105 protein-coding genes, 2 tRNA genes and 2 pseudogenes (2 of these 109 cut by a window edge) are annotated in these 115,343 nt (G+C 42.8%); 69 read left to right on the top strand and 40 right to left on the bottom strand.

The window, feature by feature from the left end; genetic code table 11:
* Positions 1-932 carry the 3' portion of a formimidoylglutamase gene (gene hutG / locus VM932_RS02370; protein WP_326276970.1) on the top strand. It extends 40 nt beyond the left edge of the window, so 932 of the gene's 972 nt are visible here — the last part of the coding sequence; the start codon falls outside the window, past its left edge; it ends in the stop codon at positions 930-932.
* Positions 933-1,502: 570 nt separating this feature from the next.
* Here the strand turns inward: hutG and VM932_RS02365 are convergent.
* Entirely contained in the window at positions 1,503-1,952 is a 450-nt protein-coding gene (locus tag VM932_RS02365; RefSeq protein WP_326276969.1) for a LexA family protein, read from the bottom strand.
* A complete protein-coding gene (locus VM932_RS02360; RefSeq protein ID WP_326276968.1) occupies positions 1,949-3,208 on the bottom strand; it encodes a Y-family DNA polymerase in 1,260 nt (419 codons plus the stop codon). Before VM932_RS02360 ends, VM932_RS02365 begins: the two co-directional genes overlap by 4 nt.
* 135 nt (positions 3,209-3,343) lie before the next feature.
* On the opposite strand from VM932_RS02360, the gene VM932_RS02355 reads away from it, so the two are divergent.
* Entirely contained in the window at positions 3,344-5,650 is a 2,307-nt protein-coding gene (locus tag VM932_RS02355; protein WP_326276967.1) for an FdhF/YdeP family oxidoreductase, read from the top strand.
* On the opposite strand, the gene VM932_RS02350 is transcribed toward VM932_RS02355, so the two are convergent.
* A complete protein-coding gene (locus VM932_RS02350; RefSeq protein ID WP_326276966.1) occupies positions 5,651-6,829 on the bottom strand; it encodes an acyl-CoA dehydrogenase family protein in 1,179 nt (392 codons plus the stop codon).
* Positions 6,830-6,875: 46 nt separating this feature from the next.
* Entirely contained in the window at positions 6,876-7,586 is a 711-nt protein-coding gene (locus VM932_RS02345) for a tRNA1(Val) (adenine(37)-N6)-methyltransferase (protein WP_326276965.1), read from the bottom strand.
* Positions 7,587-8,125: 539 nt separating this feature from the next.
* Here VM932_RS02345 and VM932_RS02340 point away from each other — a divergent pair.
* Positions 8,126-8,365: a hypothetical protein gene (locus tag VM932_RS02340; protein ID WP_326276964.1), complete on the top strand. Its 240-nt coding sequence runs from the start codon at positions 8,126-8,128 to the stop codon at positions 8,363-8,365.
* 56 nt (positions 8,366-8,421) lie between these two features.
* Here VM932_RS02340 and rimM read toward each other — a convergent pair whose 3' ends face one another.
* Complete coding sequence (rimM, locus tag VM932_RS02335) at positions 8,422-8,955, bottom strand: ribosome maturation factor RimM (RefSeq protein ID WP_326276963.1); 534 nt, start codon at positions 8,953-8,955, stop codon at positions 8,422-8,424.
* Positions 8,956-8,967: 12 nt separating this feature from the next.
* Positions 8,968-9,546, bottom strand: a complete 579-nt coding sequence (locus VM932_RS02330) for a 30S ribosomal protein S16 (RefSeq protein WP_326276962.1) — start codon at positions 9,544-9,546, stop codon at positions 8,968-8,970.
* A gap of 243 nt (positions 9,547-9,789) precedes the next feature.
* Between VM932_RS02330 and dnaE the strand changes: the two genes are divergently transcribed.
* From dnaE to VM932_RS02310, 4 genes are all read left to right on the top strand, one after another.
* Complete coding sequence (gene dnaE / locus VM932_RS02325) at positions 9,790-14,175, top strand: DNA polymerase III subunit alpha (RefSeq protein WP_326276961.1); 4,386 nt, start codon at positions 9,790-9,792, stop codon at positions 14,173-14,175.
* Between the two features lie 102 nt (positions 14,176-14,277).
* Positions 14,278-14,595 (top strand): thioredoxin, encoded by a 318-nt coding sequence (gene trxA / locus VM932_RS02320; protein WP_275649610.1) that lies wholly within the window; start codon positions 14,278-14,280, stop codon positions 14,593-14,595.
* Positions 14,596-14,677: 82 nt separating this feature from the next.
* Entirely contained in the window at positions 14,678-15,607 is a 930-nt protein-coding gene (locus VM932_RS02315; protein WP_326276960.1) for a DUF58 domain-containing protein, read from the top strand.
* Between the two features lie 125 nt (positions 15,608-15,732).
* Positions 15,733-15,806: transfer RNA gene (locus VM932_RS02310), tRNA-Asp, on the top strand.
* Between the two features lie 319 nt (positions 15,807-16,125).
* Here VM932_RS02310 and VM932_RS02305 read toward each other — a convergent pair.
* From VM932_RS02305 to VM932_RS02295, 3 genes are all read right to left on the bottom strand, one after another.
* Positions 16,126-16,623, bottom strand: a complete 498-nt coding sequence (locus tag VM932_RS02305) for a GNAT family N-acetyltransferase (protein ID WP_326276959.1) — start codon at positions 16,621-16,623, stop codon at positions 16,126-16,128.
* Positions 16,608-17,873: a phosphoribosylamine--glycine ligase gene (locus VM932_RS02300; RefSeq protein WP_326276958.1), complete on the bottom strand. Its 1,266-nt coding sequence runs from the start codon at positions 17,871-17,873 to the stop codon at positions 16,608-16,610. The genes VM932_RS02305 and VM932_RS02300 overlap by 16 nt, the downstream gene beginning before the upstream one ends.
* A gap of 65 nt (positions 17,874-17,938) precedes the next feature.
* Positions 17,939-18,241 (bottom strand): hypothetical protein, encoded by a 303-nt coding sequence (locus VM932_RS02295; protein ID WP_326276957.1) that lies wholly within the window; start codon positions 18,239-18,241, stop codon positions 17,939-17,941.
* Between the two features lie 1,124 nt (positions 18,242-19,365).
* Between VM932_RS02295 and VM932_RS02290 the strand changes: the two genes are divergently transcribed.
* The 6 genes from VM932_RS02290 (at position 19,366) to VM932_RS16730 (ending at position 24,132) form a co-directional block, all read left to right on the top strand.
* Positions 19,366-19,659, top strand: a complete 294-nt coding sequence (locus tag VM932_RS02290; protein WP_326276956.1) for a hypothetical protein — start codon at positions 19,366-19,368, stop codon at positions 19,657-19,659.
* Positions 19,660-19,807: 148 nt separating this feature from the next.
* Entirely contained in the window at positions 19,808-20,644 is an 837-nt protein-coding gene (locus tag VM932_RS02285; RefSeq protein WP_326276955.1) for an RMD1 family protein, read from the top strand.
* Positions 20,645-20,653: 9 nt separating this feature from the next.
* Positions 20,654-21,076, top strand: a complete 423-nt coding sequence (locus VM932_RS02280) for a hypothetical protein (protein ID WP_326276954.1) — start codon at positions 20,654-20,656, stop codon at positions 21,074-21,076.
* Between the two features lie 137 nt (positions 21,077-21,213).
* Entirely contained in the window at positions 21,214-21,531 is a 318-nt protein-coding gene (locus VM932_RS02275; protein ID WP_326276953.1) for a hypothetical protein, read from the top strand.
* Between the two features lie 554 nt (positions 21,532-22,085).
* On the top strand, positions 22,086-23,246 hold the full coding sequence (locus tag VM932_RS02270) for a hypothetical protein (RefSeq protein ID WP_326276952.1): 1,161 nt from the start codon (positions 22,086-22,088) through the stop codon (positions 23,244-23,246).
* Between the two features lie 730 nt (positions 23,247-23,976).
* A complete protein-coding gene (locus tag VM932_RS16730; protein ID WP_428979714.1) occupies positions 23,977-24,132 on the top strand; it encodes a DMT family protein in 156 nt (51 codons plus the stop codon).
* Positions 24,133-24,720: 588 nt separating this feature from the next.
* On the opposite strand, the gene VM932_RS02265 is transcribed toward VM932_RS16730, so the two are convergent.
* Together VM932_RS02265 and VM932_RS02260 are read right to left on the bottom strand one after the other, a co-directional pair.
* The gene (locus VM932_RS02265) at positions 24,721-25,011 is read right to left on the bottom strand and encodes a type II toxin-antitoxin system RelE/ParE family toxin (RefSeq protein ID WP_326276951.1); all 291 of its coding nucleotides are present in this window, start codon (positions 25,009-25,011) and stop codon (positions 24,721-24,723) included.
* Positions 25,012-25,014: 3 nt separating this feature from the next.
* Positions 25,015-25,248 (bottom strand): addiction module protein, encoded by a 234-nt coding sequence (locus VM932_RS02260; protein WP_326276950.1) that lies wholly within the window; start codon positions 25,246-25,248, stop codon positions 25,015-25,017.
* A gap of 492 nt (positions 25,249-25,740) precedes the next feature.
* Here VM932_RS02260 and VM932_RS02255 point away from each other — a divergent pair, with 492 nt between their 5' ends.
* Complete coding sequence (locus VM932_RS02255) at positions 25,741-26,187, top strand: hypothetical protein (RefSeq protein ID WP_326276949.1); 447 nt, start codon at positions 25,741-25,743, stop codon at positions 26,185-26,187.
* Here VM932_RS02255 and VM932_RS16725 read toward each other — a convergent pair.
* The 7 genes and pseudogenes from VM932_RS16725 to VM932_RS02230 all read right to left on the bottom strand — a co-directional run.
* A pseudogene (locus VM932_RS16725) lies at positions 26,184-26,519 on the bottom strand (IS1634 family transposase); the annotation flags it as partial. The gene VM932_RS02255 and the pseudogene VM932_RS16725 sit on opposite strands and share 4 nt — an antisense overlap.
* The gene (locus tag VM932_RS02250) at positions 26,492-26,761 is read right to left on the bottom strand and encodes a hypothetical protein (protein WP_326276948.1); all 270 of its coding nucleotides are present in this window, start codon (positions 26,759-26,761) and stop codon (positions 26,492-26,494) included. The pseudogene VM932_RS16725 and the gene VM932_RS02250, both read right to left, overlap by 28 nt.
* Before the next feature lie 489 nt (positions 26,762-27,250).
* Positions 27,251-27,385, bottom strand: a complete 135-nt coding sequence (locus tag VM932_RS16720) for a hypothetical protein (RefSeq protein ID WP_428979713.1) — start codon at positions 27,383-27,385, stop codon at positions 27,251-27,253.
* A 1-nt stretch (position 27,386) separates the two neighbouring features.
* Positions 27,387-27,758, bottom strand: coding sequence for a hypothetical protein (locus VM932_RS16715; protein ID WP_428979815.1), 372 nt, complete (start codon positions 27,756-27,758; stop codon positions 27,387-27,389).
* Positions 27,759-27,950: 192 nt separating this feature from the next.
* Complete coding sequence (locus VM932_RS02240) at positions 27,951-29,240, bottom strand: toxin-antitoxin system YwqK family antitoxin (RefSeq protein WP_326276946.1); 1,290 nt, start codon at positions 29,238-29,240, stop codon at positions 27,951-27,953.
* Positions 29,241-29,249: 9 nt separating this feature from the next.
* Positions 29,250-30,407, bottom strand: coding sequence for a hypothetical protein (locus VM932_RS02235; protein ID WP_326276945.1), 1,158 nt, complete (start codon positions 30,405-30,407; stop codon positions 29,250-29,252).
* An 11-nt stretch (positions 30,408-30,418) separates the two neighbouring features.
* Positions 30,419-32,008 (bottom strand): hypothetical protein, encoded by a 1,590-nt coding sequence (locus VM932_RS02230; protein WP_326276944.1) that lies wholly within the window; start codon positions 32,006-32,008, stop codon positions 30,419-30,421.
* Positions 32,009-32,171: 163 nt separating this feature from the next.
* On the opposite strand from VM932_RS02230, the gene VM932_RS02225 reads away from it, so the two are divergent.
* The 11 genes from VM932_RS02225 to VM932_RS02175 all read left to right on the top strand — a co-directional run bounded on the left by VM932_RS02225 (position 32,172) and on the right by VM932_RS02175 (position 42,129).
* Complete coding sequence (locus VM932_RS02225) at positions 32,172-32,963, top strand: LuxR C-terminal-related transcriptional regulator (RefSeq protein ID WP_326276943.1); 792 nt, start codon at positions 32,172-32,174, stop codon at positions 32,961-32,963.
* A gap of 158 nt (positions 32,964-33,121) precedes the next feature.
* Positions 33,122-34,216, top strand: a complete 1,095-nt coding sequence (locus VM932_RS02220; protein WP_326276942.1) for an acyltransferase family protein — start codon at positions 33,122-33,124, stop codon at positions 34,214-34,216.
* 119 nt (positions 34,217-34,335) lie between these two features.
* The gene (locus tag VM932_RS02215) at positions 34,336-36,120 is read left to right on the top strand and encodes a TrkH family potassium uptake protein (RefSeq protein ID WP_326276941.1); all 1,785 of its coding nucleotides are present in this window, start codon (positions 34,336-34,338) and stop codon (positions 36,118-36,120) included.
* 9 nt (positions 36,121-36,129) lie between these two features.
* Positions 36,130-36,816: a TrkA family potassium uptake protein gene (locus VM932_RS02210; protein WP_326276940.1), complete on the top strand. Its 687-nt coding sequence runs from the start codon at positions 36,130-36,132 to the stop codon at positions 36,814-36,816.
* A gap of 1,106 nt (positions 36,817-37,922) precedes the next feature.
* Positions 37,923-38,366: a GNAT family N-acetyltransferase gene (locus VM932_RS02205; protein WP_326276939.1), complete on the top strand. Its 444-nt coding sequence runs from the start codon at positions 37,923-37,925 to the stop codon at positions 38,364-38,366.
* An 8-nt stretch (positions 38,367-38,374) separates the two neighbouring features.
* A complete protein-coding gene (rpsU, locus tag VM932_RS02200) occupies positions 38,375-38,572 on the top strand; it encodes a 30S ribosomal protein S21 (RefSeq protein ID WP_014033016.1) in 198 nt (65 codons plus the stop codon).
* Between the two features lie 30 nt (positions 38,573-38,602).
* A complete protein-coding gene (locus VM932_RS02195) occupies positions 38,603-38,794 on the top strand; it encodes a hypothetical protein (protein WP_293166948.1) in 192 nt (63 codons plus the stop codon).
* Between the two features lie 35 nt (positions 38,795-38,829).
* Positions 38,830-39,636 (top strand): pyrroline-5-carboxylate reductase, encoded by an 807-nt coding sequence (proC, locus tag VM932_RS02190; protein WP_326276938.1) that lies wholly within the window; start codon positions 38,830-38,832, stop codon positions 39,634-39,636.
* Between the two features lie 3 nt (positions 39,637-39,639).
* Positions 39,640-40,416 (top strand): glutamate 5-kinase, encoded by a 777-nt coding sequence (gene proB / locus VM932_RS02185; RefSeq protein WP_014033013.1) that lies wholly within the window; start codon positions 39,640-39,642, stop codon positions 40,414-40,416.
* Positions 40,416-41,615 carry a glutamate-5-semialdehyde dehydrogenase gene (locus tag VM932_RS02180; protein ID WP_326276937.1) on the top strand — a complete coding sequence of 400 codons (1,200 nt, stop codon included), beginning with the start codon at positions 40,416-40,418 and terminating at the stop codon, positions 41,613-41,615. The genes proB and VM932_RS02180 overlap by 1 nt, the downstream gene beginning before the upstream one ends.
* 181 nt (positions 41,616-41,796) lie before the next feature.
* Complete coding sequence (locus VM932_RS02175; protein ID WP_326276936.1) at positions 41,797-42,129, top strand: YegP family protein; 333 nt, start codon at positions 41,797-41,799, stop codon at positions 42,127-42,129.
* 340 nt (positions 42,130-42,469) lie between these two features.
* Here VM932_RS02175 and VM932_RS02170 read toward each other — a convergent pair whose 3' ends face one another.
* The 5 genes from VM932_RS02170 to VM932_RS02150 form a co-directional block, all read right to left on the bottom strand.
* Positions 42,470-43,051, bottom strand: a complete 582-nt coding sequence (locus VM932_RS02170) for a precorrin-2 dehydrogenase/sirohydrochlorin ferrochelatase family protein (protein WP_326276935.1) — start codon at positions 43,049-43,051, stop codon at positions 42,470-42,472.
* A 103-nt stretch (positions 43,052-43,154) separates the two neighbouring features.
* Entirely contained in the window at positions 43,155-44,096 is a 942-nt protein-coding gene (locus VM932_RS02165; protein ID WP_326276934.1) for a PorP/SprF family type IX secretion system membrane protein, read from the bottom strand.
* A 2-nt stretch (positions 44,097-44,098) separates the two neighbouring features.
* Positions 44,099-47,083, bottom strand: coding sequence for a T9SS type B sorting domain-containing protein (locus VM932_RS02160; RefSeq protein ID WP_326276933.1), 2,985 nt, complete (start codon positions 47,081-47,083; stop codon positions 44,099-44,101).
* A gap of 435 nt (positions 47,084-47,518) precedes the next feature.
* Positions 47,519-49,309 (bottom strand): ribonucleoside-diphosphate reductase subunit alpha, encoded by a 1,791-nt coding sequence (locus tag VM932_RS02155; protein WP_326276932.1) that lies wholly within the window; start codon positions 49,307-49,309, stop codon positions 47,519-47,521.
* Between the two features lie 2 nt (positions 49,310-49,311).
* Positions 49,312-50,586 carry a ribonucleotide-diphosphate reductase subunit beta gene (locus VM932_RS02150; RefSeq protein ID WP_326276931.1) on the bottom strand — a complete coding sequence of 425 codons (1,275 nt, stop codon included), beginning with the start codon at positions 50,584-50,586 and terminating at the stop codon, positions 49,312-49,314.
* Positions 50,587-50,993: 407 nt separating this feature from the next.
* On the opposite strand from VM932_RS02150, the gene VM932_RS02145 reads away from it, so the two are divergent.
* Positions 50,994-51,176: a hypothetical protein gene (locus VM932_RS02145; protein ID WP_326276930.1), complete on the top strand. Its 183-nt coding sequence runs from the start codon at positions 50,994-50,996 to the stop codon at positions 51,174-51,176.
* A gap of 552 nt (positions 51,177-51,728) precedes the next feature.
* On the top strand, positions 51,729-52,493 hold the full coding sequence (locus VM932_RS02140) for a type IV toxin-antitoxin system AbiEi family antitoxin domain-containing protein (RefSeq protein ID WP_326276929.1): 765 nt from the start codon (positions 51,729-51,731) through the stop codon (positions 52,491-52,493).
* 361 nt (positions 52,494-52,854) lie between these two features.
* Here the strand turns inward: VM932_RS02140 and VM932_RS02135 are convergent.
* Positions 52,855-52,936 (bottom strand) — tRNA-Leu (locus VM932_RS02135).
* A gap of 161 nt (positions 52,937-53,097) precedes the next feature.
* On the opposite strand from VM932_RS02135, the gene VM932_RS02130 reads away from it, so the two are divergent.
* The 3 genes from VM932_RS02130 (at position 53,098) to pth (ending at position 55,419) form a co-directional block, all read left to right on the top strand.
* A complete protein-coding gene (locus tag VM932_RS02130) occupies positions 53,098-54,039 on the top strand; it encodes a ribose-phosphate pyrophosphokinase (RefSeq protein WP_293166890.1) in 942 nt (313 codons plus the stop codon).
* Between the two features lie 19 nt (positions 54,040-54,058).
* On the top strand, positions 54,059-54,700 hold the full coding sequence (locus VM932_RS02125; protein ID WP_326276928.1) for a 50S ribosomal protein L25/general stress protein Ctc: 642 nt from the start codon (positions 54,059-54,061) through the stop codon (positions 54,698-54,700).
* Positions 54,701-54,789: 89 nt separating this feature from the next.
* Entirely contained in the window at positions 54,790-55,419 is a 630-nt protein-coding gene (gene pth, locus VM932_RS02120) for an aminoacyl-tRNA hydrolase (RefSeq protein WP_326276927.1), read from the top strand.
* Position 55,420: 1 nt separating this feature from the next.
* Here pth and VM932_RS02115 read toward each other — a convergent pair whose 3' ends face one another.
* Both VM932_RS02115 and VM932_RS02110 read right to left on the bottom strand, forming a co-directional pair.
* Entirely contained in the window at positions 55,421-56,107 is a 687-nt protein-coding gene (locus tag VM932_RS02115) for a hypothetical protein (RefSeq protein ID WP_326276926.1), read from the bottom strand.
* Complete coding sequence (locus tag VM932_RS02110; RefSeq protein WP_326276925.1) at positions 56,104-59,898, bottom strand: zinc-dependent metalloprotease; 3,795 nt, start codon at positions 59,896-59,898, stop codon at positions 56,104-56,106. The genes VM932_RS02115 and VM932_RS02110 overlap by 4 nt, the downstream gene beginning before the upstream one ends.
* Positions 59,899-59,956: 58 nt before the next feature.
* Between VM932_RS02110 and VM932_RS02105 the strand changes: the two genes are divergently transcribed.
* The 14 genes from VM932_RS02105 to VM932_RS02040 all read left to right on the top strand — a co-directional run bounded on the left by VM932_RS02105 (position 59,957) and on the right by VM932_RS02040 (position 71,864).
* Positions 59,957-60,886 (top strand): bifunctional riboflavin kinase/FAD synthetase, encoded by a 930-nt coding sequence (locus VM932_RS02105; RefSeq protein ID WP_326276924.1) that lies wholly within the window; start codon positions 59,957-59,959, stop codon positions 60,884-60,886.
* The gene (locus tag VM932_RS02100; RefSeq protein WP_326276923.1) at positions 60,887-62,203 is read left to right on the top strand and encodes an HTTM domain-containing protein; all 1,317 of its coding nucleotides are present in this window, start codon (positions 60,887-60,889) and stop codon (positions 62,201-62,203) included. It abuts the gene before it with no gap.
* Positions 62,204-62,253: 50 nt separating this feature from the next.
* Positions 62,254-63,525, top strand: coding sequence for a serine--tRNA ligase (gene serS / locus VM932_RS02095; RefSeq protein ID WP_326276922.1), 1,272 nt, complete (start codon positions 62,254-62,256; stop codon positions 63,523-63,525).
* 281 nt (positions 63,526-63,806) lie between these two features.
* Positions 63,807-65,543 carry a tetratricopeptide repeat protein gene (locus tag VM932_RS02090; RefSeq protein ID WP_326276921.1) on the top strand — a complete coding sequence of 579 codons (1,737 nt, stop codon included), beginning with the start codon at positions 63,807-63,809 and terminating at the stop codon, positions 65,541-65,543.
* A gap of 117 nt (positions 65,544-65,660) precedes the next feature.
* Positions 65,661-65,978, top strand: coding sequence for a DUF4286 family protein (locus tag VM932_RS02085; RefSeq protein ID WP_326276920.1), 318 nt, complete (start codon positions 65,661-65,663; stop codon positions 65,976-65,978).
* Between the two features lie 3 nt (positions 65,979-65,981).
* Positions 65,982-66,290: a gamma-glutamylcyclotransferase family protein gene (locus VM932_RS02080; protein ID WP_326276919.1), complete on the top strand. Its 309-nt coding sequence runs from the start codon at positions 65,982-65,984 to the stop codon at positions 66,288-66,290.
* An 18-nt stretch (positions 66,291-66,308) separates the two neighbouring features.
* Positions 66,309-67,181, top strand: coding sequence for a 16S rRNA (adenine(1518)-N(6)/adenine(1519)-N(6))-dimethyltransferase RsmA (gene rsmA, locus VM932_RS02075; protein WP_326276918.1), 873 nt, complete (start codon positions 66,309-66,311; stop codon positions 67,179-67,181).
* Positions 67,168-68,520 carry a magnesium transporter gene (gene mgtE / locus VM932_RS02070; protein WP_326276917.1) on the top strand — a complete coding sequence of 451 codons (1,353 nt, stop codon included), beginning with the start codon at positions 67,168-67,170 and terminating at the stop codon, positions 68,518-68,520. The genes rsmA and mgtE overlap by 14 nt, the downstream gene beginning before the upstream one ends.
* A gap of 9 nt (positions 68,521-68,529) precedes the next feature.
* On the top strand, positions 68,530-68,895 hold the full coding sequence (locus VM932_RS02065) for a cupin domain-containing protein (RefSeq protein ID WP_326276916.1): 366 nt from the start codon (positions 68,530-68,532) through the stop codon (positions 68,893-68,895).
* A gap of 19 nt (positions 68,896-68,914) precedes the next feature.
* Positions 68,915-69,847 carry a 2-hydroxyacid dehydrogenase gene (locus VM932_RS02060; RefSeq protein ID WP_326276915.1) on the top strand — a complete coding sequence of 311 codons (933 nt, stop codon included), beginning with the start codon at positions 68,915-68,917 and terminating at the stop codon, positions 69,845-69,847.
* A 58-nt stretch (positions 69,848-69,905) separates the two neighbouring features.
* Complete coding sequence (locus tag VM932_RS02055; protein ID WP_326276914.1) at positions 69,906-70,364, top strand: DUF1801 domain-containing protein; 459 nt, start codon at positions 69,906-69,908, stop codon at positions 70,362-70,364.
* Complete coding sequence (locus tag VM932_RS02050; RefSeq protein ID WP_326276913.1) at positions 70,361-70,747, top strand: VOC family protein; 387 nt, start codon at positions 70,361-70,363, stop codon at positions 70,745-70,747. The genes VM932_RS02055 and VM932_RS02050 overlap by 4 nt, the downstream gene beginning before the upstream one ends.
* Before the next feature lie 50 nt (positions 70,748-70,797).
* A complete protein-coding gene (locus VM932_RS02045) occupies positions 70,798-71,187 on the top strand; it encodes a YtxH domain-containing protein (protein WP_326276912.1) in 390 nt (129 codons plus the stop codon).
* 185 nt (positions 71,188-71,372) lie between these two features.
* Positions 71,373-71,864 (top strand): GNAT family N-acetyltransferase, encoded by a 492-nt coding sequence (locus VM932_RS02040; RefSeq protein WP_326276911.1) that lies wholly within the window; start codon positions 71,373-71,375, stop codon positions 71,862-71,864.
* On the opposite strand, the gene VM932_RS02035 is transcribed toward VM932_RS02040, so the two are convergent.
* From VM932_RS02035 to VM932_RS02025, 3 genes are all read right to left on the bottom strand, one after another.
* On the bottom strand, positions 71,861-73,681 hold the full coding sequence (locus VM932_RS02035; RefSeq protein ID WP_326276910.1) for a lysophospholipid acyltransferase family protein: 1,821 nt from the start codon (positions 73,679-73,681) through the stop codon (positions 71,861-71,863). The genes VM932_RS02040 and VM932_RS02035 overlap by 4 nt on opposite strands.
* 78 nt (positions 73,682-73,759) lie before the next feature.
* Entirely contained in the window at positions 73,760-75,010 is a 1,251-nt protein-coding gene (locus tag VM932_RS02030) for an aspartate kinase (RefSeq protein ID WP_326276909.1), read from the bottom strand.
* A 28-nt stretch (positions 75,011-75,038) separates the two neighbouring features.
* Entirely contained in the window at positions 75,039-75,521 is a 483-nt protein-coding gene (locus VM932_RS02025) for a GNAT family N-acetyltransferase (RefSeq protein ID WP_326276908.1), read from the bottom strand.
* 111 nt (positions 75,522-75,632) lie between these two features.
* Between VM932_RS02025 and fbp the strand changes: the two genes are divergently transcribed.
* On the top strand, positions 75,633-76,640 hold the full coding sequence (gene fbp, locus VM932_RS02020; RefSeq protein ID WP_326276907.1) for a class 1 fructose-bisphosphatase: 1,008 nt from the start codon (positions 75,633-75,635) through the stop codon (positions 76,638-76,640).
* On the opposite strand, the gene VM932_RS02015 is transcribed toward fbp, so the two are convergent.
* Positions 76,637-77,065: a tellurite resistance TerB family protein gene (locus tag VM932_RS02015; protein ID WP_326276906.1), complete on the bottom strand. Its 429-nt coding sequence runs from the start codon at positions 77,063-77,065 to the stop codon at positions 76,637-76,639. The genes fbp and VM932_RS02015 overlap by 4 nt on opposite strands.
* 98 nt (positions 77,066-77,163) lie before the next feature.
* Here VM932_RS02015 and VM932_RS02010 point away from each other — a divergent pair, with 98 nt between their 5' ends.
* The 3 genes from VM932_RS02010 to mfd all read left to right on the top strand — a co-directional run bounded on the left by VM932_RS02010 (position 77,164) and on the right by mfd (position 84,307).
* Entirely contained in the window at positions 77,164-79,626 is a 2,463-nt protein-coding gene (locus VM932_RS02010) for a ligase-associated DNA damage response DEXH box helicase (protein WP_326277125.1), read from the top strand.
* A gap of 290 nt (positions 79,627-79,916) precedes the next feature.
* A complete protein-coding gene (pdeM, locus tag VM932_RS02005) occupies positions 79,917-80,549 on the top strand; it encodes a ligase-associated DNA damage response endonuclease PdeM (RefSeq protein ID WP_326276905.1) in 633 nt (210 codons plus the stop codon).
* Positions 80,550-80,872: 323 nt separating this feature from the next.
* Positions 80,873-84,307, top strand: coding sequence for a transcription-repair coupling factor (gene mfd / locus VM932_RS02000; RefSeq protein ID WP_326276904.1), 3,435 nt, complete (start codon positions 80,873-80,875; stop codon positions 84,305-84,307).
* Between the two features lie 213 nt (positions 84,308-84,520).
* Here mfd and VM932_RS01995 read toward each other — a convergent pair whose 3' ends face one another.
* The 3 genes and pseudogenes from VM932_RS01995 to VM932_RS01985 form a co-directional block, all read right to left on the bottom strand.
* Positions 84,521-85,678, bottom strand: coding sequence for a serine hydrolase domain-containing protein (locus VM932_RS01995; protein WP_326276903.1), 1,158 nt, complete (start codon positions 85,676-85,678; stop codon positions 84,521-84,523).
* Between the two features lie 388 nt (positions 85,679-86,066).
* Entirely contained in the window at positions 86,067-86,726 is a 660-nt protein-coding gene (locus tag VM932_RS01990) for a hypothetical protein (RefSeq protein ID WP_014032964.1), read from the bottom strand.
* 54 nt (positions 86,727-86,780) lie between these two features.
* Positions 86,781-87,086: pseudogene (locus VM932_RS01985) on the bottom strand (YraN family protein); the annotation flags it as partial.
* 223 nt (positions 87,087-87,309) lie between these two features.
* Here VM932_RS01985 and VM932_RS01980 point away from each other — a divergent pair.
* The 8 genes from VM932_RS01980 (at position 87,310) to VM932_RS01945 (ending at position 98,684) form a co-directional block, all read left to right on the top strand.
* Positions 87,310-88,821 (top strand): DUF1800 domain-containing protein, encoded by a 1,512-nt coding sequence (locus VM932_RS01980; protein ID WP_326276902.1) that lies wholly within the window; start codon positions 87,310-87,312, stop codon positions 88,819-88,821.
* 10 nt (positions 88,822-88,831) lie between these two features.
* Positions 88,832-90,550 (top strand): DUF1501 domain-containing protein, encoded by a 1,719-nt coding sequence (locus tag VM932_RS01975; RefSeq protein ID WP_326276901.1) that lies wholly within the window; start codon positions 88,832-88,834, stop codon positions 90,548-90,550.
* A 142-nt stretch (positions 90,551-90,692) separates the two neighbouring features.
* Positions 90,693-92,789 carry a methionine--tRNA ligase gene (metG, locus tag VM932_RS01970; protein WP_326276900.1) on the top strand — a complete coding sequence of 699 codons (2,097 nt, stop codon included), beginning with the start codon at positions 90,693-90,695 and terminating at the stop codon, positions 92,787-92,789.
* Positions 92,790-92,898: 109 nt separating this feature from the next.
* Entirely contained in the window at positions 92,899-95,031 is a 2,133-nt protein-coding gene (locus VM932_RS01965; protein ID WP_326276899.1) for a Tex family protein, read from the top strand.
* Positions 95,024-95,926, top strand: coding sequence for a histone deacetylase family protein (locus VM932_RS01960; protein ID WP_326276898.1), 903 nt, complete (start codon positions 95,024-95,026; stop codon positions 95,924-95,926). Before VM932_RS01965 ends, VM932_RS01960 begins: the two co-directional genes overlap by 8 nt.
* A 30-nt stretch (positions 95,927-95,956) precedes the next feature.
* Positions 95,957-96,799, top strand: a complete 843-nt coding sequence (locus VM932_RS01955; protein ID WP_326276897.1) for a phosphatase PAP2 family protein — start codon at positions 95,957-95,959, stop codon at positions 96,797-96,799.
* An 80-nt stretch (positions 96,800-96,879) separates the two neighbouring features.
* Positions 96,880-97,041, top strand: a complete 162-nt coding sequence (locus tag VM932_RS01950; protein ID WP_326276896.1) for a hypothetical protein — start codon at positions 96,880-96,882, stop codon at positions 97,039-97,041.
* An 89-nt stretch (positions 97,042-97,130) separates the two neighbouring features.
* Positions 97,131-98,684 carry a M20/M25/M40 family metallo-hydrolase gene (locus VM932_RS01945; protein ID WP_326276895.1) on the top strand — a complete coding sequence of 518 codons (1,554 nt, stop codon included), beginning with the start codon at positions 97,131-97,133 and terminating at the stop codon, positions 98,682-98,684.
* A 206-nt stretch (positions 98,685-98,890) separates the two neighbouring features.
* On the opposite strand, the gene VM932_RS01940 is transcribed toward VM932_RS01945, so the two are convergent.
* Positions 98,891-99,295 carry a hypothetical protein gene (locus VM932_RS01940; protein WP_326276894.1) on the bottom strand — a complete coding sequence of 135 codons (405 nt, stop codon included), beginning with the start codon at positions 99,293-99,295 and terminating at the stop codon, positions 98,891-98,893.
* Positions 99,296-99,437: 142 nt separating this feature from the next.
* Positions 99,438-99,770 (bottom strand): single-stranded DNA-binding protein, encoded by a 333-nt coding sequence (locus tag VM932_RS01935; RefSeq protein ID WP_326276893.1) that lies wholly within the window; start codon positions 99,768-99,770, stop codon positions 99,438-99,440.
* Positions 99,771-100,048: 278 nt separating this feature from the next.
* Between VM932_RS01935 and VM932_RS01930 the strand changes: the two genes are divergently transcribed.
* The 4 genes from VM932_RS01930 to VM932_RS01915 all read left to right on the top strand — a co-directional run bounded on the left by VM932_RS01930 (position 100,049) and on the right by VM932_RS01915 (position 102,181).
* Positions 100,049-100,201 (top strand): hypothetical protein, encoded by a 153-nt coding sequence (locus VM932_RS01930; protein WP_326276892.1) that lies wholly within the window; start codon positions 100,049-100,051, stop codon positions 100,199-100,201.
* Between the two features lie 250 nt (positions 100,202-100,451).
* Positions 100,452-100,946 (top strand): Dps family protein, encoded by a 495-nt coding sequence (locus VM932_RS01925; protein WP_326276891.1) that lies wholly within the window; start codon positions 100,452-100,454, stop codon positions 100,944-100,946.
* 53 nt (positions 100,947-100,999) lie between these two features.
* Positions 101,000-101,470: a hypothetical protein gene (locus tag VM932_RS01920; protein ID WP_326276890.1), complete on the top strand. Its 471-nt coding sequence runs from the start codon at positions 101,000-101,002 to the stop codon at positions 101,468-101,470.
* 108 nt (positions 101,471-101,578) lie between these two features.
* The gene (locus VM932_RS01915) at positions 101,579-102,181 is read left to right on the top strand and encodes a GNAT family N-acetyltransferase (RefSeq protein ID WP_326276889.1); all 603 of its coding nucleotides are present in this window, start codon (positions 101,579-101,581) and stop codon (positions 102,179-102,181) included.
* Here VM932_RS01915 and VM932_RS01910 read toward each other — a convergent pair.
* A complete protein-coding gene (locus VM932_RS01910; protein WP_326276888.1) occupies positions 102,178-103,314 on the bottom strand; it encodes a glycerate kinase in 1,137 nt (378 codons plus the stop codon). The genes VM932_RS01915 and VM932_RS01910 overlap by 4 nt on opposite strands.
* 123 nt (positions 103,315-103,437) lie before the next feature.
* Here VM932_RS01910 and VM932_RS01905 point away from each other — a divergent pair, with 123 nt between their 5' ends.
* From VM932_RS01905 to VM932_RS01885, 5 genes are all read left to right on the top strand, one after another.
* A complete protein-coding gene (locus VM932_RS01905; protein WP_326276887.1) occupies positions 103,438-104,139 on the top strand; it encodes an SIMPL domain-containing protein in 702 nt (233 codons plus the stop codon).
* Between the two features lie 31 nt (positions 104,140-104,170).
* Positions 104,171-104,662 carry a DUF6265 family protein gene (locus VM932_RS01900; protein ID WP_326276886.1) on the top strand — a complete coding sequence of 164 codons (492 nt, stop codon included), beginning with the start codon at positions 104,171-104,173 and terminating at the stop codon, positions 104,660-104,662.
* A 61-nt stretch (positions 104,663-104,723) separates the two neighbouring features.
* Entirely contained in the window at positions 104,724-107,873 is a 3,150-nt protein-coding gene (locus VM932_RS01895; protein ID WP_326276885.1) for a VPS10 domain-containing protein, read from the top strand.
* Positions 107,873-108,445, top strand: coding sequence for a pentapeptide repeat-containing protein (locus tag VM932_RS01890; protein ID WP_326276884.1), 573 nt, complete (start codon positions 107,873-107,875; stop codon positions 108,443-108,445). The genes VM932_RS01895 and VM932_RS01890 overlap by 1 nt, the downstream gene beginning before the upstream one ends.
* Before the next feature lie 10 nt (positions 108,446-108,455).
* A complete protein-coding gene (locus VM932_RS01885) occupies positions 108,456-108,809 on the top strand; it encodes a hypothetical protein (protein ID WP_326276883.1) in 354 nt (117 codons plus the stop codon).
* Positions 108,810-108,815: 6 nt separating this feature from the next.
* Here VM932_RS01885 and VM932_RS01880 read toward each other — a convergent pair whose 3' ends face one another.
* On the bottom strand, positions 108,816-109,286 hold the full coding sequence (locus VM932_RS01880; RefSeq protein ID WP_326276882.1) for a CBS domain-containing protein: 471 nt from the start codon (positions 109,284-109,286) through the stop codon (positions 108,816-108,818).
* A gap of 122 nt (positions 109,287-109,408) precedes the next feature.
* On the opposite strand from VM932_RS01880, the gene VM932_RS01875 reads away from it, so the two are divergent.
* From VM932_RS01875 to VM932_RS01865, 3 genes are all read left to right on the top strand, one after another.
* Positions 109,409-111,679, top strand: coding sequence for a M28 family peptidase (locus VM932_RS01875; protein WP_326276881.1), 2,271 nt, complete (start codon positions 109,409-109,411; stop codon positions 111,677-111,679).
* Positions 111,672-112,481: an SDR family oxidoreductase gene (locus VM932_RS01870; protein ID WP_326276880.1), complete on the top strand. Its 810-nt coding sequence runs from the start codon at positions 111,672-111,674 to the stop codon at positions 112,479-112,481. The genes VM932_RS01875 and VM932_RS01870 overlap by 8 nt, the downstream gene beginning before the upstream one ends.
* Positions 112,482-112,572: 91 nt before the next feature.
* Positions 112,573-113,274 (top strand): hypothetical protein, encoded by a 702-nt coding sequence (locus VM932_RS01865; protein WP_326276879.1) that lies wholly within the window; start codon positions 112,573-112,575, stop codon positions 113,272-113,274.
* Between the two features lies 1 nt (position 113,275).
* Here VM932_RS01865 and VM932_RS01860 read toward each other — a convergent pair whose 3' ends face one another.
* On the bottom strand, positions 113,276-113,776 hold the full coding sequence (locus VM932_RS01860; protein WP_326276878.1) for a nuclear transport factor 2 family protein: 501 nt from the start codon (positions 113,774-113,776) through the stop codon (positions 113,276-113,278).
* A complete protein-coding gene (locus VM932_RS01855; RefSeq protein ID WP_326276877.1) occupies positions 113,766-114,263 on the bottom strand; it encodes a hypothetical protein in 498 nt (165 codons plus the stop codon). The genes VM932_RS01860 and VM932_RS01855 overlap by 11 nt, the downstream gene beginning before the upstream one ends.
* A gap of 64 nt (positions 114,264-114,327) precedes the next feature.
* On the opposite strand from VM932_RS01855, the gene VM932_RS01850 reads away from it, so the two are divergent.
* On the top strand, positions 114,328-115,269 hold the full coding sequence (locus VM932_RS01850; protein WP_326276876.1) for an NAD-dependent epimerase/dehydratase family protein: 942 nt from the start codon (positions 114,328-114,330) through the stop codon (positions 115,267-115,269).
* Between the two features lie 4 nt (positions 115,270-115,273).
* On the opposite strand, the gene VM932_RS01845 is transcribed toward VM932_RS01850, so the two are convergent.
* On the bottom strand, positions 115,274-115,343 hold the 3' end of the coding sequence (locus VM932_RS01845; protein WP_293166782.1) for a hypothetical protein. Its footprint extends 239 nt past the window's final position; 70 of the gene's 309 nt are visible here — the last part of the coding sequence; its start codon lies off the right edge, out of view; its stop codon occupies positions 115,274-115,276.

Here is a 115,343-nt window from a genome sequence, read left to right as displayed (position 1 = left end):
GTCGAATATCCAATAAATGGCTATACCTGCATGAAAAGGTGCATTGCACGCCTTTGAAGGAACTTCCTGAAGCCCAGAAAAAATCCATTGCTCTTTTGGGCTACGCCTGTGATGAAGGGGTGCGAAGAAATCAAGGCCGTATCGGTGCCGCGGAAGGTCCCGATGTCATCAAAAGCAGTTTTGCCAAGATGCCCAACCATTTGGGGAGCAATGTACGGTTGCACGATGTGGGTTCGATTATCTGTGATGAGGGAGATATGGAAGCTGCCCAAAATCAGCTTACCGAAGCTGTCAATTTACTTTTAGAAAGAAAGCAATTCCCTATTGTTTTGGGCGGTGGGCACGATGTGGCTTATGGTCACTATAACGGTATCAAAAAATATCTGGATTTCAAAAAAGAAGGACAAACCATCGGTATCATCAATTTTGATGCACACTTTGATTTGCGGAAAAACACAGAGCAGAGCAATTCGGGCACCCCGTTTTATCAAATTGCCAAAGACTGTGAAAAAGAGGGTGTTGATTTTAACTATCTCTGTCTGGGTATCCGAAAGGACGCCAATGATAGAAACTTGTTCCAAACCGCAAGGGACTTGGATGTCATCTATGTAATGAACGATACCTTTCAAATTCCACTATTGAATGAAATCACCACCTGGATCAATGCCTTTGCCAAAAATGTGGATTTTGTGTATGTCACCATCGATTTGGATGGATTCTCTTCTGCCTATGCTCCCGGGGTAAGTGCGGCTTCGCCTATGGGTTTTACGCCCCACATGGTTTTGGAATGCTTGAAAACCATTATTGGTTCTGGAAAATTGATCAGTATGGACATTGCCGAAATGAATCCGAAATATGATATTGATGGACAAACAGCAAAACTCGCTGCTTCGCTCGTGCACCATGTGGCACATGCTGTTTCTGGGGGTTGATAGTATTTGTCAGGTCGAATGCTCGACTGCCGGACGGTCAGGCAGTCGAGACCTTTGACAGTAAGACCTCTCGACTGCGCTCGAGGTGACAACTTTATAATTTATTAGGAAAAGATTCCGTTCTGCAGCGGAATTTGTTCGACCTACCGGTCTCACAAACAAAAAAAGCCTTCCAAATGGAAAGCCTTTCATTGGCGAGCATCGGTTTGATGCTTCAACCTGATTCCAATCATCGCGACTGGAATCCAACACAACGGTACAAAGATAGCAAAGCTTTTCGAACTTGCCGTCTTTTCAAAAAAAATCAGGGCAAAACCATTCCAAAGGAACATACTTGGCATTCGGGGCAGCGTTAATGGTTTGACACTAATGGCACTAATAATTGAAAACTAGTTGGTGTCAGGTCGAGCGCAGTCGAGACCCAAGTTTAGGACAGATAGACTCAAGATTTCTCACATTCGTTCGAAATGACACGGAGGAAAGCTTCTCAATCCAAGAATAAAAACAATAAAGAAAAACAATATGTCATTTCGAAATGAGGAACATGGTAACGATTGGAAAATCTATCTTTTACACCGCCTTGATCACATAAGTGACCACTCCCCAAATCAATAGGTCACTGTCCTTGGAAACTTTGATGGGTTTGTAATTTTTATTCTCGGGCATCAATGTAATGGTGTCTTTTTCAATGCTCAACCGTTTTACGGTGAATTCCCCATCCAAAAAACAAACGGCTATTTTGCCATGCTCCGCTTCCAAACTTCTATCTATGACCAAGAGGTCTCCATCATCCAATCCGGCCCCAATCATGGATTCTCCGCTCACGCGTGCGTAGAAAGTCGCTTCTTTGTTTTTGATCAAAGTTTTGTCCAAACTGATGCGCTTTTCCTTAAAATCGTCAGCTGGTGATGGAAATCCTGCTGAGATGGCATTTCTGGACAATGGCATCCCCAAACCCTTTTCTTCATTTGGGGCAAAAAAAGTAAGTGAATCTGTTTCTGGCGATTTTTTTGAGGTCATTTCACTTTTATGATATCATTGATGTTTGTGGTATATTTTGGGGAAAGGTGTTCTTGGCGCATCTTCCAAGTCCTTTCCAAATCTTGATTGGCTATTTTCATTTTGCTGATGCCATATTTGTTGTTTATGCCGTCCATCACCTGCATAAGTCTCTGGTGTTTTGGGTTTTCGGACAGGAAGAGATCCAATTGTCTTTCATGGGTGGGCACCAGTCCCGATACGATCACTCCTGCCTTTTTGTATTTGATTCCTGGTTTGAATATGGAGACAGCGGCCTTGACGGCATAGTTGCTTATGGTCAGGCTGGAATCCGTAGCATAGGGCAAGGTAACAATAAGACTGCCCCTATCCTGTGGCTCATCCTTTTTATGCCTGTCACTTCTTAAAAGTACAACAAGATAGTTGCAACTGCTTCCTTGGCTCCGCAATTTTTCGGCACAACTGGTCGCGAAGGTGGATATTCGTTCTTTAATGTTTTCAATATCGGAATAGGTGTATTCAAAGCTTCGTGTGGTGGCTATGGCCTTTTTATCGCGGGTGTAATCATCCAGATCCAAGGTCGGGCTTCCATCCAGATCTTTTTTCAGTCTAAGACCGATTATGCCCATTTGCTTCCGCACCCATTCATCCGACAATTGGGTAAAATCATAAGCCGTTTTTATGTTTCTGCTCTCAAGTCGTTTCAGGTTTCCACGCCCTATCCCCCAAACACTCTCGATCTTGGTCCATTTTAATGCTTTTACCCGTCTCTCCTCGGATTGAATTACATACACACCCCCAGTTTTTGATTTCAGCTTTTTGGCAATTTTATTGGCGACCTTGGCCAAGGCTTTTGTTGGGGCAATTCCTATGCTGATGGGGATTCCCGTACACTTTTCCACACTTCTTTGGATTTCCCTGCCGTAAGCATCAAAGTCGTAGTTCTTGAAACCATCAAACTTTAAAAAAGCCTCATCCACACTGTAGACCTCCATATCCGGCGTGAACGTTCCGAGAATATTCATCACTCTGGCACTCATATCTCCGTACAAGGGATAATTGGACGAAAAGACCTTGATCTTGTTCTCCTTGCAAAATTGTCTGTACTTAAATTCCGGGGCGCCCATGGGCAGTCCAAGTGCCTTTGCCTCATCGCTGCGCGAGATGAAACAACCATCGTTATTGGAGAGAATGGCCACGGGAACATTGTTGAACTGGGGCTGAAAGGCCCGTTCACATGAGGCATAGAAGTTATTGCAATCCACTAGGGCGAACATACTTTAAAATACTCGATTTTTGCTAAATTACATAGGAAATCCATTGCAATTCAAATTAAAGGTAACTACGCTCTACATAGAATTGCCCGAAATGATGAAAAATAATTATCCCACACCAAAATCCTATATTAGAGCATGGAAAAAGAGATAAAGCGCAAGGTTTCCCTCACTGGGGACATCAAATTTACGGGACTGCGTCTAAAAGAACCCATGCAAACCTCTGCAGGTCTTTTGGGGATCAAAGAAGCTTTACGGCATACTTTTAAGGAAATGGGCATTGCCCGTTCCATGCGTAGTCTCTTGGAAATGAACCAAGAGGGCGGCTTTCGCTGCCCCAGTTGTGCATGGCCCGTTCCCGAGCACCCCTCAAAAATTGCGGAATACTGCGAAAATGGAGCCAAAGCACTGGCGGACGAAGCCACCAAAGAACATATTGGCGCGGAATTTTTTGCAAAACATTCCGTGGAAGAACTATCCCAACTCAGCGATTTTGAACTCAACAAATTGGGACGTGTGGTTGAACCGATGATCCTTAAACCGAACAGTGTTCATTACGAACCCATTTCTTGGCAGGATGCTTTTGAATTGATCTCGGATGAATTGCACTGCTTGAAAAACCCAAATGAGGCTATTTTTTATACTTCGGGCCGATCCAGCAACGAAGCCGCTTATCTCTACGGCATGTTTGCCCGTGCTTTTGGCACCAACAACATGCCCGATTGTTCCAATATGTGCCACGAATCATCTGGGGTGGCACTTTCCGAAACCTTGGGCATTGGAAAAGGTTCCGTAAAGCTTGACGATCTGTATGGGGCGGAAGTTATTCTGGTCGTGGGACAAAACCCAGGCACCAATCACCCAAGAATGCTATCGGCCCTGGAAAAGTGCAAAAAGAATGGTGGTAAAATCATCAGTATAAATCCATTGGCAGAAACGGGACTGGTCAACTTTAAAAATCCCCAAAATATTTCGGATATGTTGGGCAACGGACAGCCTATTGCCGACATTCACCTCCCTGTCAAAATCAATGAGGATATAGCTTTGGCAAAACTGATCTTGAAGAAGCTGGTCGCTCTCGATGCTAAAAATTCCAATATTATCGACCACGAATTTATTGTGGAATATGTTGATGGGTATGATGATCTGTTGAAAGATTTAGACCGTTACAATACGGAAAGCCTCCAACGCAGAAGTGGGGTGTATATGCACAAAATTGACAAGGTTGTGGAATTATTGGCCGAAAATTCCAAGATTGTCATCTGCTGGGCCATGGGAATCACCCAGCATAAAAATGCTGTGGAGTGCATTAAGGAATATGTGAATATTTTATTGTTAAAGGGTGCCGTGGGCAAACCCTTTGCGGGAACCTGTCCGGTTAGGGGCCATAGCAATGTTCAAGGTGATCGTTCGGTGGGGATAATGCATTTCGTGAACAAGACCTTGAACGAGAGAATCCGGGAGCATCTTAATTTTGACCCACCAACCGAAAAGGGATATGATACGGTGGAAGCCATTGAGGCCATGTATGGAAAAAAAGCCAAGGTATTCATTTGTTTGGGCGGTAATTTTTTAATGGCGGCATCGGATACAAAATATACTGCGGAGGCCCTACAAAATTGTGATTTGACGGTTCAGATAAGTACCAAACTGAATCGAAGCCATTTGGTGACGGGCAAAACAGCCCTCCTACTTCCCACTTTTGGCCGTTCCGAAAAGGATGATAAAAATGGAGTGCTTCAATTCTTGACGATGGAAAGTAGTACGGGCAAGGTTCGGCAGAGCAAGGGCCTGTTAAGGCCTGCTTCGGAACACATTAAAAGTGAACCTGAAATCATTTCGCTCTTGGCCCATACATATTTTAGGGGCGACCATTCCATGAATTGGTATGCATTGGGCCAGGACTACAATCTCATCCGAAATCTTATCGATAAGACCGTAAAAGGGTTTGAAAAAACGAGTGAACAGTCCAAAGGGTTTGGGTATTACCTCCCGAACAATGTTCGTGAACGTGATTTTCGGATGCTGCCGAACGCCAGGGCACAGTTATCCATTACCTCTTTGCCCGACCATCAGCTGAATCCTGATGAATTGCTGTTGATGACCATACGGTCCCACGACCAGTTCAACACCACCATTTATGGATTGAACGATCGTTACCGCGGCATCCACAACGAGCGCCGCGTAGTTTTTATGAATGAGGAGGATATGGCGGAGAAACATCTGACCAAACTGGATGTGGTTCATCTACACAGTAATTATGACGACATCAAACGCACCGCGGAAAAATTTATGGTTGTACCCTATGAAATCCCGAAAGGAAACATGGCCGCTTATTTTCCTGAAACCAATATGTTGGTTCCCCATAATCATTTTGCCGATAAAAGCCAGACGCCCATCAGTAAATCCATTAAGGTAACGGTAGAAAAAGTTTCTTTATCTTGATTATTTAAATGCCTGGATTCCGGTAATATCCGCACCAGTAATCAAGAGGTGGATATCGTGGGTACCTTCGTAAGTGATTACGCTTTCAAGGTTCATCATGTGGCGCATAATGCTGTATTCGCCGGTAATGCCCATTCCACCCAATATCTGTCTTGCTTCGCGGGCTATTTTAATGGCCATTTCCACATTGTTCCGTTTGGCCATGGAAATTTGTGCCGTAGTGGCCTTCCCTTCATTTTTTAACTGTCCCAAACGGAAAGCCAGTAATTGGGCCTTTGTAATTTCGGTAATCATTTCGGCCAACTTTTTCTGCTGAAGCTGGTATGCGGCAATGGGTTTCCCAAACTGAATCCGCTCTTTGGCATATCGGAGTGCCGTATCATAACAATCCATGGCGGCACCAATGGCTCCCCAAGCAATGCCATATCGGGCGGAATCCAAACAACCGAGTGGTGCTCCAAGTCCGTTTTTGCCCGGCAACAAATTTTCTTTGGGCACTTTTACATTATCAAAAATAAGTTCGCCCGTGGCCGATGCCCGCAATGACCATTTGTTGTGCGTCTCAGGTGTGGAAAAACCTTCCATGCCACGTTCCACGATAAGCCCATGAATGCGCCCTTCTTCATTTTTGGCCCACACCACGGCTATATCGGCAAAGGGTGAATTGGAAATCCACAATTTGGCACCGTTCAAAAGGTAATGGTCCCCTGCATCCTTGAATTTGGTCTCCATCCCCCCCGGATTGGATCCATGGTTGGGTTCAGTAAGTCCAAAGCAGCCCATCCACTCCCCGGTCGCCAACTTCGGTAGATATTTTTTGCGTTGTTCTTCGGAGCCATAAGCAAAAATGGGATACATGACCAAGGATGATTGTACGGAAGCGGTGGAACGCACCCCGCTATCACCCCGCTCAATCTCCTGCATGATCAACCCATAGCTGATTTGATCTAAGCCAGCCCCACCATATTCTTCTGGAATGTAGGGTCCAAACGCACCTATTTCGGCCAATCCGCCGATAATCTGTTTGGGAAATTCCGCTTTTTGGGCATATTCCTCAATAACGGGTGAAATATCCCGCTTCACCCATTGACGGGCAGCATCGCGAACGAGTTTATGTTCCTCGGAAAGCAAATCATCGAGGTTGTAGTAATCTGGTGCTTCAAATAAATCGGGCTTCATTCAGAATAATTTTACTTGTCAAATATAACATTTAGTCTTTTCATTGTTACATTTTTAAATAAAATGCTTGGGTCAATTCAATGTATTCTTTGGTGTATTGGTGCCGGCTCTCCTCTATTATCAAATTATTGATGTTTGGTTTGACCTCATCAAAGCTAAATTCCATCAAACTCCTTTTAAAATTAGTCTCGGGATTTCCCTTTACCCGAGTGATTCGGTTTGGAAATAATCTTTCTTTTTTAGCAAGACCGGTAAAATAAGACTCCTCTTTAAAGGGAACGATCACCGCAAAAATCCCATCTTCATTCAAAAGTTTTGCTGCTCCCTCAACTAATTCCCCAAAAGGCAGTGAACTGCTTTGTCTTGCTTTGTCCCGCGATTCATTTCCACTGGCCACATCTTCTGAATGGAAAGGCGGATTGGAAATGATCAAGTCGTACTTATCATCCATTTCATCCACAAATTCATCAAAACCTGCATGGTAACAGAACAGTCGGTCTGCCCATGGTGAAGCTTCAAAATTGGTGACACATTGTTCGTAGGCATCATCATCCAGCTCAATGGCATCTATAACCTCTGCTGATGAACGTTGGGCCATTTGCAAGGCAATGAGCCCGGTTCCCGCGCCTATATCCAGAATGGATTCCGGCAGCTTGTCCAGCGATGCCCAAGCGCCCAACAATACCCCATCGGTCCCCACCTTCATGGCGCATTGGTCTTGTTGAATGGCAAATTCTTTGAATTTGAAAGGTTTCATTGAATCAAAGGTAAGGCAAAGCATTGTAAACAATTTACAACCATCAATTGAAATAAGGTATCCATCAGTTCATATAGGCCATCCGTTAATTTGCAGGGTGATAAATCGGATCAATATGGTTATTTCGCTAATAATTTACGGGGAAGAGCCCCAATTAAATCATTACCAAATTATCTAAACTTATGATTATGAAAAAAATCTTTTTTGCACTCCTACTTATGCTAGCCGTGGTTCAAGTACCCCCAAGCGCAAGAACAGGGTAAATTCCGTGTAGGACTAGACTAAGGGTACACTATGCCGGATAGTGGCGGCGGTGTTTTGTTCGCCATTGAACCAAAAATCAACATAGCCGACAATATGAACATAGGTATACGCTTTGAGTCTGCTGCCATGGCGAAGAATGTTGAAGCTGGCCCTGTTTCTGCGGAGGCTAGTTTGACTTCAAGCATGTCATATTCAGGTACCTTTGATTCCTATTTCAATTCGGGAAGCTCCTCTTTTGCTCGATTTGTTGGTGCTGGTATGGGCTATATAGTTCTTTGGGCAACATTGGCTTTGACACGGATGACATTGAAGAAGTTGAAGGCGATGCAGATGTTGAGGTCGATGGTAAATTCGGTGGTCTATTGGGAGCTGGTTTTGAAGCTGGAAAATTTAGATTGACGGCAACCCACAACATTATCGGCAAAACCGACTTGGGTGAAGGTTCCGAAGTCAAAAACTCCTACTTGGACATATCATTAGGTTTTTACCTTGGTGACGGCAAGTGGAAAAAATAATGTTCCGTCTAGTTTTATTGAGTCAATAGGGAGGGAGGCTTTAATTTGCCTCCTTTTTATTTTTTACCTAGATATAAATCCACCAAACCTTCGGGGGTCTTCACAAAAATTGTCTTGTTCTTGCGGTCAACCTTTTTGATTATTTCATCGCTGACAGGAATCAACAATTCCTTGTCTCCTTTTTTTACTTCAAATAAATCTTGTGAAGTACTATCGTTAATGGATTCCACAAGACCAATATCTCCATAAACCTCATCCATTAGGGTAAAACCGATTACCTCATGAAAATAAAACTTGTTGCCTGTTAGTGGAGGCAACATAGTCAGAGGAAGGTATAATTCGGAACCAATAAGCTTATCCGCAGTAGGTTCGTCCTTCACCTCTTCAAAATCGATGCGGAGCAGGTTGGATTTGTGCAATCGACATTTATCAATAAAAAATGGAACCAGATTGTTTCCTAAAGAAACAAGTACTGATTCCATGTTTTCGTAACTATCGGGCTCATCGGTGTCCAGTTTAACCAGCACCTCACCCTTAAAACTATATTTTGAAACGACTTTGCCCAGGTAGAAGCAGTCTTCCTTGCGCATCGTCCTACGTTTCTATTCTTCTTTTTTGGAAGGTTCCTCTGCATCAGGAGCTTCTTCCGCAGGAGCTTCAGCTTCAGCAGTGGCCTCCTCTGTAGCGGCTTCGGCAGTCTCTTCGGCAGCTTCTTCAGTTACTTCCTCTTCTTCCGGCAAAGCAGCGGCAGCTCTCTTGGCGTTCGCTTCCTTCTCAGCTTCCAATGCTTTCGCTCTGGCCTCGGCTTCAGCTTTGGTCAAACCTTCTTTTTTGGCTTGGATTTTTTGCTCTTTCTCTTCCAACCAAGCTTTGAATTTCTCCTCAGCCTGCTCTTCGGTCATTGCGCCTTTGCGAACACCTACCATCAAGTGGTGCTTCATCATCACTCCTTTATAAGAAAGAATTGCTCTAGCTGTGTCGGTTGGCTGTGCACCGTTCTGCAACCATTTTACAGAACCGTCAATATCAAGATTGATTGTGGCTGGATTGGTGTTTGGGTTATAAGTTCCCAACTTCTCCAAATATTTACCATCTCTTTTCGCTCTTACATCTGCAGCGACCACCCAATAGAATGGTTTACCTTTTTTACCGTGTCTCTGAAGTCTAATTTTAACTGGCATATCACATTAATTTGTAGGGTGCCCGACCCTGATTATTAATTCTTTTATTTTAAAATGTCATTTCCGATTTCTCGGAAATCAGTCGCTTATCTGTTAAGCGGGTGCAAATATAATCCAAATCCATTAATCCCCAACACCTTTTTGCCATTTTTATTGGTTGATAACTCCTCACAACTCTTTTTTATCAAACCTTTCTTCTTCCGTATTTTTATTCATTCTTTTTTTGACCAAGACAGATAGCTTATGTACTTGATTTTTGATACGGAAACCACTGGTTTGCCCAAACGTTGGGACGCCCCCATTACCGATACCGATAATTGGCCAAGATGCGTCCAGATAGCATGGCAGTTGCACGATGAGCTCGGTAATTTAATAGAACACCAAGACTTTTTGGTAAAGCCCGAAGGGTTCAACATACCTTACGAATCGGAACAGATACACGGCATCTCCACCGCCTTGGCCGAAGAAAAAGGCGTTCCGTTGAACGAGGTGTTGGAAGCCTTCAACAAGGCTTTGCAACAGACAAAATTTATTGTGGGTCAAAATGTAGGGTTCGACATTAACATTATGGGGTGTGAATTCCACCGTGAAGGCGTGGAAAGTCCAATGATCGAACTCCCAGTACTCGACACCTGTACCGAACATACCGCAGAGCTCTGTAAAATACCCGGGGGACGTGGTGGAAAATTCAAATTGCCTACCCTGACCGAACTGCACGAGTTTTTGTTCGGGGAACCATTTGCCGAAGCACACAACGCAACGGCCGATGTGGAAGCCACCACACGTTGCTTTTTGGAGTTGGTCCGTAAAAAACAATATTCCCACCAAGAACTAGACGTTCAACCCGATTATTTTGAGCGTTTCTCCGAGGCCAACCCGCAAGAGATTGAACTCATCGGGTTAAAGCACATCAACCTAAAGGCCGCATCAAAAGAAATAGCCGATGCACTTTGGGCGGAGGACACAGGAGGTGTTTCGGATGAGGAAATCCAAGAGAATGTAGAGACCTTGGAAGACGAGCCTTTTGTCCACCTGCACAACCACTCCCAATTCTCCGTGCTTCAGTCCACCATCAACATAAAAGATTTGGTGAAGGCAACGGCCGACCATGGCATGCCTGCAGTTGCCCTTACCGACCATGCCAACATGATGGGCGCTTTTCATTTTGTGAAGGAAGTAATGGGACACAACAAAGCGGCCAAGGCCAAAAATGAAGAACTCATAGCCAATGGGGAACAAGCTACCGAAAAAGAAATTACCCCCATTGTAGGTTGTGAATTCTTTGTCTGCGAGGACCACACCAATAAAAACGTAAAGGACTACGGGCATCAAATTGTGCTCTTGGCCAAAAACAAAAAAGGGTACCACAATCTGGCTAAAATGTCATCCATTGCCTATACCGATGGGTTTTACTACGTACCTAGAATCGACAAAAAAGTTGTTGAACAATATAAGGAAGATGTAATCGCCCTTACCGGAAACTTGTACGGTGAAGTCCCCAACAAAATTTTAAATGTTGGTGAAAAACAGGCCGAAGAAGCCCTTTTGTGGTGGAAAGAGCAATTTGGCGACGATTTTTACATCGAAATAATGCGCCACGGCCAAGAAGACGAAGATCGTGTAAATCAAGTTTTGGTACGTATGGCCAAAGACCATAATGTAAAACTCGTCGCCACCAACAACACCTATTATTGCAATAAAACAGATGCCGAGGCACACGATATTTTACTGTGCGTAAAGGATGGGGAAAAACAATCCACCCCCATCGGGCGAGGCAGAGGTTACCGTTACGGCCTTCCCAACCAAGAGTACTATTTTAAGTCTTCGGACGAAATGAAGGAACTCTTCAAAGACCTACCCGATGCCATTTTGAACATCAAGGAAATTGTGGACAAAATTGAGCCCTTCGACCTTGCCAGTGATATTTTGCTCCCCAAATTCAGTATTCCAGAAGAATTTAAAGACCCAGAAGATGAAATCGACGGAGGTAATCGCGGTGAGAATGCCTACCTGAGGCATATCACATATAAAGGAGCCGAAAAACGGTACGGAGAACTTACGGATCAAATCAGGGAACGGATAGATTTTGAGTTGGAAATCATTAAAAACTCAGGCTATCCGGGCTACTTTTTGATTGTAGAAGATTTTATCCGCGAAGCGCGCAATATGGATGTGTCCGTAGGGCCCGGGAGGGGTTCCGCAGCCGGTTCTGTGGTGGCATACTGTTTGACGATCACCAACATCGACCCCTTAAAGTACGATCTGCTTTTTGAGCGGTTCCTGAATCCGGACAGGGTGTCCATGCCCGATATCGATATTGATTTTGATGACGAGGGCCGTAGCCGTGTAATGGACTACGTAATCAATAAATACGGGGCCAACCAAGTGGCGCAAATCATTACGTATGGAACCATGGCGGCCAAATCGTCCATTCGCGATACTGCTCGTGTGTTGGATTTGCCCCTGGGCGACGCCGACCGTATAGCCAAATTGATTCCCAACATGTCCAAGCTCAATAAGATTTTTGGAGTGGACGAAGCCGATTTGAAGAAGAAGTTCCGTTCCGATGACTTGGAGAAGGTGTATGAGCTCCTAAATATTGCAGAAACCGATGATTTGGAAGGGCAAACCCTTAAAATGGCCCGTGTTCTTGAAGGGTCGTTGCGAAACACAGGGATTCATGCCTGTGGAGTAATCATTACTCCGGATGACATTACCAATTTTGTACCTGTATCCGTTGCCAAGGACTCTGACCTTTACGTTACCCAGTTCGACAACTCCGTAGTGGAAAGCGCCGGGCTGTTAAAAATGGATTTCTTGGGATTAAAGACCTTGACCTTGATCAAGGATACGGTAAAAATCGTGAAGGCCAGAACGGGAATAGAATTGGTCCCCGATGATTTTCCGCTGGATGATGAAAAAACATATGAACTCTTCCAACGAGGTGAAACCGTAGGGGTATTCCAGTACGAATCACCCGGGATGCAGAAGCACATGAAAAACCTGAAACCTACGGTTTTTGATGACCTTATTGCCATGAATGCCCTGTACCGCCCAGGCCCAATGGAATACATTCCAAGTTTTATTGCACGAAAGCATGGTGAAGAGGAGATTAGCTACGACCTCCCCGAAATGGAGGAATACCTCCAAGAAACCTACGGGATTACCGTATACCAAGAGCAGGTGATGTTGCTCTCACAAAAACTGGCCGGATTCTCCAAAGGTGATGCGGACGTGCTCCGGAAGGCTATGGGTAAAAAGATATTCGCCCTACTTGAAAAATTAAAGCCCCAGTTCTTGGACGGCGGGGAGAAAAACGGTCACCCACGGGATGTGCTGGAAAAAATCTGGAAGGATTGGGAAGCATTTGCCTCCTATGCCTTCAACAAAAGTCACTCCACCTGTTATGCCTATATCGCCTACCAAACAGCATATTTAAAGGCCCACTACCCTGCCGAATATATGGCCGCCGTGCTGTCCAACAACATGAATGATATTAAGCAGGTTACCTTTTTTATGGAGGAATGTAAACGAATGGGGCTTGAGGTGTTGGGGCCGGACGTGAACGAATCCTACTATAAATTCGCCGTAAACAAGGACAATGCGGTACGTTTTGGCATGGGCGCCATTAAAGGTGTGGGGCGGTCGGCAGTGGAGACCATTGTGGAAAACCGTAAGGAAGAAGGCCCATACAAATCCATATTTGATCTGGCCAAACGGGTTGATTTGCGTGCAGCCAATAAAAAGGCATTCGAAAACCTGGCATTGGCCGGAGGGTTTGATTCCTTCGGTGATACGCATCGTGCCCAGTATTTCCATGATGATGGCGATGGCATTTCTTTCCTGGAGAAGGCCGTCAAGTACGGCTCCAAGTTTCAGGAGAACCAAAATTCATCACAAGTGAGCCTTTTTGGTGAAGCTAGTGAGGTTCAAATTCCCGAACCCATTGTTCCGCCCTGCGAGGAATGGGGCACCATGGAAAAGTTGCGTCGGGAAAAAGAAGTGGTGGGCATCTACATTTCTGGTCACCCCTTGGATGATTTCAAAAAGGAGATCAAGGCATTTTGCAAGAATACGGTATCCGATTTCTCTCGTTTAGAGGAGCATGTGAATCGTGAGTTGACCGTAGCCGGTGTAATTACCGATGTACAACACCGAGTCTCTAAAAACGGTAAAGGTTGGGGGCTCTTCACTTTGGAAGATTACAACGATTCGTACGAATTGCGCATTTTTGGTGAGGAATACCTAAAGTTCCGTCATTTTTTAATGATCAACTCTTTTGTACATGTGCGGGCGTTTGTGCGCGAGGGCTGGGTAAACCGGGACACGGGCAAGAAAGGGGATCCAAGGCTTCAGTTCAACGATTTTAAACAGCTTCAGGACGTGATGGATGCCTTTGCGAAAAAGCTTACCATCAAACTGAACATAGATCGTCTGCAGGAACAACGTATCAAAACCTTGAAAGACACTTTAACATTACATAAAGGGGATCATCCCATAAGTTTTGTAATTTATGAGATGCAGGAGGAAATCAAACTCAAATTATCGAGCCGAAAACAAAAGGTGAAGATAAACAGCGAGTTACTTTCCGAACTGGAAGCAAATGAAATTCACTACAAGCTGAATTAGATCATAATTATTGTCAATGGCGCAATAATTAAAACGAATACGCCGTATGTAAGTTACATGGGCATTATTTGACTAACTTTGCACAATATTAAAATAAATAAGATGGCACTAGAAATAACAGATGCAACTTTTGACGAAGTAGTTTTAAAAAGTGACAAGCCTGTCCTAGTAGATTTTTGGGCAGCATGGTGCGGACCCTGTAGAATGGTAGGTCCGATCATTGAAGAAGTAGGGCAAGAATACGATGGCAAAGCTGTTGTTGGCAAGGTAGATGTTGATGCAAACCAACAGTTTGCCGCTAAATATGGCGTACGCAACATTCCAACCGTTTTAGTTTTTAAAGACGGTGAGGTTGTTAACCGTCAAGTAGGCGTATCTCCTAAAAAAGTATATACAGATGCCATTGATGCAGCTCTGTAATAACAATTAGGGAATTAGATTTTAAAAAAGGTTTGGCACTTGCCAAGCCTTTTTTATTTTATCTTGTCTGCACAAATTAGTTATGGACGTACGATCGGAACTTAGCAAAGCAACCCTTTTCCAAAATTTAGAGCTTTTGGCACACCAAATTGTGGAAGGGTTTATCAGTGGAATCCATAAAAGTCCGTTCCACGGGTTCTCCGCTGAGTTTGCGGAACATAAAATTTATAACCCAGGGCAAAGTACCAGACATATTGATTGGAAACTTTTTGCACGAACAGACCGCTTATACACCAAACGCTTTGAGGACGAGACCAACCTTAGGTGCCACATGATCTTGGACAACTCCAGTTCGATGTACTATCCGGAAGTGAAAGAGTATTCCTTGGACAACCTCAACAAAATTGGTTTTGGGGTGCTTTCCATCGCCGCTTTGATGCAGGTTTTGAAGAAACAACGGGATGCCGTTGGCTTGAGCATCTATTCGGACACCTACGATTTCCACGCTTCGGAAAAGAACAGTGAACGCCATTTTCAAATGCTGTATTCCAAATTGAACGAAGTGGCCACGCATAAAACAAACACAAAAGAGACCAAAACCTACACGTTTCTACATCAAATAGCGGAGAAAATACACCGAAGAAGCTTGATTTTTTTGTTTACGGATATGTTCCAAACGGAGACCGAAGAGGAAAAACTTTTTGAAGCGCTTCGGCACCTTAAATACAACAAACACGCCGTGGTTCTTTTTCATTTATTAGATCAAGCCCACGAGCTCAACTTTGATTTTGACAATGCCCCCAAACGTTTTGTTGATGTGGAAACGGGCGAGCAAATAGATTTGTATGCCGATTCCATAAAAAAGGCATATTCGGAAAAAGTGTTGCAATACCAGAAAAGCCTCAAACTAAAATGTGCACAATACCAAATAAAATATGTGGGCGTGGATGTTAGATCAGGGTTCTCCCAAGTATTGAATTCCTTTATGATTGAGCGGCAAAAATTTGTTTGACCATTTTTTTAAAAAAATGTTTTGCCGAATCCGAAATGAGAGTGTATATTTGCACTCGCTTTAAAAAAGCAATGAACAAGATTTGAATCTGACTGTTGTCGGAGTCTTACAAAGATAAAATCATTGGTCTGGTAGTTCAGTTGGTTAGAATACCTGCCTGTCACGCAGGGGGTCGCGGGTTCGAGTCCCGTCCAGACCGCTTAAATCCTTGATAATCTATTGATTGTCAAGGATTTTTTATTTACACCCTTTGACTCTCCCCTTTCTTTAAAGAAAAAGGAGCTGAAATCGACCTATAGGGTCATTGGAAGGGATTTTGCAAAGGTGAACATAGGTCTTATCATAAGTATTTTGATGGCCTATATAATAAAATCCCTTGAGACATGATTGATATGCCCCTATCCAGAACGATGGTTGGACATAAAATCCTGTTCTTTGGCTTATGCTGTACCAGAAGTAGGTTCTTGGAATTATGGCTGCTACAAACATGAAAAAAAATCCCGCTAAGATGCTTTTGGCTAACCTCCAAAATACTTCGATGGTTCGGACTTCAAGAGTTCTTCATACCGTTTACCTTGGACAAGAGTACTCGTCCATTTGAACCCATTTTTTTCATAAAATTCAATTAGACCCGGTTCTTCAACCGTGAGCCAAAAACCTTTGTCGCTATATAAAGCCTTCATACATCTCAACCAAGTGCTTCCTATAAACTGTCCTCTGTACTTCGGTACCACAAATAGGAAACCAATATATAAATAACCTCTTTCCACTAAAGGTTCCACTTCCTTTTCAAAAATTTCCATCTCTGGTGGAAGGCCCTTGAATACCATTCCTCCCCCCAAAATATGATCCTGTTCCGTGATAGCAAACAACTCCATATGACCTGTGGTATTCTCCAGATAAATGTGAAAATCCCACCGCCATTCTTCAGGCATAGCTGCCAAGAACTGATCTGGGGGTCTTTCCCACTTTAAAAATTGTCTCCCATTTTGGTCAAAATCTATAATAGTCCCCATGACCACAGTTTATCCGAATCTTCCAACCATCGGTCACCGATGTCAGTTCGGTAATATCCATTGTTGACAATGACATTTTGGATACGGTTGTACATATTCCTCTGTGCATCCCGCATGGTAATCCCGGTACCGGTCACCAAGACCGCTATTCCAGTATTTCCAGTAATAAGCCATTGTTCGTTCACTTTTTTCACATGCATTGGATGTACTCCCTCTTTTTGGTCTTTCTTAAATACTATCACGGCGTCTTTGGAAAAAAGCTCAAACGTCTTTTTATCATCGTAAGGAAATGGGGGCACAACAATATATGCCCCAACCTGGAACCCTTTTCTTACCTGGATCTGGGTTTTGGTTCCATCCGCGACCCCCATAAGTAGTGTACCAATGGGATCCAAAAGACCCGCCCGTTGGATGAACACTTGGGGGTATCCAAACCTTGAAGTAAACTCCAAGGGATATAGTCCATTGCCATTGACAATACAGTTCAGGTCGATATGTCCATGGAACCCCTGTTCCGCCAAAGTACTTTCGAAAGGTTTCAATGTCCTCCGGAACAACGGAGAGTCATTTGTCCAGAACATACTGGTGCCCATTTCCCCTGTTGAAACCCCCAGCTCCCCGGGAAACAGTTTCTTGTGCTCAAATGTAATGTTCACAGGCTGTAAAAACTGTTTTCCATTAAAGTAGGCACCTATGGAAACCTCAACGCCCTTCACCTTATGTTGTAACTGAAACGTACCAAAGCGGTCGCCCCATGATTTCTCATAGGCATACAACATCCGGATCACATCCTGCCCACGGTCATCGTTGCCCACGAACAACAGCTGTTTAAGCTCCTGTGTGTTTCCGGACGGTTTGAGCACATAGGCATTTGGGTTGGCTTCAATAAAGCCAATGGCATCTGAGAACGAGTCAAAATCTTTGGATGCCAAAGTCTTTATTTTGTGCCTTCGAAGTTCTGCCTGACCAAAATTACGGTCCAATTCGAGACGATCCGTGTATGGGGAACCTCCAAAGACCAATTTTCCTGTGGACCTTACATCCTCGCATGCTGTACCATACCCCGTATAGTCGAACACAATGTAATCGGCCCACTTGATGTGCTTTTTCCAATCAAAGGCTTTGGGCACAAAACCATACCCGATCTCACGCGACGATTTATCCTCTATGAACAGTTTGACATGATGTCCCTCATTCTTTACGGCAAGGGCAACATCCAAAATCTCGCCCCAGCGTGAAACAAACAACATCCTTTTTCCTTTTTGCTCCTGCTTTTTTGGCTTCCCCATGATAAAGAAATGATGTCTCTTTGAAATCAATCAATCAATGAAAGTCCAGTGATAATATAGTTCTCATAGGTATCATCAGTATCACCGTCCAATTCTTTTTTTATGATATAGATAACCTTGAAATTACGGCCTACGAGAGATTCATCGGAAAGATTGTAAGATTTCAACACGGCATCTTCCACACCTTGGAACGAGTAGGTATTGCCATCATCATCCGTGAAATAATAGATGTCTACTTCCAGGCCATCATAAGTGGCGGTAATCGTATTCTCTTGGGACATGTCCATCAAGGAAAAAACAAGGGTCATTAAAATAATTACGGTTTTCATAGTATATAATTTTGGATCAATAAATTCAGTATTTGTCAGTAAAAGAATCACCTGTCCTGAATGCATACAGAGAAGGGGGGCAATAATAGGCCCCTTGTATGGAACAGGTCTTAATCAGGCTATGTAAAAAAAATTGGAGGCTGGTCCGAAGACCAAGGTATGGAACACTAGTTGGCGTAATGATTTTGGGAATACATCCTCTTCGTCGGGCACCTATCCTGTAGATGGTTTTGGAGACGAATTCCCTATATACCAAAACCCCGACATTGTTGTTTGCAAGCATTTCCTTTCGCCGTAAGCGAGGCTCTTAAATCATAATCCAAATGAAGTGAAAAAACCGATAGGTTGTATTTAAGTTTGGCTAATTTTTATGAAACTGTCGTTTAGTTTTTTCCAGGGTCCACACAAACTTCTTTTTAAGGAGAAAACTGGACAATAGAATACGGAACCCGATTAAAGGTCGGTTCTCAAAAACATAAATTAAAAGGAACGATAGAGCAAGGAGGGTTGGCACTTGCATTTATAAGCCAATACCCTGTCTTATTTACCATGACACTCACTTTCAATAAGTATGAATTTAAGTTTATTTCACTGTTAAAGAGCCACTTGCACATTTCTTAAATTTAACACAAAAGAATTCTTCACGACCGAAATTGCATTACCTTTAGATTGGAATTTGAGTGGTCAAAATAGTAGAGAAAAGACCGTTCTCCCGATGAAACCTATTTATTCGATTCGGGCTTTGAGATATAGTGGGATCTATTTCAAAAGCTTTCTTACGGTTAAGGAGCCGGATCTTAGCGATGATCTTCACAGTTGTACACCAATTACCAAGGGAAAAATCATTCCTTGGAACCCATGGATTATTTATTGCCCCCTTTGTCAGGTTATATCTTGAGATGCATGCCCATGACCTATTCAGCCAACGAGACCTGACAAAGAACAGTTGGCCATCAAGTAAACGACCCACTTAAGAACAGAAAAGTAAAAAACTATAGAGTAAAAAGGATTTTTTCGCATATCACATGCGGATTGTTGAGCAAATTTCCGCTAAAAGCGGCCGATCTTGAGGTGATATAACTTTCGGCGAGATTCATTGTAATATCATATTAAATGTATGCAAAATGAAAAAATCATTGTTCTTGTTCACTGCACTTGTTGCCTCAATACTTGTATCAAAAATCCTTGAAGAACCTGATAGCCATACAACTAAAAAAAGGGATGGACTGATGGCTATTTCGACACTTGGAAGAGAAGGACACAATGTCAAGGATCCAAAAATAAAAACTGAAATGGAACAATCAAGCCAATTTGGAAATGGACAATATGGAGATAGTAATAGTCCCCAGTTAAGAAATGGGTTCCACAATGTTCTTGATGAAAGACAAGTGGTTGCCAAAACCTTCGACCCTAAGTGATTTTTAGTATATGGCCATGTTTCCGAATTCGCTCACACTATCGTTGACGGACATAAATATATCAGAACGGGAACCACCGGGGGAATCGATTCCCAATTAGACCATTAATACTTGAAATCACCTAACAACAGTTTAAGATTTATTTATCATGAAAACCTCATTGGATTTGATTGCCCCAGAAATAAGAAAATTGGATTCATCATCTGGGCATTTTGCCTATGCCCATCAGATTGCCGAGGCAGTTTCCATACCTTCCTGTAAGTCGACGTTCAAGGCCAAGCTTCTATATTCGGATAATGATGAACTGTTTTTTGAACGGTATAAGGGCGAATTTGTCCATATCTTTAAGTATGGTGTGGTGTGCACCTATAATGCCGATTCAGAGGAAAGGGTAAAAGTGGTCAAGGAGGTTCTCCCCCACTGTAGGAATCCCTTGAGAACCCATCTTATAGAAAAAATTGAGGTTTGCACTGACAAAAAGGAGAGCAAGGTCACCTTTGACAAGGTAAACCTAACGACATTCCATGTCGATTCAATTCGTTTGATCATGTTGTATGTATCCCAATCAGTGGCATTGAACAGATATGCAGGGATTACCTCGGGAATTCTAACTGACACTGAAAAACATACTGCCAATCTGGAAAAAAATGGGCGGTTGAGCATTAGTGGAGCCAAGCTCAAAAGGTACATTGGCCGTGTACTGAACGTGAAGAACAAAATTTCGGAGAACCTCTATATTTTTGATTCCCCCGAGGCTACGTGGGAGGATGAAAACTTAAACAAATTGGACCATGATCTTAAAATCACATTTGACCTAAAGAACAGATATAGATGTATCCATTATCAGATTGAGATCATCAAGGATAATCTTGAACTGTTCAAGGATATGACTTACCATCGCGAGAGCAGCCGATTGGAATGGGTGATTATCATCTTGATTCTTGTTGATGTGGTCGACCTGTTACTCACCAAATTCATCAACTAAATCAGAAATATGGAAATTGTTAGTTTTTTTGAATCAAAGGAATACAAAAATAAAGTGGCCAATTTTGCTTCCGTAGTTAAAATGATGACCGCCAACGGTTCGCTCAATGCAGAAGAAGAAAAAGTAATCAAAAGATTTTCCGAGAAGCTTGGGATAAGACCGGAGGAATATGGTCATATCCTTGCCAATCCAAAAAAATTCATCTCTCTCCCTCCAAAGGATGAAGAGGAAAAGCTGGGACGGATATATCAGCTGTTCAGTATGGTCTACAAACACCATTATATGAATGCCCAAGAGCAAAAACTAATGATCGGATACACCATCCAGCTTGGTTATTCAGATGAAAGCGCAAAGAAGATTGTTGACAATTCAGCAAGGCTTTTCATGGGAAGATTGCATTTTAGGGAGTATCTCAAACTGGCCAAGAAATAAGGGTTTATCCCGCTAAAAGGAGAAGTTTCCATACAGCGTAAAAACAAATAAGTATGAACCAATAAGATGAGACCTTTAAAGAAATGCTATCGTACTACAATTACAACATAAGACGATGGAAATCTCTTGTCAAACATATGGAGAACGAGGTTGTTTTCCTTGACAGACTGTTGACCTCGGAAGCCTTTGGAACTGTCATGACCCGCACAATGCGGGAAAGGAACAACCACTTCAAAAAAATGGTCAAGGTCAAGTCGGAAGTACTTGCCGATCTCAAGGTGGAAGTGGATAGCCACCAAGCGGACCTGTTGAGATTGACCCCAACCAAACACATTAGAAAAAATGCAATGCATACGGTAAGTCATGAGTCTTTAAATATCCGTTTTGAAAAATTCTGTAAAGAGTTCGATGAATTCAGGGCAAGGGTCTTGCTCCAAACTGGAAATGTCATGTAATTTGCATATGTCCGTTGCATCAGGAAATACCTTTACTTTGGGCTCATCCCTGATGGATTTTCCATAGAAAATCTTTGAAATCTCTTTTTACGGACATCAGATAAAAGCAGCATGGAAAACAGCCCTTCCTTTGGCAGCAGGTTCAGGAACAAAAAGTGACCTGTCCTAAAGCCATCAATACATGAAGTGGAATCCGGGTTTATGGCCCATATAGGGAATTATGGCAATCCAACCAATTTATCAAATCTCAATTAAGCCCTTTAAAAATGGTAATCATACAAATCTTCGATTCCAACATACTAAATTATTGTTCCTTTTTTAAATCTCCCCCAGATTCCTTAAATTCATCGAAAGCTAGTGGATATCCATATCGCAACACCAATGACACTTGATATATTCAAACTTGCATCCGGCGTATGTATCTTTTAAAGAACCATATGGCCAAGATTGGTGATGCCCCCAATTCTTTCGGAAAAGGTTCTTTGAAAATATTCAGATTCATTCTTCCCTACTTGATAAGTGCTGGATTTTGCCTGCTAATTTTTGAAATCCATATGTCCAGTGACGTTGACAGTATAATCAACGAAAAAAACGACGTCATCTCCAATGGGTTCCTCACCTCACAGATTACCTATCACAAGGAATTTGCCCCCTTTGCCAGGAGACCTTTGACGACCCTCTTGATAGAACAGGTGTCAAACGGCTTGGGATTAACTTTGGGCAAGGCCTTTGTTTGGGTGAATTTTTCCCTTCTGTTCCTAGCCGGACTGTTGTTATTCAGGTTTTCGAGGGTGATGGATTCGGGATATGTAAAAGGCATCATGAACATCATTATCTTCTTCCTGTCATTTTCGGTGCTATTTGCCTTTTTCCCACCGATCTTCAGTTATGATGAACCGTTACAGTACTGCCTGCTCTTTGCAGGTCTAACCTGTTTCTTGAAAGGACAGTGGCTGGGTTACGTACTTTGGTTCACAGCTGCGATGATAGCCCGGGAGAACACCGCTTTTTTGATTCCGGGACTTTTGGCCTTTTCTCCGGACCTTAGCCCTAAAAATCGAAAACCATATTCCTTTGAACGGTTGTTGGATTACCTTTTGATAGGCTTGCCCATACTGGTCTATGCCGTGTTCCTTATGGTTTTTTTGGAACAGAATGGTCTCTGGGAACCTACTCAACTCGAATTTGAGTCCAGATTATTTTCAATCGGTGAAAATTTCAGGGATACCCATAGTTCCATCGAGACCCTGATCTCGATTGTCTTGACCTTGGGTGTTTTCGTTTACTTCATCTTTGGTCCCCATGGCCATGACCGTGAAAAGTCAGAGGAAGATTTTGTCCGGGCATTTGTGGTGAGCTGTTCCATAAACACCGTTGCCGTTCTCGTGGGGGCTTTGGCAAGGGAAGCCAGGTTGTTCTCACTGCCCCTTATCTTTTTATGGCCCATTATGGGACAATATTGTTCCAAAGAAATTTCCCTGTTGCTCTCCTGCAGGACCTATTTTGCATGCTTTTCAAAGGTAAGGTATATGGCTTTTTTTTGCATGCTGACCCTTTTGAACTATATTGTTTCCTTTAAAGTCTATCAACCAAGCTCACATCCAGCATACAACTACTTCAACGAATATCTTTTCGCCGCTCTGATGATCATGTATGTGCACTACCTATTAAGACATTTATCAGGGCACAATTCTGTGGAGGTTACTCCTTCTTGATTTACGCTAAAAAAATTGACCGAAAAGATTGGTTTTTTGCACGAAAGGGTTTGAGTTCCAGGTTTCAGATGTAATTTTCTAGAATTCTTAAAAAAATTTTAAGGTCAGGTTTCAATATCCTGTCGGTGGTTTTACTTTTTTATAGACAATTGACCCTTGGAACAGACTTCAGTGGCCATCGACCTCCATACAAATCGTTTTTACTTGAGTTTGAAGCATTTCCGTTCCTTGAAAGGATTAATAACCCGTCGCGCATAAAATTTCATTGTATTAACTACATGTATTTCATCATACTTGGCATAAAAATTGTCATCTTATGAACTAGGGTTAAATTAAATAGCTCCACATTGTTTTTAACGAAATATTTTTCATCTTCAACACTGCCACAAATCGACCCCTTGTACAAAGAGGTTACGCAATTCCCAAAAAAATACAGAATTGCTTATTGTGAATCCCTTTTGTTTCGCACGAAAGAGGAAATATCAAAATCAAAATGCAAACAGAAAAGAAAAGAACTCCATAAGATTTTGAAGGCATCCAAAAGGGAACTCAAAAAACTCAAAAAGTAATCGTCCCGTCCGGGATCATTATCCATGTGCATTGTTCATTATATGTCCCAGGCACACACTCATCCCATCTTGGATTTTATGTGATTTCCACCCTTTGAAAAGAGCACGCATCTGACCATGGATCAAGGTCCCGGTACGATTAACTAACCCTAACATTCTCGATGAAAGCATTTTTGATAATTGGCCTGTTGGTCATGAGCAATTCATTTATGATCATGACCTGGTATGGCCACCTCAAATTTTCAGAATGGAAGTGGTTCAATAAGCTTGGGTTTGTATCCATAATACTAATCATTTGGGGGCATAGCGCTGTTTGAACATATGTTACAAGTACCCGCCAAAGGATTGGGTAAAAGGAGCATGGGGGACCGTTCGGCCTCATCCAATTGAAAGTACTGCAAGAGGTAACAGCATTCGTTGTTTTTTGCGGTATTCACCCTGGTGGTCTTCAAGACAGAAACGTTTCGTCCGAACCATATCATTTCCTTTCTTTTTTTGATTTTAGCCGTTTATTTCATGTTTAAGAAATGAGATTTGAACCGATTAGAGGTGTGATATTCGGCACAATAACAATAAATATATGAATTGATAAAAAGATGTATTTGGCTCATTTTCACTCATAGGTACTGATAATGGAGCTCCAACAAAAAAGACAATCTGGACCTTAAATAATGGATAATGGAATATGCTGGAACACTAATATCTATATAAATGGGTAAGGTATACCACCTTTGCCGGAAAAAATTGAATATGGCCGTAAGAAATCGATTTAAAGTACTTAAACGAAATATTGGCTGATATGAATTTGCGTTTTTCAAGGACTCCCATTATCCGTCTCATCCATTCAGAGAACAGAACAAAAGACAGGGAGTTTTTGGAAAATAAATGTGATTTGTTTTGGAGGATTATTTTTTCTTCTTCTCCGGATTTTGCCAAGTGTTGAATACGGAGTAAACAATTATCTTGTTTTTTATGATCTCGTAAACAATTAGAAACGGGAAACGTTTTATGAATGCTTCCCGGTAAGGTTTCCGCTTTTTAGGAAAGTGTTTCGGGTTCGAAACAATCCTCTCAAAATAACCGTCCAAATGTTCCAAAAATTCCTCGCCCAGTCCTGTTCGTTTTTCTTGATAATAAAGGTATGCCTCTATGATTTCCAGGTTGACCTCATCCTTAATCTCCAAAATATAGCTCATTTACTAGCTGGCGTTTCTTGCATTATTTTTAACCTCTTCCCAAGTAAGTGATTTGCTCTCGCCCTTTAAATGCGCTTCCCTTCGCCTGTCTATCATTTGGTATTGCTCTTCGTCCAAGGTAAGTTCCTGCTCGTCCTTTTGGTAGCTTTCGGCCAGTGCCTTTATCATTTTTAAAAGTCTTACGTCCGCAGTATCCACGTACTCCTTGACCGTTTTCCTTAAATCGATTGTCGCCATAATAGCTTCTTTTTCTTAGAATAAAGGTACAAATTCTATTCCATAGGGACCGTTTTCTCAAAAGTATATCCAATAAGATATCGGCTATACTTCAACTTAAGAGCCCATTTTTTTCCTGCAAGTCCAAATTAAGGCCCTATTGAAGTCCTGAAGGCAAAAAGGCAAATTTTAGCTTGATTTATGAAGATATTTTTAATCCTTTGGAAGATTGTTCTTGCCCAAAGAATTTAAAGTTTTAAACGGTGACAAGAAGAACTTCGCTTAATCGGACAAAAACCTTCTCTAAAAAATACTTAAGGAATTGTGCGCTTAAAAATCCATTTACCTAATCATTGGCCCATTGCCAATGTTTATATCTGTAGCTATTTATTTTCGGACAGAATGGCCCAAATGAATCCTTTTTTTTTTCATTAAAAAGTTTCATGTAAATCTAAATGATATTTTGGAAAAATAATAAACCAAAAAACACCTAATAAGGTCCAAAAAAAAAGGATGAAAAATCAATTCCAAGAATTGGACTGGATATTCCGAGCCAATGTTTACCACCGATTCCGAAGCAAGGTTTACCACCAAGGGAACAAATCCATAATGCTGGAGTACATTAGGCTGCATAACCAACTTCTTAAAATTATGGCCAATAAAACCCTTGGTATGCAGAAAGTTAGACAAATACTATTATTCCTAAAACGAGCTGTATCAGAGCGCAGTATTGCAGAGCAGACCGGTGTCTCCAGGCCCACTATCCATTCCTGCCGGGGCATCTTTGAGACCAGTGGATTTGATTATGATACACTTCTAAAGCTTAAAGATGCGGAACTTTACGAATTGGTGAAAACCAAAAAGAAAGGACCGGATCGGACCCCGGATGTCCGTAAACTTTACTTTTTGGAGCAAGCGGATTATTTCCTGTTTTGTGCACTGGGACACCCTGACCTCTAACTAGGGATTTTATCTAAATCGAACAGATCGACCAGATCTTTCTGTTCCTGATTTTTTATCACCAATCTATTGTGTCTTGTCGTTGAATATGGGGATTGGATACCGACCTGGTATATTGTCTTTACAATATTGATCGCTTGTTCAGGGCTCAGGGGGGACCCTTTGGCCTTTAATTGTCTTTCCAGCTCTTTATATACTTTGCATGCCGCGAACGACACACAAATATGTGCCTCGATCCTTCTTCTCAATCTATGGTAGATGGGGCGTATCTTTAAATCAGATTTCGAGATGCGAAAGGTCCTCTCTATGTTCCATAGTTCATTATACCGCTCTTTCCCAAAAGCAATTCTGGGCCTACCAGATAAAAGGTATCCAGACTATTCGTAAAGGCATCGACGAATTCCAACTCCCTATCCTTATCAAAGCCCAACGGAACCTGTCCCGAAAGCTGTGAAATCCGCTGTTTGCCCTTCTTTACGAGAAAGGCGATCTCCAGAGGATCTTCGGAACTCCCCATAGTTTCACGCACTACGTACCTGCCGGATGATTTATCAATGATCTGGACGCTGACCAACCCGCTCTTATTAGGCTTATTCCTGACAAACATAGTAAAGCTAAAAATAGCATTTTGACTCCAATAAAAAGCTGGGACACCCTGAACAAAAGCTAAAACTCAGTGTTTACAGGGGATACGGAAGGATGAAAGGAGAGACCGCACAAAACAGGAGACCAGTGGATTTGATTATGATACACTTCTAAAGCTTAAAGATGCGGAACTTTACGAATTGGTGAAAACCAAAAAGAAAGGACCGGATCGGACCCCTGATGTCCGTAAACTTTCCTTTTTGGAGCAAGCGGATTATTTTATCGCCGAACTAAGGCGTGTCGGAGTCACCAGACTACTGCTCTGGCAGGAGTATTCAAAGTAATATCCAGAAGGCTTTAGCTACTCCCGCTTCTGTGAATTGTTGGATATCCAGATCAATTTAAAGAGCCCAACGATGCTCTTCAAACATAATCCCGGAGAGCTTCTGGAAATTGATTTTGCAGGTGCTAAGTTAAGCTATGTGTCCACTTCTACTGGGGAGATTATCGCCTGTCCGGTACTTATAGGGGTACTTCCTTTCAGTGGTTTTGGTTTTGCAAAAGCATTGCCCGATGCTTCCCTTGCCCAAGTGATTCCGGCCCTGAACGACATCTTAAATTATTTTGGCGGAGTGCCGCTCAATGCCAGATCCGACAATATGAAGCAATGGGTGGTGCACAGCTGCAGGTATGAACCTACCTTTCCCCAGACACTGGAGCAGTGGGCCCTGCTGTTCGCTCTTGGGCTTTTGGTCTGCCTTGAAGAGCCTGTGGATCTCCTCCAGGGTCATCTCCGAGACCTCGCAGGGCGTCAGCCTGTAACACTTGAAGAACTCGATGTACTTGGCCACCGTGTTGCGGGAGATGCCCAGTTCCTTTCTGATGCGTCGTTTGCTGGCACCCTCGCCGTACAATTTGTAAATCCTTTTTGCCTTTCGCATATCTATCTGTTTGTTCGCCATGGTCTTTTTTACAAAAGAAACCATCGCATCACTTTAGAGGCTTGGGATACGTTGCCCAATTGTTTGGCAAGTTTTAATAATCCTACTTTGGTTTGATGATCTTTTCTTCTGTACTCATCTGACAAATCTAATTTAAGGGTTAAACTAATTTATTAAGATTGTCAGATTAAGTCTTAACTATTACAGCTAAATAAACGATATTGACCTACCCCCTTTCTATAATTTTTCTTCCTTTATCAAGTTCCCATTTTGGTCATAATAGCTCCATTTACCATGTTTATTACCATATTTATACTTTCCCTCCTCTTTAAGTTGACCGTTGGGATGATATACTTCCCAATTACCTTCCTTATTATCCTTATAATTATATCTGCCGGATTCTTTAATTGTTCCGTTTGGGTAATACAGTTCCCATTTGGCTTTATACCCATCTTTACTGTACGCTTTTAATGATTTTAGGTTGCCGTTTTCATAATAGGTTTTCCATTCTCCAACTGGCAAACTACCATGGTAGCCTCCATATTGTCCCGAAGTTTTCACAACTCCATCTTCGAAGTAACTTTTATAAAGGCCAGCATGGTAACCATATTCATCGTATTCTTGATATGTTTTCAATTGACCATTCTCATAATATTCACTCCATTTACCTACTTTCCTATTATTGCCTTCATTGTACCCAGTCCCAAATAAAGTCTCAATCTCCTTTTCAAAAGTACCCTCCTCCTTTAATTGTCCATTTTTATACCAGCTTAAATATTGGCCCCATAAATGCGACCGTACCGTACCATCCGTATAGGAAACCGATCTATAATTGACTGCTTCTTTTGTTGTTCCATTATCATAATAATAGTACCATCTCCCTATTTTCCCAGTGATCTTTCCACCATCCCAATAGGTTCCTTGGGCAGCCAGTTGTCCATTTTCGTGGTAATGTTTCCATGGACCCACTTTTTTCTCCCCTATCTTTTCTCCCTCTTCCTTTAGTTGGCCATTTTCATAATAGGCCTGCCAAGCAACGGTATTGGAACCTTCCTTTGTTTTGGTTATCGACTTTAAGGCGCCACTGGGGTAATACTCCTTGGGGTTTCTTCTGTTGTCTTCCTCTTGGTTCCATTTCTCCCAGGCTGCTCTGTCCTTGGGATATTTTTTGAGGTTTTCCCCAATTTGGTACACTTCCCTAAACCTATCATCTAGTTCGTAGTTGGCCATTGCCTCTAAATAGGTGTTTACATGGTTCCTAAGCCCTTCCAAAAGCCCGTATTGTTCCGGGTTGTTGTAAAGCTTCTCCCCATCAAACAGATGGTTCAGCGATGCAATTCTTAAATAAAGGGTCTTTGATGTGGGTTGCGCCATGGCCTCCACTTCGTCCAGCTTTTCCAATACCGTTTTAAAATCGCCCGAGTTAAAGGCCTTTTCGGCTTCTTCAAATTTGAGCAATGTAACGGCATCTTGGGCTTGGGAACCAAACGCCATAAACAATAGTAGGAGAAATATGGTTTTCTTCATAATTATTTTTTATTCAAAAACACTTTCGGGTATGGGTTCGTTTATTTTTAACCGGGTGGTTGTATTTATAATACTCGACATGTAGTTGTCCTGTTCCATCAAAAGGGCCAACTTTTCATCTCCCAACCCTTCTTCATAGTTATATCCTTCTTTGCCATGTTCAGATAATTGATAGGTTTTTGTAATCCTTTTAAAAGGGAAAGTCAAGCCTTTAACTTCACGGAAATCTGTAAATCGGATTATTGTAACCACACCGCCTTTTAAACTTGTAACGGTGCCAATGAGCCTACCCGATGTATTACTAAAATAGTAATTGACACTATAATTAGTACTGTTAACTTCTTGCTGTTGGTTAACAATAGTGGCTTCTTCACCACTAAAACTGCCCTGTCTGATCTTTAAGGATTGGACATCATCCATGTTAAAGGGCAATACCGAAACCAACGATAAGCTATTTGAAGTCAATTTATCGTAGAGCTTTTTGGTATGTTCAAAATTCGAAGTAAATAAAATACCTTTGTAAACGCCCTTTTCCTTATTGAATACGGTTTTGCTTCCATGCGGGCCTTCTATACTTAGGGAATATTTCCCTATTGCTTTTTTCGTGATGATGGTACTACTGTAATTTTCTACATACTGGCTGTTAAAATCATTTTCTTGATTTTCTTCGACAACCATTGTCTCTACGTTGGCAATATCTTCTTGACCACCAATGCTTGCATAATATTTATCAATTGTTTCTACAAAGGGTTTTGTGTATATGTTTTTTAATTCTGCTTCGGTTTTGGGGTAGGCTTTAAGCTTTTCATGAATATTGTGCACTTCCCTAAACCTATCGTCAAGCCCTTGTTCCTTCATGGCATTTATATAGGTCTGGGTATTTTCCAACAAACTGCGCAACAATGTAAAGTCAAGCGTTGTTGATGGATCTGTAAATACTTTGTTTTCTGCACCCAACAACTGGTTTTGTGCCATGATTTTTAGGTAGAGTGTCTTTGAGGTAACTCCTATCCCTGCTTCAACTTCTGCAAGTTTCTCTATAACAGCCCTGTAATCGCCCGAGTTAAAGGCCTTTTCGGCTTCTTCAAATTTGAGCAATGTAACGGCATCTTGCCCCTGCATGCCAACGGTCAATAACAGCGATAATAAGAGGATACATTTTTTCATTGGTTTACTTATCAATTGTTCTTTATGGGAACTCCCAGACCTCCTGTGGTTTTGGGGCCCGGTTTATCCATAACATTTTTGTGCTCTTTTTTGAGTGTCCCCAAAGGAATGCCCAATGGGTTGGAGTCATTATTGGATTTTATCCCACTTTTGGGTTTTCCCTTATATTCCACTTCTTTTATACTAACGCCCTCGATGGACTTAAAACTATTTACAAATTCGTTCCGCATGGTTTTGGCATCGTCCAAAGTGAGGTAATACCCTTGCATGGTAGGCCTGTGTGGGACCAGTACAGCAATTTCCTTATCCACTCTTCGCTGATAAGGCCAAGTGCCATTGTCGTATTGTGCTATTTCAAAGACATTGGAGACATAAACAGTGGTGTTTTTCTTGTTCATGGTACTGGAATCCGTGGCATAAAAGAAGTAATAGATCCGGTCGGTTTGCAGCTTGCTGCTAGACAAAGGGAGCGGCAAGCTTTCGCTAAAGGCATGCAAGATATTTTTGCGCTGATCGATGACCATTTTAAATGCTTCGCGTCTTAATCGCTCCTGTTCTTCCCGGTACCGTTGTTCCCTTTCCCGTTGCAATTTTAAGCGACGTTGCCGTTCTGCCTCGGCACGTTCCTCTGCTTCCCTTTGCTTTTTTCTTTGGGAGAGATCGGCGATTATGGATGCAGCTGTACCAACTACTACAGCACCGACCGCACCTTCCACATTCCCCTGTCTGGCAAACTCTTCCGCCAGTGGCTGTACTCCCTCTATATAATTGGTTCCACCATTTTGCATCTGTTGGGCCCATTGGCCCATCGTCTGATCGGCGGCATTTTGTAAATTTTGCGATTGACGTTGCTGTTCGGCCAGTCTTTGTCGCATTGCGGCGATTTGCCGGCGCCTTTCCTCCATTTTTTTCTGGTAGACCTGGTTTTGACCGGCACCTTGACGGGCATAATCCGAAGTAGCTGTGGAAACGGATTGGTTATTCCCTATTTTTAAAGCCGCATCATTATTAAGCGTAGAAGGATTTTTATAATTATCGGAAATTGCCCCTGCATCCATACTGGACAGAACCAAAGTCTTTTTCTTTTTCTTGGTCTGCAGGCGCGCAATGGTGTTTTGTGCACTTATAATGTCGTCTTCTGCATATTTGGTGCTTACATTTCCCCCAAAACGTTGATTGATATCTTTTTGGACACCAATAGCTTGTCGCTTATAGGTTATGAACGCCTCCAATTTGTCAATGGCCTCTTGTCTGTCCGCTTCAAAATTTGGATTGTTGTCCGTTAATTTGTTGCTGGCCCGATGCCCTTCTTCCCATGCTTTCTGGGCCTTATCGTCCAAAACGTTCTTTTGGTCATACATGGCCTCAATCTCAGCTTGTCTTTTTTCCTTCTCTGCCGCTTTCTCACATCTGCACTCCAAACATTCGATTATCCGTTCCATATTTTCATAACCGGCAAGGGACCCCCTTATATCGTCACAGTCAATTTTAACATTGGGCATTGCGGCAATCCCTTCACATTCCGTGCATGGAAAACTGTTCTGTGCCGTCAACGAAAAGGTAGAAATTACAAAAATGAAGACTGGAAGTGTTTTGAACATACCATTTAAATTAAGCAATGGGACAAAAAAAGCTGATGCCCGGACCAAATGCCTATTCACTGCAAAGCTACCTCATAAAAAGCCCCATGTAAATACCGCATTTTAGGTAATTTTAACATAAATCCCTAATTTAATCGCTGAACCGACCTAACAACTTAAGCACATGAACCCAAACCTTGTTCCTGTATTCCAGGCTTGGAAAAAGGGATATAAAGACCGCATAAAAAAGCCTTCTCGGTTTAAAATTCCGACAAAATTGGTGCGCATGGCTTCACTTTTTACGCCAGGCCAGTTCTATTTCTACATTGCCAACACATTTACCTTTGAGTTGGAATATGTTTCCCCTGGAGTAGTGGATTTGTTGGGTATGGATCCCGAGAAAACCACTATGGATCTGTTGTTGGACATGGCCTTGCCCGAGGTTATTCCCACCATTGCCCAAAAGGAAGCGGCCATCAGCGATTTTTTCAATCGTTTTCTCACCGAGAAGGAACGTTTACATTATAAAAATGTATATACCTATCCCTATAGAAACCATCGAGGTGAAAAACGTGATATGATGATACAGGTTTCGCCCTTGTCACTTTCCGAAGACGGTACAACACAGCATCAACTGGGCATACATACCGATATTACCCACCTTGGCGTTGAGCACAATGATACAGTATCCTATTTCAGCATTGATGGAGGAAAAAATTACTTGAACGTTTCTGCGAGCAAAGGTGTTTTTGATCCCAATATGGGAAAGGAGGTACGTAATGCAATAGCTAAATCCCTCACCAAAAGGGAAATAGCCGAGCTTTTGGCCAAGGGCCTAAATGATGCGGAAATTGCGGAGGAATTGAAGATAGCTTTTCTCACTGTCCGTACACATAGAAGGAACATGCTCAAAAAGACCCAGTGTAAAAATAGCGTGGAGCTGGTAACCCTATGCCTTATGTGCGGGATAATTTAAATGGACACATAAGTACGATTATAGGGTTACTTCCTTTAAGTTTGCCATCTAAATCAAGTACTAATATTAATATTGCGGTCGAGCGTCCAATTGCACAATAATTTCGTACTTCAAATAGTGAATAATCCTTTTCAAACCTATAAAAGCAGGCTTTACACTTGAAAAATGAAATAACAGCATCAGCACATGGTCAATTAAGCACCGAACGGCTATATTTTATAGATGCGTTACGTGCATGGGCCATATTGATGATGCTACAGGGACATTTTGTGTCCTCGTTATTGGCAGATACTTATCGAGAAGGAGGAGGTTCACTCTTTTTTGCTTGGAGTTACCTAAGAGGTGTGACAGCCCCTGTGTTCTTTACCGTATCAGGATTTATATTCACCTATTTACTCCTCAAGAGATATGGGATGGGATGGTCAAATCCACGGGTAAAAAAAGGGATTAAAAGAGGTGGCTTGCTCATTGTCATCGGCTATATATTGCAAATCCGGTTTGGGCGATTGTGGGAAGGTTCCATCAATCCGAACTTTGATATTGTCCACGTACTCCAATGCTTGGGGCTCTCCATTGTATTGATTATCATTCTTTATTTGATTTCCTATCGGTTCAAAACGTATGTTTTTCAAATTCTGCTGGGTTCCATTACCATTCTACTTTTCTTGTCCAGTGCCACCTTTGGCCAATGGGAATATAGTTCCTTGCCCGATGGGCTCTCAAATTATTTTACCCGGGCGAACGGTTCGGTTTTTACCATAGTGCCCTGGTTTGGTTTTGCAACGGCGGGTGCCTGCATTTCCGGATTCTTCCATTACAATCTCAACAAACAGGGGTTTTATAGGAAAGCATTATTGGCTACCCTCGCCGTTGGCACTCTACTTATTTTCCAATCCTATGAATTCATAAGGGATCTTGAAAACCTTACCGATCTCCAATTTTTTAAAAGCGCACTTGGGGAAAGCTATCTTTTTGCCCGCTTGGGCGTGGTCCTGTTGGTTTTTGCAACATTTATGCTCTTGAGAAACTTTTTGAACCACAAAATCGTCCTTGATATCGGTCGGCATACCTTGGCCATCTATGTTGTCCACTCCATTGTCCTCTACGGCAGTATCACAGGTTACGGATTGAGCAGGTACTATCACCACTCTCTGTCCCTATCACAAGCAATTATTGGAGCAGTATGCTTTGTTTTTTTGACAAGTTTCTTGGTTTTGATGTTCTATAAGAGAGTAAAGCAACCTATAAGTTAAAAACAATTTCATTGGAAAGACTGCATGTGGCTACATCCTATTAAAAAACAGCCAATCTTTATTAAATCTTTATAACACTATCCATACCTTTATGACCGCCAACCGAATTATGGGATTCTATGTCGTTTTTTAAATGGGGAAGGTTAAGGCTTGTTGATTGGAAGTATTTCAACACCCTTTTTCAGATAGCATTCTACGCCAGCATTATTGGGGTTTTTCTTTTTATTATCGATTTTGGGTTTGATAAATCACGGCAGGTCCAGAATTGGTTCAACACCTTCTATTTTGTGGTCATCGGTCTGGGTATTTTGGCCACTGTTCTGCGGTATGTGGAGCGCATTAAGCAAATCAAGCGTTCTGTCATCATTTTTGATGCCGTGACCATTTTGGCGACCATGGCCATACTCTATGCCCATTTTTTTGAAGCGGCGCACAAACACTTATCATTCCTGTACAATGACAATTGGGTGAAATTTGCCATCATCCTTACGTTTATTCGAGAATTTTCGGAGCAAAACATCAATTATAAGAAGACAAGGCTCAATCCGGCACAACTGTTCATTGCAAGTTTTTTGGGTATTATATTCGTGGGATCCCTATTATTGATGCTCCCCAATGCCACCTACGAAGGCATCTCGTTTTTGGATGCATTGTTCACTTCAACAAGTGCTGTCTGCGTCACGGGCTTGATCGTTGTGGATACCGGTAGCTATTTCACCACTTTTGGGCAATCGGTAATCCTTTGCCTTATACAGGCCGGGGGAATCGGCATACTTACCGTGGCCAGTTATTTCAGCTACTTTTTTAAGGGCGGGGCCTCTTACGAGAACCAGTTGACCTTAAGTGATATGACGGGAAGTAAAAAACTCGGCGAGGTGTTCTCCACCCTCAAACGTATCCTTCTCATCACATTCTCCATAGAATTGGTAGCGGCCCTATTGATATATATAAGCGCGGACAAAACTGTATTCGGGTCATTTTTTGAGCGTTTCTTTTTCTCTGTGTTCCATGCGGTATCCGCTTTCTGTAATGCAGGGTTCTCAACCCTGCCCAACAGTCTATACGAAACAGGTTTTCGTTACAATTACCCTCTCCAAGGTGTCATTATTGCCGCTTTTGTGCTGGGCGGGTTGGGTTTTCCCATTGTGGTCAACATTATAAAATATCTTAAATATTTCTTTCTCAAAAAGTTCTTTTATTTTAGAGGGAAACAGCAGACACATAAACCTTGGGTATTGACCCTGAACAGCCGTATTACGCTCATAACCACCTCAACCCTGACTGTTTTGGGAACCGTGATGTTCTATTTCAATGAATATAACAATACCCTGGCAGAACATGTTGGTGTTGGGAAGGTAGTGACGGCACTTTTTGGTGCAGCTACTCCCAGAACGGCCGGTTTCAATACTGTGGACATGGCTGCTTTGGACTTTTCCACCGTTATGATGATTTTTCTGTTGATGTGGGTCGGGGCTTCGCCAGCTTCCACGGGAGGCGGTATCAAAACCAATACCTTTGCCATTGCCACACTAAATTTTTTGAGTCTTGCCAAGGGAAAATCAAAGATTGAGATCTTTCGTAGGGAAATTGCGGAAATATCGGTGCGAAGAGCCTTTGCGGTAATAGCCCTATCATTGATGGTCATTGGTACGGGAATCATCCTTATCTCTGTTTTTGACAGTGAAAAGAAACTATTGGATATCGCCTTCGAATGTTTCTCGGCGTACAGTACCGTAGGATTGAGTCTTGGAATAACCGCAAAGTTGAGCGCTGCCAGTAAGTTTGTTATAATAGCAGTGATGTTTATTGGACGGATCAGCATGCTTACCTTATTGATTGCAGTGTTCAAAAAGATAAAACAAAAGAATTATAGGTATCCCGTTGAGGAACTTACTATAAACTAAAACATAAGTATGAAGTATATCGTTGTGGGATTGGGCAGTTTTGGAGCTTCACTGTCGGAAAAACTTACCGAACAGGGCAATGAGGTCATTGGCATTGACACCAACATGAATCGCGTGGATAACTATAAGGAGCGTATTTCCCATACCATTTGTATGGATGCCACGGATGAATTTACTGTTTCTGGATTGCCCCTGGACGACACCGATATGGTGATCGTGGCCATTGGGGAAGATAAGGGAGCCAGTGTAATGGCCACGGCACTATTCAAGAACTTCCAGGTAAAACGCTTGATCAGTAGGTCCATTGATGAACTGCACGAAAAGGTGTTGCATGCCATTGGGGTGGACGAAATTGTACATCCCGAGGAGGAATCGGCTGAACGCTGGGCCAAAAAGCTGTGCTTAAAAGGAGTCGTCGATTCCTTTGAGCTGAACGATGATTACAGTATTGTCGAGGTCAACGTGCCCATTAAACTGCACGGAAAGACCATTAGGGAGAGCAATATCAGGGAACAGTACAATTTGCTGGTATTGACCACAATTGCAAACACGGAAGAACGGACCATTGTGGGAAAGACAAGGAACGTTACCAAAGTAAAGGGTGTAGCCAATCCCAATAGCGAACTCAATAAGGATGACATTATCGTGGTTTATGGTTCCAACAAGGACATCAAAAGGTTTTTAAAGGAGGATTAATACAAAGACCTATCCATTTTGAGTTCACCAAAAAAAAGCGTTATGATATGTTACCGGTTTTTTGTTGGTAACGTTTGCAGATTCCCTTGGTCTTTAATTTAGTTTAAAAACCTCCCTTATTTGTCGTAGGCCCATATGGCCTTCAATAAGGCCAGAAATCAGAACAAGGCATTTTTGACCGAGCATTAGCACCTCCTTTTAAATTATTGATGGTATACCGGAATTCTTTTATCAAAAGATAGGATTAGGGACATTTGTGTCACCTAACATAAGTGCAACGGCAACGGGGGCAGGTGTACAAACGTCTTTGCCAAAAAGAGGTTTTGTCTCAACGTCCCCTTGTACGGGACCATTGACACAGTGCTCCTCAAGCTAAAAACTGGTGTGCAAAACTTCGCTCTTGGCCAACGATCACTGTGTTGCCCTATGCCTGCCATCAGTATCGCAAATAGTACTGTCGGGGTCACCAATACCAACCCTTGTTTTGACAAATGCAATGGCAGTATGGATGAGAGGTGAACATTGAGAGCTAACTTATTGCCCATAGTACGGGCCCCTATAAACTTAAACCAAAATGTTAAATGGATCCAAAATATAAAAGTACTGGCCATTAAACATTTTTTGGCCCCCTTATTCTTGGAAGCAATGGAAAACATTTGGTCTTTTGGCCAAATCCATTGTGGTTATGCTCCATTGGAAAAGTTGACTTTTAAGAACCATTAACATTACATACACGAACCTTAAGTAATCCTTATAATAATCGTCCCAACCACCACTTTAATTTATGCCCAAAACCTTGGAATAAACGTTACAAAAAACATAAACCCCAGTATTATTGGGATTTAAGGGCTATATTTCTTATCTTTGCCCTGATGAACGTCAAGCTCCACGAGAGAAAAAATTGCAGGATCCTAAGTTTTAATTATCTGGTATTTAGAAACCAGCCAGATAAGTTTATACCGCCTACGCTATAATTACCTTCCCTTAACCCGGGAAGTTGACCCCATTATAATGGGAATTACGGAAAAAGATTTCCGCCATTTTCCATGAGCCCTAGTCGTAACCATTAACAAAAAACCAAATCCATTATCGTTCAAAACAAAAGCATGGTAATCAAAACCTACGATGCCTATACTAGACTTTCTACCATGGAAGCAAATCGGTTTGCCAACTTTCTTTTTGACCATCAAGAGGGAAAAAAGGCAGAGAAAAAAGCCATTAGAAAAGCTATTCAGTATTCCACCAAAGACATTCCCGGATTGGGCGGATATGTTTTTGCCATGGAAGAAAAAAATGAAATTTTAGGTTTGGCCGTTGTGAACAAGACCGGTATGGGAGACTATATCCCCGAAAACTTTCTTGTATTCTTTGTAATACACAGAGACCACAGGGGCAACAACATCGAACAGAAACTATTGGACTATACACTCCAATATTGCAAGGGGGACGTTGCCATCCACATTACCGGTGAAAACCAATATCCGAACAAAAAATTTTTCGAAGAAAAAGGGTTCAATGCAACCCATTTAGAAATGAGATTGAACAGATAAATCATTATATGCTAAAAATAGAAGTTAAGCCGGGCGAAAGTATTGAAAGGGCTCTAAAACGCTACAAAAGAAAATATAGAAACACCAAGCGTTTGGACCAAATACGAAGCCGTCAAGAATACACTAAAAAATCAGTAGAACGCCGTAAAACATTAAAAAAGGCACAATACAAGGAACAATTCCTGAACGAACAGGAAGACCAATAACATAAAAACTCTAGTATCAACAACAATAAAATGAGACTTTCAAGAATTAAAAGGGAAACCAAATATGAAAAACGTTACAGCGTTAAAATGGGGGAACTTACCACCCAAGTTACGTATATCAAACAGTACATTATAGGGCTTCCCGTTCGCACTTTGCACAAATACCGTGAAACTTACTATGGTGAGGTCAAAGATTGTGAAGAATGTAATGTATTAGCATAACACCATTATAATTTAATAACCCTTTAATAAAACAAATGAAAGTATTGGTTATTGGCGCAGGTAACATGGGGCTTACCTATGCCACAGGTATGTCCAAATCCAAATTGTTGAAGAAACGCAACATTATGGTGCTGGACAAGTCAAAAGAAAAATTGGAAGAAGTGGGAAAAATTGCCTATTTCGATGCCATTGACAAAATCGAGGATTGTGTTCCACAGGCAGACATTATCTTTTTGGCAGTAAAACCCTACCATGCGGAAGAACTCTTCCAACGCATGAAAAAATTGGTAAACCCGGAACAATTGTTCATTTCCATTATGGCGGGGGTCACCATAAACTATATTCAAGAAGCCTTGGGAATAAAAAAAGTGGTGAGGGCCATGCCCAATTTGCCGGCACAGGTTGGGAAAGGGCTGACCAGCTATGTTTCCGCCGAAGAAGTATCCCGTTTGGAACTTTTTATGGTAGAAGGCCTGTTGGACACCACAGGAAAATCGCTCCGGGTAAAAAATGAGAAATTCATTGATGCCTCCACCGGAATTTCCGGAAGTGGGCCGGCATACGTTTTTTACTTTATGCAAAGTATGATGGAAGCCGCCCTACAAATGGGATTCTCCGAAAATGTATCCAAAGTATTGGTGAGCCAAACCTTTACCGGTGCGGTAGAGTTGTTCAACCAAAACAACCTGAATCCCGACACCTGGATGGAAATGGTAGCCTCCAAAGGAGGAACAACCAGAGCCGCCTTGGACTCCATGGAAGACAATAATGTAAACGAATTAATCAAAGAAGCCGCCTTCGCAGCATTTGGCAGAGCTGTGGAACTGGGCGAAGAATACTAAACCATGTACAAAGAACTAGTGGTCATCAAAGTAGGCACAAATGTGATGACCAACAAAGACAACAGAATAGTAAGACCTGTGCTAAACAATTTGGTGCAACAAATTGCAGAACTGTACGAACGAGACATCATGACCATTTTGGTCTCCTCCGGATCGGTAATTGCCGGTAAGGAGGTGCTGGGAAAAGCAAAAATCAAGGACAAAACCCAACGTAGGCAAGTGTATTCTGCCATTGGGCAACCCAGAATGATGAGGCATTATTACAACATCTTTAACGATTACGGTATGAAATGTGCCCAAGTACTCCCCACTAAAAGGGATTTTAACCCAGGGGTGCACCGCGACAACATGATCAATTGCCTTGAAGGCCTCCTTTCCGAAGGAGTAATCCCGATAGCCAATGAAGATGATGCCGTTTCCGTATCCATGTCCATGTTTTCGGACAACGACGAGCTGGCCACCTTGCTTGCGCAATTAATGAGGGCCGATAAATTAATCCTGATGACGGATATTGACGGCCTGTATGATGGACACCCTGAAAAGGCGGATTCCAAGGTAATCGATAAAGTTGAGCCCAAAGAAGACCTAGATAAATATATTGAAGAGGGCAACAAACAAGAAGGTGAAGGCCGCGGCGGTATGGGTTCAAAATTGAGCTACGCACAAAAAGCAGCTGCCGATAACATTCCATCCTACATTGTTAACGGTAAGCGGGATAACGTAATCCTAGATGTTATAGACGGAAAAAACGTAGGAACAGAAGTTTCAAAACCAGAGTAATGAAGTTATTAAAAACAGATTTAAAAAATAAAGTATTACAAGATATGGAGCGTATTCTCGATCAAAACCGAGAAGAATTGCTCCAAGCCAACAAAAAGGATCTTGACGCATTTAACCGCGACGATCAAGCATTGTACGATCGTTTGGTTGTAGACCAAAAGAAGGTAGACCAAATGATCCAGGCCGTAAAAGAGGTTCGTTTGCAGGAGGACCCTGTTAACAAGGAAATCTCCACAAGAGAGCTGGACAACGGGTTGAAAATCATCAACCGTACAGCCCCTTTCGGCACTATAATGATTATTTACGAATCACGTCCGGATGTAACCGTCGAGGCCGCCGTACTAGCTTTCAAGGCCAACAACAAAATATTGTTGAAAGGTGGTAAAGAAGCCTACCATAGCAATAAGGCCCTTGTAAAGTTTTGGCACCAAGCCTTGTCCGAAAACGGATTACCGGAGGATTTTATCCAGTTCTTGGAAATGGACAGGACACAAACTCAGGAATTTTTAAGGAATCCAGACCAAGACTTGGACCTTATCGTTCCCCGTGGTGGTGAGCGCTTGATCGCCTTTGTAAAGGAACACGCCAAATGCGCCGTTTTGATAAGCGGTAGAGGAAACAATTTCCTATATGTACACAAAGAAGCCGATTGGGAAAAGAGCCTAAAAGTAATATTGAACGCGAAAACCCATAAAATCTCTGCCTGTAACGCATTGGACAAAGTTTTGATGGATACCCAAATTGACGGTTATGAGGACAAGCTCAAGGAATTGCAGCAAGTCCTTACCGCCAACAACGTATCCATCTTGGTAGATGATCAAGTCAAAAAAGTATTGAAGGATGAGGAAGTAATTCCGGACCCTTCCGTTTGGCAAGAAGAGTTTTTGGCCATGAAGTGTGTTATCGGTGCCGTCAACAATATTGATGAAGCCGTAGAGAAAATCAACAAAAACTCTGGCGGGCACTCTGCCTCCATCATGACAGAAAACAATGATGTGGCAAAAACCTTTATGGAAAATGTGGACTGTGCAGCAGTGTACCAAAACGCCTCCACCCGATTCACCGATGGTGGACAAATGGGCGTTGGTGCGGAATTGGCCATTAGCACCGATAAATTGCACCATCGCGGGCCTTTGGGCCTAAAACAATTGGTGACCAACAAATACTATGTATTTGGAGACGGTCAGATAAGGGTGTAAACATGAGCTTACATAATTCAAAGGGAGGCCGATCGGCCTCCTTTTTTTATCCCAAAAACATGGCACCATTCCCATTTATCTTTCAAAAAGAGCAAAAGCTTACTTTATTGGTGATTTCTCCCTCATTTATTGGTCAATTTTTAATATATTATCTAGATTTATTACTTAAAACATAAAGAATATGGGAAAATTTGAAATTAAAACGGATAAAGCCGGTAAGTACAGGTTTAATTTAAAAGCTGGAAACGGCCAGGTCATTTTAAGCAGTCAAGGGTACTCCTCCAAGTCTGCCTGCGAAAATGGAATCGAGTCCGTGAGGGCACATGCTCCGGACGATGGGAATTTCGAAAGAAACACAGCAAAGGATGGAAGTCCATTCTTTAACCTGAAAGCTTCCAACGGTCAAGTCATTGGGAATAGCGAAATGTATTCCAGCGAATCGGCCATGGAAAATGGTATTTCTTCCGTTAAAAAGAACGCGCCAAGTGCATCGGTAGAGGAAATCTCTGAATAAAACCTTATCATTTATACAAAAACACAGCAGTCCTTTGGGCTGCTTTTTTTATGTCCCTTTTTTGCATCCATCAAATCAAAACGGTCATCCATAAAACGGGCTGCCTCAATCCCTTTTGCAGCTCTTATCCTTGTTCTGCAATAAGGCGTTAAAGCCAATTGAAAAAGCAAGGTCAATGGTTTAGCGCATACACATAGGTCATTCACATTTTTGCAAGTACATCGGATGGCGGTCCCCTAAATATGGACCATGATTTGGATGTGAACATTTCGCCAGGGAAAAAAATGATTTGATCGAAGCCATGAAGGCTTGTAAAAATCGTTTGAAAAAAAAACAGGAATCAATCCTTCTTGTTCACCAACCCTTTCGTGAACTCGTTCAAGGCCTCTACCTTTTGTTCAAAGTCCCCTTTCAAGGTTTTGCGGTATTCGTTAAGGTTGTTGACCAGCTCGTCAATATTTTCAGGCAGTACATCCTCAAAAAATTGACGCAGCCGTTTGGCCGTGGTCGGGGATTTTCCGTTTGTGGAAATAGCGACCTTAACATTGCCCTTGGTCACAATGCCGCCCATGTAAAAATCGCAAAATGGTGGATTGTCCGCTACATTTACCAATATACTCCTGTTCCTACAGTCCTGGTACACCTGTTCGTTCACCTCTGGCTTGTCCGTAGAGGCAACAACAATATGTTTTCCTTCCAAAAAGTTTTCTGAATACGCTTCCCTTGTAATGTCCACATTGTGCTTTTCGGCCAGTTCCAATGTAGCTGGCAAAAATTCTGGAGCTACCATCTGAACCCGGGCATTGGGACTGGATTTCAATAAAAATGTCAGCTTTTCCAATCCAACATTGCCTCCTCCCACAATTAGTACGTTCAAGTTTGAAACTTTCAAAAAAACGGGGTACAACTCATTCTTCTCCATAGCAAATCAATTTTAGCGGCTTACCTTCCTTATTGCAATGCTAAAGATAACGACTATTTTTCCGGATGTATACTTCTTAAAGTGAAGATATATTGCCCACTATTTAAAATGTTGGCGTTTCTTTCTGCTTTTGGGAGGATTTGAACTCGTACCTCACAAACAGCTCGTGCGACCCTCCCGTGTAGCTTGCCAAATTGGAAGTAGTAAGATCATAGGCATAACCTGCGCTAAAATTTGGGTCGATCTGCATCCCCAACAAGGTAGAGAATGAATCGTCCCACCGATAGGCCAAACCAAAGGTAAAGGTCTCCTTGAGCAGCGCATTTACCGATACATCGGCTATAATAGGCGCTCCTGGCACCCATTTTACAAAGAACCCGGGCTTGAGTTTCACATCAGGGGTCAAATCAAACACTTTACCACCAATAAAGTAATAATGTAAACGCTCCGCTGCAATTTCCTGTTCTTCCCCGTCATAATGTTTTTGTGAAAAGAAACTGGGTATGGCAAAGCCCAAGTACCCTTTTCCGGAATCGTAATATATCCCTGCCCCTATGGTCGGGAAAAATTTGCTCTTTATATTGTTTTGAAAGGCAACATCGGCCTCTTCCGTGAGTCCTTTGGAAAAATCCACATCAAAAATACGCCCGCCAACCTTCATGCCAAAGGAGAGTTTTCTGTTGGCACTGTCCAGTTGAATGGTGTAAGAAACGTTTCCGTCCAAAGAAATTTCGGAAGAAGGCCCCAAGGCATCACGGGCAATTATCCCCCCTATCCCAAGTTTGTTCTCCAAAGGTGAATCTACCGCAAGTACTTGGGTATTTGGCGCACCTTTTACCCCGACCCATTGGGAACGGTGCATCAGCAAAGCGGTTATATGCCCATTAGTGCCCGCATAGGCCGGGTTCACGCTCATAGTGTTGTACATGTACTGGGTAAATTGAGGGTCCTGTTGCGCATAAATGGAAAATGAGCCCGCTACGACCAGCAATACACAAACTTGCTTGAGTCCTTTGGCCCTATATTTTTTTGAAACAATTCCCATATTTATCTATTTATATACAACCAATCTGTCCGTGGTTCGGACCCATCACCCAAATCCAGTACGTAATAATAGGTGCCTACCGGCAATTGGTCTTCTTTTTGAACAATGGCCCGTCCGTTGGGCGTACCGTCCCAATCATTGTTGTACGAACGTTTTTCAAAAACAATGTTGCCCCATCTGTTATACACCTGGAGCGTATTGTTCGGATAACGGGAAATACAATCAATCTTAAAATAGTCGTTAACACCGTCCCCATTGGGCGAAAACTCATTGTACACCACCAAACAGCTAGGTTCCACAAAAGCTTCGGCAGAGTTGTTCGTTTCATCGGTGTCCCATTGATCCGTATAGGCCAAACCTGCCACATTTAGGTATTGTTCAATATCCAAGACCTTTACCGTAAGCAACAATGTTGCGGATTCGGAAACAGGCAACGATTCAATTTCCCAAAAAGATGACGCTGCATCGTATGTGCCCACTGTTGCTTGCGAGCTTACATAACCATAGCCCAAGGGCAGTTGCTCCTCAATTCCAAGATGAGTGGCATCATCCATACCTTGATTGGTTACGGTTATTTCAAAAACGACCTCATCACCAATGTTGGGCATGGCCTTGTCCACATTCTTTGTGATTGCAATGTCTGTAGTTTGAGGCACTACATTGGCAGTGGCTTCGTCATCATCTGCAATACCATCTGCAAAATCATCCTCATCCGGCCCCGTTGAAGGGTCACTGTCCGGATCAGCATACATACTTCCCGAAACGAAAGCTGCATTCAAATATTCGTCCTCGGCCCCTGTTGGCGCATTTACCACGGCCAAAATTTCCAGACTTTCTGTGTCCTGATTCAGAATAGTTCTGTTTACGCTCCAAATCCCGGAGTCAACATGGTAAACCCCAGCCGTTGACGTGTGGGATTCGTAGGAGTAACCAGACGGCAACACATCGATTACCTCAACATTTCTGGCATCTGATGAGCCATGGTTGGTGACACGCACCACAAACCGAACCACATCCCCCACATTGGGATTGTCATTATCCACCGTTTTACTAAGGGATAAGTCACTCGATCCCTCTGGAATCGGTATTACGGTTTCTTGGTCATCTTCGGAACCCAAATTATTGTTTGGGGTTGAATCTGGGTCATACGCATCCAAAGCGGTAAGTTCCGCGGTATTCTGGTAATTTCCACTGGAAAGCACCCTTGCCCGTATTTCCAAAGTTTGGGTTGAGCCGTTGGAAACGGCCGGTAAATCCCACGAACCTGCGATTTCATCATAGATTCCCGATGTTGCGGTTGCGGACACAAATGCGTATCCGCTTTCAAGCCTATCCCCAATAATCAATCCTGAGGCATCGTTGGGACCATTATTGCTTGCCCGAATGGTAAAAACAATTTCATCGCCCACTTCTGGGCTCATATCATTCACTGTTTTAGACACCGAAATATCGGTAATGTACCTTGGTGTTACAGCTTGTTCGTCTTGATCATCTTCGGCCAGTATATGGTTGTTTGGCGTTGAATCCACATCAAAAAAAGATGCATCCACCACTTCTGCTGTAGCGGTATAACCTCCCGAAGGGTTCACCTCGGCTACAATGTTCATTTCCATTTGGGATTCAAAAGCAACAGTACCAACATCCCAAACCCCGTTGGATGGATTAAAAAGTCCTCCCGAATCATCCGAAATATAGGTAAAACCATCGGGCAGTACATTTTTAATTTCAACGCCCAAGGCATCGCTCGGCCCCTCGTTTATAAGGGTTATGGTGAACATGACCAGCGCCCCTACATCGGGAAAATCATTGTCCACACCTAGGTTCAAGGCCAAATCGGCGGACGGAATGGGCGTGGTTCCGGCATTATCTTGGTCATTTTCAAAAACGTTGGTATTGTTCGGAATGGAATTCGGGTCGTACTGATCGGAAGCAAATACTTCGGCAACATTAAAATGGTCCCCTGAGTTATTTACCGTGGCCACAATGGTCAAGGTATCCGTGCTTCCATCTGCCAAATCACCCTTAAGTTCCCACATGCCAGAGGTTGCATTGTAAATTCCTGCCGTGGTCGTATGGGAAACATAGGTATATCCATCGGGCAAAAGATCTATTACCTCAACACCTGAGGCATCACTGGGCCCAAGATTGGTGATGCTTACCGTAAAAATAACCTCTTGTCCCACATAAGGGCTCAGCACGTTCACGGATTTACGCAAAAGAAGATCTGCAACAGGGATTGGAATAGGTTCAATGGTCTGTTGATCATCTTCAGATTCGTTGTTGTTGTTAGGGGTTGAATCCGCATCTTTTTCAGCAACATTGGTCAACTCGGCCGTGTTCACATAATCTCCCGTTGATAGAACCTGTACGGTTACTTCCAAGGTCTCTAAATCTCCATTGGCCAGATTGCCAACGACCCAAGAGCCATTGGTTGAATTATAAGTCCCAACAGATGGAGCGGCATTCACCAATTGATAACCCGAGGCCAAAACATCGGTGACCACCACATTGGTGGCATCGCTTGGCCCATCGTTTTGAACGGTTATGGAAAACACTATCTCCTCTCCCACTTCAGGTATAAACTCATCTACCGTTTTGGTGACGGAAATATCCACCAAGGGTTCCGGTATTACAGAAACCCCGTCTTGATCATCCTCACCGGGTGCATCGTTATTTGGAGTTGAATCAATGTCCGTTTGGTCATACCCCGTTATTTGAGCTGTGTTGTCGTAGTCCCCAGAGGCATTTACCTTGGCAAGTATATTTAGGCTTGTGGAACTTCCGCTGGCCAAAGACCCTACATTCCATATCCCAGTGGCCTCATTGTACGCGCCTTCGCCATTGTCCGTCACGTAGGTGTAACCTGAAGGCAAAAGGTCTGTAACCTCCACAGAGGTCGCTCCACTTGGGCCTTCGTTGGTGACAGTAAGGGTAAACCTGACATTATCGCTCACCAATGGCGGTGACTTGTCGATTGTTTTTGTCAAGGATAAATCAATATCCCCAGAAGATTGAGAATATGCTTTTTGAAATGAAACGAACGCAAGAAAAACTACTGCCAATAAAAAACACCTATAAAGTAGGGAGGATTGGGGTTTGTTCATAGTTTAGTTGATCAGGTTGGTCTTACGTAGTAAGACATACCCAAACATATCGAGAACATGGCACAAATGGGAAGTTATGTTGTATGGCGGGATGCTTTTGTTGTGAAAACCCAAATAACCGATGAAAGAAACACCCTAAATTTAGGGTCCATTGAGCTTTTTGCCCAATACGAAAACAAACTAGGTCGGCGGTCAAGGCCTATCCGGTTCAATCAACCCCAATAAACGCACAAAATATTGATTATGACATTTTTACAATAAAAAAAAGCCCTAGTTTCCTAGGGCCTTTCATTCATTTATGGTCGGTCGTTTTCTTACCTATGCCTCACAGCTCACACAATCCTTCTTTTGCTTGAATTTCTGCGCTGCGTTCATACTATGCTGATAGTACAAGGATTTTAGTCCCAATTTCCATGCCGTAACGTGGATTTTGTTGATGTCCTTTGTAGGCATATCGGGGTGTACGATGATGTTCACCGATTGCCCCTGATCAATATGGTTTTGTCTGTTGGCCGCTTGGTATACAATATCCAACTGATCTAATTCCGAATAGGTCTTGAACACCGCCTTCTCCTCCTCGGTCAAAAAGTCCAAATGCTGCACGGAACCATCCATATCACGGATGCTCTTCCATACCTCGGAAGTGTTCTGTCCTTTTTCTTCCAACAAGTCCATTAAGAACGGATTTTTGATGGTGACCTTGATCTTGGCGATATCCTTTACGTAGCAATTGGACCAAATAGGCTCAATTCCTTGGGATACCTGCCCCAAAATAAAGGCAGATGATGTAGTTGGCGCAATAGCGTTCAAGGTTGCATTGCGTCTTCCATAACCTTTTAATACTTCTGGCTCGCCAAAGCGTTCTGCCAATTGCTCGGATGCTTTGTACGAACGCTCTTTTATTTCCCTAAAAATCTCACTGTTCAAGTTATAGGCCTCTTGGCTGTTAAAGGCCAATCTTTTAGACTGTAAAAGAGAGTGCCATCCCAAAGCACCCAAGCCCAAGGAACGGTTTTGTTTTGCAAAATTGTAGGCCCTTTCCATAAATAGGAAAGTTTGTTGGTCTTCCCTATCGGAAGAATCCCTATAAGCTTCCAGTTTTTCGATGAACTCGGTGATTACGGCGTCCAAAAAGTGAACCATGGTCTCCACGGCATCGGTCTTTTTCCATTTGTCGTAATGCATTAAGTTGATACTGGAAAGCACACAAACAAACGACCAATCATCATTGGAGGGCAGCATAATTTCGGTACACAGGTTACTGGCATGTATCCGGTGGTTCTTGTCCTTATAAACATCTGCGGCACCATCATTGGCATTATCGGAGAAGAATATATAAGGATACCCCATTTCGCCCCTGCGCTGCAATACTTTGGCCCACACGGTTCTTTTATCAACATCACCCTCGATCATTTCCTGCATCCATTGGTTGGTCACCGTTACCCCGTGGGTCAATTGCTGTATAGGGTTGCCTTCGGTGCCTATTTCCAAAAACTCCATAATGTCCTTGTGGTCAATCGGCAAATATGGAGAAAAACGTCCGCGACGTACCGACCCTTGGCTTACCACATCCACCATGGATTCGAACAACTGCATAATATGGACCGCTCCAGAAGCTTGTCCATTATTTTTTACAGGAGCTCCCCTATGTCTTATTTTACCAAAGTAACCGGATGTTCCCCCACCAAGCTTGGACATCATCCCCACCTCGGATTGGGTGTAAAGGATATTTCCCATATCGTCATCGATATGCGATCCAAAACAGCTAATCGGCAACCCGCGCTTTTTTCCAAAATTGGACCATACCGGAGAAGCCAAAGAGAAGAATCCTTCGGACATATAGCCATAGAATTTGTCCGAATACCCAGGAATCTTCAAAATCTCCTCTGCTCTATCACCAATCTCACGGATGCGTTCCTCGGGCCCCACCCCTTCGGTAAGATAACCAGATGCCAAAAACTTCCGGCTATACTCGTTCAACCATTCAAATCCTTTGTCTTCCTCACTTTTGAGTTTGGACAAAGTATCCTTTCTTGCATTTACAAGTTCTTGTGTTTTGTTATCCTGCTTTTGATCGGTGGTCGGGGTTATTTGTGTTCTCTTCTCCATAATTAAAAAAGGTCGTCGCTAGTTATACTTTGTGTTCTTTTGCTATAGTTGATGGATCTTTTTACAAAAAAGTCTCCGTGTTTTGTCCCTATGATCTCGTCATCGAACCATTCGGTCTGTTCCAATAGTTTTTGATCGACATCGAATACTTTGGAAATCCCAATGCTCTCCAATGAGTTATTGAATCTGTTCTTGATGAATTCGTTGACCAATTTCTTTGGCAAAAAGTCCAATTCACCTTCTTCAAAGATCCAATCCACTATTTTGCTTTCTGCCTCAAATGCCTTTTCGCAGATATCCTGAATCATCTCTTTATAAGCATCATCGAACCACTCCGGATGTTCTTTTTTGATGATGTTGATCACATCGATTCCAAAATCACCATGAATCTGCTCCTCTTTTGAGGTAGCCTCTACCACATTGGAAATTCCTTTTAGCACATTTTTATGCTTGTTGAACGCCATGATGATCAAGAACTGGGAAAACAGGGATACATGTTCGATAAATAGGGAGAACAGCAAGATGGATTCCGCATACTCCTTGTTGTTCTCGCTTTTTGCATTTTTAAGGGCAGTCTCCAAATACTGCACCCGCTTCATGATAACCGGTTTTTTCTTCAGGTTCTCGAACTCTTGGTTCAAGCCCAAAATTTCCAAAAGGTGGGAGTACGCATCGTGGTGGCGCACTTCACTTTCGGCAAATGTTGCCCCTACCGAACCGATTTCCGGTTTGGGCATACGGTGATATATGTCGCCCCAGAATGTTTTTACCGCCACCTCAATTTGGGAAATGGCAAGCATGGTGTTTTTTATGGCGCTGCGCTCCACCTCGTTCAAGCCGGATTTAAAGTCTTGGATATCACTGGTGAAATTAAATTCTGTATGTATCCAATACGAATGTCGGATAGCCGGAACGTACTCATACAATTGGGGATACTCATAAGGCTTCAGGTTGATACGCTTCTCGAAAATATCCGATTCGCGCATTTGTGCCCTTTTGTTTCTGTAAATAATGTAGGCCTTTGCGGCATCGTGGAACTCACTGTTCATAAGTTCGTTCTCCACCACGTCCTGTACCTCTTCAACGGTAGGCAAATAATGTTCATCCTGACTTTTTCGTTCCAATAACACCTTGCTGACGTTACTGGCAATGGTCTGCGCATCGGTAATATGGCCATGCTCCACAGCTGTCATGGCTTTCAATATCGCATTCGTAATCTTGTTTAAATCAAACTCTTGCGTACTAAAGTCCCTCTTGGTAATATGAGTAATCTGCATGAAGAAAACGGTTTGGAGTTGTAAAAAATAGCTTGAATGTAAAATTCATATTTTCTTCTGTTGAATTTTAAGTTTCACCCATTAGGTTCTTAACACTTTTATCAACATTCATGTTTTGTAACCGCAAAAACCCTTCGGAGCAAACGCGGAATAAGGGCTCGGAAAAAAATCCAGCAAGTATGATTCCTGCTAATTTTTTTTCACAGTTTTTTAACAAAAATGTGCGAAAAATAATTGAGCGCAGTGAATGCACAACATCAGCGACATTTTGCGCAAAAAAGGACATGTTGCAAAAATTAGACTTTAGGAAAGCGGTTACGCTTACTTCTGGAAGAACAAACCTCAAAAAATATGGTTCTTTTCAACTTATAATATCTTTATAATCCAGAACGGCAATAATTAGACATATGCAAGTGCAATTTCGTACCAAAAAAGAAGCCAATATGGAGCAGGAAAGGGAGTTCTTGGCACTTTCCCCTATTGAGCGTGTTTATCGTTTCTTGGTTCTCATGCAGCGCATCAACCGATTTCCGACAAAGGCCAAGCATGATGAGAATAAATTCATCATACAGATTACTACCGGCAAATGAGGCAATGGAAAGAGGATATCGACCTTTTTTTTGGAAATGACCAACAATAAAAACTAGTTAGAAAAGTCTACATCTTCTAATAGTTATGCATTGGGATACCTCTCAAAAAGGTTCTATGGGAACTCTTTAAACTTAACTGATTTTGCCACGCTCAGTAAATTAGTTGGATTTGGGGCTTGCAGCACTTCACTCCGTTTCGTTCGCTTTTTTATTCAGCTTTCTTTTGCGACCGTGGGGAGCAAAAGCAACGAATTTCATCAATAGCGTTTTTTCCCGTCCATTTGTTCCAATTTGGGGACGGCAATTAAATGGAACAAGTAAAGATTGAAAAAATGTTGGCCGTCACCTTTCTGAGAAATATTTTGCAACATTTAACTTTCGGATATATTGTATGAACACTATCCATTACCATACTTTTTTATAGACATTTTTTGGGAACACAAAAGTTTAAAAAAATACAAATACACAAATTAATAGTTTGCATATTTGAGTAATAATAAACCTTTTAGGCTTTTAATAGTTTAAAAAAGATTTAATACAAAGACTTTTAGTTTGGATAAACAACAAAAAATAAACCGTTTTCTCAATTCACAGCCTCCGGGAGTTGTCTATTTAAGCTCATGGTTAACGGAAAATGGATTCTCCACACAATTGCTCAATCGATATAAAAAGAGCCGCTGGATATATTCCATAGGTTCCGGAGCTTGGATGAGAATGGGTGACAAGCCTACCTATCAAGGTGCATTGTTTGCATTGCAAGAACAAGCTAACCTAACTATCCATCCAGGGGGTAAAACCGCCTTATCCTTATTGGGAAAAGTCCATTATCTGGAACTATCCATAAAACAAATAACGTTGTTCGGGAGAAGCGAAGAAAAATTGCCCGCTTGGTTTTTAAAATACAACTGGGGGTTAAAAGTAGACTACTATAGTTCCTCCTTCCTTCCTTCCAATATAGGACTACAAAACTTGGAGCAAGGGGCCTTCAATTTGTTGGTGTCGAATCCAGCAAGGGCCTTAATGGAATGTCTGTATCTAGTGCCCAAAAAACAAGAACTGGTCGAGTGCTACGAAATAATGGAAGGATTGAACAACCTTAGGCCGAAACAAGTACAGGAACTTTTGGAGGCCTGCTCATCCGTAAAGGTGAAACGACTTTTTCTGTACATGGCAGAAAAGGCAGGGCACGATTGGTTTAAATACACCAACTTGGAAAAAATCGATCTTGGAAAAGGAAAACGCTCCTTGGTAAAAGATGGTGTTTATATATCCAAATACCGTATCACGGTCCCTAAAGCATTGGAAAATTATGAATAATTTCAAGCAACAGGTCTCCCTATTGTTGCAGGTGTTGCCGGAGGTGGCAAAGGAACCGGATTTCGCACGCCATGGTATATATAATTTTTCTTCTCATAGCCTCAAATATCGTTATTCCCCCTACTTTCCTACCTATCCCAATGATGATAAGGGTTTTCAAACTAGGTTAGATGTTTTTTCAACTTACCAATCATACCCTTTAGGTAAGATGGAGATGGGTATACCTTGACCAAGAGCAAGAAATAGGATCAAATGGTACCAAAAACGCACAACCAAAATGTTAAAGTTGAAGAATTTAAAATGTTGTATGTTGTACCAAAATAAAAAAGCCGAGATCTAAATCTCGGCTTATCCCTTTTTGTACCTTGGGGGGGAATCGAACCCCCACTCCCGAAGGAACTGGATTTTGAATCCAGCGCGTCTACCAGTTCCGCCACCAAGGCATTGGCACCACATTTTTTAAATGCGAGTGCAAAGCTAAAAAATATTTTTTATTTATCACCAAAAAATACTTTGATTTATCCTTTAGCAACCCGAATTAATTCTTAAATTTGCACCTCCTTACAAAAAAGTACTTTAAAACGCTAGTTAACAAGAGATTGTAATGGCCTATCAAGTTCCGGAACCTAAAATTTTTGCTTGCACCCAAAGTGTAGAACTGGGCAAGAAAATCGCTGCTTCTTATGGTGCAGAATTGGGAAAAGTCCAATTCTCACGCTATAGCGATGGTGAATTCCAGCCATCGTTCGAGGAGTCCATTCGGGGAGCCAGGATTTTTATCATCGGCTCTACCAATCCAAGCTCGGAAAACTTGATGGAAATGTTGTTGATGTTGGATGCTGCCAAAAGAGCTTCCGCCAGGCACATTACGGCCGTAATGCCCTATTTTGGTTGGGCCAGACAAGATAGAAAGGACAAGCCACGCGTTCCGATCGCCGCAAAGTTGGTCGCCAAAATGTTGGAGACCGCTGGCGCAACAAGGATAATAACCATGGACTTGCATGCAGACCAGATCCAGGGCTTCTTCGAAAAGCCAGTGGACCATTTGTTTGCCTCTACCTTGTTCCTACCCTATTTAAGGGGACTTAATTTGGACAATTTGTGCATTGCATCTCCCGATATGGGCGGTTCCAAAAGGGCTTACGCCTATTCCAAAGCTTTGGAATGTGATGTAGTGATCTGTTACAAGCAACGGGCCAAGGCCAATGTAATTTCGCACATGGAACTTATTGGCGATGTTCAGGGCAAAAACGTAGTTTTGGTGGATGATATGGTCGATACTGCCGGCACACTTACCAAAGCCGCCGATTTGATGATGGAAAGAGGAGCCGAGAGCGTACGTGCCGTTACAACACACGGATTGTTGTCCGGCAAGGCATACGAAAGAATAGAAGAGTCAAAATTATCGGAACTGATCGTTACCGATTCCATTCCGATTGATCACGACAAGGAAAAAATAAAGGTATTGTCTTGTGCCGACCTTTTTGCAGATGTTATGCACCGGGTACATCACAACACGTCAATATCTTCAAAATTTTTAATGTAAATCAATTTAATATATAACAATGAAGTCAATTACAATCAAAGGATCCCAAAGAGAAAGCGTGGGCAAGGTTTCTACCAAAGCCTTACGTAATGCTGGAAAGGTCCCTTGCGTGCTGTACGGAGGGGATAAACCAGTGCATTTTTCAGCAGATGAAATCGCGTTCAAAGACTTGGTGTACACCCCAAATGCGCACACCGTGGTAATTGAATTGGAGGACGAAAAATTTGCCGCCGTACTACAGGACATTCAATTTCACCCTGTAACGGACAACATCCTCCACATCGATTTCTATCAATTGTTCGAAGACAAACCAATCACCATGAGAATCCCTGTACGTTTGGAAGGAAACTCCCCTGGGGTGAAAAATGGTGGGCGCTTGCTGTTTAGAAAGCGAAAGCTCTCCATTAGAGCATTGCCCGATTTACTTCCCGATTTTATCACCATTGATATTTCCAAGTTGAGAATCGGTCAAACCATTGCCGTGGAATCCATTCTAAACGACGATTACACGTTCTTACACCCAGATAGTACCGCTATCGTTCAGGTTAAAGCTTCTAGAACTTCTGTTGATGATGAGCTAGAAGATGAAGAAGATGAAGAAGGTGTAGAAGGAGAAGCTACCGAAGGTGGCGAGGCCCCTGAAGCCGAAGCTGCAGAATAGCACCTTGAAAGATTTGTAAGAGCATCCCTTTTTTACCTTGGTAAAAATTTGGGATGCTTTTGTATTTTTAGACAAATGGAACAAAGTAGATGCTCAATATTATCAAACAGCTTTTTGGCACATCAAAACAACTATTGCAAGAAACTGACCCTATGAAAAAATTTTTAATTGTCGGCCTTGGGAATATTGGAGCCAAATATGATGAAACCCGTCACAACATAGGGTTCAAGGTTCTTGATTATTTGGCCGAGCAAGAAGGCTTTACTTTTGAAAGTGCCAAGTTGGGAGCCGTGGCCACCTTTAAGCATAAGGGAAAAAGCGTGGTCTGCCTAAAACCATCCACCTATATGAACCTAAGTGGCAAAGCTGTAAAGTATTGGATGGACAAGGAAAATATAAGCCTGGACAATATTCTCGTCGTTACGGATGACATCAACCTTCCCTTTGGCTCCATTCGCCTTAAGGGCAAGGGCAGTGATGGTGGACATAATGGACTGAAAGATATTCAAAATGTGCTACAGACTACCAAATACAACCGTTTTAGATTTGGTGTGGGTTCCGATTTTAGCAAAGGTAACCAAGTTGATTATGTTTTGGGCAAATGGGACGACGAACAGCAAAAAGCCATGCCGGACCGACTGAAAAAATCTACAGATCTTATACGCTCGTTTGTGTTTGCCGGTGTAAAAAACACCATGAATCAATTCAATGGCAAATAGTTTAAAGCACTTTAAAGTCAAACACCCCCGAATCGGAACTATTCCCCTCTAAATCCGTTGTGACCACCCTCCAATAATAAACAGTTCCAGATTCAACACCTACCGGTATTTCCATGGTGCTTGCATTAGTGAGCCCAACTGATGTTGTCGGTGGATCGGTATCCGAAAAGAGCACTTCAAAAGATTCAATATCGTTATCCACATCTGCACCGGACCATTCCAAAAGTACTTCGTTTGCAATATCCTTTTGCACCGTAGAGCCCGATGTTGGGCTTACCAATTGCGCAGGAAAAGGTGCATAGGTGGTTTGTGCACCTGCATTATAGAACAACCAGGTTGCACTGGAGGCTATTTGATCTGATGCTGAGTTCCGAGACGTTACGGACCAAGCATAAGGCGTTCCCTTAGTTATGGTAAGACTTGCGGATGTGGATGAGGTGGATATATTTTGCGGGACATTGGTGTCCAAATTTACAACGCTCAATGTATAGCTTTCCGTATTATCGGACGCCATCCACCTAAATGTGACCTGAGTGGATGTTTCGCTGATATCGGTTCCTGTAGTGCACTCAGAATTTTCTTCGGGAAACACCAACGCTGCACCCTTTGGGGCGGGTGGTGGACCATCATCTCCCCCACAAGAAACCAACAAAGCCACTATGGACAGCCTAATTATATTCCGAATCATCTTTTTACAAGTTTAAACATTTCTTTTACCCCCGCTTTTTCAACACCCAAATAATAAATTCCTTTGGGGAGGTTCGACAAATCCAACTGTAAATCATTGCCATAAACCTTTCTGTTATCGGTTCGAACCAATCTACCATTGGCAGTAAATATTTGTATGCCTACATCTCCTTCATAGCCCGCCAAATAAACCTCGGTAACGGCATCTACCGGGTTTGGTGAAATAATGGGCCTTGAAGAGTAGAACAGGGTCTTTTCAACCATGCCCTGACATGGCAAGTTTGAATACACCCTTAATGTATTGACACCTTCCTTTAAAGCAAGTTGAACTTTGGGTGCTTCGGTCTGTGTTACCAATCCATTGAGCTCGACATTATAAAATGAAGCCCCATTCAAATCCACGTTCACAATACCTGAATCTATCACCGCATCCATATCCAGCACATCGGGCTGGGTAATCATGGCATTAAAACATATTTCTTGATAGCTAATCGTTCCATTGGTTCCTGTAATACAAAGGGAATATTCTCCTGCAGATAAATTGGCAAAGGTTTGGGAGTTTGTAAAATCAAAGGATTCCGTACCATTGGCACCATCCAAAACTGCAGTATAGGTAATGGAGGTATCAAAAGGGTTTACCGTTATTGATCCATTGTTGCTGCTTCTACAGGTTTCACTTTCAATTTCGATTTCAAAATTATCCGAAGCAAACCTATAAACGGCACAGCCGTTGGTATCCACTTCCGCACCTTTGGGCGTTCCCAAACAAAGGTCGTCCCCATCATCAAAAACACCATCCTCGTCCTCATCTGGACGGTAGTTCCCTTCTATACAAACATCCAAAGAGAAACCTATCAAGGTCCCCCCATCACTTGCAGCAGTATCCTGTATTTCCAATACCCACTCACCCAATATGGATTCTCCCTTTAATGATGCCAATGACCCTAGAGGTGTTACCGTTCCAGAAATGGCAGGATTATCCCCGCATGTTATGGGGCTCCCATCATCATCAAAAACCGCGTTGATGTTATTCGCCTCTCCACAAGTGTTCGAAATTAACGTTACCACGGTTCCCTCCGGGGATGTAAGGGTAATGATCAAATCCTCCACATAGGTATGGTCCAACTCCAAGTTTACATTCACATCTGAAATGGGCAAATCTTCTACAAATAGAACCGATGTGGTAACGCTTGGCGTTCCTGAAGCTGAAATGGCAAGCGGCAAATCGTTAGGTTCCCTATTTTTACAGTCCACTTGCGCAGTAACAAAACTGAAAGTGGTTCCAAAAGTTCCTGTTCCACATCCGTTGTTCGGCCTAACCCTCCAAAAATACTCGGTTTCCGGCTCCAGATTCGTGGCCCTGTAATTGGTGAAGGGTATGTTGGCCGACTCTACAACATCAACAAATCCAGCATCTGTTGCCACTTCCACATCGTAACTTGAGTACAATGGGTCTTCCTCCCAGTTGAGTTCTGTATCCAAAGAAACTCCGACTTCACCATTAGCGGGAGACAACATTGCTACATCGGAAAAAGTGCCATCTTGTACCGATAGGGTAACAACCACGCTTTTGGTCACCGATGCGGAAGTAGCATTTACAATAATATCGTAAACCCCGGGGGCAACACTATTGGTATTGGATAAGGTCAGGTCCACAGCGGTTTGATCGGCACTGGCCTCCGTCGGGGAAAAGTTAGCTGATAAACCCGCTGGCACATCTGCCGAAAATGTAGCGGTTTCGTTGAATCCGGCGTATGTTTCGTACACAAAGGGAATCACTATATCATCCGGTTGACAAACTTCATGTTCCAACGTTTCAAAATTTAGGACCACTTCGGATTGTTCAATGGTAAAGTCAGTGGCGTTTACGGCAAAAAATACATTGTCGCTTGCCTTCACCATAATTCGAGCAGTTTCCGTAATATCCGCTGGCAAAAGCACTTCTTCGGAACCATCATTAACGGTGTTTTCCAATAAGGTGATCGGATAGGTCAAACCTCCGTCCAAAGAAAGAAAAATAGCTACATTCTGGGCGTTTATGGGAGCAACATCGGTATTGGCCACGTCCCATGTAATTTCTTGGACCGATCCTGCCTGATAGACCTCACCGGCTGCTTGGGAGGTAACCAAAAAAGGACCGGAGGCCTTAATGACCTTGACATCCAATACATCGGAAACTACCTGCCCCCCTCCCGCTGCATTGTCCCGAACAGTAAAGGCAAACCTAAGGTTTCGTTCTATATCGGAAACGGTTTCCCATGCACTTCCGGTAGCGGGGTTGGTTTGCGTTAAATTTCCCTGGGCCACTTCCGATAGCCTTGGGAAATATCGTGTGGGCTCCATGGAGGGTGGCACCGATCTAAAATTCGCACCGCTTGGATTGGTGGATCCAAAAGATGAGGTTGTCACCACACCATCATCAATTTGTTCCCAAGTATAGGTAAGTACATCCCCAACATCGGGGTCGGTGGCAATACCTTCCAGAACAAAGGCCGTCCCCTTTGGAATCGTAAAATCATTGACCGGGGTAAGTACTGGCGGCGAATTTACCAGTGCTTCGGTTTGCGCACATGAGGTTGTCGCGAGGTACGTAGCTATCTGAAGAATGCTATTGTAATGAAAATAATCGTCTCCTTGAGATGTTACATTATTGCCTTCAACAATTCCCGCATACCCCATTATTGTGGAACCACTTGCAGGTTCTGCTTGCACCCCGGTTCCTTCGGGTTCGAACGACCATGTATGGTTGGCCCCAAATTGATGGCCGAGCTCATGGGCCACAAAATCCAAATCGTATCCATCTCCTTGCGGATTAAATGCTGATGAAAAAGCACTTCCTTTTCTATTATCCACACAAACTGAAGCAATAAACCCTGCATTTCCATTATCCAAGCCTTCGTTCACTTTATGAAAAAGATGACCTACATCGTAATTTTCCTCTCCGATAAAGGAAGTTATGGTGGACTGTACCTCCGAATTTAAACTACTATCATAAGGATCCGTATTCGCATTGGTAAAGATGATTTCATCGTTGTCTGGAACAAGCTCCAATGTAACGCCCAAATCCGTTTCAAACACTTCGTTAACCCGTGTTAGTGTAGCATTGATTCCCGCTAGGGCATCCGCAATGGTGCCGCCCATTTCTTGGGTATATTCTCCCGATGCGGAAATCGCAATTCTGTATTTACGCAACACTTGATCATCCACCAAAGGAACAATGGTCTTTGCCGTAGTGCCCGATGACTTGCTTCCTGTACCGAATAAATCCTTGCTGGTCTCGCAGATAAAATCCATTTTTGAGGAAAGACCATCCTCTTTATCATACAAAACATAGGCATTCGGTTTATTGGAAACCGGCTCCATAAAAGCTGTTTTGTTGTCCTGCAAATCCACCAACATAGTTTGAATACCTTTGTGCGAACTACTTAGCTTCACTTTATATCTACCATCGGAGCTCACCCCCGTGTACGATTTGATATTCGGATATTTCTTGGCAAGATCAGGGTGCAGCACAGAGGTTTCCTTCAAATGGAACGGAACAATAACCCCTTCGTTGTTAGGCAGATAAACAATTTTTCGATTCGTTTTTGCTGATGAAAAAGGTTTCATTTCCTTTAAAAAACCTTCCCTATCCAAGGACAAAACCTTCTTGGCACCTGAAATATCTGTCAGGGAAGCACTTCGCAGATCAGACTGTTTGGGAATGCTTTTCCAATAACCTTGCTGCCCGTAAATGCAAAAGCAGTTAAAAAATATGGCTATTGAAAAAACAAAATGTAATTTAGCTTTCATACACGGTTAGGGCATAGTATAATTTCAAATGTAAGCCTTTTTTTATTTCTTTATTGCGTTGGAAACAATCCATAACATTTCTGATTTTAAGCACATTCCGCACCATACAGTGGTAACTATCGGCACTTTTGATGGTGTACATCTTGGGCACCGCAAGATATTGGAACGTCTCACAAACAATGCCAAAAACACGGGGTTAAAATCCACAGTGCTCACTTTTTTCCCCCATCCACGCATGGTTCTGCAAAAAGATGTGGACATAAAACTGTTGAATACCCTCGAAGAGAAAAAACAGATTTTGGAAACTTTGGGGCTGGATTATTTGATTATTCACCCCTTTACCAAACAATTTTCAAGGCTCTCAGCTATAGATTTTGTAAGGGATATCCTCGTAAACAATATCAAATCAAAAAGAATCATCATAGGGTACGACCATAGGTTTGGACGCAATCGAAATGCCAACATCCAAGACCTTATTTCCTTTGGCAATACCTTTAATTTTGAAGTGGAAGAGATTCCGGCCCAAGAAATTGAGGATGTTTCCGTAAGTTCCACAAAAATTAGAAAGGCGCTTTTGAAAGGCGATGTGGAAACCGCCAACAACTACCTCAGCTATGCCTACATGCTCACGGGAACGGTAAAAAAAGGCAAAGGTTTGGGCAAAGATTTTGGCTTTCCAACGGCCAATCTCCATATAGCCGAAGCATACAAACTCATCCCTAAAAATGGTGCCTATGTGGTAAAAAGCAACATCGATGGAAAAGAGTATTTCGGGATGATGAACATCGGCTTCAACCCAACCGTGGATGGTTCTAAAAAAAGCATAGAAGTCCATTTTTTTGACTTTGATGGAGACCTGTACGACAAAAAAATCCAGGTGGATCTGTTACACCGCATTAGAGACGAGCATAAGTTCAACTCCGTTGAAGAACTAAAGGAACAATTAAAGAAGGACAAAAACCATTCATTGGGTCTAATCTCCAAATAAATGCTGAGCCAATTTCTATTTAGGAAGATTGACAATGCACAACTTGTGGTTTTCAGAGTGTTTTACGGGCTTTTGGTCAGCGCGGAATGTTATGGCGCCATAGCTACTGGTTGGGTGCGTAGAACCTTGGTGGAACCAAAATTCACCTTTTCCTTTATCGGTTTTGAATGGTTACAACCCTTGCCGGGCAACGGCATGTACATTTATTTCGCCGTAATGGGCACTTTGGGACTTTTGATCGCTCTTGGGCTCAAATATCGCTTTAGCGCATTGGCTTTCGCAGTATTGTGGTCAGGGGTGTATCTGATGCAGAAAACATCCTACAACAACCACTATTATTTGCTGATGTTGCTCGCCTACATTATGGCATTTCTTCCCGCCAACCGAGATGCATCTTTAGATGCAAAATTAATCCCCAATCTACGTTCGCAAACCATGTACAACTGGGTTCGATGGACCATCATCCTGCAACTCTTCATCGTGTACACCTACGCATCGGTGGCCAAACTGTATGCGGATTGGTTGGATTTTAGCATGATCGAAGTGTTGATGGGCTCCAAAAAGGACTACTATGTGATCGGCGACCTCCTCCAACAAAAATGGGTACATAAAATAGTAGCGATTTTCGGTATTTGTTTTGATTTGCTGATTGTACCCGCCCTGCTTTGGAAACCCACCCGAAAAATTGCCTTTGTGCTGTCCATTTTCTTTCACTTGTTCAACAGCATCGTCTTTCAAATAGGTATTTTTCCTTACCTATCACTTGCGTTTACAGTCTTCTTTTTTAAACCACAGACCATCAGAAACATTTTTCTTAGAACCAAAAAGATACTGCCAGAGACCAAAATCATCATCCCTAAAACAAAAAAAATAGTCTTAACGGTTTTGGGCATCTACTTCCTGTTTCAATTGGTTTTGCCCCTGCGCCATCATTTCTTTAAAGGTGATGTGCTCTGGACCGAAGAAGGCCATCGGTTAAGTTGGAGAATGATGCTACGCAGCCGTGGCGGAAGCATCTCGTACAAAGTGGTGAACGCAGAGACCAAAGACACGATCAAAATCAACCTTAACGATTATCTCACCACAAAACAACAACAACGGGTTGCTTGCTATCCCGATTTTATTTGGCAGTTTGCACAGCACCTAAAAATAGAATATGCCGAAAAAGGCCAAAACATTCAAGTTTTTGCAGAGAACAAGGTCAAGGTAAATCAAAGGCCCTATCAACAATTTATTGATCCCAAAGTGGATTTGGCCAGTGTTACGTGGAAACATTTTGCCCATAACGATTGGATTCTGCCCGCTCCCAAGGAATAAAGTTGGGCACTTCTCAAGATTGAATTAAATTTGCGCCTCAAAACAAGGCTATGCTTCAAATACAGAATATCAGGGAAAACAAGGAAGGTATCATTGCCGCCTTAAAAAAGCGAAACGTCGATGCTGAACCTATGATAGCAAAGGTGTTGGAACTCGACGAAAAAAGACGTTCCATCCAAACCGAACTGGACGCTACCTTGGCCGAATCCAACAAACTTTCCAAGGAAATTGGCATGCTTTTTAAAACAGGAAAGGCACAAGAAGCCAATGTCCTTAAAGAAAAAACCGCTGGACTCAAAGAAACATCAAAAACATTAGGGGACGACCTAAACACTACTGCCGATGAATTGCAGCAGCAATTGTATTTGATTCCAAACGTTCCCCACGAGTCCGTTCCAGCTGGCAGTACAGAAGAAGACAATGAAGAGATTTTCAAAGAAGGAGACATCCCAACATTGCCCAAAGAAGCACTTCCGCATTGGGAATTGGCAAAAAAATACGACATCATCGACTTTGAGCTTGGCGTAAAAATCACAGGAGCTGGTTTTCCAGTTTACAAAGGAAAAGGTGCCCGCTTGCAGCGTGCCTTGATCGCTTATTTTCTGGGCAAAAATGCCGAAGCGGGCTACACCGAAATGCAAGTGCCGCTTATGGTCAACGAAGACTCCGGTTATGGAACAGGCCAATTGCCCGACAAAGAAGGCCAAATGTACCACGTACCGGCCGATAATCTGTACCTTATCCCAACCGCCGAAGTACCCGTGACCAACTTGCACCGTGGGGATTTGTTGGCAGAGAGTGATTTTCCCATCAAATATACCGGCTACACCCCCTGTTTCCGTCGCGAAGCAGGTAGCTACGGGGCACACGTTCGTGGTTTGAACCGTTTGCACCAGTTCGATAAAGTGGAAATCGTGCGATTGGAACACCCCGACAATTCATATCAAGCCTTGGATGAAATGGTGGAACACGTAAAAAATATACTGCGCGAATTAAAATTGCCATACCGTATTTTGCGTCTTTGTGGTGGCGATTTAGGCTTTACCGCTGCCCTTACTTTTGATTTTGAAGTGTTTTCCACGGCACAGGACCGCTGGTTGGAAATCAGTTCCGTGTCCAATTTTGAAACCTTTCAGGCCAACCGTTTAAAACTTCGTTATAAGGATGAAAACGGAAAAAGTCAATTGGCCCACACCTTGAATGGGAGCGCTTTGGCCTTGCCAAGGGTGTTGGCGGGAATCTTGGAAAATTATCAGACCGAGGAAGGCATAAAAATACCGGAAGTACTGGTGCCGTATTGCGGTTTTGACACCATCGCTTAAACATTTCAGCCATTTATTTGGATTCGCTTAACAGAATCCCCCACATTTCTGCGTTATATTTGAAATAAACCACTATGGATTTGAAATCCACGGTTTTTATTTTTTGAGTACAAATTGTCATCCATACATAGTGGAGCGACGAGGAGTCTTATAATTTTTAATTTGGAATGGGATTCTCACTATGCTCGAAATGACAAGATACCCTTAGTTATTACTAGATCATAAATATGCCTTTGCAACGTCTTTTATTTCTCATATTGATTTTATCCAGTTCTATTGGAATGGCTCAAGAAGATTTCTTGGCCAAACAATACTTTCAGGATGGTGATTATGAAAAAGCCGTGGTGTTCTACGAAAAATTGGTGGAGACCAATCCAAGGCGCACGGATTATGCCGAAGGCTTGGTGGCCTGCTACCAACAATTGGAACGTTATGATGATGCCGAGGCATTTTTACTTCAAAAAATAGAGGACAGCTACGCCTTTCCCACTTTTTACATTGAATTGGGGTACAATTTCACGCTAAAAAATGAAGCTGAAAAGGCGAATGCCTACTACGATAAGGCCATCAACAAAATCGAGGACAACCCAAACTATGGGTACAGCGTAGGCTATCGGTTCCAAAAATATGCGCTGCTGGATTATGCCATCCAGGCCTACACAAAAGCGATGGAACTGAAGCCGGACCTCAACTACGATTTTCAGTTGGCGCGCATCTATGGTGAGCAGGGCGACATCGCAAAAATGTACCAATCCTACCTCAATCTTATCTGGGAAGGACGAACATCGCGCTCCAACGTACTTCGGAACATTGATGATTTCATCTCCGAAGACCCATCCGACGAAAACAATGTCTTGTTGCGAAAAGTACTGCTTCAAAATGCACAAAAAGCGCCCGATATTCTCTGGAACGAGCTATTAAGTTGGCTTTTTGTTCAACAAAAGCAGTATAGTAGTGCCTTTGGCCAAGAAAAAGCCATTTACAAACGAAGCGAAGGCCAGTCCGTAGATAGACTGGAAAACCTGGGAAGCATAGCTTTGGAGGATAGGGATTTGGAAACCGCCACATCCATCTACGAATTTATTGTGGACAATACCGAAAACCCACGGACCAAACTTAATGCAGAGCTTAGCTTAATTGACATTGCTTTGGAAAACCCCACGGAAAAAGTATTGAAAGATGTTGAAAAACAATTTCAGGACTTGGTGGAAACATACGGCAACCAGAGCAGAACCCTTCAACTACAAATTGCCTATGCCAATTTCTTGACATTCAAAAAAGAGCAGCCCGAGCCTGCTATTGCGATGCTCAAACAAAGTTTGGAGCTGCCAATGGGCCGAATTACCATGGCCTATATAAAGCTCGCTCTTGGCGATATTCTGGTGTTCGATCAAAGATTCAACGAGGCCCTGATCTTATTTACCCAAGTGCAAAAAAGCATGAAGAACGATGTGCTAGGGCAAGATGCCCGTTTTAAAGTGGCACAGACCAGTTTTTATAAAGGGGATTTTGATTGGGCGCTCACTCAACTTAAAGTACTGAGAAGTTCCACATCCCAGCTTATTGCCAACGATGCCATGCAGTTGAGCCTTTTAATTTCTGACAACTCCCTCGAAGATTCCACCCAAACCGCCCTTAAAAAATATGCCAGAGCAGACCTGTTGGCCTATCAAAATAAAAACAAGGAAGCCATAGACGCCCTTGAAGATATTTTACAAAACCATAAAGGGGAAAAAATCGAGGACGAAGCTTTGCTGAAACAAGCGAAAATCCAAGTTGAACAGAAAAATTATGAAAGTGCCGAGTTCAACTATCAAAAAATAGTGGAGTTCTATGCTGATGGCATTTTGGCCGATGATGCACATTTTGCTCTTGGAGAGCTGTATGAGAACTTTCTGAACGAACCCGAAAAAGCGAAAAATCATTACGAAAAAATCATCTACAATTATCAGGACAGTTATTATTTCCCCCAAGCGCGTAAGAGTTTTAGAAGGTTGCGTGGGGATGCGATCAACTAATCCCCTTGTCATCCCCCCTTCTACGATTTGTTAAGCACAAATTCCGGCGGGAAACTTATAAAAAGATTTCCCAAAAAATAGACTAATTTTCACCCTTATTAAACTAAAAGAAACCGAATGCTCATATACAACGTTACCATCAATATAGACGAAAGTGTCCACGACCAATGGTTGGATTGGATGAAGGATAAGCACCTGCCCGATATGCTCGCCACAGGAAAATTTACGCACGCCAAAATGGTAAAAGTCTTGGTGGAAGAAGATATGGGAGGTATCACCTATTCGGTACAATATACCACTGAGAACAGGGATACATTGGAAGCGTATTACAAAGAGGATGCAGAACGCTTACGTGGCGATGCCCAAAAAATGTTCCCCAATAAATTCGTCGCCTTTAGAACGGAATTGGAAGTCATCAGTCAACAAATACCTTAGTCTTTGGAGTATCTGTTTTCCTACGGAACGCTTCAAGACCTGCAAGTGCAGGAGCACGTTTTTGGTCGCTTGCTGACGGGAAAGCCCAATGCAGCCCTTGGTTTTAAAAAACTGGAAAATGCTGTTTATGGTCGTTACCCTCTGGTTGTCAACACAAAGAACCCTGAAGATAAAGTAGCGGGAATGGCCTATGGGGTTAACGATGCGGACCTTGAAAAAGCAGATATTTACGAGACCAGTGCTTACAAACGGGAAAAATTCCCCTTGGAATCTGGTGACGAAGCTTGGATCTATATCGAAAATTCCAACTAACTTGCAAAAAAACCATCTGTGTCCAAAAAGAAAAAGAAGAAGTACTCCAACGGCCCCTCTCACAAAAACAAATATGAGCAGGAAGATGGTGCGGTAAAGGCAAAAAAACATTTGGGCCAGCATTTCCTTAAGGACGAATCTGTGGCCGAAAAAATAGCTCAGACCCTTTCGTTGGACGGATACTCCAATGTTATCGAAATTGGCCCTGGAATGGGAGTGCTTACCAAGCATTTGCTGAAACGGGATTTGGACTTGGTAGCCATGGATTTGGACGAAGAGTCCATTGTTTACCTCAACCAGAGCTTTCCTTTGGAACATGCCGATATCTTAAAGAACAACAATCGCCTCAACATTATTGAAGCTGACTTCCTCAAGTTTGACCTAACCCAACTTTACGGAGACGAACAGTTTGCCATAACGGGCAACTTTCCATACAACATTTCCAGCCAGATAGTTTTTAAAATGCTGGAAATGCGGGAACAAGTCCCAGAGTTTTCGGGAATGTTCCAAAAAGAGGTGGCCAAACGTATCTGCGAAGGACCTGGAAGCAAAACCTACGGAATACTTTCGGTTTTTGTCCAGGCCTATTACGATGCTGAATATTTGTTCACCGTTCCACCAAGCGTTTTCGACCCTCCACCAAAGGTGGATTCAGGCGTTTTGCGCCTCACCCGAAAAAAAGAGCTGACCTTGCCCTGCGATGAACGCCTTTTCTTTAAAGTGGTCAAAACGTCCTTTAACCAAAGACGTAAAACCATACGTAACAGTCTTAAAACCTTCAACCTTTCCGATAATCTAAAAGAAGATACTATCTTTGACCAGCGCCCAGAACAGCTGAGTGTAGCTGACTTTGTAACGTTGACTCAAAAGATAGCCAATGACCCCGTTTAAACTCACAGACGAACTTTTAGAAGAAATCAGGCAACTGATTGCCGATGGCAAGGACGCCGAGCTTCAGATCATGATGAAGGAGTTCCACTATGCGGATATTGCCGAGATAGCGGACGAACTGGAGGTTGAGGAGGCAACTTATCTGATCAAGCTGCTGGACAGCGAAAAAACTTCGGACATCCTTGCAGAAATGCACGAGGATATCCGTGAGGCCGTACTTAAAAACCTTACCGCCAAGGAAATTGCAGGAGAGCTTTCCGAACTGGATACGGATGATGCCGCGGATATCATCAACGAGCTTCCAAAGGAGCTTGTTCAAGAAGTCATCTCAGAAATAAAAGATAGGGAGCACGCCAAGGACATTGTGGATCTTTTACGGTACGAAGAGGATTCCGCAGGTGGTCTTATGGCGAAGGAGTTGGTCAAGGTCAACGAAAATTGGACGGTAACCACTTGTGTGAAGGAAATGCGTGCACAGGCGGAAAACGTAACCCGGGTACATTCCATTTATGTGGTGGATGATGAGGGCAAATTAAAAGGAAGGCTTTCCTTAAAAGACTTGCTTACCGCCTCGACCAAAACGCACATCAAGGATGTTTACATTTCCAAGGTAGATGCCGTAAACGTAAACGAAAAAGGCGAAGAAGTTGCCAAGATTATGTCCAAATACGATTTGGAGGCCATTCCAGTGGTAGATGAGATCGGCCGATTGGTGGGACGGATCACCATTGATGATATTGTGGATGTAATCCGTGAAGAAGCGGACAAAGATTACCAAATGGCGGCTGGTATATCACAAGATGTGGAAGTAAGCGATAGCATTTGGATATTGACCCGTGCTCGACTCCCTTGGTTGACCTTAGGCCTTTTGGGCGGACTTGGTGCTGCGGCCATTATGGGCACTTTTGAGGATATGATCTCCAAGCACGCCGTTTTGTTCTTTTTTACCCCATTGATCGCGGCCATGGCAGGCAACGTGGGCGTACAATCCAGTGCCATTGTAGTACAAGGCTTGGCCAACGACGATTTAAAGGGAAGCGTTCGGAACCATCTGCTAAAAGAAATGCTATTGGCACTCTTGAATGGATTTATTTTAGCTATTTTGCTTTTGCTCTTCACTTGGATTTGGAAAGGTGCCTTTGCCACGGCATTGGCCATTTCACTTTCCTTGATCGTGGTAATTGTGGTAGCAGGGTTCATCGGTACATTTATCCCGCTGTTCCTTCACAAAAGAAATATTGATCCCGCCATTGCCACGGGCCCGTTTATCACTACAAGCAATGATATTTTTGGAATACTGATTTATTTTTGGATAGCAAAAGTGATTTTGGGGATATAAATCCAAAGAATGAAACCCATCAACCTAAAAGAAAAACACGCTGAGTTTACCGAACAATGGCACCCCCATCAAATTGCCGTAGTGGACGACATGCAAGTGCTGTTGGCAAAACTCCAAGGTGAATTTGTTTGGCATGCCCACGAAAACGAAGATGAACTGTTCCAAGTAATAAAGGGAACACTGTATATGCAATTTCGCGATAGAACCGAAGTGGTGAAGGAAGGAGAAATCATCGTGGTTCCCAAAGGCGTGGAACACAATCCCATGACCAAAGAAGGCGAAGAGGTACATGTACTTCTTTTTGAAAAGATGGGTACGGCGCATACCGGAAAAGTCCAACACGAAAAAACACAGACCCACTACCCAAAAATCTAGGAGTTGTATATTTGCCCCCATGAAAGTTCTCCACCTCGATACCAATCACCCGTTGCTCCTCGAACAGTTTGCCGAGCTTGGGTTCGAAAATCACGAAGATTATACTTCCACCAAAGAGCAAGTAGAAGAAAAAATCCACCTGTACGATGGAATCATTATTCGAAGCAGGTTTACCATAGACCAACAGTTTTTGGACAAGGCCACCAATCTAAAATTCATTGGAAGAGTGGGCGCCGGATTGGAAAATATTGATGTGGAACACGCCAAGTTCAAAGAAGTATTTCTTGCATCGGCCCCGGAAGGAAACCGAAATGCCGTAGGCGAACATACTTTGGGCATGTTGCTCTCCCTTATGAACAATATGTGCAAGGCCAACCGTCAGGTAAAAAAAGGAAAGTGGAAACGCGAAGCCAACCGTGGTGTGGAACTGGATGGCAAAACCGTGGGCATTATTGGCTATGGGAACATGGGCAAGGCCTTCGCCAAAAAACTACGCGGTTTTGATGTAGAGGTCATTTGTTATGATATTGTCGGAGGCGTTGGGGACGAAAATGCCCGTCAGGTTGGGATTATGGAATTTCAACAGCGCTCAGATGTCATCAGTTTACACGTTCCCGAGACCGAACAAACCATAGCTATGGTGAATACGGAATTTATTAAGGGCTTCCATAAACCTTTTTGGTTGTTGAACACCGCCCGTGGCAAGTGTGTGGTGACCAAGGATTTGGTGAAAGGCTTAAAATCTGGAAAAGTACTCGGTGCAGGACTGGACGTATTGGAATACGAGAAAAAATCCTTCGAGAACATGTTCGTGCAAAAGCCCAAAGCTTTTAAATACCTACGCAAAGCCAAGAATGTGCTGCTCACTCCGCACGTAGCTGGTTGGACGGTAGAGAGTAAGGAAAAGTTGGCCCAGACCATCGTTGACAAAGTCAAAGAAAGATTTTGTTAACTTTCTAACCCTTACCCATCCTACTTTTGGCCCTGGCCATCCTTAAATTTGACCAGATATGACCATAAATGCCAAAACACCGGACGAATACATCGAAAAGTTGCCCGAGGAACGCAAAGCAGCTCTTTCCAAACTTCGGGAAACCGTAAAAAGCAATTTGCCAGAAGGTTTCGAGGAATGTATCAATTACAAAATGATCGGTTTTGTAGTACCGCACTCCTTGTATCCGGCTGGGTACCATTGCGCCCCAAAACAGTCTCTTCCCTTTATCAATATCGCTTCTCAGAAAAACTTTGTGGCACTTTATCACATGGGGATTTATTCAAACAAAGCATTGTTGGATTGGTTTGTTGCCGAATATCCCAAGCACGTGAACACAAAACTGGATATGGGCAAAAGCTGTATTCGATTCAAGAACATCAATAAAATACCTTATGCGTTGATTGCCAAACTTTGTCAAAAAATGACACCGCAAGATTGGATTGCCCTGTACGGACAAAACATCAAAAGATCATGAAAAATAGAGTAACGGGACTGGGAGGGTTTTTCTTTAAAAGCAAAGACCCGAACAAAATCAAGGAATGGTATAAAAACCATTTGGGGCTCAACACCGACCAATACGGCTGCACATTTTGGTGGAAGGATAAAGAAGGCAATGATTGCTCTACCCAATGGAGTCCGATGGATGAAAGAACGGGATATTTTAAACCAAGTGAAAAGCAATTTATGATGAATTTTAGAGTGGAAAACTTGGTAGAACTACTCGAAGTTTTGAAAAAAGAAGGGGTTACTGTTATCGGCGAAATCGAAGAATATGAATATGGGAAATTTGGTTGGATTCTAGGCCCCGAAGGTAATAAATTGGAACTTTGGGAACCTATTGACAAAGCCTTTCTTTAGGTATTGAATAATTTCCTACTTTTAAAGTTAATTAACCAACACTTTTAAACATGTCAGAAGAAGAGAAAAAAGACATCGGCGACAAAGCCGAAGAAGCAGCCAAGGATTTTCAGGAGGATGTAAAAGAAGCCTTTGACCCCAAAAACCCTGAAAGCGGCAAAACGGTGGCAATTATTGCCCATTTAACAATTATTGGATGGATTATTGCAATAATAATGAACAGTAGCAACAAAACGGAGGTCGGTTCTTTTTATGTAAGGCAAGTCCTTGGGATCGGTTTACTTGGTTTAGTTCTGGGCATTATACCCGTAATCAATCTTATAGCTTGGATTTTCCCATTTATTTTGTGGATAATAAGCCTGATTGGCGCTATCAATGGAACTCAAAAACCTGTTTTCCTAGTTGGGGAACACTTCCAAAAGTGGTTTAAGAGTCTATAACTATAATTGACAAAGGCTGTCTAAAATGCTATTAAAACGTCATTCTCAGTTCATTCCAGAATCCCATCGTACGGACTAACAAAGTATCATGAGGACCTGAAACAAGTTTAGGTTGACGAAAATCAAATTTTAGATAGCTTTTTTATACTCTTATTCATCGTAATATTGCAATCAATAAATCAGCTATGATTATCAGAACAATGAAGGCATCGGATTGGGAAGATGTCTCAACAATTTATTCCGAAGGAATCGCCACGGGCCTTGCCACTTTTGAAACCGAGCCCCCCACTTATGAGCATTGGGACAAAGCACATACAAAAGAGTGCCGTTTGATTGCTGAAAAAGATGGGGAAATTATGGGATGGGCTGCACTTTCTCCAGTTTCCAGCCGATGTGTCTATGGTGGCGTTGGGGAAGTCAGCGTTTACATTGCCGATAAAAGTCGTGGTATGGGCGTTGGCAGACTACTAATGCAACATTTGATCGAAGAAAGTGAAAAAGCTGGTTTTTGGACCATTCAATCAGGCGTATTTCCAGAAAATATTGCCAGTATTAAACTACACGGGAAAGTAGGCTTCCGCTATATTGGAAAACGTGAACGTGTGGGCAAAATCCACGGGGTTTGGAAGGATAATTTATTGTTTGAAAGACGTAGCAACAAAGTTGGAATGGATTAATCTTCTTCCATAGTTCCATTGCCCTCGGCCACTTTACGCTCCAACTCGGCCTGAAATTCTTCCATAACAGGCTTTACGGTACTTTCTGGAAGGTCTGCAATACGAATATACATTAACCCATCCACCGAATTATTGAACAATGGGTCCACATTAAATGCCACCACTTTGGCATTTTGCTTAATGTATTTTTTAATCAGAACAGGCAATCGTAAACTGCCTGGCTCCACTTCGCTGATCAGTTTGTCGAACTTGTTCAGGTCGGCCTGTGTCTCATCAAACACAAACTCCTTATCGGCATCTTTTAGTTTTACCTTGAACTCTTTTTTGGGTCGGATATATTGTGCTACATAAGGATCCCAATAGTTCGATTTCATAAACTCGATCATCAACGATTTTGAAAAATTGGAGAACTGGTTACTGATACTTACTCCTCCGATCAAATATCGATGTTCCGGATGCCTCAAGGTCGTATGCACAATTCCTTTCCAGAGCAAGAACAAGGGCATCGGTTTTTGCTGATACTCTTTTACAATATAAGCTCTGCCCATTTCGATGGATTTTTCCATCATTCCGTATAATTCGGGTTCAAATCGGAAAAGATCTTGAAGGTAAAAACCATCAATACCGTACTTTTTGAAGATTTCCGACCCCAAGCCCATACGGTAGGCACCAACTATGGTCTTTTTATCGTTGTCCCATAAGAATAAATGATGGTAATAGGAATCAAACTTGTCCAAATCAATGGCATTGTTGGTACCCTCTCCCACTTCCCGGAAAGTTACTTCGCGCTGTCGTCCAATCTCGTTCAAACAAAAGGGCATATCCTTGGCCTGGGCCAAAAACACTTCATAGTTCTTGCTTTGCAACATGCGGCAATCTTTCTCCCTTAATTTATCAATCTCACCTTCCAACACCTCTGCGCCTATCGCCGTGGCTATTTTCTGGGGTGGTTTCGGGATTTTAAGAGAAGTGGGAACCTTGTCTATAAAACGTTCCTTTTCAAAAGCATTGGCCAATAAATAGGTCTTTTTCCGAAGAAGTTCAGCAAAATCCTCCAAAGTCTGTTCCTCATTCTGGGTATTTACGGATATGGGCTGACCGATACGCACCTTAATGGGCCTTCGGCTCTGTGAGGTAAGCTCGGAGGGCAGCCTCGCCGTTCGGAATACATCATCTATCTTGGAGAGTCGGTAAAACAATCGACTGTTGCGAGCGTGGAAATATATAGGTACCACGGGCACTTCGGCCTTTCTGATCAGTTTTATGGCAGCTTCTTCCCACGGTCGGTCCACCACCAATTTTCCGTCACGGTACGTAGACACCTCTCCCGCCGGGAAAATGCCAAGCGGATGTCCATCACGTAAATGTTGGAGCGCATTTTTGAAACCAACAATACTACTTTTCGCATCCTTATGGTTTTCAAAAGGATTCACAGGCATTATGTAAGGCTTCAACGGTTCTATGCGGTGCAACAAAAAATTTGCGATTATTTTATAATCGGGTCGCTCCTTCAATAGTAATTTGAGCAACAACACCCCGTCGATTCCTCCCAAGGGATGATTGCTAATGGTGATGTATGGCCCTGACTTGGGCAATCGTTTTATATCCTCCTCCGGAATTTCAAAATCGATTTCGTAGTGGTTCAAAATAGCATCGAGGAATTCTGGACCAGAAAGCTCTTTGTTTTTGTCGTAAAATCTATTGATGGTGCTAATTCTAGTGGCTACCATTAAAAGCCATCCTACAAATGTTCCCAAAAAGCCATATTTGTCAAGATGGATGACTTTCGCGACCTCTTTAGCAGAAACCAAGCCCATAGAAAAAGTATTTAGGTACGTGTAAAGATAGAAAATAAACCCTAGAGCACTTTTTACCTAAATATTAAGCCTAAGCTTTTATTTTACAACCAATTGAACTGTTTCCTTGCCTCTTTGCTCTACCAACACGGACTTTCCATTTTGAAGGGATTTGACCGAATCATCGTTAAAATGGCGAATGGTATAAAGCGATACATCCTCGTGGCAAACTACTTTGAATTTTCGTTTGAGTTCTTCCAACAAAGGGGGTAATCCCCGGAATTTATTGTCCAAACATACGGAAAAGCTAATGGCGGAATTTTGGATTAGGTCAACTTTGAGCCGATGGTCGTGGAACAGCTTGAAGATTTCACTGATATTGTCCTCCACAATAAAGGAAAAATCCAAGGATGAAAGCTTTAGTAACACTTGATTCTTCTTCACGATAAAGCAAGGTACCTTTGGTTCTATGCCATTGCCTTTACCTACTGTCGTTCCTTTGTCCTTAGGATTCACAAAAGATTTTACCTTTAGCGGTATTTCCTTGCGTTGTAGGGGTTGCAAGGTTTTGGGGTGAATTACAGAAGCTCCATAAAACGCAAGTTCAATGGCTTCCCGGTAAGAAATCTGGTCCAGCAATTGCGCATTTTCAAAATTTCTGGGGTCTGCATTCAAAACTCCTGGCACATCCTTCCAAATGGTTACCGATTCGGCGTTGAGGCAATAGGCCAAAATTGCCGCGGAATAATCGGAACCTTCCCTGCCCAAAGTGGTGGTAAAGTTGTTATCGTCGCTACCCAAGAAACCTTGGGTAATGTTCAGTTTTGATATATCCACTTTGGAAACCACTTCTTGTTGTGTGCGCTCCCAATTTACTTGGGCATCCCTGTTACTGCTATCAGTTTTGATAAGGGTACGGACATCCACCCAGGTATTTGAAATACCTATCTCGTTCAAATATGCGCTGACTATTGTAGTGGATAACAATTCGCCATAACAAACCACCTGATCATAAACAAATGCATATTTGGGTGATTTGTTCCATGCCAAAAAGCCTCTTACCTCCTCAAAAAGCACCTTTACTTTATCATAAACCGGATGGTTGGGGTTTTGGAATAGATCCAACAATATGTTGTTGTGATATTCCACTACTTGTTGCAAGGATTCTTGAACGGTGTCTTTATCGTTAAAATAGGATTCCACCACCTTTTCCATGGCATTTGTGATTTTACCCATTGCGGAAATCACCACCAAGGTGTCGCTGTAACCTACTTCCCGTAAAACGTTGACCACATTTTTAATCGCATCTGCATCTTTAACGGATGCTCCCCCAAACTTAAATACCCTCATGTATTTTATATTCTAGAATTTAGTCGGCCTAGTTAAGGCTTTCTATATAATTTTTGATTCCTTCTTCGTCCAATTGCACCACGTCCCAATCGCGCAGTACATTAGCCCCTTTCTTTTCATAAAATTCGATGGCAGGTTCATTCCAATCCAACACCTCCCAACAAATGCGCTTTACGCCCAAACTGGCCCCATACTTGACCACCTCATCCAGCAAAGCCGTTCCCAGTCCACTTCCACGCATTTTTTTGGACACTATCAAATCCTCTAAGTGAATCGCGGGACCTTTCCATGTGGAATATCTTGGGTACACCAAGGCTATTCCCGCAATGCCATCTTGGGTATCGGCAACAAAACAATGGAACATTTTTTGGTCACCAAAACCATGCGAAACCAAATCTTTCTCGGTTATCTCTACTGCATTCGGTTCCTTTTCAAAATCGGCCAATTCCTGAACCAAGTTAAGCACCTGTCCCATATCCTCTGGTCGAGCGTCTCTGATTGTATATTCCATAATTGTTACAAATAAAACTCAAAGTTATAAAATTACATAATTAAAGTCTTACGAAAACGTTGTAGTTTCACAAAATGCCCGATATTTGTCCTTAAATAAAACAGCCTTTCCATGTTTGAGAAGCAACACCGCACCCTCGGTGAATTTATCATCGCCAACCAAAACTCATTTCAATATACTTCTGGAGAATTGTCAAGATTGCTGAACGGTATCCGTTTGGCGGCAAAAGTAGTGAACCACGAGGTGAACAAAGCAGGTTTGGTCGATATTATTGGAGCAGCGGGAGAAACCAATATTCAAGGGGAGAATCAGCAAAAACTGGATGTTCTCGCCAACGAAAAGTTTATTCAAACGCTAAAGAACAGGGAAATTGTTTGCGGAATCGCCTCGGAGGAAGAAGACGATTTTATCAGCATCAATAGTTTTGACAAGCAACACCAGAACAAATACGTTGTCCTTATCGATCCTTTGGATGGTTCATCCAACATTGATGTAAATGTATCGGTGGGAACCATTTTTTCCATTTACAGAAGGGTAACGCCCGTTGGCACACCGGTTACCCTGGAGGATTTTTTGCAGCCGGGAAAACATCAGATTGCCGCGGGGTACATTATTTATGGAACATCCACCATGTTGGTCTATACCACAGGTGATGGCGTTAATGGCTTTACTTTAAATCCTGCTCTGGGGACTTTTTACTTGTCCCATCCCGATATGCAATTCCCCGAAACGGGTAAAATTTATTCCGTAAATGAAGGTAATTACATCCATTTTCCGCAAGGGGTAAAGGATTACATTAAATATTGCCAAATGGAAGAGGGAGATAGGCCCTATACTTCGAGATATATCGGGTCGCTTGTTTCGGACTTTCACCGCAACATGATAAAAGGCGGTATATATATGTATCCGAGAAGCAGTAAGTCCCAAAACGGTAAGCTCCGTTTATTGTACGAGTGCAACCCCATGGCATTTTTGGCCGAACAGGCCAATGGTAAGGCCAGTGATGGCTTTCAGCGCATTATGGATATACAGCCCACTGAACTTCACGAAAGGGTTCCTTTTTTTTGTGGTAGTAAAAAAATGGTGGAAAAAGCAGAAGAGTTTATGGCCAAGGCCTAATTTTCCCTTTTTACCAATTCATGGTAATCCTCGAAGGGGATTTCCCCCCTGAAAATTTTGATGGATTTATCAATGATCTGAGCTGCTGTTCTTGGAGAAAAACCAAGTCCAACGGCATACTTTTCCACAATTCTGCGCTCTTCATCATCAATATCGTGATCCGAGAAAATAATCTGGAAGAAATCAAACAGCCTTTTAAATCTTTTCTCGCCACTGTGCGGAGTTTCAATCGGGTACTTATTCTCCTTTTTCATCACCTCCTTAAACTCATCTTCACTAATGTTGAGTTTAAAGGCAAACTTTTCCAAAATGGCCATTTCCTTTGGGTTAATGTCCCCATCGGCAGCTGCCAAACTTGCCAATGTGGCAAAATGGGCCATGTTTCTCCTATGGTCTCCGTGCTCGTAAAGATCTAAAATTGGCATACCTTATATTTTGTGGCACAAATATAAATCTTATCGCAAATAAGTGGGTACAAACCCAGCAAAGAAATTTGTATTTTTCAATCTCAAGTACCACGGCTCTGCAAGAATCAGAATTGTTCCATATAGCTGAAAACTGGTTCCAAGAACAAAATTGGAAACCCTTCCCGTTTCAAAAAGAGACCTGGAATGCTTTTTTGAAGGGCAAACATGGTTTGTTGAACGCACCTACGGGCAGTGGAAAAACCTATGCGCTTTGGTTTCCGATCGTGCTCAACTACATCAAAAATAATCCTGATTACAAGACCAAGCACAAAAAAGGACTAAAAGCCATATGGATAACCCCATTACGCGCACTTTCGCAAGAAATAAAACAATCCGCAGAACGAATTACCAAGGATTTGGAAACCCAAATGACCGTAGGGATTCGCACCGGAGACACCTCAGCCAAAGAACGGGCAAAAATGCGTACCAATATGCCCGACCTATTGATTACTACGCCAGAGAGTTTGCAGTTGTTGTTATCATCCAAAGAATACGGTAAAACCTTCAAAAACTGTTCTGCCATTGTGGTGGACGAGTGGCACGAACTTTTGGGCACCAAGCGCGGTGTTCAAATGGAGTTGGGGCTGTCCCGATTAAAAACGGTCTGCAAACAATTGCGAATTTGGGGCATATCGGCCACCATTGGGAATCTCGAACAAGCACGCGAAGTATTGCTGGGACCTACATCTCCAGAACTTGCCAATTCGGTCTTGATCAAGGCCAAGCTGAACAAAAAAATTACGGTAAAAAGTATTATTCCAGAAAAGATGGAAACTTTTCCATGGCGCGGGCATTTGGGACTGCATCTTTTGGATCAGGTAGTGCCCATTATCAACAATAGTACAACCACTTTGCTCTTTACCAACACCCGAAGCCAATGCGAAATCTGGTTTCAAAAAATACTGGGGAAATATCCTGGGTTTGCCGGGGAAATGGCCATGCACCACGGCAGCATAAACAAAGAGACCAGGCTTTGGGTGGAGCAGGCCATTCGCAACGAAAGCCTTAAAGCTGTGGTCTGCACATCGAGCCTTGACCTTGGGGTTGATTTTGCTCCCGTTGAGACGGTGGTGCAGATTGGTGGGCCAAAGGGCGTGGCCCGTTTTTTGCAACGGGCAGGGCGAAGTGGTCACCAACCCGGCAAGGAAAGCGTTATTTATTTTTTGCCCACCCATGCCATTGAACTGGTAGAGGCATCGGCCATGCAAAAAGCAGTAAGGAACAGCGCAGTGGAAGACCGAATACCCTACCTCAACAGTTTTGATGTCCTCATTCAATATTTGACTACACTTGCTGTCTCCGATGGGTTTTATCCAGAAGGGGTTTATCCTGAGATCAAACAAACATTTTGCTACCAAGCCATCACCGATGAACAATGGCAATGGATCCTCAATTTCTTGGTGATGGGCAGCCAGAGCCTTAAAAGTTACGACGAATACAAAAAGGTGGAAATCGAGGAAGATGGAAGATTCAAAGTAAACAGCAGGGCGGTTGCCATGCGGCACCGATTTCAAATTGGAACCATTGTGGGCGACGCCACCATCTCCGTTCGCTATCAAAAAGGAGGATATATCGGCAGCATTGAAGAATATTTCATCTCCAAACTGAGTCCTGGCGATGTATTCACCTTTGCGGGTCGGAATCTGGAATTCATCAGAATAAAAGGAATGGCAGCGCATGTGCGAAACTCAAAAAAAAGAACCAATAAAGTACCCAGTTGGATGGGTGGAAGATTGAGTTTTTCCGCAAAAATGTCGGAGCTGTTACGCCAAGAACTGTACACCGCTGAACTGAAATTCTCCGAACAATCGGAAGAAATTCGAGCATTGCAACCGATGTTCAACAAGCAGCGGGAAGAAAGCATAGTGCCACGACCGCATCAGTTTTTAATCGAAACCTTCAAGACCCGTGATGGTTACCACCACATGTTTTACCCGTTTGAAGGCAGGGCGATCCACGAGGGAATGAGCAGTCTTTTGGCCTACCGGATCAGCCTACTTGCACCGATCACTTGTTCACTGGCCTTTAACGACTACGGTTTTGAATTGCTATCGGATAGGGAAATCAACATTCGGGAAGTTTTGGACAACAATTTGTTCACCCCCGAATACATGTTGTCCGACCTTCAAAAAAGTTTGAATTCCAACGAAATGGCACGCAGAAAATTTCGTGATATCGCCGTAATCAGTGGAATGGTTTTTTCGGGATATCCCGAAAAAGGAGTCAAAATGAAACACCTACAAAGCAGTTCGGAACTGCTCTTTGGTGTTTTCCGTGATTTTGAGGACGATAATCTGCTCTACCAACAGGCCTACACCGAAACCTTTGAACACCAGCTGGAAGAAGGGCGTTTACGATTGGCCTTGGAACGCATTGCCCAACAAGAGATAGTTTGGAAACAATGCTCCCAACCTACGCCCCTATCTTTCCCGATAATTACGGACAGACTCAGGGAAAAACTGTCCAACGAAAAATTAGCAGACCGTATTAAAAGAATGGTGGATAAATTGACCAAATAGCCAAAAATCGTCCAAGTATTTGCCATTCCGTGCTCCAGCCGGCAATGTTCTGTATAAAGACAACACGGTCATTTCGAAATGAGATGCAATGCATTGATTGGGAAATCTAAAATCCTAACTGGGATTTCTCGACTGCTCTTTCAATTACGCTCTGGATAGAACTCGAAATGATAACGGAACTATTTGTGAAAATTAGTGCCATTCGATTTCAAAAGCCTAAAGAGGTTTCTCACACGCGCTCCGCTCGGTTCGAAATGACAATTGCTTTAAATTTGTTGTTCCAGACTCAAATGACACAAAACATTCAAATACAAAATCAAGAATTCCAACTTCACCCTTTGGGTGGATTGTTTTGGATAGAAAAATCACTCTTGCTTATCAGTGATGTGCATTTGGGCAAAGTATCGCATTTTAGAAAGTTTGGGGCTGCCGTGCCCAGAAAGGCCATCCACAAGAACTTCTTGCTCTTGGATAAAATCGTTGCCGATTTTCAGCCCTTTCAAATCTGTTTTTTGGGAGATCTGTTCCACTCATCATTAAATAAAGAGTGGGAGTTCTTCGAGAATTGGGTAGCCAAAACCCCTGCTGAAATTCTGCTTGTGACGGGGAACCATGACATCATTGCGCCAGAAAAATTCAAAAAACTGAAGGTCTTGATATTTCCAGAACTGGTCATGGACGCTTTCTTGTTGACCCATCATCCCGAAGAACGAAAAGACCATTTTACCTTTTGCGGGCACATTCACCCTGCTATAAAACTTAAAGGATTTGGACGGGATCGCATAAAACTGCCTTGTTTTTTTAAGTCCGACAACCAAATGATCTTACCTGCTTTTGGTCAATTCACTGGAACGCACGCACTCAATCCCAAGAAAGGTGACGAGGTATATGCCATTGTTGAGGACAGTATTATTAAGGTCTAGACTCCTTGCTTGACACGGAATCCAAGTTGAGGTTTCTCGACTGTTCCTTCGACTGCGCTCGAAATGACATCCGTGGTTCAATTGTCATCCTATGTTTGTAAGAGGATGTAACTATGTATTGATAATTTAGAGGATTATCAATAAAAAGGAGAAAGAGCAAGACAATTAAGATGCCGAAACGCCGTACCGGTCGGCAGGCAGGGATTCAGTATGATGACGACTCGGTCATTTCGAAATGAGATGCAACGCGTCGATTGAGAAATCTAAAAAAACATTTTTAGTAAAAGGTTTCGCGGTTTATCTTTGCCGCAAAGTTTTTTGGATTGACCAAAACCCCGATTTCACAACTTTTTGAACAGTCTCCCCCACTTGGGAAACTGAGGGAGATTATTGCCCAAACTGTCACTTCGAGCGCAGTCGATAAGTCCTTTGCCAACCAAAAAACCAATATAAAGGGACTTGTCGGTTCTTCACTTTCCTTTGTAGTTTCCGAAGCTTTTAAGTCGGCTGAATCACCATTTCTGTTGATTTTGAACGACAAAGAGGAAGCAGCTTATCATTTAAATGATTTGGAACAACTAATTGGTGAAAAAGATGTGCTTTTTTACCCAGGAAGTTACCGCAGACCTTATCAAATTGAGGAAACCGACAATGCCAATGTGCTGTTACGCGCCGAGGTTTTGAACCGTATCAACTCCAGAAGAAAACCTGCGGTGATCGTCACCTACCCCGATGCCCTTTTTGAAAAAGTGGTTACCCGAAAGGAGCTTGACAAGAACACCCAAAAAATAAAATTGGGCGATGAGATTTCGTTGGACTTTTTGAACGAGGTGCTTTTTGAATACCAATTTAAACGGGTGGATTTTGTGACCGAACCCGGGGAATTTTCCGTTCGTGGGGGTATTGTGGATGTATTTTCCTTTTCGCATGATGAACCTTACCGAATCGAATTTTTTGGCGATGAAGTGGACAGTATCCGAACTTTTGATGTGGAAACGCAACTTTCCACGGACAAGGTGAAGAAAATCGCCATTATTCCCAATGTGGAAAACAAGTTCACAGAAGAAGTACGGGAAAGCTTCCTGAAATATATTTCACCCAAAACGGTGGTCTTTGCAAAGAACCCTTCTTTGATCTACGACCGTATCGATTCCTTTTTTGAAAAGGCAGAGGAGCGTTTTGCCAAGTTGAGCCAAGAAATCAAACATGCAGAACCGAAGGAGCTTTTTTTGGATTCAGCTTTGCTGAAAGCTCAGTTGAAGGATTATTTATGTTTCGATATTGGTCCTTCTTCTATCACTTCGAGCCCTTCGACTGCGCTAGGGATGACAGCTTCAGTTGTCCAATTCAACACCAAACCCCAGCCAGCATTCAACAAAAAGTTCGACCTCCTCATTGAAAACCTCAATGATAATCGGGATGCGGGTTACAGTAATTACATTTTCTGTTCCACCGAACAACAGGCCAAGCGCTTCCACGATATTTTTGAAGAAGTGGACGAAACGGTTCACTACCAGACCATCATTTTTCCTTTGTATAAAGGGTTTGTGGATGACGACCTTAAATTGGTATGCTATACCGACCATCAAATATTTGAACGCTATCATAAGTTCCATCTAAAAAATGGCTACGCCAAAAAACAGGCCATCACGCTCAAGGAACTCAACAAACTGGAAATTGGGGATTATGTTACCCACATTGATCATGGTATCGGTAAGTTCGGGGGGTTACAAAAGATTGATGTGGAAGGCAAAAAACAGGAAGCCATCAAACTGATCTATGGCGACCGCGACATTTTGTACGTGAGCATCCATTCGCTTCATAAAATATCCAAATACAACGGCAAGGACGGTGCCCCACCAAAAATATTCAAGCTCGGTTCCGCTGCTTGGAAAAAACTCAAACAAAAGACCAAGGCAAGGGTCAAAAAAATTGCTTTTGACCTTATTAAAGTTTATGCCAAGCGAAGACTCGAAAAAGGGTTTAAATACGCTCCCGACAGCTATCTGCAACACGAGTTGGAAGCATCTTTCTTGTACGAGGACACTCCCGACCAGGAAAAAAGCACCCAAGATGTTAAGAAGGATATGGAAAGTGAACGCCCCATGGACCGACTTATTTGTGGGGATGTTGGTTTCGGAAAAACCGAGGTGGCCATCCGTGCGGCATTCAAGGCTGTGGACAATGGCAAACAGGTGGCTATTTTGGTCCCTACTACCATTTTGGCTTTCCAACATCATCGTACTTTTTCGGAACGATTGAAGGAAATGCCCGTAACAGTGGATTACCTCAACCGCTTTAGAACGGCCAAAGAGAAAAGGGAAACCCTTGAAAATTTGGAAAATGGAAAGGTAGACATCATCATTGGCACGCACCAGCTGGTCAACAAAAATGTAAAATTCAAGGATTTGGGCTTGCTCATCGTGGATGAGGAACAGAAGTTTGGTGTTTCAGTCAAGGAAAAACTACGTTCCATAAAGGAAAATGTGGATGTGCTTACCTTAACGGCAACTCCTATCCCAAGAACCTTACAGTTTAGTTTGATGGCCGCTCGCGACCTATCCGTCATCAATACGCCGCCACCGAACCGCTACCCCATCGAAAGCCATGTGATTCGATTGAACGAAGAAATTATCCGTGATGCCGTGTCCTACGAAATCCAACGCGGCGGGCAGGTGTTCTTTATCCATAATCGCATTGAGAACATCAAGGAGGTGGCCGGAATGCTCCAACGTTTGGTGCCAGATGCCAAAATTGGGATAGGACACGGACAAATGGAAGGCAAAAAACTCGAAAACCTTATGCTTTCCTTTATGAACGGGGAGTTTGATGTTTTGGTCTCCACCACCATCATAGAAAGCGGGTTGGATGTGACCAATGCCAATACCATTTTTATCCACAATGCCAACAATTTTGGTTTGAGCGACCTCCACCAAATGCGTGGGCGTGTTGGGCGAAGCAACAAAAAGGCTTTCTGCTATTTCATTACCCCACCTTACGAAGTAATGACCACGGAAGCCCGAAAACGCATTGAGGCCCTGGAACAATTTACAGAGCTGGGCAGCGGTTTCAACATTGCGATGAAAGACTTGGAGATTCGTGGTGCAGGTGATTTGTTGGGAGGTGAACAAAGTGGGTTTATCAACGAAATTGGGTTTGAGACCTATCAAAAAATATTGTCCGAAGCCATTGAGGAACTCAAGGAAAACGAGTTCAAGGAACTGTATGATGAAGTAGAGGGCGACAAGGAAAAAGTATATGTAAAAGAGATGCAGTTGGACACGGATTTTGAATTGCTCTTCCCCGATGATTATATCAACAACATCACCGAACGTTTAAACCTCTACACCCAATTGAACGATGTGGAGGACGAGGAAGGGCTTCAAAAGTTTGAGGCCCAGCTGGTGGACCGTTTTGGCGAATTGCCCGAACCCGTAGTTGATTTGATGAACTCCGTCCGCATTAAATGGATTGCCACCCACATTGGCTTGGAAAAGGTAATCATGAAAAAGGGCAAGTTTATCGGTTACTTTATCGCCGATCAGCAATCCAGTTTTTATCAAAGTGCCGTGTTTACCCAAATACTGCAATACGCACAGACCCATCCCCAACTTGTAAAGCTCAAGGAAAAACAAACCCGAAACGGACTTCGATTGTTGTTGGTTTTTGATAGGGTTACGAGTGTGGACAAGGCATTGAAGGTTTTGGAGCCGTTCATGCCCGTAAAATCATCCCAACCTAGTGATGTTTCCGCCTAGGTTAAAGAGATTTCTCACTCCCGATAAAAATCGGGATGTTCGAAATGACAAGTACAAGTATCGTTCCTGCGATGGCAAGAATCCATCTATAATGAGATTCTGGAACCTGCCTTTACAGGCGGTTCAGGGAAACGAGAGTCTTTAATAAATCTCAAATATGCAAGAGATCCCGTGTCGTATTTCGACTTCGCCCAACAATCGCACGGAATGACATTACAAAGCCTCATACACCTGCTTCACAAACTTCCCCATTTTTGAAGGCTCCAACCAACGGGTCACGATGACCAATCCACTTTTTTGGTCCACCACAATAAAGTTGCCGCCAAATCCAGCGGCGTAAAACACATGTTCGGGAACACCCTCCCAATGACGGCTTCCCTTTTGGTTGAGCCACCACATATAGCCATAATTTACATTGGGCACCGAAGGTATGGTTGCTTTTTTAATCCAATCTTCACTGATTATCTGCTGATCCTCCCACTTTCCATTGTTCAGGAACAACACCCCAAAACGGGCCATGTCCTCAGTAGAAATAAAAAGTTCCGCGCCTGAGTGTCCCCCACCCGTAACGGATTTCATTTGCATCCCATCGACTACGGTCCAAGCATTTTCGTAGCCGAACCAGCGCCAAGTAGTGGTGGCCCCAATTTTGTCCATCAGTTGCTCTTTGAGTACCATGGGCAAGGGTTTTCTCCACACATGGGTGAGCGAATAGGCCAATACGTTTACTCGAACGTCGTTGTACTCCATTACTGTGCCAGGCGCGTTCAGTTTACGGAATTTCCAATCGTCCAGACCACCTTCGCTGGGCGGGCGGTCGGCCCAATCCTTACCGCCCCAAAGTTCCCCCGACCAATCTGAGTTTTGTTGTAGCAAATGCTCCCAAGTTATTTTGGAATTATGTTCCCCATCAAAAGTGCCATCCCAAATATAGTCGCCTACTTTATCTTTGGTGTCGTCAATCAATCCTTGGTCTTCGGCTACACCTGCCACTGTAGAAAGAAAGCTTTTGGTAACGCTAAAAGTCATATCCACCCGTTTGGTGTCGCCCCAAGAGGCCAAAACATACCCATTTTTCATAATCATTCCAGCAGGTCCGCCCCTTTTTTTGGTAGGCCCCAGAATTTGATGAAAAGGTTCGCGTTTGAAGCCTTCCAATATGGCAATCCGCAAATCCCTGGAACCAGAATATTCATTGGCATTGGCGTATTCCACGGCTTTGTCCAAGGCTTCTTGGTCCAACTTAAATTGTCCTTTTTCTGCTGCTTTCCACGTTTCGTAGCGTTGTGGGAAATTGATGTTTTGAGCGTTGACTGTACAGGTTGTGGTGAATGCAACAAGAAGTGCTGCTGCAACTAAGGTGTTTTTCATTTTTGAAGTTTGGTTTGGACAAGAAAGGTAGTGATTGTTGATGAATTTATCGCACCCGAAAAACCCGAGGGTATTTTAGTCAGATTCCGAAAAGTAGCCGTTCTTTTTTAGGTGGTGCCATGCTTCGCTCTCGCTGCTTTTTTGCCAACTTTACACTAATTTTTTTAATATTCAATGATGAAAACCGCATCCTTGGGAATGAGGTAAATGGACTGTCGTTTGATTTTGGGGGGGAGAGTATAAAAATATAGGCCAAATAGCACGAATATAGCACCATTAGGCCCAATAAACTACAAAGAACCCTCTTATGGTCATTTTTGCAAAAAGTGTCTTTTTCTACAACGAAGAAGGTTTCGTTTTGGTTTAGATCAAGAAAAGGAATCCCGGACTATAGTGATTTTAAATCTTTGATGGTTTTGAAAGCAACGTCGACCTGTTCATCGTTCACCAAAATAGTAAACTCGTTGGTGGTAGAAATTACCTCGTAAAGCACAATGCCTTCCCAGGCCAAGCGCTGAAAAATAAAATAATAAATTCCGGGAACCGAAACATTCTCTGCGGGCAATTTTACGGTAATTGAGGAAAGTCCTTCGGCTTTTTGGGTGCAGCGTTCCATTTTAAAGTACTTTTCCACAACACCGTCCATTATATTACTGATCACAATATTGATCTCGTTCACTCCTCGCGATGAAGTATAGAATACATCTTGGTTAACATTGACCTCTTCCAACAATCTAGCTTGTTGCTGCAAAATGGTGTCCGAAGCCAAAAATGTGTAATCGGTAAGGTTGGAACGTACCGTAATCTCCCCAATATTCTTAAGGACCTTAACAATTTTATGGGTGGCCCTAAACTCCAAATCGTCGGATAGGCGTTTAAGCGCCATTACAATGGCTCCATCCTTTACATCTTTACCCAATTCCTCCGCTATTTCCGGTTTTATCTGTCTGGATAAAGAGGTTAAGTTGATAATCCCTTGTGCCAAAGCGGTTTGTAAAAAGGGCTTTTTCTTGATGTAATGCTCAACTACTGCAGATATTGTTTTCATTTATTCAGTTGGTTTTGAACAAAAATAACATATTGTTACAAAACAAACAAATGGTTAGAAATGGCAGAATGCATTTTCAAAGTGCTCAATGTCAAAATTATCAGCATTTTTTACCACGGTAATTGCATCGAACCTAGCCTCTAAATCACTATCCAATTCTTCCATGTAATGGTTGGCCGCCATAGTTAAAAGCTTCACTTTTTTAGGTGTGATGACACGGGAAATATCTTCCAAAAACCCCATATTTATTGACTTTACTTCAACTCTTGCCAAAAAACCATCTTTCTCCGCAATAAGATATACCCCGGCATTGGGATACCTAAAGTTAAGTGCTCTTATCCCGTATCCGGAAGCCTTTAAAAAGTCTACTGCTTATTACTCTCCCAGTTTTTCAAATGTGTTATGACCGTCCATACAATTTGTAAAAATCAAAAAAAAATAGGCATTTTATCGAAAAAATTGGTCGTTCATGGACTTTAGTGCGTTAAGATTGTACTTTGTTGGCTCAATTGAACCACATCCAACACTAGCATAAGCAATAGTTACCCCCAAACTATGTAACAAATTAACGCCAGACATTGCTATGGAGTACTTTATCAATTGTAATTCCTCAACTTTGGCGCCGTACACTACTCCATTAGATGAGTTACGTGCTGCCCACTTGTACCGAAGGCTTGGTTTTAGTGCCTCCCTAGAAACCGTGAATGCCGCTGTGGGGCAATCAGCAAGTGTCCTCGTGGACAACTTGGTAGACCAAGCCCTCAGCTTACCGACCATACCTCCTCCTGAATGGGCGGATTGGACCGGTGCCAATTATCCTGAAGATGATGATTTGACCAGACAACTGCGCAGTGCACAAGTTGAAGGTTTTACAACTACATACGGCAACGCACTTTTGGACAATAGCCTCAGGGATAGAATGAGCTTCTTTTGGAGCAACCACTTTGTTACGCAGTTGGAGACCTATAATTGCCCACAATTCCTTTATTATTATATTCTTTGCTTGCAGCAGAATGCATTGGGCAATTTTAAGAACCTCACCAGTGAGGTCGGGCTCACCAGTGCCATGCTCTACTATTTGGACGGTGCCAGAAACCGAGGGGACAATCCCAACGAGAACTACGCGCGTGAACTTTACGAGCTTTTTACCTTAGGCGAAGGGAATAACTACACAGAAGAAGATATTATTGAAACCGCTAAGGCACTCTCCGGATACACCGAACGTGGTGAGGAGAGTTGTACACAGGTTACCTTTAATCCGGAGGATTTCAACACTGAAAACAAAACAATATTTGGTCAAACCGGTAATTGGGGGTACGATGATGTCATTGATATACTGTTCAATCAAAGACCTGATGAAATTGGATGGTTTATCTGCAAAAAACTGTACGAGTTCTTTGTCCATCCAGAAGCAACCGACGAAGATGGGGGAATTGCCCCACAAATTATTGATGGTTTGGCAGATACCTTCATTGGCAGTGGTTTTGAGATTGCCCCGGTACTGCGTCAACTTTTCAAAAGCCAGCACTTTTTTGATGAAACCGCGATTGGTGTCATCATAAAAAGTCCAGCCGACCTTTATTTCAATTTATTGAAGGAAACCGGCTTCACCTACGATGACGGAACGGTTTTAAATATGATCGATGCCTGTTCCTTAGTTGGGCAACGCTTTTTTCAACCGCCTGAAGTGGAAGGTTGGCAACGTGACCGAACATGGATCAATACCAATTTTATTATAGGTAGGTGGTTAACCGCAGAAGTGTTCTTGGAACGTTTTTTTCAAAACGAACCAGAACAATTTAGAAATTTGGCCATGGATGCCGTTGGCCCAGCTGATAGCAATACAAGCAACCCGGAAATTGTGGTTAGGGCTTTGGTGAACAAGTTTACACCAAAGGGCCTATTGACGGATGCCGATTTTGAAAGAGCTATGGATGCCTTCAAAATTGACGATGTTCCGGAAGAATATTACTCACCCGATTATTTTCCCGGAGGAACAAGCCAATGGATGCTTCAAATGAGTGCAGAATCACCAACACAGGTGCATATCCTGTTGCGTCATTTATCCAGAGAACCCGAATTTCAACTCAAATAACCCCACCACCATGTGCGATAATCACCATACCCACGATACATCTCCCCACAAAGGCCTAGAACACGAGGGCCATGATCTGGAACACAAAAAATGGAGCCGACGTTCCTTTGTCCAAGCATTGGGCATAGCAGGTTCGGGTTCCATGTTCTTGGGGAGCCATCTAATTTCGGCTTCCTCACCTTCACCGCTTACCGCTGCAGTTGCTGCCGCGGAAACAGACAATATTTTAATCCTGATCCGTCTATCGGGAGGGAACGACGGACTCAGTACCGTAATCCCTATCCAACAATATGATACGTATGCAAATGCAAGGCCCAACATTTACATCCCAGAAAGCAAGGTCTTAAAACTTACCGACGATTTTGGGGTGCCCACTTACATGGGTGCCTTGGAATCCCTTTGGGGCGACGGCCAATTTAAGGCCGTGCACGGCGTAGGGTATGAAAACCAAAGTTTGTCCCATTTTACGGGCTCCGATATTTTTGCCAATACCGATTTGACCACTACCGGATTCTCTGGAGAGAACACTGGTTGGATGGGCAGGCATTTTGAAGAACTTTACCCCGATTACCTAATCAATCCGCCGGCTGCCCCTGCTGCCATTCAAATTGGAAACTTGGCAAACATGGTTTTTCAAGGGGAAGAAACCAATTATGCATTTGTGACCAACAATGTAGATCAGTTGGAACAGATTGCTGAGACCGGTGCTTTTTACGATATCGAAAATGCTCCGTTTGATGATTGTATGTATGGCGACCAATTGAGGTTTCTCCGTGGTGTTGCCAATACGACCTACGAGTATGCAGGTACGATTCACGATGCCTACATGAGAGGTCAAAATCAAGTAGAGTATCAGGACAATGGCTTTGCAAGGCAATTGGCGCTCTTGGCACGTTTGATCAAAGGGAATTTGGGCACCAAGGTCTACATGATTTCCTTGGGAGGCTTTGACACCCACGGCAATCAACCCATCGTGCACGAACGTTTGATGTCCAACCTATCTGTGGCCATCAACAATTTCTACGAAGACCTTGCATTCACAGAGCAAGATGATAACGTACTAAGTATGACCTTCTCCGAGTTTGGCCGTAGGATTTTTGAAAATGGTTCCAACGGTACCGATCATGGAAAGGCCGCCCCTACCCTGTTCTTTGGTTCAGGATTGAGCGGTAGTGCCTTTGTTGGCGAACACCCTTCGCTGGATGAACCCAACAATCGCGGCAATTTGGAATACACCATGGACTTTAGGAACCTTTACGGAACCGTATTGGCCGAATGGCTCTGTGTTCCAAGGGAATCCGTGGAACAACATCTATTGGGCCATCCCTACCAAGCTATCGATCTAGGCTTCAACTGCAGTGGCGAGGAATTTGATGATATTGCCATGGACAACGACCCACCTACATTGCCGGAGACCCCGCCGAGCCAAGACCCTCTAGACCCGAATGTTGATATTTTGGATACCATTGAACATGCAGCGGTTTACCCTCCTGAATCGCCAAGAAACCCTAAAATTGAATGGATTATGCCTATAGCTGCACATGTAGATATTGAACTCTTCAATATTTTGGGGCAGCGTGTAGGCACCTTGTTCAATGAAATGGTCATGGAAGGTAGAATGGAGGTATACATTCGGGAGCGACTACGCGATAGCTTATCCACAGGAAAATATATTTACCGAATTTCTGTGGGCGATAAAAAAATGAGCAAATCAGTAATGATTTCTTAAAAAAGCGGGGCACTTTGTTGTCCATTTTTCGGAGCCCTTCGGTAATGCACCCCCCACCCCAAATAGGGTAACATTTTCGGAGGTTCCTTTTTTATGTCTATCCCGTTAAAATCAGTATTTTTGGGCCTAATTTGAATTATACATGACTCAAAATACATCCCCTTCAAGGTACACCATTACTGCAGCACTGCCTTACACCAACGGCCCCATTCATATTGGGCACTTGGCCGGTGTTTACGTTCCTGCGGACATCTACACCCGTTATTTACGGTTAAAAGGAAACGACGTAGCCTTTGTCTGCGGCAGTGACGAGCACGGTGTGGCCATTTCCATGAAGGCCAAAAAAGAAGGGGTCACCCCAAAGGAAATTATAGACAAGTACCACAACATCATCAAAAAATCCTTTGCTGATTTTGGTATTTCCTTTGATAATTATTCCAGGACCTCGGCACAAGTTCACCACGAAACTGCTTCTGAGTTTTTCAAAAAAATGTACGAGCACGGTGATTTTATCGAAGAAGAAACCGAACAATTGTACGATGATCAGGCCAAACAGTTTTTGGCAGACAGGTTTGTCATCGGAACTTGCCCCAAATGTGGGCACGAAGAAGCGTATGGCGATCAATGCGAAAATTGCGGGTCATCGCTGAATGCTACCGACCTCATCAATCCAAAATCCACCATAACGGGAACGGTTCCCTCCTTAAAAAAGACTAAACATTGGTTTTTGCCTTTAGATAGATACGATGATTTTTTGAAGGAATGGATCATTAAAGACCATAAAGCCGATTGGAAACCCAATGTGTACGGTCAATGTAAATCTTGGATAGATGAAGGGTTGAAACCGCGTGCCGTGACCCGTGACTTGGACTGGGGCATCCCCGTTCCCGTAGAGGGCGGCGAGGGAAAAGTACTCTATGTGTGGTTCGATGCGCCTATTGGCTACATTTCTTCCACAAAAGAATGGGCCGATCGCGAAGGAAAAGATTGGGAACCGTATTGGAAGAACAAAGACACCAAATTGGTACATTTTATCGGCAAGGACAATATTGTGTTCCACTGTATCATCTTCCCGAGCATGTTAAAGGCCCATGGCGATTTTGTACTACCGGACAATGTTCCTGCCAATGAGTTTCTGAACCTTGAAGGGAACAAACTATCCACCTCAAAAAACTGGGCGGTCTGGTTGCACGAGTATTTGGAAGAGTTCCCCGATATGCAAGATGTGCTCCGATATGCTCTGACCGCGAACGCACCAGAGACCAAGGACAACGACTTTACTTGGAAAGATTTTCAATCGAGGAACAATAACGAACTGGTGGCCATTTTTGGCAACTTCGTGAACCGTGTGACGGTGTTGACGCACAAATACTACGGAGGTGGGGTTCCAGCCCCAGCCGACCTTACAACTGTAGATAAAGAGGCCCTGCAAGCCTTGAGGGAATTTCCAGAAATCTTGTCCAAATCACTGGAACGGTACCGTTTCCGTGAAGCGGGCCAACAGTTGATGAATTTGGCGCGATTGGGCAACAAATATTTGGCGGACGAAGAACCTTGGAAACTCATTAAAACGGATGAGGAACGTGTAAATACCATTATGTACGTGGCACTTCAGATTGCAACGGGATTGGCAGTGCTTAGCGAACCCTTTTTGCCGTTTACTTCAGAAAAATTAAAGGGCATTCTAAATGTAAGGTCGAGCGCAGTCGAGATCGATTGGGATAGTGTTGCCACAGCTGAAACATTACTTCCCGCGGGACATACCATCAACAAAAGTGAACTGCTTTTCCGAAAAATCGAGGATAAGGAAATTCAACAACAATTGGACAAACTGGAAGCCACCAAAAAAGCCAATGCTTCGACTAAGCCGAGCACAGGTGCAATGGACAATGAAATAGCCCCACAAAAAGACACCATCACTTATGATGATTTCTCCAAACTCGATATGCGTGTGGGAACTATTATCGAAGCCCAAAAAATGCCAAAGGCCGACAAACTCTTGGTATTGAAAGTGGACACAGGTTTGGACACCCGAACCATTGTCTCCGGAATTGCCAACAGCTTTAAGCCTGAAGACATTGTGGGCAAAAAAGTAACCGTTTTGATCAATTTGGCCCCAAGAAAATTGCGGGGAGTGGAAAGCGAAGGGATGATTTTGATGACCGAAAACAGAGATGGAAAAATCGTTTTCATGAACCCAGATGAGGATGGGGTTGATAATGGGGAGGCTATAAGTTAATTCATATCCAAAGGAACTGTCCGGTCGAGCGGAGTCCAGGCCCACATTAAAAATTTGGATTGTAAGACTTCTCGACTGCGCTCGAAGTGACAACAACTAAATAAACAGCATGCAACTTGTCCCCTACATAATCCGCCACACCAATCTTTCCGAAAAAAGTGTGGAGAACACCGTGGCACTTTTGAACCAAGATTGTACCGTTCCCTTTATTTCAAGGTATCGAAAGGAACTTACGGGCAATTTGGATGAAGTTCAGATTGGTTCCATTGTGGAGTACAAAACCCAGTTCGAGGCACTGGAAAAAAGAAAAGCGGCCATTGTTAAAGCAGTTTCGGAGCAGGATGCCCTTACCCCAGAACTGGAAGCAAAGTTTTTGAACTGTACCGACTTGACCAGTTTGGAGGACCTCTACCTCCCGTTCAAAAAGAGCAAAAAGACCAAGGCGGAGACCGCACGTAAAAATGGGTTGGAACCTTTGGCCAAGATCATTATGGCGCAACGGAGCGATGAAATCGAATTCATTGCTTCCAAATACCTGAACAAGGACGTCATCAACGAAGATGATGCTCTTGAAGGGGCCAGGCACATCATTTCCGAATGGATCAACGAACGGACCGATATCCGAAATCAGCTACGCGGTCAGTTGGAACGCCATGCCCTTATCACCACCAAATTGGCCAAGACCAAAAAGGATGATGAAAAGGCCCAAAAATTCAGGGATTATTTTGATTGGAGCGAACCCTTGAACCGCTGTCCCTCGCACCGATTTTTGGCCATCATGCGAGCCGAAAAGGAGGGTTTTATCCGGGTAAAAATCGAAATAGATAACGAAAGGGCCCTCCAAAACATCGAAAGACGCTTGATCAAATCCAACAATGCCTGTTCCGAACAAATCGAATTGGCCATAGCGGACGCCTACAAACGACTTTTGTTGCCATCCCTGTCCAACGAACTTTTAAAAACCGCTAAGGAAAAAGCGGATGCTTCCGCCATTCAGGTTTTTTCTAAAAACCTGAAACAGCTGCTCCTTGGTGCACCCTTGGGCGAAAAACGTATTTTGGCCATAGATCCAGGTTTTAGAACGGGCTGCAAAGTAGTTTGTTTGGACGAGCAGGGCGATTTAAAACACAACGAGACCATTTATCCCCATCCCCCACAACGTGACAGCTCAGGGGCCATCAAAAAGATAAGTTCCTTGGTGGATGCCTACAAAATTGAGGCCATTGCCATTGGCAACGGAACAGCATCTCGCGAAACCGAGCAATTGGTAAAACGTATTCCATTTAAAAAAGAGATTGAGGTGTTTGTGGTGAGCGAAGCTGGAGCATCTATTTATTCGGCTTCCAAAATCGCACGTGACGAGTTCCCAAATTACGATGTTACGGTAAGGGGTGCCGTTTCCATCGGTCGCCGTTTGGCCGATCCCTTGGCCGAATTGGTGAAAATTGAAGCCAAGTCCATTGGTGTGGGGCAATATCAGCATGATGTAGACCAAACCCAATTGAAAACATCATTGGACACCGTAGTAGAAAGCTGTGTAAACTCCGTTGGAGTCAACATTAACACGGCGAGTGTTCCCTTATTAAGTTATGTTTCCGGTATTGGACCCAAATTGGCCGAAAACATCGTTGCCCACCGTAACGAAAACGGGAAGTTCAAAAATAGGGAGGAGATCAAAAAAGTAGCACGATTAGGTGGAAAGGCCTTTGAGCAAAGTGCAGGGTTTTTACGCATCAAAAAGGGTGATAATCCTTTGGATGATTCCGCCGTACATCCAGAGAGCTACGGTTTGGTATCGAAAATGGCCAAGGATCAAGGCGTCCCACTCAAAGAAATCGTAGGGAACAAATCGGCCCTGCAAGGCATCGACCTAAAATCCTATTGTACCGACACCATAGGTATGCCCACCTTGGAGGATATTCTGAAAGAATTGGAAAAACCGGGCTTAGATCTCAGAGAAAAGGCCAAGGTCTTCACGTTTAACCAAAACATCAAGGAGATTACTGACCTGCGACAAGGTCAATTGCTACCCGGCATTGTCAACAACATTACCAATTTCGGTTGTTTTGTGGATATTGGGATCAAGGAAAGTGGTCTTATCCACATTTCCAACCTTTCCGATTCTTTTGTGAAAGATGTGAGCGAACATGTAAGTCTTCATCAGCAAGTGGTTGTTAAGGTTTTGGATGTTGATGTGCCACGAAAGCGAATTCAGTTAGCATTGCATAAACAAGATGCTTAAAATAGCCTATCACCCCCTTTACAAACATCCATTGCCTGAAGGACATCGTTTCCCCATGATCAAATACGAGTTGTTGCCACAGCAACTGCTCCACGAAGGAACTTGTACTGAGCATAATTTTTTTGAACCTGAATTAGCTGAGGACCATCATATTTTAGCCGTACATGATGAGGTTTATTTTAAGGATTTGGTGGATTTGAACCTCTCTAAAAGCGCTGTCCGCAAGATTGGTTTTCCATTAAGTGATGAACTTGTTTTAAGAGAGCGAATCATTGCTGACGGTACAATAAAGGGATGTGGATTTGCGCTAAAACATGGCATTGCCATGAACATTGCTGGAGGAACGCACCATGCTTATTCGGATAGAGGAGAAGCCTTTTGCATGCTGAACGATCAAGCGATTGGCGCTCGATACCTTTTGAACAATGAACTAGCCAAAAAGATATTGATTGTGGACTTGGATGTTCACCAAGGCAATGGAACTGCGGAAATATTTAAGACAGACCATTCTGTTTTTTCGTTTTCCATGCACGGAAAGGGCAACTATCCCTTCAAAAAAGAGGTCTCTGACCTTGACATTCCTTTGGAAAAGGGCACTACGGATGAGGAATATCTGTCCATTCTAAAAAAAAACTTGCTGGAATTATTGGAACAGGTTCAGCCTGATTTTATCTTTTATCTCTGTGGTGTGGATGTTTTGGAATCGGATAAACTGGGCACCCTGTCCATGACATTGGAGGGGTGCAAGGAACGTGACCGTTTTGTGCTTCAAACCTGTTACGATGCAAAAATTCCCTTGCAATGCAGTATGGGTGGCGGTTACTCGCCGGACATCAAAATAATAGTAGAAGCGCATGCGAACACTTTTCGTCTTGCCCAGGATATTTATGAGTAATTTTAACGACTACTTTTGCTTTATAAGCTCATGAAACTTTTAAAATACCTCGCCTTCTTTTTATTGACCATCTGCATGACGGGTCAAGAACTTCATCAGAACAAAGAAAAAAACCTTTGGAACAATTTTACCTACGATGCCGGAAATATGTTTGGCAGTGTGGGTTATGCCTATTCCCGCCCCTTCCATTGGAAAGGCGATGACTGGGCCAATTTTGGATATTTAACCGGGGGTACTTTGCTTCTGTTTACGGTGGACGACGGGCTCAATAAATGGAAAAATGGTTTTAATCAGGATATCCCAGATGTAATTATGGATTATGGCCATGAATATGGCAGCCCCGAAAACAACTATATGCTCACGGGAGGTGTTTATCTTGCGGGCCTATTTACCAAAAATGAAAAATTGAGGCGAACCGGTGTCCTTCTAATTTCCTCAGCTACGGCCGGAGGTTTTTTACAGCAAGTGAGCAAACGAACCATTGGTAGGGCTCGACCTAAAAGTGGGGCAAGTTCCGGTACATTTGACCCACTTCACCTGGACAGGGTCTACAATTACGATTCCTTCCCTTCGGGCCATGCGATGTTGGCATTCAGCAATGCTTATGCCATCGCCAAACAATTTAAAAGCCCTTGGGTCAAGGGTGGACTTTATGCGGTAGGTATGATCCCCGGTTTGGTCCGGGTTATGGATGACTTCCATTGGGTTTCCGATGTTGCCTTCAGTACCGTGCTGAGTATTTTTATTGTGGAGTCCATAGACAGATACTTGGATTCCAAATACGATGAAAAGTACAATGATCGCAAACCCAAAAATGTGAGTTGGAACCTGTCGTTTGGACCCAACACTCTGGGTGTTTCGCTTCATTTTTAAGCAATACAAAAACAATAATGTTAAATTTTATTTAGATTGATTTAAAATAGTTACTTTCGCATCCTATTTCGTTGCTGTTCATGGGAAAGAAAAAGGACAAAAAGAAACTCAAAAAAGCTAAGCTTAGAGAATTGCCGCCAACCGGCAAGGTAAAATCCAAGTGTTGCGAAAAATACAAGAAAAGCGAAAAAAAGCGCTGCAAAAAGTGTCCTTGCTTTGATCTTCTTCAAAAAGTTGCATAATCCTTTTCTGGATAATTTACCCATTTAAACCCCGTAACCAAACGTATTGGTTTCTCTATTTGTCCTATTTTTAGGGCAAACTAGAAACCATGATCAAAAAAACCTCCCTTTTATTTGCCATGTTCCTTGCATCCAGTCTATCGATGTTGGCGCAGGACAAGGATGCAGTCATTGAAGCCATAATTCAAGAAGCCAACGAAAACTCCCAATTGGAAACCCTTGGCCATGAACTTATGGATGGCATTGGACCACGATTGGTAGGGACACCCCAAATGAAGAACGCTCACGATTGGGCCGTTGCCAAATACGAAAGTTGGGGAATTCCCGCACGTAACGAACAATGGGGAGAGTGGAAAGGTTGGGAACGTGGAATATGCCATATTGATATGGTACATCCCAGAGTACAAAGTCTAAGGGGCACCCAATTGGCTTGGAGTCCCAGTACTCCCAAAAAAGGAGTAACCGCAGAATTGGTGGTTTTACCTACCGTATCCGACTCTTTGGAATTTGTGAATTGGTTGCCGAACGTAAAAGGGAAGCTGGTAATGATTTCCATGCCACAACCCACGGGAAGACCCGATTATAACTGGGAAGAATTTGCTACGGAGAAGTCTTTTGAAAAGATGAAGAAGGAGCGTGATGGGCAAACCGAAGCTTGGAACCAAAATATGGGAAATACCGGACTGAACAGACGCACCCTTCCAGTTGCATTGGAGGAAGCGGGTGCCGCAGGCATTGTTTCTTCCTATTGGTCCAGAGGGTTTGGGGTAAACAAAATATTTGGGGCTTACACCAAGGAAATCCCAACCGTAGATTTGGAATTGGAGGATTACGGCATGTTGTATCGATTGGTAGAATCGGGGCAACAGCCACAACTTCATATTGTGGCAGAGTCCAAGGAATTGGGCAAGGTACCCACATTCAATACCATAGCGGAAATCAAAGGCTCCGAAAAACCTGATGAATATGTGATTTTATCCGCCCATTTTGATTCTTGGGACGGGGGAACCGGTGCTACCGATAATGGAACGGGGACATTGGTGATGATGGAAGCCATGCGTATTTTGAAAAAAGCCTATCCAAACCCAAAACGAACTATTCTTGTGGGACATTGGGGCAGCGAAGAGCAAGGTCTGAACGGGTCAAGAGCCTTTGTTGAGGACAACCCTGGGATTGTTGATGGTGTCCAAGCCGTTTTTAACCAAGACAATGGAACAGGTAGAGTGGTCCGAATCTCTGGTGGTGGGTTTTTACACGCTTATGATTATTTAGGAAAGTGGCTGCATGAAGTGCCGGGAGAAATCACGGATGAGATCGAAACGACTTTCCCTGGAACACCTGCCCGCGGCGGTTCTGACTATGCTTCTTTCCAAGCAGCAGGGGCACCCGCCTTTAGTTTGAGTTCATTAAGCTGGTCCTACTGGAACTACACATGGCACACCAACAGGGATACTTATGATAAAATTATTTTTGATGATGTTAGAAACAATGCCATCCTCACAGCGATTCTTGCCTACATGGCCAGCGAGCATCCCGTAAAAACATCTAGAGAAAAAGCGGCGTTGCCCATAAGCAGCAGAACCGGAGAACAACTGGAGTGGCCAACACCCCGTTCACCAGAACGCAATGGTGGTCAGAATTAAAAAAAACATAGGCTACAACAAAAGAGGGTATCTATAAAGCAACAAATTTTGATTATATCAGGTTGAGCCCTTCGGCTACACTTAGGATAAACCAAAGTCGAAACCTCTTGGTTATCAACCTAATTTAGGTTCTCGACTGCGCTCGAACCGACAGCTAATAAGCTTTTTAAACACCCCCTTTTGATTAACCAACTAAAAAAGCACATTTAAAAAATTCGGGGAGAAGCTATTTGGACTATTTCACCAGTGGCTTCTTTTGATAAGCTTTGATTGTCTTTATAGGTAAGGTAGAAACTTGCTTGTTGGTAATAGTAATCACTATGTGTACATTGATTTTCACAAAATTCGGCATGTTTGGAATAGGCCGACCTTTTTGCTTTCATGTAAATATGATAGGCCTTACTATTCTGGGTCTTTAAACCCTTTTCATAGCGTACTTGGTCGTACCAAAAGTCCTTTTCGTCTTCTACATTGTAAAACACTGCCGATTGCTCGTTTTGAGCATCTTTCCGAGCCTGTTTTTCATAAAAGGAAACTGTGTAGTCCTGTGCCATAACCACGGTCGCCAGACCCAATGCAAACAGTACCGTAAGTAGCGTTGTTATCCTCATTAAAATACGTTTTAAAAGTTACTTTACTCATTTACTAAAGTTCTGGCCTTTGGTTATGTAACAACCCAAAATGTAATTACCCTAACGAGAAAATAAAAAAAGGGGCCGTTGCCCCTTTTTAGTCGAAACCAGTTGTTTGGACTTACTTGCCAAGCATCAACAATTCGTTGCATTTAATTTCGGTGGTATATCTTTTTTCACCTTCGTTGGTTTCGTAAGAACGACTTGTGAGTTTGCCCTCTATCATAACTTCTTTGCCTTTGGATAGGAAGTCCTCGGTTATCTCCGCCAATTTGCCCCAAGCCACTATATTGTGCCATTGCGTATCGGTTACTCTTTCGCCCTTCGCATTTTTGTAGGATTCATTGGTGGCTATGGAAAACTTGGCCAATTTGGTTCCATTTTCCAAAGTGATGATTTCTGGGTCGTTCCCTAAATTGCCGATCAACTGTACTTTGTTTCTAAGTGAATTCATAATAATAATGTTTAAGTTTTTAAAATTATCCATCGAACACTCATTGTCCGACGAGGCAAACCTAGAAGCACTTAATAATGTTATTCGGTTTGTAATCATTTGTTTTCGTTTGTAAACGTATGTAAATAACTACACTCAATTATATGTGGGCACCTATATGTGATTTAGTTACGGTTTTAGTGTCAAAAAAATAACCAAATACCCTAACCCAATGTCAATTCGAAGTATCGATAAATACGCTGTAATTAAAAGATTTAGTCTGGGTAAAATGTTATGAATTGGATACCATCTACATCCAAGAACACGACCCCGTAAATGAGGAGCCACAAAAAGTAATTAACGGAGAAAAGGAATACATTACCGACATACCTTCGGATATATATGAATCACTTTACAAAGGTTTTATTGAAAGAGAAAATGAGACCTCCTGAAACCAAAACAACTCCCAATAAACGTTAAATTAAGTTAAACAATTGATTTACATACCTATACATGTATCATGTTTAAAGAAGTCATGATTATAATTTCTACCAATAATCATGGCAATAGAGGTATGAATTAGGCTTATTTACCCTTTAAAAGTCATTCAAAAACCAATTGCATCAAGAATTCCATCGTTTCGATCAATCTCCCTGGCTACTGACTTGTACTTTTATACCAAACAAATCAAAAACATATTATATGGAAGCTATTAAAGCAAAAAATAAAACTTTTAAAAAATTGGGATTCACTTATTTAGAAACCGCAGAAATTGTTGTTAGCCTAAATACATTATTGGCCAACTATCAGGTATTCTACAATAAGCTCAGAAATTTTCACTGGAACATTGAAGGGCCGGATTTTTTTGAACTCCACGAAGAGTTTGAAAACGAATACAACACGGTTAAGGAAAACATTGACATCGTAGCGGAAAGAATCCGGGTGTTCGGTGTAAAAAGCAACTTCACCCTAAAGAAAACCATGGAACTCTCCAAAATCAAAGAACAGGATAAAAACCTATCTGCCTTGGAAATGGTGAGGGAAGTCATGCACGACTACGAAATCTTGCACGACAGTATGCTGGACGGTGTAAATGCAGCCCTTGAAACTGGCGATGTTGTTACAGAAAACATGTTGACCGAGTTTATGACCGAGCTGGAGAAAAGACACTGGATGTTCACATCTTACTTAAAGTAAGAGATAAACAATTTATCCAGAAAACTGATCTATTAATCACAAAAAACAACACTATGAAAAAGTTACTCACTATACTATCATTTACAACCCTGATCGCATTTGCGGGATATGGTCAAAACCAAAATCCCGGAATCATGAAAGCCACCACACAACTTAAAACCTTCACCCTATCCGAAGATGGAAAAGAAAAGCAATACAGCGTAAAGGTGATGGAACGCAGAAAGTACGGAATGGCACTGGACAATGAAGATAAAGGTATGGTCAATCAAGATAGAAAACCATCCTCCCCTTTTGTTACCAAATTGGTAGCCATTGACAGTGATTCCGATAAAAACTACGACGATTATATGGTGCTGAAATATAAAGGTACCGAGAACAATGATTTTGAAGTAGTGCAGACCGACAAAGGGTTTGATATTAATGTAGATGACAAAACCATGCATTACGATGTATTGGAAAGTAATTATATCGTGAACAAGAAGAACAAAAACTTCTTTATTATAGACGAATTTGAATCGGAATAGTTGATATAATTTCGTTTTTTGATTGATGATAAAGCCAGGGTTTTCCCTGGCTTTTTCTTTGTTTAAATCGATGGATTAAAACTTATATTTGGAGTTTAATTTCAACCTATGGATTCTTGGTTACGTCCCATACAATTGGAAGGCGAATTGGTAAAGCTTGTCCCCCTGCAGAAATCGCAGAAAGTGGATTTGGCCTTTGCCGCATCGGACGGAAATCTTTGGGAACTTTGGTACACCTCCGTCCCTTCTCCCAAAACCATAGATTCCTATTTGGATATGGCACTTTCCGAACAAGAAAAGGGAAACGCTTTGCCCTTTGCCATCATCAATAAAAAAACAAATACCATTGTAGGTAGCACGCGCTACTTAAATGTGGATTCCAAAAACAAAAGGGTGGAAATCGGGGCGACCTGGTATGCCAAAAAAGCGCAACGCACGGGAATCAACACCGAGTGCAAGTACCTTTTGCTAAAATATGCCTTCGAAAATTTGAACTGCATTGCCGTGGAGCTCCGCACCCACTACCATAACTTTCCGTCGAGAAATGCGATACTGCGTTTGGGAGCCAAACAAGATGGTATTTTAAGAAACCATCGTGTTGATGACTTTGGAAACCTTAGGGACACCGTGGTATTTTCCATCTTGAACAGCGAATGGAAGACCGTTAAAATTTCATTGGAGCATAAAATGAAGAAAAGGTATTTGAGCTAGTGTTTGCACAGCTTCACCAAGTGGGCAAAATTGTAACTGGCCAGCTCTAGATTTTCGGCAGTCTTCGCCTTCGCATCATCCAAGTTACCAACTTGATTGAGAATGGAAACGGCATAATCCAGTCCCATTTGTTGCATTTCGTCAATGGAAACATCAATGGAACCACAGAAGGCCGCAATAGGTACATTTCTTTTTTTGGCGGATTGCACTACCCCATTTATGGTTTTTCCCGAAAAAGTCTGCCCATCCAACTGTCCCTCTCCCGTAATTACCCAATCGGCACCTTGCAGTACTTCATCAAAATTGGCAAGTTCCATCACCAAATCAACTCCAGAGGCCAGTTCGGCATTCAAAAAAACCACGGAGCCCCCTCCTACGCCACCAGCTGCTCCAGCACCAGCAATTTCTTGTACATCAATACCAAAAGTAGATTGCAGCACCTTGGCAAAGCTTTGCAATCCTCGGTCCAGAAACTCAATATCCTGATCGGAAGCACCTTTTTGCGCCCCATAAATTTTGGCAGCCCCATTATCCCCATAAAAGGGATTGTTCACATCACAGGCCACTTGTATTTTAGCCTTGGACAACTTTGGGTTCACATGTTCCCTATCAATCTTTGCCACATTCCCCAGATGTTTCCCAATGGGTTCCAATTCATTGCCATCAGCATCCAAAAAAGAATAGCCCAAGGCCTTGGCCATGCCCATGCCCCCATCGTTGGTAGCACTACCACCAATACCCAAAACAATTTTTTTGGCCCCCTTTTCAAGGGCGTCGACAATCATTTCGCCAGTGCCCAAGGTTGTGGTGTCCATGCAGTTCATTTCCGGTTTTTTGAGCAATGTATATCCCGAGGCTTCGGACATTTCGATGAAAGCTGTTTGTTTGTCCTCCGAAAGCAAATATTGGGCCGTGATTTCCCGTAAAAGTGGGTCTTTTACCGTTACGGATACTTTTGAAGCATTCAGATAGTCCTCCACAACATCAATGGTACCATCGCCGCCATCGGCCAAAGGTCTATTTATGATTTCCGCATTCGGGAAAACTTTTTTGATGCCACGGGCAACGGTTTCACAAAATCCACGTCCAGTTAACGAGCCCTTATATTTATCGGGTGCCAAAATAAATTTCATGTCCACAATGTACTCAAGTTAATCGAGTTAACCCATACATTTTGATAAGTCACCTTATCATCAACAGTACGGCACAGGTTTTGAACATAAGGGAGAAGTATTTAACTTTAATAAAATTACATCATGAAAAAGACAATCATTTTTTTAGCCACAGTTTTATTCGCTACTACCATTTTTGCCCAATCCAAAAACTTTTTGGACACTCCCTACTTGGAGACCCAAGCGCAAGTGGACACCTTGGTCACACCAGATAAGATCTATCTGAACATCATCATACAAGAAAAGGACACCAAAGGGCGTGTTTCCGTTGAGGAACAAGAAAATCAAATGGCACAACGCTTTAAAGCAATGGGCATTGATTTAGAGAAGCAGTTGGTCATCAAGGATATGGGCAGCAATTTTAAAAAATACTTCCTGCGTCAAAAAGAAGTGCTCAAAAGCAAACAATACTCCCTAGTAGTTTATTCAGGTAAAGAACTGGGCGATGTGATGATGGCTTTGGAACAATTGGACATTGCCAACACCAATATCGAAAAAACCGAGTACTCTAAAATGGACGATCTGGAACTGGAACTTAAAACAAAGGCCGTTAAAAAAGCCATGAAAAAAGCGAATGCTTTGACCAAGCCACTAGGCCAAAAAGTAGGCATGGCCATCCATATTGCGGATAATTCCCAATATTACCCAAGGTACAACCAAGCCCCGATGATGGAAATGAAAGCCGTTTCCGCAGATATGGGCAATGCACAACCCCTGGACATCGATTTTGAGAAAATAAAGGTGGAAACCACCGTAAACGTTAAATTCGCCTTGTCCAATCAATAACAAAAATATTCATCAATCAAAAATCCTAAATATGAAATCAATCGCACTTATTTTTATGTTCAGCGCCGGAATTGTTTCGGCGCAACAAACCATGCATCTGCCCAAAGGTGGATCATCGCCCAAGGCCAATCTGGAAGATGTTTCTTGGATAGAGGGCCACTGGCAAGGTGAGGCCATCGGGGGCATTGCCGAGGAAATTTGGAGCGCCCCCATGGCCAATTCCATGATGTTTGTGTTCCGACTGGTGAATGAGGGCAAAGTCTCCTTCTATGAATCGGGACACATTCAGCAATTGGACAATTCCCTCATACTCCAGCTCAAACATTTTGATGGCAATATGAAAGGTTGGGAGAAAAAGGATGAAACCATCGATTTTAAGCTGGTTAAGCTTGAGCCAAACAAGGTATATTTTGAAGGACTCACCATGGAAAAGATAAGTGACGACCAAATGAATGTTTGGGTCCTTATTGAAGAGAATGGAAACCAAGAAGAAGTCTTGTTTGCCTACAAAAGAGTAAAGTAATTTAGTTTTACCACTAGAAGTTGAATTAGTATCTTTAACAGACTAACTAATTCCAACACTCGTGAAACTAAGACCTCTACTTTTATGTGCCATAGTTTTGGCATGGCATTCTATGGATGCCCAACGACGAAACAAAAAATCGGACCAACCGTCCATTGTAGTTAACGATTCCCTTTTTCCGGGATTAAAATGGCGTAACATCGGGCCGTTCCGTGGTGGCCGTAGCGTTACCTCTACCGGTGTTATGGGCCAGCCCCAAACCTACTATATGGGGACTACCGGAGGTGGCATCTGGAAAACCACCGATGACGGTCTCAATTGGGACAATATTTCCGATGGATTCCTAAAAACAGGAACCGTAGGCGATATTGCCGTTTCCGAAAGCAATCCCAATTTGGTTATTGCAGGAATGGGAGAACACGCAGCTCGTGGGGTTATGACCTCCATGGGCGATGGTGTCTACAAATCTACCGATGCCGGAAAAACGTGGAAACACATGGGACTGGACCATACTCGTCACATTTCCGATGTAATTATCCACCCCACTGATCCCGACATTCTTTTTATTGCTGCCCAAGGTGCACAATATGGACCATCCGAAGACCGTGGCATTTACCGCTCCAAGAACGGAGGAGAAACTTGGGAAAAAGTACTTTACGTGGACAACATTACCGGAGCTTCATCACTAAGCATGGACATGAACAATCCTTTGATCCTGTATGCTGCCATGTGGCAACACGAAAGAACCCCTTGGACCATTACTTCCGGAGGGGCCTCTTCGGGCCTCTATAAGTCCACAGATGGCGGAACCACTTGGGACAAAAAGGAAAAAGGACTTCCAAAAGAGTTTGGAAAATCAGGATTGTCCGTATCAAGGGCAAATTCTGATGTGGTATATGCCGTAATTGAGGCCGAAGGCGAAAAAGGCGGTGTTTATAAAAGCGTTGATGCTGGAAAGACCTGGAAACAAACCAACAAGGACCGAATCAATATTGCGCGTTCTTGGTACTACATGGAGATTTTTGCGGATACGCAAGACGAAAACATCGTTTATGTGCTCAATGCTCCTGTTACCAAATCCATTGATGGCGGTAAAACATTCACCCCCGTTTCCACACCGCATGGAGACAACCACGACCTTTGGATTCATCCCAACAACAACCAAATAATGGTCAACTCCAACGATGGTGGTGCCAACGTTTCCAACAACGGCGGTAAGAGCTGGAGTTCACAACAATATCAGCCAACAGCACAATTTTATCGCGTAATCACAGATAACTTGGTACCCTATAATGTGTACGGTGGGCAGCAGGACAATACTTCTGTGGCCATTGCAAGCCGCACCCATGACGATGGTATCGATTGGAAAGATTGGCATGCCGTTTCTGGATGCGAAAGTGCTTATTTGGCCTTTGATCCAGACAATCCCGAATTTATCTATGGCGGATGCTATCAAGGTATTATTGAAAAATGGGTAAAGGCCTCCCACGAAGCAAAACCCATCAAAGAATATCCTGAATTGGGATTGGGAAACATTCCAAAGGATTTCAAATTCCGATACAATTGGAACGCTCCCATTATTAGCTCGCCCCACGATCGCAATACCATTTACCATGCCGGAAACGTAGTATTCAAAACCCAGGACGGCGGGTATAGCTGGGATGTGGTAAGCCCCGATTTAACAAGAAATGAAATAGAAAAGCAGGGCCCGGGAGGAGGTCCTTACACGAACGAAGCGGCCGGGGGAGAAAACTATAACACCATTATGTACTTGGTAGAATCCCCACACGAAGAAGGTGTATTATATGCCGGTTCGGATGATGGTTTGGTACACATTACCAAAAACGGTGGGGAAACTTGGGACAACATTACCCCGCCCAACATCAAAGAAGGTATCATCAATAGCATTGAAGTATCTCCACATGACCCAGCCACTGCTTACATTACTTTGATGCGATATAAATTCATGGACTTGAACTCTTATATCCTCAAAACCACGGATTATGGCCAAACTTGGACCAAAATCACTAATGGGATTGATGGTGAACACACTTTTGCACGCGTAGTGCGCGAGGATAAAAAGCAAAAAGGATTGCTTTATGCAGGTACCGAAACCGGGTTATATGTTTCTTTGGATGATGGCCAACATTGGCAGCCGCTACAACTAAATTTGCCCGTGGTTCCAATCAATGATTTGATCATTCAAGATAACGACCTAGTCGCCGCCACGGCAGGAAGAGCTTTTTGGATATTGGATGATCTGGGCGCCATTCAACATAGTTTGAATCCTGCATCCGAACTCCAAATTGTAAAGCCAAAACCATCTTACCGAATTTTTAACGGTAGTTCGGACAAGCCTGTTCCCGGTTTGGGCCAAAATCCAAAATCCGGTGTTACTTTCGATTATTATCTGCCCAAAAAACTGGATTCTGTCGAGCTAAAGCTCGAAGTACTATCAGGTGGAAAGGTCATCAAAACAGTCACCAATCAACCCGAAGAAGATTTTAAAAGCTGGCCGGGCGGACCCCCTAAACCAGATGTGTTGCCATCGGTTAAAGGATACAATCGCTTTACATGGGACTTTACCAAAAATCCCGTACCTGCCATTGATGAGGTTTTTATGTTCGGAAACTACAAAGGGGCGCGTGTGGCTCCCGGAACGTACACCCTCCGCCTAACAATGGAAGGGAAAACTGTTGAAACCGAGGCCAAAGTACTTGCGGATCCCAAAGTAGAGGGCACTCCGGCCGATTATGCCGAACAGCAGACCATTCTCAACAGAATTGACGAGACTGTGACCAATATGCACAAGGCCGTTAACCAAATGCGTATGGCCAAATCTCAACTTAAGCACTATAAAAAGTTGCTCAAAGACAATGAAAGTGCCGCAGCGCTTTTGGAAAATGGCGACAAATTGTTGGAGCGAATCAATACTTGGGAAGAAAATTTGATTCAACCCAAACAAAAAACCTTCCAAGATGTGGTAAATTTCAGCAGTAAGCTGAATGCTGATTTTATGAACCTCAAAGGGTTTATTGATGTGGCCGAACCAAAGGTGACCGAAGGTGCCAAAGCAGTTTTTAGAGATCTGTTGGCACAATGGAAAACCTATGAAGATGAGAAAAATGCCATTGTGGGCAGCGGCATGGCAGCATATAACGAAATGTTCAAGGCTTTGGACATACCTGCCATTATTTTAACAGGAGAGTAATGGCAGCGTCCTTTTGGTTAGATCAGGAGTTCACAAAACAGGATTATTCGCAAACCAAGTTGCCCAAGGGCGATTACGAAAATTGCCGTTTTGTGGACTGCCTGTTCTCCAAGGGTTTTTTGGACAATCAGAACTTTGTGGAATGCGCTTTTGAAGGCTGTGATTTTACCAACACCAATATTTCCCACACCATTTTTAACGATGTTAGCTTTGAGGAATGCAAAATGGTAGGTCTTCAATTTGAGACCTGTAACCAACTTTTGTTATCACTTAATTTTGTGGGCTGTAATTTATCCGTAGCGTCATTTATCGGGATGCATCTGCCCGGCATCCAATTCAATGATTGCAAACTCCATCAAACTGACTTTTCCGAGGCCAGCTTAAAACAGGCCAAATTCCCTAATTGTGATTTTGAAAATGCCATATTTGAGAATACTGATCTTGAGCAAGCTGATTTTACCTCGGCTCTACATTTCAACATAGATCCTTCCACCAACCAAGTGAAGAAAACCCGTTTTAGCAAGGAAGGATTGATTGGTTTATTAAAAAAATATGATCTTGTGGTGACCTAATCTTAATCCTATGACCGAAAGAAAATGCTTGGTATGTGGTGAAAAACTTGTAGGCCGTATCGACCAAAAATACTGTTCCGACCATTGTAGAAACGACTACAACAACCGATTGAACCGAGATAGCAAGAACTTGGTGCGCAACATTAACAACAAACTTCGCAAAAACTACAGGATATTGGATAGCTTTCCACTACGTGACGGTAAGACCAAGACCACTAAAATGCGATTGCTGGACAAAGGTTTTGATTTTGAATATATAACCAACCTTTACACTACCAAAAAGGGAAGTACCTACTATTTTGTATATGATTTAGGGTACTTGCCACTTGATAATGATTATTACATGATCGTGAAAAGAGAGTAGCCTCCATTATTTCCAACTATGGGAAGTTAGTTTTAAGGCCGCAATCACAATATCCTTTCGGCTTATCTGCCCCACAAGAATATCGTTCTTCATTACGGGCAATCTACGCCTGTTGTGCCTATCAAAAACACCTGCAGCGTCAAAAATGGACATATCGTACGGAATGGTCTCCACATTTTTGGTCATAAAACGCTCAACGCTCTTATCCAAAATAGGTTGATTAAAGTATCTGCTCTCCGAAATTTGCTTCATACAATCCGCCTCGGAAATAATACCTACCAAAAAACCATTGTTGTCCACAACCGGACCACCGGAAATATGGTGTTTGGCAAAAGTCTCCATCACTTCCAAAATGGACTGGTCCGGAGAAAAGGTGATCAATTTTTTGGTCATGTAATCCTCCACCAAAATAGGGGCATTGTACTTTTTCTTGTTCTCCTCCTTGCTTCGTACGCCTTGAAAACTCTTTATTGCCATATGGTTAGATTTTAAATTTAAATAATAAATATAGACTTTTTTAGCGAATAACCTAATTTTACATATCAAAATGTAAGAACCTTTCATAATTTCATACATTTAAGATGTAACAACACTAAGCCATGAAATTTTCCAGAACCCTTGCTCTAATGCTACTGATTTTTTCCGTGTATTGGAGTTTTAAATCTTTAATGCCTTCCTATAAGCCTGATAAGGGGATTTCTTTACAATCCTTTTCCACGGACAGGGCCTTGACCCATGTAGAGCAGCTATCCAAAAAACCCCATGCCGTTGGTTTTCCCGGACATGAAAGAGCCAAGAGCTACATTATTTCCGAATTGAAAAAAATGGGTTTGGAGACTATTACGCAAGAAGGCCATACCGCAGGTGATTGGGGCAACTTGAGCAGGGCCACCAATATTTTGGCCAGAATTCAGGGAAGCGGAAATGGAAAAGCATTGCTTTTATTGTCGCATTACGATAGCAGTCCGCATTCTTCCCACGGAGCTAGTGATGCTGGTAGTGGTGTTGCCACGATTTTGGAAGGTATCAGGGCATTTTTGAACGAAAACAAGGCTCCCAAGAACGATATCATCATATTGATTACCGATGCTGAAGAACTAGGACTAAACGGCGCCGACCTTTTTGTAAACAAGCATCCTTGGGCCAAAGATGTAGGACTCGCCCTAAATTTTGAAGCCCGGGGCAGTGGCGGTCCAAGCTACATGCTTATTGAAACCAACAGGGGCAACAGCACTTTAATAAAAGCGTTTAAAAAAGCAAATCCCAAGTATCCCGTAGCAAATTCACTGGCCTATAGCATTTACAAGATGCTCCCTAACGATACGGACCTCACCGTTTTTAGGGAAGATGGTGATATCGAAGGTTTCAACTTTGCGTTTATTGATGACCATTTTGATTATCATACCGCTTTGGACAATTACGAAAGACTGGACAGGAATACCTTGGCGCACCAAGGCAGTTATTTAATGCCCTTGCTCACCTACTTTAGCGATGCCGACCTGAACAACCTAAAAAGTTTGGACGACGAAGTTTACTATAACCTCCCCTTCTACAACATGGTCTCCTACCCTTTTGAATGGATTTGGCCCATGTTCGGTGTTGCAGTCCTGGCATTTCTCCTATTGCTGATTTCCGGGGTCAAAAAAAAGAAACTCAATACCAAGGATATTTTTAAGGGGTTTGTACCCGTACTGATCACCTTAATAGTCAACGGACTGGTAGGCTATTTTTGTTGGTCCGTAATTACTTGGTGGTATCCAAGTTTTAAGGATATGCTGCATGGCTTTACCTACAACGGCCATACCTACATTGCCGTTTATGTCATGTTTTCCCTGTTTGTGTGCTTTTACACCTATCATAAGTTCCGAAAAACCAGTACGCCCAATTTATTGGTGGCACCTCTATGTATTTGGTTGCTCATCTGTGGATTGGTAGCACATTATTTAAAAGGTGCCAGCTTTTTTATTGTTCCCTTGTTCGGGTTGTTGGCAGGACTTCTCGTGACCATCAATCAAGAAAAACCCAATCCGTTCCTAATGGTGTTTTTGGCATTGCCCGCGGTGCTCATTTATTCGCCATTCATCAAAATGTTCCCTGTCGGCCTTGGTTTAAAAATGATGGTTGCCGCAACACTCCTAACAACTCTATTATTTTTTCTAGGGCTTCCGTTTTTCGGTCAATTAAAAAGTAAAGGAAGGTTGGCGTATTTATTTTTGTTCCTCTTCTTCGCTTTTGGCATTTCCAGCCATATCCAATCCGATTTTAACGAGGAAAGACCAAAACCTAGTAGCCTTTTGTACGTTTATAATGCAGATACCGATTCTACCCAATGGGCGACTTATGACAATGTATTGATTGATTGGAACGGCCAGTTTTTGGGGGATGGTAAAAGAAAACCCAACACAGAGACTATTTCCAGTAAGTACCGTACAAATTTGAACTATGTGGCCGACGCACCAAAGAAAAATATTCAAACTCCCTACATTGATACTGTAATGGACACCGTTATTGGGAAAAACAGGATCATTGAGCTCTGTGTTACTCCAAAAAGAGACATAAATCGCCTTGAGGTATTTACAAATCCAATTGATATTAGGTCGGCCAAAGTCAACCGGATTGCATTATCCTCCTATTTTTTGGAACATAGAAAGAGTAGATTGGTCACCCACTATATCACCAACAATGATTTCACGGAACTACAGTTGGAATTCCCCAAAGATTCCGTTTTGGAACTTACTTTGTATGAAGCTTCCAATAACCTTTTAACACATCCTGATTTTAGCATCCCGGAGCGGCCAAAAAACAGTATTCCCATGCCTTTTGTGCTAAATGATGCTATATTGACCATAAAAACCTTACGATTTGACTAAAAATATAGGAATAATGGGTTGTGGATGGCTTGGTTTGCCCTTGGCCAAAGAATTTATTGAAAAAGGGTACACCGTTCACGGAACCACTACATCTTCCAGTAAATTAAACATTTTACAAGATGAGGGAATAACTCCTTTTACAGTACGTTTATCCGAAACGGGCATCGAGGGAGACATTAAAGGGTTTCTTTCCAACATCAAGACCTTGATCATCAATGTGCCACCCAAACTACGGGGCAAGCAAACCGAAAGTTTTGTGGAAAAGATGAAATTCCTGATGGCAGAAATAAAAAAAAGTGAGGTTTCCCATATCCTATTTGTGAGCAGTACCGCGGTTTACGGCAATGCTGAAGGAGAAATTACCGAAGCATCCCCAACCCAACCTGCCACCGAATCGGGCAAACAACTTTTGGAGAGCGAAAACCTATTGGCAAATGAAGAGGGGTTCAACACGACCATCATAAGGTTTGGCGGACTGATCGGACCTGACCGACACCCTGTGACAATGCTTTCGGGCAGAGAAAATCTCACCAATGGCAATCATCCCATCAACCTAATTCATCTCAACGATTGCATACACTTGATGTCTACCATTTTGGAACAAGGATATTGGGGCGAAGTATTCAATGGCGTATATCCGCATCATCCCAAAAAACAAGTGTATTATTTTGAAGAAGCCCAAAAAAGAGGCTTGCCCGCTCCATCATACAAAACAGCATCGATCAAAAAAGAGGGAAAAATGGTTTTGAGCAAGAATTTTTTGGATAAGGGCCATCTTTTTACCGCCTCCATCATTTCCTAAAAGGCTCTAAAACCCCTGCAATTACTTATCGAATTCTTAACAGGCTGGTTAGGAATATTTTGTTAGATTTGGCGCATTAAATTAAAGATCAATGAAAAAGACTGTACTCTTATTGCTCCTATTGGTGGGGTTTAGCGGTATTTCCCAAACCAACAATGCGCTTGTAGAACATTACAAGGCTTATTACAAAGAAATGCGTTTGCAGGGTGACGTAAACGGTGTTATCGGTGCTCTGACGCACCTAAACGTATTGTCCCCGTCCAAAGAGCGAAGAGACACTTTGGCTTTTGTTTATATGAACAACGGTCAGCATATGCAGGCCCTAAACACCATAGGTGTGGAGAAAAATGCAGATGATTCCGACCTTGCCGTACAAATCAAGGCCTTTTCCTTAAAGTCTTTGAATCAGCCCAAAAGGGCATTGGAACATTTTGAGGAGCTGAATTCACGAAATCCTTCTCCTTACTTAGCGTATGAAATGGCCGACCTTAAAATTCAAACAGGGGATATAAGTGGAGCGACCACCAACATTGAATATGGCATTGCGAACGCCACCGATGAAATGAAATATGCCTTTTATGAGCGGCAACAACCCTATGAGGTTCCCCTAAAAGCTGCATTCTATCATTTGAAAGGTTTGGCTGACTTTAACAAAGACAGGGAAAACATTGATGCCGCCATCGCTTCCATCGACGAGGCCCTTAAAATTGCACCTAACTTTAACTTGGCAAGTTTGAGCAAGCAGGCTTTGGAATCCAGAAGAAAAGAAGCTACCGAGGGAACTAAGAACTAGACTATTGCTTCTTTTTTAGTTCCTGAAGCAGTTCGTTATCCCTTTTTTCTTTGATTTGGATGAGTTCGTCCACATTTTCGTTGGGCACTGCGATCGACAATACATAATGGGCAATTTTCCATTGTCCATTTACTTTTTTCAGCACTCCGGAGCCGCGACATATCTTCATTTGGGTGTCCAAAAGTTCATCGAACCAAGCAAAGGTCCCCGATTCGTTTAAATAAATGTTGCGCTGTACTGCGGTAAAGCTCCAGGCTTTCCCCTGATCAAAATAAGGTTTAGAGAATTTTCTAAATGCTTCGTTCTGCCAATTTTCCATGGCATCGGTTCCCAAAAAAACACCGTCTTTGGTCATTTTGCCGAAATAGGCATCAAAATCTGCATTGGCCGCAGCCAAATGCCAGCTATCCAATACCTCGTTCACCTTTTTCTTTTCCGCATTCTGGGCGAGGATGGTCATGGAAACCAGCAACAGTCCCATTGTTAAAATTTTATGCTTCATCCAAAATCAATTTTTTGTCCAACTGACTGTTCATGATCACGTTCAACTGTTTGCGCATGGAGTTGTATGCTTCCAATACTTTTACAGTTGGCTCCGTGGTCGGTTGATTTTCGAGAATACTTGCCTTTGTTTTGTACAAAAAAGTACGCAGTACCCTTTGCCTGCTCTTCACTTGAAAGGTATCGAACAGTTCTGGGTATTTTCCATCGGCCATTTTTTTCTCCTTTTCGATAAGGTCGTCAATGGCCAAGGCCAGGTCTTCGTTGTTCGTGGCTTTATAGAGCACGTCCATGCTGGCATTCAAATCCTTGAATTGCTGCCATTGTTCAACAATTGCCGTTGCATCTGGGTTTATACTCACTTTCTCGGGCATTTTTCGATAATTGAACTCCAATTCTTGGCTTTCAACTTCGGCTATGGCCTTTTCAGTTTTTTTACATGCCCCCAAAACTGAGAATAGGATAAGTATGCCTAACAATTTTCGCATAAGCGAATGTACAAATTTTAATAAAGGGTATCTTTGCCGTGAAACTAAATTAACTTTGATTTTAATGCACAAACCCATTTTAATAATCGGCGCATGTGGCCAAATAGGAACCGAACTGACCTTTGAACTTCGAAACAAATACGGAGCTGAAAATGTGATTGCCAGCGATATTAGGGAAGGTAGCAACGCATTGATGCAGTCCGGCCCTTTTGAGCTTCTGGATGCTACCAACTACGCCGCGATCGAGGATGTGGTGATGCATTACGAAATTGATGAGGTTTATTTAATGGCGGCCATGCTGAGCGCCACTGCGGAGAAATTTCCGATGCGTGCATGGAACCTGAACATGAACTCGCTCTTTAATGTGCTCAACTTGGCCAAGGAAAAGAAAATATCCAAGGTGTTCTGGCCGTCGAGCATCGCAGTATTTGGCCCCAATACACCCAAAAAAGATACGCCACAGAGCACTGTAATGGAGCCTAGCACAGTTTATGGTATCAGCAAGCAATCTGGTGAGAGATGGTGCGAGTACTACCACAAAAAATATGGGGTCGATATTAGGAGTGTTCGCTATCCTGGATTGATAAGCTGGAAAACCATGCCAGGCGGTGGCACTACCGACTATGCCGTGGAAATTTACCACGAAGCCCTTGACAAAGGCACGTACGAGTGTTTTTTGAACGGTGACACCAAACTTCCGATGATGTACATGGACGATGCCATAAGGGCCACCATAAGCTTAATGGACAGTCCTTCGGAAAAAATTAAAGTGCGATCATCATATAATTTGGGAGGAATGAGTTTTACGCCAAAGGATATGGCAAAAAGTATTGAAAAGCATATCCCTGGTTTTAAAGTAAGTTATGCTCCCGATTTTAGGCAAGAAATTGCCAATTCTTGGCCAAGCAGCATTGATGATTCTGCCGCAAGAGAGCAATGGGGTTGGGAACCTAGATTTGATTTGGACCAGACCACCGATGAAATGCTTAAAAATCTAAAAGAATAAGAAGTTATTCCTCTTCGGAATCTGAAAAGTCCTCATCGCCCTCAGGGATTTTTTCAAAATCCTCCGAATCAAAA

It is taken from the genome of Flagellimonas halotolerans (genome assembly GCF_035818535.1).
Classification (GTDB): Bacteria; Bacteroidota; Bacteroidia; order Flavobacteriales; family Flavobacteriaceae; genus Flagellimonas; species Flagellimonas halotolerans.
Note: the sequence above shows the minus strand (reverse complement) of the source record. Positions and strands in the feature narration are given on the sequence as shown.

What these genes read in the sequence shown, in the direction of transcription:
- dnaE (WP_326276961.1), top strand. Translation starts at nt 9,790, where the DNA reads ATGTACTTGATTTTTGATACGGAAACCACTGGTTTGCCCAAACGTTGG.
- VM932_RS02025 (WP_326276908.1), bottom strand. Translation starts at nt 75,521, where the DNA reads ATGGAATATACAATCAGAGACGCTCGACCAGAGGATATGGGACAGGTG.
- VM932_RS02265 (WP_326276951.1), bottom strand. Translation starts at nt 25,011, where the DNA reads ATGAGCTATATTTTGGAGATTAAGGATGAGGTCAACCTGGAAATCATA.
- VM932_RS02170 (WP_326276935.1), bottom strand. Translation starts at nt 43,051, where the DNA reads ATGGAGAAGAATGAGTTGTACCCCGTTTTTTTGAAAGTTTCAAACTTG.
- VM932_RS02330 (WP_326276962.1), bottom strand. Translation starts at nt 9,546, where the DNA reads ATGCCAGTTAAAATTAGACTTCAGAGACACGGTAAAAAAGGTAAACCA.
- VM932_RS01935 (WP_326276893.1), bottom strand. Translation starts at nt 99,770, where the DNA reads ATGAATTCACTTAGAAACAAAGTACAGTTGATCGGCAATTTAGGGAAC.
- VM932_RS02275 (WP_326276953.1), top strand. Translation starts at nt 21,214, where the DNA reads ATGGAGAACGAGGTTGTTTTCCTTGACAGACTGTTGACCTCGGAAGCC.
- VM932_RS01940 (WP_326276894.1), bottom strand. Translation starts at nt 99,295, where the DNA reads ATGAGGATAACAACGCTACTTACGGTACTGTTTGCATTGGGTCTGGCG.
- rpsU (WP_014033016.1), top strand. Translation starts at nt 38,375, where the DNA reads ATGCTAAAAATAGAAGTTAAGCCGGGCGAAAGTATTGAAAGGGCTCTA.
- VM932_RS02290 (WP_326276956.1), top strand. Translation starts at nt 19,366, where the DNA reads ATGAAAAAATCATTGTTCTTGTTCACTGCACTTGTTGCCTCAATACTT.
- VM932_RS02130 (WP_293166890.1), top strand. Translation starts at nt 53,098, where the DNA reads ATGGCCTATCAAGTTCCGGAACCTAAAATTTTTGCTTGCACCCAAAGT.
- VM932_RS02060 (WP_326276915.1), top strand. Translation starts at nt 68,915, where the DNA reads ATGAAAGTTCTCCACCTCGATACCAATCACCCGTTGCTCCTCGAACAG.
- VM932_RS02235 (WP_326276945.1), bottom strand. Translation starts at nt 30,407, where the DNA reads ATGAAAAAATGTATCCTCTTATTATCGCTGTTATTGACCGTTGGCATG.
- serS (WP_326276922.1), top strand. Translation starts at nt 62,254, where the DNA reads ATGCTTCAAATACAGAATATCAGGGAAAACAAGGAAGGTATCATTGCC.
- VM932_RS02065 (WP_326276916.1), top strand. Translation starts at nt 68,530, where the DNA reads ATGAAACCCATCAACCTAAAAGAAAAACACGCTGAGTTTACCGAACAA.
- VM932_RS01925 (WP_326276891.1), top strand. Translation starts at nt 100,452, where the DNA reads ATGGAAGCTATTAAAGCAAAAAATAAAACTTTTAAAAAATTGGGATTC.
- rimM (WP_326276963.1), bottom strand. Translation starts at nt 8,955, where the DNA reads ATGCGCAAGGAAGACTGCTTCTACCTGGGCAAAGTCGTTTCAAAATAT.
- pth (WP_326276927.1), top strand. Translation starts at nt 54,790, where the DNA reads ATGCTCAATATTATCAAACAGCTTTTTGGCACATCAAAACAACTATTG.
- VM932_RS01850 (WP_326276876.1), top strand. Translation starts at nt 114,328, where the DNA reads ATGCACAAACCCATTTTAATAATCGGCGCATGTGGCCAAATAGGAACC.
- VM932_RS02175 (WP_326276936.1), top strand. Translation starts at nt 41,797, where the DNA reads ATGGGAAAATTTGAAATTAAAACGGATAAAGCCGGTAAGTACAGGTTT.
- VM932_RS01900 (WP_326276886.1), top strand. Translation starts at nt 104,171, where the DNA reads ATGAAATCAATCGCACTTATTTTTATGTTCAGCGCCGGAATTGTTTCG.
- VM932_RS02165 (WP_326276934.1), bottom strand. Translation starts at nt 44,096, where the DNA reads ATGGGAATTGTTTCAAAAAAATATAGGGCCAAAGGACTCAAGCAAGTT.
- VM932_RS02030 (WP_326276909.1), bottom strand. Translation starts at nt 75,010, where the DNA reads ATGAGGGTATTTAAGTTTGGGGGAGCATCCGTTAAAGATGCAGATGCG.
- VM932_RS16730 (WP_428979714.1), top strand. Translation starts at nt 23,977, where the DNA reads ATGAAAGCATTTTTGATAATTGGCCTGTTGGTCATGAGCAATTCATTT.
- fbp (WP_326276907.1), top strand. Translation starts at nt 75,633, where the DNA reads ATGTTTGAGAAGCAACACCGCACCCTCGGTGAATTTATCATCGCCAAC.
- VM932_RS02305 (WP_326276959.1), bottom strand. Translation starts at nt 16,623, where the DNA reads ATGGGGACTATTATAGATTTTGACCAAAATGGGAGACAATTTTTAAAG.
- VM932_RS02285 (WP_326276955.1), top strand. Translation starts at nt 19,808, where the DNA reads ATGAAAACCTCATTGGATTTGATTGCCCCAGAAATAAGAAAATTGGAT.
- VM932_RS01980 (WP_326276902.1), top strand. Translation starts at nt 87,310, where the DNA reads ATGGAGTACTTTATCAATTGTAATTCCTCAACTTTGGCGCCGTACACT.
- VM932_RS01855 (WP_326276877.1), bottom strand. Translation starts at nt 114,263, where the DNA reads ATGCGAAAATTGTTAGGCATACTTATCCTATTCTCAGTTTTGGGGGCA.
- proC (WP_326276938.1), top strand. Translation starts at nt 38,830, where the DNA reads ATGAAAGTATTGGTTATTGGCGCAGGTAACATGGGGCTTACCTATGCC.
- VM932_RS02040 (WP_326276911.1), top strand. Translation starts at nt 71,373, where the DNA reads ATGATTATCAGAACAATGAAGGCATCGGATTGGGAAGATGTCTCAACA.
- VM932_RS02195 (WP_293166948.1), top strand. Translation starts at nt 38,603, where the DNA reads ATGAGACTTTCAAGAATTAAAAGGGAAACCAAATATGAAAAACGTTAC.
- VM932_RS02150 (WP_326276931.1), bottom strand. Translation starts at nt 50,586, where the DNA reads ATGCAGATTACTCATATTACCAAGAGGGACTTTAGTACGCAAGAGTTT.
- mgtE (WP_326276917.1), top strand. Translation starts at nt 67,168, where the DNA reads ATGACCCCGTTTAAACTCACAGACGAACTTTTAGAAGAAATCAGGCAA.
- metG (WP_326276900.1), top strand. Translation starts at nt 90,693, where the DNA reads ATGACTCAAAATACATCCCCTTCAAGGTACACCATTACTGCAGCACTG.
- VM932_RS01905 (WP_326276887.1), top strand. Translation starts at nt 103,438, where the DNA reads ATGAAAAAGACAATCATTTTTTTAGCCACAGTTTTATTCGCTACTACC.
- VM932_RS16715 (WP_428979815.1), bottom strand. Translation starts at nt 27,758, where the DNA reads ATGGTTTCTTTTGTAAAAAAGACCATGGCGAACAAACAGATAGATATG.
- proB (WP_014033013.1), top strand. Translation starts at nt 39,640, where the DNA reads ATGTACAAAGAACTAGTGGTCATCAAAGTAGGCACAAATGTGATGACC.
- VM932_RS02210 (WP_326276940.1), top strand. Translation starts at nt 36,130, where the DNA reads ATGAAGTATATCGTTGTGGGATTGGGCAGTTTTGGAGCTTCACTGTCG.
- VM932_RS02145 (WP_326276930.1), top strand. Translation starts at nt 50,994, where the DNA reads ATGCAAGTGCAATTTCGTACCAAAAAAGAAGCCAATATGGAGCAGGAA.
- VM932_RS02230 (WP_326276944.1), bottom strand. Translation starts at nt 32,008, where the DNA reads ATGTTCAAAACACTTCCAGTCTTCATTTTTGTAATTTCTACCTTTTCG.
- VM932_RS02035 (WP_326276910.1), bottom strand. Translation starts at nt 73,681, where the DNA reads ATGGGCTTGGTTTCTGCTAAAGAGGTCGCGAAAGTCATCCATCTTGAC.
- VM932_RS01995 (WP_326276903.1), bottom strand. Translation starts at nt 85,678, where the DNA reads ATGAAAAACACCTTAGTTGCAGCAGCACTTCTTGTTGCATTCACCACA.
- VM932_RS02015 (WP_326276906.1), bottom strand. Translation starts at nt 77,065, where the DNA reads ATGCCAATTTTAGATCTTTACGAGCACGGAGACCATAGGAGAAACATG.
- VM932_RS02360 (WP_326276968.1), bottom strand. Translation starts at nt 3,208, where the DNA reads ATGTTCGCCCTAGTGGATTGCAATAACTTCTATGCCTCATGTGAACGG.
- VM932_RS01880 (WP_326276882.1), bottom strand. Translation starts at nt 109,286, where the DNA reads ATGGCAATAAAGAGTTTTCAAGGCGTACGAAGCAAGGAGGAGAACAAG.
- VM932_RS01875 (WP_326276881.1), top strand. Translation starts at nt 109,409, where the DNA reads ATGAAATTTTCCAGAACCCTTGCTCTAATGCTACTGATTTTTTCCGTG.
- VM932_RS02180 (WP_326276937.1), top strand. Translation starts at nt 40,416, where the DNA reads ATGAAGTTATTAAAAACAGATTTAAAAAATAAAGTATTACAAGATATG.
- VM932_RS02215 (WP_326276941.1), top strand. Translation starts at nt 34,336, where the DNA reads ATGTCGTTTTTTAAATGGGGAAGGTTAAGGCTTGTTGATTGGAAGTAT.
- VM932_RS01915 (WP_326276889.1), top strand. Translation starts at nt 101,579, where the DNA reads ATGGATTCTTGGTTACGTCCCATACAATTGGAAGGCGAATTGGTAAAG.
- VM932_RS02045 (WP_326276912.1), top strand. Translation starts at nt 70,798, where the DNA reads ATGTCAGAAGAAGAGAAAAAAGACATCGGCGACAAAGCCGAAGAAGCA.
- VM932_RS02155 (WP_326276932.1), bottom strand. Translation starts at nt 49,309, where the DNA reads ATGGAGAAGAGAACACAAATAACCCCGACCACCGATCAAAAGCAGGAT.
- VM932_RS02280 (WP_326276954.1), top strand. Translation starts at nt 20,654, where the DNA reads ATGGAAATTGTTAGTTTTTTTGAATCAAAGGAATACAAAAATAAAGTG.
- VM932_RS02090 (WP_326276921.1), top strand. Translation starts at nt 63,807, where the DNA reads ATGGCTCAAGAAGATTTCTTGGCCAAACAATACTTTCAGGATGGTGAT.
- VM932_RS01990 (WP_014032964.1), bottom strand. Translation starts at nt 86,726, where the DNA reads ATGAAAACAATATCTGCAGTAGTTGAGCATTACATCAAGAAAAAGCCC.
- trxA (WP_275649610.1), top strand. Translation starts at nt 14,278, where the DNA reads ATGGCACTAGAAATAACAGATGCAACTTTTGACGAAGTAGTTTTAAAA.
- VM932_RS16720 (WP_428979713.1), bottom strand. Translation starts at nt 27,385, where the DNA reads ATGTCGTTCAGGGCCGGAATCACTTGGGCAAGGGAAGCATCGGGCAAT.
- VM932_RS01865 (WP_326276879.1), top strand. Translation starts at nt 112,573, where the DNA reads ATGAAAAAGACTGTACTCTTATTGCTCCTATTGGTGGGGTTTAGCGGT.
- VM932_RS02260 (WP_326276950.1), bottom strand. Translation starts at nt 25,248, where the DNA reads ATGGCGACAATCGATTTAAGGAAAACGGTCAAGGAGTACGTGGATACT.
- VM932_RS02125 (WP_326276928.1), top strand. Translation starts at nt 54,059, where the DNA reads ATGAAGTCAATTACAATCAAAGGATCCCAAAGAGAAAGCGTGGGCAAG.
- VM932_RS02085 (WP_326276920.1), top strand. Translation starts at nt 65,661, where the DNA reads ATGCTCATATACAACGTTACCATCAATATAGACGAAAGTGTCCACGAC.
- VM932_RS02110 (WP_326276925.1), bottom strand. Translation starts at nt 59,898, where the DNA reads ATGAAAGCTAAATTACATTTTGTTTTTTCAATAGCCATATTTTTTAAC.
- VM932_RS02115 (WP_326276926.1), bottom strand. Translation starts at nt 56,107, where the DNA reads ATGATTCGGAATATAATTAGGCTGTCCATAGTGGCTTTGTTGGTTTCT.
- VM932_RS02255 (WP_326276949.1), top strand. Translation starts at nt 25,741, where the DNA reads ATGAAAAATCAATTCCAAGAATTGGACTGGATATTCCGAGCCAATGTT.
- VM932_RS01945 (WP_326276895.1), top strand. Translation starts at nt 97,131, where the DNA reads ATGATCAAAAAAACCTCCCTTTTATTTGCCATGTTCCTTGCATCCAGT.
- VM932_RS02240 (WP_326276946.1), bottom strand. Translation starts at nt 29,240, where the DNA reads ATGAAGAAAACCATATTTCTCCTACTATTGTTTATGGCGTTTGGTTCC.
- VM932_RS01955 (WP_326276897.1), top strand. Translation starts at nt 95,957, where the DNA reads ATGAAACTTTTAAAATACCTCGCCTTCTTTTTATTGACCATCTGCATG.
- VM932_RS01965 (WP_326276899.1), top strand. Translation starts at nt 92,899, where the DNA reads ATGCAACTTGTCCCCTACATAATCCGCCACACCAATCTTTCCGAAAAA.
- VM932_RS01890 (WP_326276884.1), top strand. Translation starts at nt 107,873, where the DNA reads ATGGCAGCGTCCTTTTGGTTAGATCAGGAGTTCACAAAACAGGATTAT.
- pdeM (WP_326276905.1), top strand. Translation starts at nt 79,917, where the DNA reads ATGACACAAAACATTCAAATACAAAATCAAGAATTCCAACTTCACCCT.
- VM932_RS01920 (WP_326276890.1), top strand. Translation starts at nt 101,000, where the DNA reads ATGAAAAAGTTACTCACTATACTATCATTTACAACCCTGATCGCATTT.
- VM932_RS02355 (WP_326276967.1), top strand. Translation starts at nt 3,344, where the DNA reads ATGGAAAAAGAGATAAAGCGCAAGGTTTCCCTCACTGGGGACATCAAA.
- VM932_RS02270 (WP_326276952.1), top strand. Translation starts at nt 22,086, where the DNA reads ATGTCCAGTGACGTTGACAGTATAATCAACGAAAAAAACGACGTCATC.
- VM932_RS02345 (WP_326276965.1), bottom strand. Translation starts at nt 7,586, where the DNA reads ATGAAACCTTTCAAATTCAAAGAATTTGCCATTCAACAAGACCAATGC.
- VM932_RS01960 (WP_326276898.1), top strand. Translation starts at nt 95,024, where the DNA reads ATGCTTAAAATAGCCTATCACCCCCTTTACAAACATCCATTGCCTGAA.
- VM932_RS02315 (WP_326276960.1), top strand. Translation starts at nt 14,678, where the DNA reads ATGGACGTACGATCGGAACTTAGCAAAGCAACCCTTTTCCAAAATTTA.
- VM932_RS02205 (WP_326276939.1), top strand. Translation starts at nt 37,923, where the DNA reads ATGGTAATCAAAACCTACGATGCCTATACTAGACTTTCTACCATGGAA.
- VM932_RS02365 (WP_326276969.1), bottom strand. Translation starts at nt 1,952, where the DNA reads ATGACCTCAAAAAAATCGCCAGAAACAGATTCACTTACTTTTTTTGCC.
- VM932_RS02300 (WP_326276958.1), bottom strand. Translation starts at nt 17,873, where the DNA reads ATGTTGTTTGTTTCACGCTGGGGCGAGATTTTGGATGTTGCCCTTGCC.
- VM932_RS02350 (WP_326276966.1), bottom strand. Translation starts at nt 6,829, where the DNA reads ATGAAGCCCGATTTATTTGAAGCACCAGATTACTACAACCTCGATGAT.
- VM932_RS02050 (WP_326276913.1), top strand. Translation starts at nt 70,361, where the DNA reads ATGAAAAATAGAGTAACGGGACTGGGAGGGTTTTTCTTTAAAAGCAAA.
- VM932_RS01975 (WP_326276901.1), top strand. Translation starts at nt 88,832, where the DNA reads ATGTGCGATAATCACCATACCCACGATACATCTCCCCACAAAGGCCTA.
- VM932_RS02100 (WP_326276923.1), top strand. Translation starts at nt 60,887, where the DNA reads ATGCTGAGCCAATTTCTATTTAGGAAGATTGACAATGCACAACTTGTG.
- VM932_RS02055 (WP_326276914.1), top strand. Translation starts at nt 69,906, where the DNA reads ATGACCATAAATGCCAAAACACCGGACGAATACATCGAAAAGTTGCCC.
- VM932_RS02295 (WP_326276957.1), bottom strand. Translation starts at nt 18,241, where the DNA reads ATGAAAACCGTAATTATTTTAATGACCCTTGTTTTTTCCTTGATGGAC.
- VM932_RS01860 (WP_326276878.1), bottom strand. Translation starts at nt 113,776, where the DNA reads ATGAAGCATAAAATTTTAACAATGGGACTGTTGCTGGTTTCCATGACC.
- VM932_RS01910 (WP_326276888.1), bottom strand. Translation starts at nt 103,314, where the DNA reads ATGAAATTTATTTTGGCACCCGATAAATATAAGGGCTCGTTAACTGGA.
- VM932_RS01885 (WP_326276883.1), top strand. Translation starts at nt 108,456, where the DNA reads ATGACCGAAAGAAAATGCTTGGTATGTGGTGAAAAACTTGTAGGCCGT.
- VM932_RS02225 (WP_326276943.1), top strand. Translation starts at nt 32,172, where the DNA reads ATGAACCCAAACCTTGTTCCTGTATTCCAGGCTTGGAAAAAGGGATAT.
- VM932_RS01950 (WP_326276896.1), top strand. Translation starts at nt 96,880, where the DNA reads ATGGGAAAGAAAAAGGACAAAAAGAAACTCAAAAAAGCTAAGCTTAGA.